The sequence below is a fragment of the Pseudomonas sp. RG1 genome, assembly GCF_025910115.1.
Classification (GTDB): Bacteria; Pseudomonadota; Gammaproteobacteria; order Pseudomonadales; family Pseudomonadaceae; genus Aquipseudomonas; species Aquipseudomonas atacamensis.
The window spans coordinates 112,454-227,796 of sequence record NZ_JAPCIK010000001.1 but is presented as its reverse complement, the minus strand read 5'-3'; the positions used below and the strand labels follow the sequence as shown (position 1 = coordinate 227,796).

Genomic DNA, 115,343 nt, shown 5'->3' with positions numbered 1-115,343 from the left:
GGCGACCGACCGTTTTACCTTGGCCAGTTTCCGCATCGGTTCGATCGCCGTGTTCAGTGCGCTGCTGGTCTGGATCGCCTCGTACAACCGTGACTACCTGATGCCTGCCGGACGCTTGCAGCGATTGCTGGGCTGGATCGGCAGCCGCTCCTACGGCATCTACCTGATCCACATCCCCGCCTATCTGCTGCTGCGTGAACTGATCTTTCGCTTGCAGAGCAGCGGTCTGCCGAGCCCGGCCGGACATCCCATCCTTACGGTGCTGATTGCCTTTGGCCTGATCGCGCTGCTCAGCGAATTCAACTATCGCTTGATCGAAATGCCGATGCGCAATCGCGGTGCTGCGCTGGTCAAGCGCCTCGGCACCTCCCGAACTGCAGTTACCTCACCCGGAGCCACCTCATGCTGAGCTTTTTGAAGAAACTCTCGGCGACAACGCCTGCGCAAACTTCGGCAGAACCGGTCGCTGCGGTTGCCTATAAAGTCGATCCGTACATGCTCGGCCTTTACGATGCGAAGCTCAGCGGCTGGTTCAACCAGGAGACTCACGAGCTGTACACGGGCTTCGCTGTGAGCGCCGACGACACGTTGCTTGATGTCGGTTGCGGTGATGGCGGCAACGTGCACTTCTGCGCTATGCGTGGGGCGAAGATCATTCTTGCCGATATCGATGCAGCCAAGGTCGAAGCCACCCGCCAGCGTCTGAGCGACACGCCGGCCCGGGACATCGAATGCCACGTTACCGACTGCAACCCGCTACCGATTGCCGAGGCAACGGCAACGCGTGTGGTCTGCACTGAAGTTATCGAACACGTTGACGATCCCGCGCAGTTTCTTGCCGAGCTGGTGCGTGTCGGTAAACCGGGCGCGTTGTATCTGCTGAGCGTGCCGCATCCCAGCTCCGAGGACCTGCAAAAGGACATCGCCGCGCCGGAGTATTTCCAGAAACCCAACCACATACGCATCATCAGCGAAGACCAGTTCAAGGCCATGGTCAGCGAGGCCGGGCTGGAAATCATCAGCCACAGCCAATATGGCTTCTACTGGTCGATGTGGATGATGTTGTTCTGGGAGGCCAAGGTCGAGTTCAGCAATCCCGATCACCCGATGCTCGAGCACTGGGCCAACACGTGGCAAGCGGTGCTGGATTCCCCGCGCGGTGCACAGATCAAGCAGGCGCTGGATGCGGTGGTGGCCAAGAGTCAGGTGATTATCGCGCGCAAACCCTGATCGTCTGCGCAGGGTTTTGTGTAACCTTGCAGCCCTGTGGCTTCAGGGATTTTCAAGGTATGCGGTTTATTGCGGGTCTGATCCTTAGCGTCTTGCTGGCAGGTTGCGAGCAACACGCCGCACCGGCCCTCGACCAGCAGCTCTACGTCTGGCAACGCCAATGGACACCTGCGCATGAGCCGGCATTGCGCGACAGTCGCCATGATTTCTCCACCCTGCGCGTGCTGGCGTTGCAGGCCTTTCCCGGCGAGCGGTGGAGCAGGGCGCGGGTTGATCCGGCGTTGTTGAAAGCTGATGGTCGCGCTCTGATCGCAGTGATTCGCCTCGATGGCCAGTTGCAGTCGCTGGACCAGCAGCAGGTCACCGAGCAGATTCTGCAGGTCATTGCCGATTGGCAAGCGCAAGGCCTCACGCTGAACGGTATCGAAATCGACCACGATGCCGGCAATGCACGGCTGCCCGTGTACGCTGAATTCCTCAAACACTTGCGTGCGGTCTTGCCGCCATCGTTGCCTTTGAGCATCACCGCGCTACCGGCGTGGCTCGATAGCGCGCAGTTGCCGGCGCTGTTGCGAAGCGTCGACAGCAGCGTGTTGCAAGTCCACGCCGTGAGCGATCCGCGACTGGGTCTGTTCGATCCCGAGCAGGCGTTGAAATGGGCCAAGGCCTGGGCACGTATCAGCGACAAACCGTTCTATCTGGCGCTGCCGGCCTACGGCGTTGCGCTGTTGAGCGATGACGGTGGCGCGCCGGTAGTGGAAAGCGAAGTGCAACTGGAGCGCGGCGGGCAGCGCCGGGAGTTGCTCGCCGATCCGCAGCAACTCAGCCAATTGGCCAAGACTTTGCGCGAGGATCCGCCTGAGCATCTGACCGGTTTGATCTGGTTTCGCCTGCCGCTGGCCAACGATCGTCGCGCCTGGAGCCTGGCTACTTTACGCGCGGTGGCTCGCGGAGATGTGCTGAACAGTCAGTTGCGCCTGTCATTCAAAGAGCAGGGCGGTTTGTATGACATCCACCTCGATAACCGCGGCAATCTCGACAGCCCGTGGCCCGCGCAAATCACCCTAAAGGCGCGGGATTGTGCAGGCGCCGATGCGCTCACCGGTTACTCGTTGCAACAAAGTGCCAATCTGCTTACCTTCACCCGCCTGCGTGACGGCCGCTTGCCGGCGGGCGGACAGCGCGCTGTCGGTTGGGCGCGTTGTGCACATATTGATCAAGGAGGTTCGCATGTTGACCCGTAACTGGCCCCGCCATCTGCTTTGCCTGAGCCTCAGCCTGCCGCTGGGTTCGGCGCTGGCCTGCGGCCCGGACTTCCCGATGCGCCTGCTCGACAACCGCGCGCAGACCCTCGCCGATCTGCCCGAAGGCAGTTTCAGCTTCGAAGTCAGTCGCCTCGGTAAAACCATTGCCGGGCTGAAAAATGTCACAGCGGCGACCCACAACCCCAACGATTATGCCGAAGACAACGCGTCAGAACTGGCGCGCGAACAGGCTGAGCAGGTGGGCCTGAGCGTCGAGCAATACGCTGTGGTCAAGCGCCTTCGCGGGCTCAGCGATGCACGTCAGGCCGAGGAACAGGGCGCCAGTCTGCCGGTGGAAATCCGCTTGTACGTCGCCGGCGCGGTGGCCTTTGCCACCGGCGACCATCAATCGGCCACGGAGTATTTCAACAAGGTGCTGGCGCTGCCGGCGGACCAGCGTCCTTTGCGCAGCACGTGGGCGGCGTATTCCCTCGGGCGCATCGCCTTCGCCATGAGCAACGAGGCGCACGATCGCATCGAAGCGCTGGAAGAAGCGCGCGATGCCTTCCGGCAGGCCCGGCAACTGAGCATCGACGGCTTCAGCGATCCGTTGGAACTGGGCGTTGCCAGCCTCGGTGAAGAGGCGCGGGCGTTGCGCAGCGCGGGCGACTGGAGCGGCGCCATCGAACTGTACGAAGCACAGAACCTGCACGGTTCGGCCGTCGGCTACACCTCGCTCAAGCAACTGATGAACGAACTGGCCGAGTTGCCGGAATCTCAGTTGGCCAAACTGCTGCAGCAGCCAGCAGTGCAGCAACTGGTCACGGCATCGCTGGTCAGCCGTCAGGGCTGGTCTTTCGGTGAGCAGCCGGCGAATGAAAAGAAACTCGTCACACTCCTGCAAAACAGCACCCGTGGCAGCCTCGACAATGCCGATCGACTGGCGGCGATGAGTTATCAACAGGGCGACTACGCGTCTGCCAAGGCCTTTCTGGTAAACGCCGAGGACGGCGGACTGGCCTGGTGGCTGCGGGCAAAACTGGCAGTGCGTGACGGCGACACGACTGCCGCTGCCGCCGCCTACGCCAAAGCCGCCCAGGCCTTTCCACAGAATGAAGACTGGGGCTATCGCCGCACGCCGGACTGGGCGTTTGAAACGGTGCAGCCAAAATGCCGGGTCGACGGCGAAAGCGCGATCCTGGCGCTGCAACGCGGCGAATACCTGCAAGCGTTCGTGCAGCTGTATCGCAGCAACAGCCTTTACTGGTTCGATGCCGCCACCGTTGCCGAGCGGGTGCTGACGGTCGATGAGCTCAAGCGGTACGTCGATGAGAACGTGCCGGCGCCGCCGCCATTGACGCAGCAGGAGCGCGATAACTATGTGCCGCTGTCGGTGGCCGCCAATCTGCGCAATCTGCTCGGTCGGCGCTTGCTGCGAGAAGGGCGATACGAGGAGGCGGTCGGTTATTTCGCCAGTGACGATCTGCAGCACAAGGCCCGGCTCTATGGCGAGCAACGGCTCAAGGCCGAGTCGGCGTGGTGGCCGAGCAAACGCGCCAGTGCGTTGTACAACGCCGCGTGGACAGCCCGGGAGTGGGGCATGGACATCCTCGGTTATGAGATGGCCCCTGATTACGCCACCTTCGGTGGCAATTACACGCTGGAGAGCACTAAGCTGGATGTCGGCCCGCTGATTTCCACGGCGGAAGTGCAGCGCCAGCAGGCCAGCGCCGCGCAACCGGATCTGCGTTATCACTATCGTTTTGTCGCCACGGCACTGGCCAGTCGCGCCGCCGATAACCTGCCGCACACCAGTCAGGCGTTTGCTGCGGTGTTGTGCAATGCCGCCGGCTGGAACAGCAGCCTTGAGGACCAGAGCGCGCTGTATCAGCGCTACGTCAAGGAAGGCCCTTATGTGCCGTGGGCGCAAGACTTCGGCAATCAATGCCCGTATCCGGACTTCGAAAATGCCGACAAGCGCTACGTCACCCAGGTGACCGACGCCGTGCGTGAAACACTGCGGCCGTACAAGTGGCCGGTGCAGATCGGCGCGGTGCTGCTTGTCGCTGTTGCTGCGTTAATGCTGATTACCCGTCGTCAGCGCAAGGTGCGCAAAGGCTAGGCCTGTTGAATAAAGCCCAGGCGTACGGCGAAGCCAATCAACAGGCTGCCGAACAGCCATTGCTGAATGCGCTGGGCGGTCGGACTGTGTTGCAGCCAACGGCCCAGGGCCGCGCCGGTCATGGCGACAACACTGTCGAACAGCAGGCCGACGCTGACCAGCACCAGGCCGAGCACGGCGAACTGCGTCAGCACCGGCACGCCGTCGCTGACGATAAACTGTGGCAACAGCACTGAGCAGAACAGCAGCGCCTTGGGATTAAGTAGGTTGGTCAGCAAACCGCGACGGATCGCACCGCGCCACTGGCCGTGGGCAGGTACCTGCTCTTGGGCTTGCAGGCTCGGTACCAGCGAGCTGCGCAAACACTGGATGCCGATCCACAGCAGATAGGCCGCGCCGGCGATGCGCACCACGTCAAACGTCCACGGCGCCGTTTTGAACAGCGCCGCCAGCCCCAATGCCGCCAGTGCCACGTGGCAGGCGCGGGCGATGGCCAAACCCAACGCCGTGGCCAGCGCCGCAGCTCGACCGTGCCGCGCACCGGTTTGCAACAGCAGGATCATGTCCGGTCCCGGCAGTAGCAGAACCACAGCCAGCGTCAAAATAAACAGCCACAGACTTGCCACATCACACCCCTTTTCGATGTCGATTTGCTCGCGCCAGTCTAGAGCGAGAGGGCAGGGCAGGTGCTTGCGTAGTCGGCTTCAATTGTTCGCAGCTTTGGCATAACCTGCTGGTTTTCAACCGTCAGACTATCGGGATCTGCCAAAGATGAAACTCGACGCCTATGACCGCAAGATTCTCGCCGCGCTGCAACGCAACGGGCGCTTGAGCAATGTCGAGCTCGCAGAAGAAATCGGCCTGTCGGCTTCGCCGTGTCTGCGCCGGGTGCGCATGCTGGAAGAGGCGGGGGTGATTCGAGGCTACCAGGCCAATCTGGATCGCGATGAGGTCGGGCTGGGGCTGACGGTGTTTGTCGGGGTCAAGGTCGAGCGGCACAACGAAGAACGCGCCGAGGCTTTTTATGCCGCTGTTACTGCGCTGCCTGAGGTGGTCTCAGCGTTTCTGGTGTCCGGCGAATCGGACTTTTTGTTGCAGGTAGTGGTGCCTGACTTGCGCGCTTATGACCGCTTTGTCAGCGGCCATCTGCTCAAGCTTCCGGGTGTGAGCGATATTCGCAGCAACTTTGCCATTCACACAGTGAAAGCGCCGGGCGCGTTGCCGTTAGGCCATCTGCCGCTGTAGACCGGGTGGCGCCATTCGCGAGCAGGCTCGCTCCCACATGGGGAACGCATTCCAAAGTGGGAGCGAGCCTGCTCGCGAAGACGGCGGCAAAGTTTGGAACCTACATCTGCGTCGCCATCCCCTCGACATTCATCGCTGCCTGACGCAACGCTTCCGAACGCGTCGGGTGCGGATGGCAGGTAAGGGCAATGTCCTCGGCCGAGGCGCTGAACTCCATCGCCACACAGAATTCGCCGATCATCTCGCTCACGCTCGGCCCGACCAGATGCACGCCAAGCACTTCGTCCGTGCGCTCGTCGGCGAGGACTTTGGCAAAGCCTTCTGTTTCGTGATTGATCTTCGCCCGGCTGTTGGCGGTGAAAGGAAACTTGCCGACCTTGTAGGCACGGCCCTCGGCCTTTAGCTGTTCTTCGGTCTGGCCGACGCTGGCCAGCTCCGGTTGGGTGTAGATGACGTTGGGGATCAGCGCGTAATTGACCTCGCCAGCCTTGCCGTGGATCTGCTCGACGCAGGCCATGGCTTCGTCTTCAGCCTTGTGCGCGAGCATCGGGCCGGACGTGACGTCGCCGATCACCCAGACCCCGGCGGCTTCGGTGCGATGTTGCTTGTTGGCGAGCATGCCGCGTTTGTCGGTACTCAGGCCGACGTTCTCCAGCCCCAAGCCCTGGGTGTATGGCCGGCGCCCGATGGCCACCAGCACATAATCGGCTTCGATCAGTTCAGCCGTGCCGCCAGCGGCAGGCTCGACACTCAGCTGCACGCCTGTGGCGGAGCTGGTGGCACTGGTGACCTTCGAGCTCAGTTTGAAGGCAATGCCTTGTTTGCTCAGCGCGCGCTGCAAGGTCTTGCCGGCCTCGCCATCGACGCCGGGGCAGATGCGATCAAGGTATTCGACCACGGTGACCTGCGCGCCGAGTCGGCGCCATACCGAACCCAGCTCCAGGCCGATCACCCCGGCACCAATCACTACCAGATGTTTGGGTACTTCACTCAATGACAGCGCGCCGGTGGAATCGAGGATGCGCTGGTTGTCGATCTCTACGCCGGGCAGGGGAGTGGGCTCGGAACCGGTGGCGATGATTATGTCCTTGGCGCTGAGCTCGCTCTTGTTGCCTTGAGCGTCGGTCACCGTCACTTTGCCCGGGCCGTCGATATGGCCCCAACCCTTGATCCAGTCGACTTCGTTCTTGCGAAACAGAAACTCGATGCCCTTGGTCAGGCCGGCGACGCTTTCGTCCTTCTGCTTCATCATCTGCGCAAGGTTCAGCTTCGGTTCGACCTCGATGCCGAGATTGGCGAACTCCGTGCCCACCGCAGCGGCGTACAGCTCCGACGCGTGCAGCAAGGCTTTGGACGGCATGCAGCCGACATTCAGGCAGGTGCCGCCGAGGGTTGCACGTCCTTCGACGCAAGCGGCCTTGAGCCCAAGCTGACCGGCGCGGATCGCTGCGTTATAACCGCCGGGGCCACCGCCCAGAATTACCACGTCATAGTTGCTCATGCGCTTGCTCCAGATTGCTCGAAGGGGATAGCCAAGATTAGTCGCGATAAAAATTATGTGCGTAATATGAGCTGCGCCGAACATTTCGGTCAAGGCTTCAGGCAAGCGACAGCTGCGGCATCTTTGAATAAGCACAATTGTGTACGAATATTTCACAGTTTGCGTTATATCGTAACGCTATGAACGCAGAGACTACATTTTCGGGGTGTTATGCAAGTCGATCTTGAGTTGGACGCCACGCCAGTCAACGGATTGCCGCGCTTTCAGCAAGCAGCTGCGCAGTCACGCGAATTACGTCGGCTGGCTTATGGACTTGGCGCATTGGTCGGTTTGGGCTGGGTGCTGGCGTTTTTCGTCGGCCTGTTTGCGCCGCAGTCCCTGTGGTTGCCGTTGTTGGTCAATCAGAGCGCGGCGTTGCTGGTGCTGGTCGCCGGTCTGCAATCGGCGTGGTGGGTGACGCACTGGCGCGCGCGGGTGATGCATCCGCCAGCTTCGCAACCGACCGTTGTGGAGGAGGGCGCTGCAGCCGAGGGCTGGTACGAAAGGCTGCTGGAGCGATTGAGTCAGCAGGGCCGCCATCTGCTTGGACAAATCGGTGCGCCGACGTTGTGGCTCGGCGGCTGGGCGTTGCTGGTTCTGCTTGGTATTGAGCAGGTGTGGAATCTCACGTTGCCTGCGGCGGCCTTGGGGCTGTCGGCGAGCATCGGTGGGGCATTGGCGTTGTTGCTGGCGTTTGCCCTGCTGGTGCTGGAGCGGCATCTGACGCAGGAACCGCCGGCGCAATGGCCGGAAGCGGCTGCGCTGGCGCAACTGACCCGGGTGGTGATCATCACCCTGTTGATCGGTGCGCTGTGTCTGTTGTTTGCCAGCGAAAGCGCAGTCTGGCCGGTACGCGTGGCGGTGCTCAGCGCAGTCCTGCCAATGTTGGTTGCCGTCGAACTGCTGTTGCGCGCGTTACTGTCTGTCTTCAGCCCGCGGCGTGAACAACTGGAACCGACCCTGCTGGCGCGCAGTTTTATCGCCGATATGCTGCGTTGGCCGCCGCAGCCGTGGCTGGCGTTGCAGCATGAAATGCACAATCGGTTCGGCATCGATCTGCGGCAGATCTGGGCCTTCAGTTACATGCGTCGGGCCTTGTTGCCGGTATTGGCGGTGGTCGCCCTGAGCGGTTGGCTGCTGAGCGGCGTACATGAAATTCCCCTGCAAGGTCGCGGCATCTACGAGCGCTTCGGTAAACCGGTACAGGTTTTCGGCCCGGGTTTGCATGCCGGTTTGCCCTGGCCATTGGGGCGTGTGATCTCCGTTGAAAACGGTGTGGTCCATGAACTGGCAACCAGTGTTGGCGACAAGCCAATCGCCGTGCAGTCCGATTCCGCTGAAGGCCCGGCGCCGCTGACCGCCAACCGTTTGTGGGACGCCAGCCACGTCAACGACAAATCCCAGGTCATCGCCAGCAGCCGCGGCGCGCAACAGGGCCTGCAAATCGTCAACATGGACGTGCGCTTCGTTTATCGCATCGGTTTGAACGACGAGGCGGCACTCGCCGCGACTTATAACAGCGCCGATGTACCGACACTGATTCGCAGCACCGCCAGCCGCATCCTGGTTCACGATTTTGCCTCGCGCACCCTCGACGGTCTGCTCGGCGACGACAGGGCTGGACTGGCTGGGGAAATCGGTCGCGCAGTGCAAAGCGATCTGAACAGATTGAACAGTGGCGTGGAGATCCTTTCCACAGTCGTCGAAGCGATTCATCCACCGGCCGGCGCGGCGAATGCCTACCACAGTGTGCAAGCGGCGCAGATCGGCGCGCAGGCGTTGATCGCTCGCGAACGCGGGGCGGCTGCGCAGGCCACTAACGAGGCGCAGTTGCAGGCGAGTACGGCGCGGGATAAGGCAACGGCAAACGCGCGGGAGATCAACGCCGTTGCGCAAACAGCAGACCTGAAATTCAGCGCCGAACAGAAAGCCTTCGCCAGTGCTGGCCAGGCCTTCGTGCTGGAGCAATATCTCAGCCAGCTCAGTCAGGGCTTGAGTAAAGCCAGGTTGCTGATACTCGATCATCGACTTGGCGGGAGCGCAAATGCGCCAACCATCGATCTGCGTACTTTCACACTGCCGACTGATCCGTCGCCCGCCCGTACCACCGCTCAACCAGGAGCCACCCATTGAGCCAGTCGCCTGTTCATGACGTTCACGACCACAGCGGCCACGACCACGGCCACGGCCACGGCCACGGCCACGGCGGGCATCACCATCATCATGGACATCACCACCATCACGGCGAGGTGCCAGAAGTCGGACCATTTCCTTGGCGGCGTATGGGCTGGGCTGCGTTGCTGGTGGCGTTTGCCATTGCCGCCGCAAGTCTGGTGCAAGTGCGCTCCGGTGAAGCCACGGTCATCACCCGTTTCGGTAATCCTTCGCGGGTATTGCTTGATCCCGGTTTGAGCTGGCGCTGGCCGGCACCGTTCGAAGCGGCGATCCCGGTGGACTTGCGTCTACGTACCACCTCAAGTGGTTTGCAGGACGTCGGCACCAAGGACGGTTTGCGCATCATCGTTCAGGCCTACGTGGCGTGGCAGGTGCAGGGTGATCCTGAACACGTGCAGCGTTTCATGCGTGCCGTGCAGAATCAGCCGGACGAAGCGGCGCGGCAGATTCGAACCTTTGTCGGCTCAGCGCTGGAGACCACGGCCAGCAGTTTCGATCTGGCGAATCTGGTCAACACTGATGCCAAACAAGTGCGCATCGGCGATTTTGAAACGCAGTTGCGTCAGCAGATCGATCAACAGTTGCTTGCTACATATGGCGTGCGCGTTGTGCAGGTGGGTATCGAGCGTTTGACTTTGCCATCGGTCACGCTCAGCGCCACGGTCGACCGCATGCGTGCCGAGCGTGAAACCATTGCTACGGAACGTACAGCGATCGGCAAACGCGAAGCGGCGCAAATTCGCTCCGCCGCCGAGCGCGATGCGCGGATCGTCCAGGCCGATGCGACGGTGAAAGCCGCCGATATCGAAGCGCAATCCCGGGTCGAGGCTGCGCAGATTTATGGGCGCGCTTACGCCAGTTCGCCGCAGCTTTACAACTTGCTGCGCTCCCTCGATACCCTCGGCACCATCGTCACGCCGGACACCAAATTGATTCTGCGCACCGATGCCGCACCTTTCCGCATATTGGTCGACGGCCCACCGACGCTCGACAACAAAGCTGGATCGCAGCCATGAGCGAAGAAGTTCCACGTGGAACACATGCGTTGAACAGTCCGTGGATTCAGGCCGGTCGTCTGACCTTCATCGCCCTGTATGCGATCACTGTTTTGGCCGCACTGGCATGGGTGTTCTCGAATGTCCGGCAGATTGATCCGCAAAACCGCGCCGTGGTGCTGCACTTCGGCGCGCTGGATCGCGTTCAGAATGCCGGGCTGTTATGGGCGTGGCCGCAACCCTTTGAACAGGTGGTTCTGTTGCCGGCGGCGGATCGGATGATCGAGCGCCGAGTGGAAAATCTGTTGCGCAGTGACGAGGCGTTGACGGCTGACCGGGTGGCGTCCTTCGCCACGCCATTGAGTGATGCACTCGCCGGGTCTGGTTATTTATTGACCGGCGATGCCGGCGTAGTGCAACTGGACGTGCGAGTGTTTTACCAAGTCTCCGATCCCTATACGTTCGTGTTGCAGGGCGAACATGTGCTGCCAGCACTCGATCGGCTGGTGACGCGCAGCGCCGTGGCCCTGACCGCCGCGCGAGATCTCGACACCATTCTGGTCGCTCGCCCGGAACTGATCGGCGCCGACAATCAGGCGGCCGAGCGTCGTGAGCGATTGCGCGGTGATCTGGTGCAAGGCATCAACGCGCGACTCGCTGAACTGAAGGCGAGCGGCCAGGGTATTGGCATTGAGGTGTCGCGGGTGGATGTGCAATCAAGTCTGCCGGAGCCAGCGGTCAGTGCCTTCAATGCGGTTCTGACGGCCAGTCAGCAGGCTGACAAAGCAGTGGCTAACGCGCGCACCGATGCCGAGAAACTTGCCCAGTCCGCCAACGAACAGGCAGACCGCACGCTGCAGGTAGCTCACGCGCAGGCGGGCGAGCGTCTTGCCAAAGCCTCGACCGATACCGCAACCGTCTCGAGTCTGGCCACGTCTACCGACCCGCAAATGCTCCTGCGTCTGTATCGCGAACGCCTGCCGAAAATTCTCGGTCAGGCCGGGTCGGTCACCACCGTCAACCCGAAAGACGATTCCCGATTGATCATTCAAGGAGCCAGTCAATGACGGCGACCACCGCTGCTCCGAGTCTGTTGTCCTCGGCCGAACAACGTCGCGCCGCGCGTCAGTTGACCCTGGCGATGCTTGCGCTCGGATTGCTGGGTCTGGGGTTGCTCTGGCGCTGGATGCTCCCGGAGCAAACCGGTGTCAGCCAGTTGCTGCTCGGTTTCGCCTCGTTGCTGGTAGCGGTTCCGGTGATGCGTTCGGCGTGGTACAGCCTGCGTTACCCGAGCCTGCACGGCATCACCGATCAGTTGATCGCGCTGGCCATGCTCGGTGCCTGGGCGACCGGTGATCTGCTCACTGCGGCGTTGTTGCCGATCATCATGATCTTCGGCCATGTGCTTGAGGAGCGCAGCGTGATCGGCTCCCAGGAAGCGATCAATGCGCTTGGCCAGTTGACCCGCAGCCATGCGCGCAAGCTGCAAGCAGATGGTTCGATCATTGAAGTGGACAACGGCACGCTCAGCGCTGGCGATGTTGTCGAGGTGCGGGCCGGTGATCGGGTGCCGGCGGACGGTCGGGTCTTATCGGGGCAGGCGAGCCTTGATACCGCGTCGATTACCGGTGAGTCGGTGCCGATGGAGGCGGGGATGGGGATGCTGGTGTTCGGCGGCGCGATCAACCTCGATGGATTGCTGCGCGTCGAAGTCACTCGCACCGGCGACGAATCCACTTTGGGCAAAGTCATCGCCCTGATGCAAAACGCCGAGCGCTCGAAACCGCCGATCACGCGATTGCTCGAACGCTATGCCGGCAGCTACATGGTGCTGGTCTTGTTGCTGGCGGCGGTGACCTGGTTCGTCACCCATGATGCACAGGCGATGCTCGCGGTGTTGGTGGCGGCGTGTCCGTGTGCGTTGGTGCTGTCGGCGCCGGCCACGGCGATTGCCGGTGTCGCCGTCGCCGCGCGTCACGGGATTCTGATTCGCAGCTCGGCGTTCCTCGAAGAACTCGCCGATCTGACCTCGCTGGTGGTCGACAAGACCGGCACGCTGACTTACGGCACCTTGCGTTTGCAGTCGATCGACAGCCTGAATGCGGACACCGCCGAAGTGCAGACACTGGCCGCCAGTCTCGGCGCGGCGAGCAGTCATCCGGTGAGCCGGGCACTCGCTGGGCTGGTTGATCAGGAAGCGTATTGGCCTCTGACCAACATCCATGAGCGCCAAGGCTTGGGCGTAGTGGCGACGACAGAGAAGGGCGAAGCTGCGCTCGGTCGTCCAGAGTTGTTCGCGCAACAGGGCATCACAACGACCCTCGTTCCTGACCACGATGGCCCGATTGCCGGCCTGGCTTTGAACGGTGAATTCCTCGCCTGGCTTTTGCTCGCCGACAGCATCAAACCGGAAGCGCGCTTTGCCTTGAACGAATTGCGTGGACTGGGGCTGGGACGCCAACTCCTGTTGACCGGTGATCGTCAGAGTGTTGCCCTAACCCTGGCGCAGGAAGTCGGGCTGAGCGAAGTGCAGGCGCAAGCGCTCCCGGAGGACAAACTCAATCGCGTGCTCAAGGAAATCGACCACGGCTTTCGTCCGATGGTGGTGGGCGATGGCATCAACGATTCACTCGCGCTCAAAGCCGGCGTGGTCGGCGTGGCGATGGGCGCTGGCGGGGCCGACATTGCCTTGGCGTCGGCGGACATCGTGTTGATCGGCAGCGACTTGCGTCGCCTCGGTACTTGCGTGCGCTTGAGTCGTCAGTGCCGGCGTACTTTGCAGGTCAACGTGATTATCGGCCTCGGCTGGACGCTGGCCATCGTAGTCTTCGCGGCGTTCGGCTGGCTTGGTGCCGCCGGGGCGATGATCGCGGCGCTGCTGCATAACCTGAGCACCCTGTTGGTGTTGGGCAACGCCGGACGTTTGCTGCGCTTTCAGGAGCCATTGCTCAGGCTTGACGCTCAGGCTAAATGAAAGAAAATTCATCGAACCGCCGAGTGCGCAGGCAGTCATCTATCGTAAGGCGCGTCGTCTGTGGCGTTCAGCCGATGTGCCGATCACGATAGACAAGGCCGATCGAATCGATAGCCTGCTATTTTTCCAGGTTGGTCTACCCTCAGATCAGACGTCTGAAACAAGGGGGGATTTTCCATGCTCGCGCAACTTCCACCGGCCTTACAGAATCTGCAGTTACCGCTTCGCCTGCGACTCTGGGACGGCCACGAGTTCAATCTGGGCCCGACGCCCAGCGTAACCATCGTCGTCAAGGACCCGCAGATGGTTACTCAATTCACCCACCCAAGCCTGGATGCGCTGGGTGCGGCGTTCGTCGAAGGCAAGCTGGAACTGGAGGGCTCGATCAGCGAGGTCATTCGGGTTTGTGACGAGTTGAGCAATGCGCTGCTCGACGAAGACGAAGGCAGTCAGCCGGTGCGTGCGCATCACGACAAGGACACTGACGCCAAGGCCATTTCCTACCACTACGACCTGTCGAATGCGTTCTACCAGCTCTGGCTGGACAGCGACATGGCGTATTCCTGTGCCTATTTCGAAACCGGTAGCGAAACCCTCGAACAGGCGCAGCAAGCCAAATTCCGCCATCTGTGCCGCAAGCTGCGCTTGCAGCCGGGCGAGTATTTGCTGGATGTCGGCTGCGGTTGGGGCGGTCTGGCGCGGTATGCGGCGCGAGAGTTCGGCGTAAAGGTGTTCGGTATTACTTTGAGCAAGGAGCAGTTGGCGCTGGCGCAGGAGCGGGTCAAGGCCGAGGGGCTGGAAGATCAGGTCGAACTGCAATTGCTCGACTACCGCGATCTGCCGCAGGACGGCCGCTTCGACAAGGTTGTCAGCGTCGGCATGTTCGAACACGTTGGTCATGCCAATCTCGCCGAGTATTGCGCAACGCTGTTTGGCGCGGTGAAGGAGGGCGGCCTGGTGATGAACCACGGCATCACCGCCAAACACACCGATGGCCGGCCGGTTGGACGCGGCGCTGGCGACTTTATCGAAAAATACGTGTTCCCCAACGGCGAGCTGCCGCATCTGGCGATGATCTCAGCCGAGATCAGTGAAGCCGGGTTGGAAATCGTCGATGTCGAAAGCTTGCGCCTGCACTACGCGCGCACGCTCGATCACTGGAGTGAGCGACTGGAGGATAACCTCGAAGCTGCGGCGAAACTGGTGCCTGAGCAAGCACTGCGTATCTGGCGTCTGTATCTGGCCGGTTGCGCGTACGCCTTTGCCCGGGGCTGGATCAATCTGCATCAGATCCTCGCCGTGAAGGCGCATCCGGATGGCAGCCACGAATTGCCCTGGACCCGCGACGACATCTACCACCCCTGAAACGGGGCGCTCAGAGTATCGGCGAAATCAGCCGGGCGATCCGCATGCCGACCTGTTGCAGGCGGTGGATCTCCCGGCTTTCTTCTTTGGCCACTTCATCGGCCTGGGCGAAATCGTCATTGAGCATGTGTTCCACGGCGGCGGCGAACTCGCTGTCGACGGTCAGCAACATCACTTCGAAATTCAGGCGGAACGAGCGATTATCCAGGTTGGCGCTGCCGATGGCGCTGATCTCGCTGTCGATCAACACCACTTTCTGGTGCAGAAAACCCGGTCGATAGCGGAACACCCGCACGCCGGCACGCACCGCCTCGAAGGCATACAGGCTGGAGGCGGCATAGACGATGCGATGATCAGGCCGCGACGGCAACAGCAGGCGCACATCAACACCGCGCAACACTGCCAGCCTTAGCGCGGCAAATACGGCTTCGTCCGGGACGAAGTAAGGGCTGGTAATCCAGACCCGTTGTGTTGCTGCGTGAATGGCTTCGACGAAAAACAGCGAGCAGGTTTCGTAGGCATCCGCCGGGCCGCTGGCGAGCAATTGGCAAAGCACGCCGTCCTCCGGATACGCATCCGGAAGGATCAACGGCGGCAGAGTACGAGCAGCCCAGAACCAATCTTCGGCGAACGATTCCTGCATGCAGGCCACCACCGGCCCGCGGACTTTGACGTGGGTGTCACGCCACGGCGCCAATGGTGGCTTCTCACCCATGTATTCATCGCCGACGTTATGCCCGCCGACAAAGCCGACTACGCCATCAACCACAACGATTTTGCGGTGGTTGCGGAAGTTGACCTGAAAGCGGTTGAGCCAGCCGCTGCGCGTGGCAAAGGCTTTGACCTCGACGCCGGCATCACGCAGCGCCTGCACGTAATGATGGGGCAGGGCATGGCTGCCGATGCGGTCGTAGAGCAAATGAATCGACACGCCTTCGGCGGCTTTCTGCAAAAGCAGATCACGCAAGCGCTGGCCGAGCCGATCGTCGTGAATGATGAAGAACTGGATCAGCACGGCTTCCTTCGCTTGTGCGATCGCCTGGAAAATCGCATCGAAGGTCGCGGTGCCGTTCACCAGCAGTTGCACCTCGTTGTTCGCCAGGCACGGCATGCGCCCCAGTTTCGGCATTGCGCGCAGTGAGGCGTAGGCACTCGACGCGCGGGCGGCCAAGGCTTCTTCCACCCACGGGCGCCAGTTCAATTCGGAAATGGCCAGGCGCATCTGCTCGTTGGCCTGGCGCCGCGCCTTGATGTAGCCATCGAAGGTGCTGCGACCAAATACCAGATATGGAATAAGCGTGAGGTAGGGAATGAAGATCAGCGACAATGCCCAGGCGATCGAGCCTTGCGCAGTGCGCACGGTGAGCACCGCATGGATCGCAGCGATCGAACCGAGTGTGTGCAACAGGGCGACCAGGTAACCGAAAATGTGCGGTCCGAAAAAATCCATGGGGCAGCCTTGCTCCGCGAGATGCAATGCTTAACAGACCATGTTCTGCGGCGAATGTCTCTATTTAATCGGTGCATGAACCGACGCAACCGGCCGGCGTCTAACGGCCACAACTGATCAGGAGTTTCTCGATGAACGTTCGTCTGCTGGGTTTGGCGCTGGGCCTGGGTTTGGCATTGCCGGTGGTTGCGCAGGCGCAAATGCTGCAGCCGGGGTTGTGGGAAATGTCTTCGAGCAATCTGAAGGTCGATGATCAGGCCATGGATGTGCAATCGATCCTTGGCCAGATTCAAGGCCAGATCACCCCGCAGCAGCGCGCGGCGCTGGAGAAGAACGGCATCAACATCGGCGGCAAAGGCATCCGCGCTTGCCTGACGCCGCAGCAGGTGGCGACCAACGACATCCCGTTGGCCGATCCGCAATCGGGCTGCAAGCAACAGATCACCGAGCGCACCGGCAACCAGTGGAAATTCCGCTTCAGCTGCCCGAAAGCCCAAGGCACCGGCGTCGCGACATTCCTCAGTGACCGCGAATTCACCACCGTTGCCAATGGCACCTTCAATGCCATCGGTATCAACCAGAAGGGTAGTCTGGAAACCCGTGCCGTGTGGCTGGGTCAGGATTGCGGCACGGTAAAACCCCGCGCTTGAACCCTCTGCGACGCCCACAGTTGGAAGCCATTCCAACTGTGGGAGCGAGCCTGCTCGCGAATAGATCGGAAGTGCACCTCAAGTCATGGCTGACTCAACGCCTTGTACAGCGTATTGAGGTTGTATTCGAACAGCCCGGTAAAGGTGCTCGCCGGCCCGGTGGAAGCCAGTGCATCCGAGTACAGCGTGCCACCGATGTGTGCGCCGCTTTCATCCGCGATCTGCTTGAGCAGGCGCGCGTCCTTGATGTTTTCCATGAACACCGCCTTGACCTTGGCCTGGCGAATCTGCGTGATCAGCGCAGCGACTTCGGCGGCGGAGGGTTCGCGTTCGGTGGATAAACCCTGTGGCGCGATAAAGTCGATGCCATAGGCCTGACCCAGATAGCCAAAGGCATCGTGGCTGGTGACGATCTTGCGATTACCCGGCGGCAGCGCGCCGAGTTTGTTTTTGGCTTCGGCGAGCAGGGCATAGATCTGCTTGAGGTAGGTCTGGCTGTTGCGCTCGTAGTCAGCCTTGTTGGCCGGGTCGGCGGCGATCAGCGCCTTGGTGATGTTGGCGACGTACAACTCAGCGTTCGCCAGATTGTGCCAGGCGTGTGGATCCGGAACGGTTTCGCCATCTTCATCGAGCGAACGTGGAATCACCCCGCGACTGGCACTGATCACCGTTGCCTTGCTGTCGGTGCTGGTCACCAGGCGATCCAGCCAAGGTTCGAAACCGAGGCCGTTCTTGATGATCACTTTGGCTTTGAGCAACGCCTTGGCATCGTCCGGTGTCGGCTCGTAGGTGTGCGCATCGGCGTCCGCGCCGACCATGTTGGTGATCTCAACGTGCTCGCCGCCGACCTGATGAACCATGTCGGCAAGGATGCTGAAGCTGGTGACCACCGGCAGTTTTTCGGCGGCTGACAAGGACATCGACAACATCAGGCTGAACAGCACGAGTAGAGCGCGCATCGGGAAACACCTCATTGGGATGTGAGCAAAGGCGGGCGGCGCAGCAAACCGTGAACCGGTCCGAACACCACCGACAGCAGATAGCCGACCCCCGCGACCAGCACGATGGCCGGGCCGCTGGGCAGCGAGTAGTAGAACGACAGCAGCAAGCCGAGCCACACAGATACGCAGCCCATGACCGCGGCGACGGCAATCAGTAGCGGTAGGCGGCGACTCCAGAATCTCGACGCGGCAGCCGGAAGCATCATCAGCCCGACTACCATCAGTGCGCCGATGGCCTGAAAGCCGATCACCAGATTCAGCACGACCAGAGTCAGGAACACGCCATGAGCCAGCGGCCCGAGACGACTGACCGTGCGCAAGAACAATGGGTCCAGTGTGTCCAGCAGCAGAGGTTTGTAGATCGCCGCCATCGCCATGAGGCTGACCGCCGAGACCCACAGCATGCCGGTCAGCGTCGGCCCGTCTACGGCCAACGCTGAGCCGAACAGCAAGTGCAGAAGGTCGAGGCGCTTGCCGGCGATGCCAAGGATCAAAACGCCGCTGGCCAGTGAGATCGGATAGATCGCGGCGAGGCTGGCATCTTCTCGCAACCCCGTTCGCCGGGTGATCCAGGCCGCGAGTCCGGCCATGCTCAGCCCGGCTCCCAAGCCACCGAGGGTGAGTGCGGGAAGACTCAAACCGGCAAACCAGAATCCCAGCGCTGCACCAGGGAGAATGCCGTGGGCGACGGCGTCACCGATCAAACTCATACGCCTGAGTATCAGAAAAACACCCAAGGGCGCCGTGCTGCATGCCAGCACCAGGCCGCCGAGCAAGGCGCGGCGCATGAACACGAATTCGCTGAACGGCTGCCAGAAATGGCTGACGGTGGCGAGCATCAGGCGACCTGCATGTGCGGTGTTGGCTGGATCAGTTCTCGGCTGGTTCCGTACACGCAGTGGCCGTTTTTGATCAGCAGGGTATGCGGAATGTGTTGGCGGACAGCCGCCAGGTCATGGCAGACCACAAGCAGTGTCCGGCCTTCGGCGTGCCAGTGGTGAATGTGCTGCCAGAGCAATTGCTGGCCGAGTTCGTCGAGTGCGGCGTGCGGTTCGTCCAGCAACAGCACCGGGGCGTCAGCAAGGCTCAGTCGCGCGAGCAGGGCACGTTGTAGCTCACCGCCGGACAGGGCCATCAACGGGCGCTGTTCGAGTCCACTCAAATGCCAGTCTTCCAATGCGTTTTTCAGTCGCTGCGTGCGCAGCTGTGTCGAGAGCCGACGGCCCCAGAAACCTGCGGCGATGAGCTCTTCGAGGCTGATTGGAAACTGCCGATCCAAATGTTGCTGTTGCGGCAGAAAGGAAATGCCGCTTTGGCGTGGAACAGCCATTTCCACCTTGCCGGCCAAGGGCTTCTGCAAACCGGCGATGACTTTCAGCAGACTGCTTTTGCCGCAGCCGTTGGCGCCGATGATTGCGGTCAGGCTGGCGCTTTCGAACTCAAGACTCAAAGGCGTCGTCAGCGGTTGGCCGGGTGCGCCCCATACCAAGGATTGGCAGCGGATCATTTTTGCTCCCGTCGCCAGCTGCTTTCGGCGACGGCGTCATGGGCATGCAGGCTTTCGGCGTGGATCACGCGGATGTGGAATTGGTTGATGCCGGGCGTGCGCTGCAGTGCCAGATTGAGGCGGCGCGCGGCGTCTTCGCAGAACATCAGGTTTTGCCCATTGGCGAGTGCGAAGGCTTGCTCGTCAGGGCGCTTTACTGCGGTCTGCACGGCGGTGCCGAGGGCTGCTTCAGCGTCATCGATGATCGCGGTCAGCGGTAGCTCGTCGATGAAATTGTCGAGTTGCAGGTGCAGTTGCGCATAGCTGCGCTGGCTGTGCGGTGTCGCTACGATCCCTTTAGTTGAGCCAAGCCATGCCAAAACATCGGCATGTTGCAGAGCCTTGTTGGCGAAATCGTCGACGAATTGCTGCTGGATCAATTGTCTTGCCAAGGCTGCGGAGCATGGGCACGTCGAGGAATAGGGCAGTTCAATTTTTAGTTCCACGTGGAACATTTGCTGTTTCAGGCTCGCTGAAATGGACGCCGGATAGGATTTCCAGCCGGCCAAGGGGCTGACCAACGCGGGTCGTTTCAGCAACAATTCGGTGTGAATATTCAGATACGCGCAGGCGGATAGACCTTGATGGCTTGTCAGAAAACACTTGAGTACCTGATGCAGCAAAGCGGGAGAAAGGCTTCGCTGTTCGAGGGTTTCGAGTGCCAGATACAAGCGCGACATGTGAATACCACGCGCTTCACCATCATCGAGACTCACGCCAGCGTCGACTCTGGCGCTGAGGCATTGGCCTTCAAGCACAACGGGTAGAGCAATCCCACGCATGCCTACCCAGTCGAGGGGCAGTGCCAAGCGTGCAGATTGGGCGGCGATATCCGGGAGAGTAAGAGCATTCATGGTTGAGACCGTCGTATTGATCTCTATTTACGTTACATTATAACAATCCATTCAGCGATGCTTTTTTCATGAAAAGGATTTCACTAGCAGCCCGTCATCCGGCTGCAAGTGAACCTTGCGCTGCTCCCTCCCGAGCTGGAGAAGCGGTTGATGGTTGTCCAGCCGACACGGCGGGTATAGCCAACCCAAGCCTCGCCATCGGAGGCAATACCGGTAAAAAAGGTTAATTGGCCGAAGCGGCTGTTGGTCTGCGCCCAATAGCGATGGCCGTCCTTCTCGAATCCGCGCAGGTAAAGCGTGGTGCCTACCGTATTGACGCTATAGGCATTGCCGTCGACGTCTACACACGCCAGCAGATTAGCGCTGCGTGTGCAGTGCGCCGGCCCCGGCATGTGCGCCTGTGCTTGGCTGGCCAGCGACATGGCAAAGCTCAAAAGCAGGCATTTCAACCCCTGGTTCATTGCGAGTTTCCACGATCGGTGGTGCAGCAACTTGCGAAATCTCCTCTGCCGGACTGGCAAAATGAAGTTGTTATACTATAACATAAATCGCACCCAGCCTGAGCTGCCGATCACAATCGTATGCCTTCTTTGACCCGGTTAAATGAAGCGCAACACGCCAAGCGCACCTCAAAGCGCAAATCGGCTGCCATTTATGAGGATTATCCAATGTCAGCCAAATTGCCCGTCACCGTACTTTCAGGATTTCTCGGTGCCGGAAAAAGTACACTTTTGAATTACGTACTACGTAACCGAGACGGCTTGCGCGTTGCGGTGATCGTCAACGATATGAGCGAGATCAACATCGATGGCAGTGAAGTCCAGCGCGATGTCAGCCTGAACCGTGCGGAAGAAAAGCTCATTGAGATGAGCAACGGCTGCATTTGCTGTACGTTACGCGAAGACCTGCTTGAAGAAGTCAGCAAACTCGCCCGCGAGGATCGTTTTGATTACCTGCTGATCGAATCCACCGGCATTTCCGAACCGCTTCCGGTCGCTGAAACCTTCACCTTCCGCGATGATCAGGGGCAAAGCCTCGCCGACATTGCTCGCCTCGATACCATGGTCACCGTGGTCGACGGTGTGAATTTCCTGCTCGATTACCAGGCGGCCGAAAGCCTCGCCTCTCGCGGCGAGATTCTCGGTGAAGAAGACGAGCGCTCCATCACCGATCTGTTGATCGAGCAGATCGAGTTCGCCGACGTCCTGCTGATCAGCAAAATCGACCTGATCAGCCAGCACGAGCGTGAAGAACTCACCGCCATCCTCAAGCGCCTCAATGCCCAGGCTGAAATCATTCCAATGGTGATGGGCGAAATCCCCCTGGAGAAAATCCTCAACACCGGTCGTTTCGATTTCGATCAGGCCGCACAAGCGCCCGGATGGCTACAGGAATTGCGCGGTGAGCACGTCCCGGAGACACAGGAATACGGCATCGCCTCGACGGCCTACCGCGCGCGCCGGCCATTTCACCCGCAACGTTTCTTCAGCTTCATTGATCGGCCTTGGCTGAACGGCAAGCTGCTGCGCTCCAAAGGCTTCTTCTGGCTCGCCAGCAAACCCACCGATGCCGGTAGCTGGTCCCAGGCCGGTGGCTTGATGCGGCATGGATTCGCCGGTCGCTGGTGGCGTTTCGTGCCAAAGAATCAATGGCCCGAAGATCAGGAAAGCGCCCAGGCGATCATGGGAAACTGGATTCCAAGCGTAGGAGATTGCCGCCAGGAGCTGGTTTTCATCGGTCAGAACATAGATTTCCTACAGCTCTCCGCCGAACTCGATGCCTGTCTGCTGACCGACGAAGAAATGGCCATGGGTGTAGAAGGCTGGCGTTCGCTGCCTGATCCATTCGGCCCTTGGCACGAAGAGGCCGCCTGATGCTCGCACTCCAAGATCAGTCGCTTCTTACCCGTCAGCAGCACCAGGGTGTGACACCGCAAACGTTGACGCGAATCCTGGAAGACCAGACCAATCTCGCCGTCTGGCAGCGCCAGCTACCCGTGCACATTGCCGATTTTGCGCAATTGGTGCTGTCACTCAACGAGCCCTTGGCCGAGTCGCTGTGTCTGGAATTGCCCGACGAAGATGCCGAACCGGATCTCGCCGGTCTGGCTGCAGGGCTGCGTGATCTGCAAGGTTTCGAAGGTTTCGTGAGCGATCTTAAATGGCTGATCAGTGCCTTCGCCTGCCTGCTCGGTGCGCGGCGTATCGGCGTGCGTTTGCGTGTGCTGGACAAGGCCATGTGTCCGCGTTTCCACGTCGATCACGTGCCGGTGCGCTTGATCACTACTTACGCTGGCATCGGCAGCCAATGGCTTGAGGAGGGCGCGATGGATCGCCTGCAACTTGGCCAGGCCGATGCCGAACCGCAAGGTGCAGCGTCGATTCGCCAGCTCAACAGCGGCGACGTCGCGTTGCTCAAAGGCGAAAAATGGCACGGCAATGAAGGCTTCGGCCTGATCCATCGTTCGCCGCAACCGGCGCCCGGTGAGCGCCGTCTGCTGCTGACCCTCGACTGGCTCGGCTGAAATTCAGGGCTTGCGCCAGGCGCCCTGGCTCTGGCCTTCGCAATACGGCTTGAGATACGCAGCGTCAGTGGCCACGCCGTAATAGTGGATATCCTGGCGATAGGGCATATTGGCGACTTGCGCGTTGCTGCACACGCCGAAAGCGCCGCTGGGGCACTGGTCGACGTATTGCACCTCGACCTTCTGCCCGGCCAGCGTCGGTTGGCAGAAGCCGTCATTGAACAATTTCTGCGGAATCGTCCGGTTCTGCTGACAGACTTTGACGTCGAGCCGTTCGCCCTGTGTGTGCACCACGCAGGCCTGAGCCCACGCTTCACTCGACAGCAGCGCCAACAGCAACGACCATCCCGACCAGCGCATCTTCGATCTCCTCAATAACTGTCCCGCAGAAAGTACCCGCCATGTTGCAGAACATTCCGACCCACGTCATCGCCGGCCCGTTGGGCGCCGGCAAGACCAGCCTGATTCGCCAGTTGCTGGCGCAACGGCCTGCGGACGAACGCTGGGCGGTGCTGATCAACGAGTTCGGCCAGATCGGTCTGGATGCTGCATTGCTGACGAATGACGCCGATGGTATCGCACTGGGTGAGGTGGCCGGGGGCTGCCTGTGTTGCGTCAATGGCGCGCCATTTCAGATCGGCCTCGGCCGCCTGCTGCGCAAGGCCAGACCGGATCGACTGTTTATCGAGCCATCCGGGCTGGGCCATCCGGCGCAGTTGCTCAAGCAATTGAACGAGGCGCCGTGGCTGGGCGTGCTGGCGGTTCAGCCCTGTGTGCTGGTTCTGGACGCTCAGGCACTGCACGCGGGTAGAACCCTGCCGGACGCTCAGCAGCAAGCGTTGGCCAGCGCGGGTTTGCTGTTGTTGAACAAGGCCGAAGATCTCGATGAAGCGGTTCGAGAGAAAATCGCCAGCCAGTTGCCGCCCGTCAGGCTGATCTGGACGCAGCAAGCGCAACTGCCTCTGAGCGAGCTGCCGGGGCTGGCAGTAAAAGCGAACGAAGGCGCAGGGCATCTGCCGCTGCCCACTGGATTGGCACAGCTGCCAGCGGTCTGGAGTGATCCGGCCGAACCGATTTGCCTGAGTCAGGCGCAGGAGGGTGGATGGAGCATCGGTTGGCGCTGGCATCCGCGGGAGGTATTTGATCAAGCACGCATCGCCGATTGGCTGAGCGCGCTCGACTGGAAGCGGGCGAAACTGGTTATCCACAGCACCGATGGCTGGGTTTCGGGCAATGCGCTGGAGCATGCCGAGCTGAGTTGGCAAGCCAGCGAATGGCGAAAAGACTCAAGAATCGAGCTGATCTTCGCTGAACCGCAGAACATCGAACAGCTGCAAGCCGGTTTGGCTGAATGCCGGATTCAGTGAGTCAGCTCAAGGCTTCCACTTGGTATGTTCCTGGCGCCACTGGCTCAGCTCGATGACTTCCGCCCGAGGCTTGTGGACTTCGACCACCGGCGGCGTATCGTCGAACGGCGCCGGGTAGGGTGCCAGTTCAATCTGCGCACTGTGCGCGCCGAACTGGGTGACGGTGCCGTTGTGGCGGCTTTCGCCGGTCACGGTGAACTCGAAGTTATAGACCCGCGCCAGTCGCCGGCGACCGTTGGCATCCCTGATCAGACCGATTTTTTTCAGCGCGACGTTACCGTCCAGCAGTTCAACGCCAACATTGGTGCAATGCTGCTTGACCCGCTCCAGCGCGCGCTCGCGCAAGCCGTGGTTGTGCCATAGCCAGGCACCAGCGGCGGCGAACAGCATCAGCACGAAGATGTTTTCCAGGGTCAGCATCGACATCGAACTCCAAATGATGGCGTCAGCTTAACTGTCTCGCCGGTCTGTCGTACAGGCTGTGTTTCGTCGCATACTGCGCGGCTTGAATTTCAATCGTTTTACGGAATGACCCGAATGAAACGTACGCCTCATCTGCTCGCCATCCAGTCCCACGTGGTGTTTGGCCACGCCGGCAACAGCGCTGCGGTTTTTCCGATGCAGCGCGTCGGGGTCAATGTCTGGCCGCTCAACACCGTGCAGTTCTCCAACCACACCCAGTATGGGCAGTGGGCCGGTGAAGTGCTGGCGCCGCAGCAGATTCCCGAGCTGATCGAAGGCATCGCCGCAATTGGCGAGCTGGGCAACTGCGACGCGGTGCTCTCCGGCTACCTCGGCAGCGCCGCGCAGGGACGGGCGATTCTCAGCGGTGTGGCGCGGATCAAAGCGGTCAATCCGAAGATGCTGTACCTGTGTGATCCGGTCATGGGTCATCCGGAAAAGGGTTGCAGCGTGCCCACCGAGGTCAGCGATTTCCTCCTCGATGAAGCTGCGGCCGTGGCGGACATCATGTGCCCGAACCAATTGGAGCTGGACAGTTTTTCCGGGCGCAAGCCGCAGTCGTTGTTCGATTGCCTGGCGATGGCACGAGCACTGCTGGCGCGCGGGCCGAAAGCGGTACTGGTCAAGCATCTGGACTATCCGGGCAAACCGGCGGATGGCTTCGAAATGCTGTTGGTGACCGCCGAGGGCAGCTGGCATCTGCGCCGTCCGTTGCTTGCGTTTCCACGTCAGCCAGTGGGCGTCGGCGATCTGACCTCTGGTCTGCTCCTGGCGCGGGTGTTGCTGGGCGACAGCCTGCTGGCAGCGTTCGAATTCACCGCAGCGGCAGTGCATGAGGTGTTGCTGGAAACCCAGGCGTGCGCCAGTTACGAGCTGCAACTGGTGCGGGCGCAGGATCGGATTGCGCATCCGCGGGTGAAGTTCGAGGCTACAGCGATCAGTCTGTAAGACCGCGTTGCCCCCATTCGCGAGCAAGCTCGCTCCCACATTTGGTTTGTGTACGCCACAGAGCCAGTGTGGGAGCGAGCTTGCTCGCGAAAGCGTTGTTCAGAGCGCTAAAAATCTCAGGCGTCGCCCTTGATCTCCTGATAACGCTTCTCCAGTTCCTGACGAATCTGTCGGCGCTGCTGCGCCTGCATGAAGCGGCGTTTGTCTTCGCTGTTCTGCGGTTGCAACGGCGGCACGGCGGCCGGTTTGCGCTGATCATCCACCGCGACCATGGTGAAGAAGCAGCTGTTGGTGTGGCGCACCGAGCGTTCGCGGATATTTTCGGTGACCACTTTGATGCCAACTTCCATCGACGTGTTGCCGGTGTAGTTGACCGAGGCGAGGAACGTCACCAGTTCGCCGACATGAATCGGCTCGCGGAAAATCACCTGATCCACCGACAGGGTCACCACGTAGCGCCCGGCATAACGGCTGGCGCAGGCGTAGGCCACTTCGTCGAGGTATTTGAGCAGGGTGCCGCCGTGGACATTGCCAGAGAAATTGGCCATGTCGGGGGTCATCAGTACCGTCATCGACAGCTGGGCGTTTCCGGGTTCCATAACGTTCTCACGGATCAAGGCTGATTGCAGGAAGCGCCTCTGCGGGCACCTGGTGGCTTTTCAAAAAGCACCGTTATCGGGACGCCGCGCGGCGGGCCGCCGTCACGCCGGTAGCGATCTGTTTCCATATATTGCACCGGCTTCCAGAGCGAAGTCGCGGTGTTAACCTGCAAAAGCCCTGCCCAAGGGCAATTCCTACATTAAAAGCGGATTTTTACCCTGCTCGCGCAGAACGTCTGACGTCTGTCCGCGCGCCTCGTCATCAAGGAGCCCACGCCATGCATGCCATCAGTTTCATTCAGGATCTGGCAGTGATCATGCTGGTCGCGGGCGTGGTAACCGTGCTGTTTCATCGTTTCAAGCAACCGGTGGTGCTCGGCTACATCGTCGCCGGCTTCATCATCGGCCCGCATACGCCGCCGTTCGGCCTGATTCACGACGAAGAAACCATCAAGACCCTGGCCGAACTCGGGGTGATCTTCCTGATGTTCTGCCTTGGTCTGGAGTTCAGCCTGCGCAAGTTGTTCAAGGTTGGGGCAACGGCGTTCATTGCCGCGTTTCTCGAAATCATCCTGATGATCTGGATCGGCTACGAAATCGGCCGCTGGTTCGACTGGAACACCATGGATTCGTTGTTCCTCGGCGCGATTCTGGCGATCTCCTCCACCACCATCATCGTCAAAGCGCTGAATGACCTGAAGATGAAGAACGAGCGCTTTGCGCAGTTGATCTTCGGTGTGCTGATTGTCGAGGACATCCTTGGCATCGGCATCATTGCGCTGCTGTCGAGTATCGCCGTCAGCGGCACGGTGAGCTCGGGCGAAGTCTTCTCCACGGTCGGCAAGCTGTCGCTGTTCATGATCGTCGCGCTGGTCATCGGCATTCTGTTGGTACCGCGTCTGCTGGCTTATGTGGCGAAATTCGAAAGCAACGAGATGCTGCTGATCACCGTACTCGGCCTGTGTTTCGGCTTCTGCCTGCTGGTGGTCAAGCTTGAATACAGCATGGTGCTCGGCGCTTTCCTGATCGGCGCGATCATGGCCGAGTCGCGGCAATTGCTGAAAATCGAACGGCTGGTCGAGCCGGTTCGCGATCTGTTCAGCGCAATCTTTTTCGTCGCCATCGGGCTGATGCTCGATCCGCTGATTCTCATCGAATACGCCTGGCCGATTGCGGTGATCACCGTCGCCGTAGTGCTCGGGAAGATGCTGTCCTGCGGCCTCGGTGCGTTTATCGCCGGCAATGACGGACGGACCTCGCTGCGAGTCGGCATGGGTCTGTCACAGATTGGCGAATTTTCCTTCATCATCGCCGCGCTGGGCATGACCTTGCAGGTCACCAGCAACTTCCTCTATCCGGTCGCTGTGGCCGTGTCGGTGATCACCACGCTGCTGACGCCGTATCTGATCCGTGCGGCGGACCCGCTGTCGATCAAGCTCTCGGCCGCTGTGCCCAAGCGGCTCGGGCGGGTGCTCGGCATGTATGGCGAATGGTTGCGCAGTATTCAACCGCAGGGCGAGGGTGCGCTGCTGGCGTCGATGATCCGGCGGATCCTGTTGCAGGTCGGGGTCAATCTGGCGCTGGTGATTGCGATCTTCTTTGCCGGCGCATACTTCGCCGAGCGCATGTCGTTGTGGCTGCAGGACTGGATTAGCGATCCGAGCTGGCAGAAGGCTCTCATTTGGGGCGGTGCGTTGCTGGTCTCGCTACCGTTCCTGATTGCCGCTTACCGCAAGCTCAAGGCGCTGTCGATGCTGCTGGCGGAAATGGGCGTCAAGCCGGAGATGGCCGGGCGTCACACGCAGCGAGTGCGCCGGGTGATCGCCGAAGTGATCCCGATTCTCTCGCTGCTGGTGATTTTCCTGCTGTTGGCAGCCTTGTCGGCCAGTATCCTGCCGACCAACAAGCTGCTGGTGCTGATCGCCGTCGTCGCGGCCGCCGTAGCGGCGCTGCTCTGGCGCTGGTTCATCCGCGTGCATACGCGCATGCAGGTGGCCTTGCTGGAAACCCTCGACAACCACAAGGAGTCGTCGGGGCATTGACCTGCCGGGGCGTGTGGCGGATCAGCTTTCCAGCCAGACGTCCCGCGCCCAGTGCCACACCGATTCCCATGATTCTTCGGTGATCAGCTCTTCTTCGCCGGACCACAGCACCACGGTGCCGTCTTCTTCAACGCAGTAGTAGTCGTCGCCGTCCTGGCAGATCGGGATCAGGTCGCGCGGCACGCCGGCGTCCCAGGCATTGGCGGCAACGTCCGGCAGATAGGTGTGCGATTGCGGGTCGGTGACGGTCACCGGCTCGAGGCTGCCATAGACCACGTCGCTGACGGTCAGCAAAAACTCTTTAAAGACGAACGGAATGTTGATGAAGAGTTCTTCTTCGATCTCCACCAATTGGTCTTCGTCTGGCAATTCCAATGGAACCGGCACGGGTTCGTTGGCTTCGCGCAGTTGTTCGATGATTTCTTCCACGTCCGGGATCCTCTTGCTTGAATGGCGCGGTTTATATGGGCCGGTTTATACAGTAGCTCGCCATAGATGCAACCGTGAAATGAAAAACCCCGGCCGAGGCCGGGGTTCTGTTACCGCAAGTGAAGCGCAGCAGGGATCAGCCGTTCTGGCGGATACCGGCGACCAGCCAAGGCTGGTTGTCGCCCTGCGGACGTTCCATGTTCCAGCTTTCGCTGAACACTTCGCCCTGGTCGAAACGCGAGGTTTTCGACACGCCGGTGAAGGTCAGGGTGGCGATGGTCTTGTCGGCACGATCGTCGACGCCGTCCAGCTGCACCTGCAGGTTGTCGATGTAGGTCGACTGGAAGCCGTCGCCCAGATCCGCACGCTCACGCTTGAGGAACTCAAGCATTTGCGGGGTCACGAACTCGGCGATCTTGTCCATTTCGTTGGCGTCCCAGTGCTGCTGCAGCGACTGGAAGTGGCTGCGCGCAGCTTCAAGGAAGCGCTCTTCGTTGAACCAGGCCGGTGCGTTGATCACTGGACGGGCGGCAGCCGGAGCAGCCGAACCACCGAAGATCGAACCCATGGCGGCAGGCTTCTGCTCGAACACTTCACGCTGCATCGGCGCGCCGGCCGGAGCGAATTGCTCCTGCTGCTTGCGACGACGGGCGGCGATGAAGCGGAAGATCACGAACGCGATCAGGGCCATGATCAGGATGTCGAAGATCTGCATGCCCTGGAAGCCGTCGCCCATGAACATCGACGCGAGCAGGCCACCGGCGGCGATGCCCGCCAGCGGGCCGAGCCAGCGCGACGCACCGCCGGCCTTGGCTGCGGCGCCAGCAGCACCGGCAGCGCCAGCGGTCGCTGCTGCGCCGCCCACGCCTGGAGAAGAAGGAGCCATCTGGCTGGTCTGGTGCGTCGGCGCAGCGCCGGCGCTTTTGCCACCACCAAAGCGCTTGGCGTTGGCGTCGAGGCTCATCGTCAGGCCGATGCACAACGCCATGGCGATGCTAAGAAAACGTTTCATAAAGGGTATTCCCGTTTTGTGGAGACACGCGCGCCATGTTGCACAGCTGAAGTGTTACTGGCTAGCGAGAGAGTGTTTCGGGCTTTTGCCTGACAGGTTGCGTTCAGCTTGGCGAGGCAATCAGCCGATGTACTTTTGTCTGTAGGAAAAGGCGATAGGTTCAGAGGGATTGATGCACTTGCGCCGCATAACCTGTGGGAGCGAGCAGGCTCGCTCCCACATGGCTTCAGTGCCGGTGGTTAGATCGCTTCCAGCTTGGCATAGCCGAGCATCAGCCACTTGCTGCCTTCGCTGAAGTTCACCTGCACCCGGGCCTGGGCGCCGGAACCTTCGAAGTTGAGGATCACCCCTTCGCCGAAGATCGAGTGACGTACGGCCTGACCGAGCACAAAACCGGTTTCCGGAATCTCGCTGCCGCTGAACAGGCTGCTGCCGCTCATCGACTGGTTGCCGCCAAACGGTCGGCTGACGCTATTGGACAGGCGCACTTCCTGGATCAGGCCTTTGGGCACTTCGCGGACGAAACGCGAGACCTTGTTATAGGTTTCGCTGCCGTACAGGCGCCGGGTTTCCGCGTAGGTCATGACCAGATTCTGCATCGCCCGGGTGATACCGACGTAAGCCAGACGCCGTTCCTCTTCAAGACGCCCCGGTTCCTCCAGGCTCATCTTGTGTGGGAACAGGCCTTCTTCCATGCCCACCAGGAACACGTAAGGGAATTCCAGGCCTTTGGCGCTGTGCAGGGTCATCAGCTGAACGCTGTCTTCGTGCTCGTCGGCCTGAGTGTCGCCGGCCTCCAGCGAAGCGTGGCCGAGGAACGCCGCCAGTGGCGTCAGTTCTTCGTCTTCTTCGGTGTTCTCGAAGTTGCGTGCGGCGCTGACCAGTTCCTCAAGGTTTTCCACCCGGGCCTGGCCTTTTTCGCCTTTTTCCGCTTCGTGATAAGCGATGAGGCCGGACTGCTCGATGACGGTTTGCGTCATCAGGTGCAGCGGCATCTCGGCGCACTTTTCAGCGAGGTTCTCGATCAGTTCGATGAACGCACCGAGCGCACTCGCGGCGCGACCGGTCAGACCTTTGTTGGCCACCAGTAGGCGCATCGCTTCCCACATCGACACATCGCTGTGCCGCGCATGCTCGCGGATCGCTTCGACGGTTTTCTCGCCGATGCCCCGCGCCGGCACGTTGATCACCCGCTCCAACGCCGCGTCGTTGCCGCGACCCTCAAGCAAACGCAGGTAGGCCATGGCGTTCTTGATTTCCGCGCGTTCGAAGAAGCGCTGACCGCCATAGATGCGGTACGGGATGCGCTCGCGCAGCAGGGCTTCTTCAAGCACCCGCGACTGGGCGTTGGAGCGGTACAGAATGGCGATATCGCTACGGGCCAGACCGGTTTTCAGCGCGCTTTCGATGGTTTCTACCACGTAGCGCGCTTCGTCATGCTCGTTGAACGCGGCGTACAGATTGATCGCTTCGCCGTCGCCACCGTCGGTCCACAGCTCTTTACCGAGACGCCCGGTGTTGTTGGCGATCAGCGCGTTGGCGGCTTTGAGGATGCCGGCGGTGGAGCGGTAATTCTGTTCCAGACGAATCGTCTCGGAGTCCGGGAAGTCGGAAGAGTACTGATGGATGTTCTCGATCTTCGCCCCGCGCCAGCCGTAAATCGATTGGTCGTCGTCGCCGACCACCATCAGGCTGTCGCCGCCCTTGCCGAGCAGGCGCAACCAGGCGTACTGCACGGCGTTGGTGTCCTGGAACTCGTCGACCAGAATATGCCGGAAGCGCTTTTGGTAGTGCGCCAGCAGGCCCGGGTGATCGCGCCACAGATCGAGCGCGCGCAGCAGCAGTTCGGAGAAATCGATCACGCCAGCCCGCAGGCACGCCGACTCGTAGGCTTCGTAGATGCCGCGCATGGTGGCCAGGAACAGGTCGCCGCTGGCCTGAATGTGTTGCGGCCGTAGACCTTCGTCTTTCTGGCCGTTGATGAACCACTGCGCCTGACGCGCCGGCCAGCGTTGCTCGTCCAGACCGAGCTCGCGGATCACCCGCTTGACCAGCCGTTGCTGGTCATCGCTGTCGAGAATCTGGAAGGTCTGGCTCAGGCCCGCTTCCTGCCAGTGCGCCCGCAGCAAGCGGTGCGCGAGGCCGTGGAAGGTGCCGACCCACATGCCGGCCGGGTTGATGCCCAGCAACTGCTCGATGCGATGGCGCATCTCGGCAGCGGCCTTGTTGGTGAAGGTCACCGACAGGATGGAGTGAGGCGAGGCGTTTTCGACCTGGATCAACCAGGCGATACGGTGCACCAGCACTCGGGTTTTACCGGAACCGGCGCCGGCCAGGACCAACTGACGGCCAACGGGGGCTGCTACGGCCTGGCGTTGGGCATCGTTGAGGGAGTTCAGCAGAAGGGAGAGATCATCGCGCATCGGGGCATTCTAGGGTGCGCCGCAGGCCCGGGCAAACCGTGCGTTGCATTAGCCGATGAAAGTGCTGCCGATGACGACCGGTCGGTCACTGGCTGCAGGCTTCGGCCCGTCTCGCCTGAGGGGTTGCAGCGGTGCGCAAGCGGCGGAAAATTTCCCTGCAATTGTGATCCGCAGCAGTTTGGCATCGGGATCGGCTTGTGTATGCTCCGTGCACGTTTCGGGCGCACGCCCTCCTATAAGAACAAGAACGTTGCCCATGATCCTCAGCGCCGAACTGTCGGGGCCCTCCGTGGACCCCCGGGTGATCCGCAAGCACTATGCCGTCGAAATGGCGGTGGAGCGCACGCGTCTGCTGTATCAGGGCTCGTTGTTACCCACGCTGTTCATGTTGATCAATGGTCTGGTCTGCGCCGCTTTGCTCTGGAGCCCGCAGCGCTACTTCGTGGTCAGCGTCTGGCTGGTGTGGCTGCTGTCGCTGGTCGCGCTGCGGGTGATTCAGGTAGCCGCATTCGATTCGGCGATTCCTGATCGTCAGGCCCAGCCGATCTGGTTCCGCATGTTCCTGCTCGGTTCGACCATGACCGGCCTGACGCTGGCCGGAGCCGGCATCGCTCTGGTACCCGCTGACAACTTCATGCAGCAAGCCTGGGTGTTCGGCCTGATCGGCGCGGCAACGCTGTCCGCCAGTGTCGCCTACGCGGTGAGCCTGCCGGCGTTCCTCTCGTTTACCTTGCCGTGCCTGCTGCCAGCGATCGGCTATCTGTTCTGGGGCGGCGACGATCAGGCCCGGGGCTGGGGCTGGCTGGGTCTGATCCTGCTCGGTTCGTTGAGCGTGGTGGCGTGGCAGGTCAATCGGCTGATCGACCGTGGATTGCTTCGGCGTTTCCAGAATCAGCACCTGATCGAGCATTTGCAGCAAGCGCAGACGCGCAGCGAACAACTCAATCAGGAGCTGGGCAAAGAGATCGAACAGCGCCGCTGTGCCGAGGCGCAGTTGCGTGAAGCGCAGATAGATCTCGAAGATCGCGTGGCCCAGCGCAGCCGCGAACTGGATGCCGCCAATCAGGCCCTGAGCAAAAGCGAAGCGCGCCTGGCGCTGGCGCTCAAGGCCAGTGAGCTCGGATTGTGGGACTGGAACCTGCAGACCGACGAGGTCCATCACACACAGATTCAGGAACTGTTCGGCCTCGCCCCGGAATACGTCACCGCGCTGCTGCGCGACCTCAAGCCACGACTGCATCCTGAAGATGTGCCGTCACTCAAGTTCGCCCTGGTCGAGCATTTGAAGGGGCGCACCGAGGATTATCAGGTCGAATATCGCCTGCGCCATGGCGACGGCCATTGGGTGTGGATCGAGGACCGTGGCCGCGCCGTAGAGCGCAGCGCCAACGGCCGGGTGATCCGTATGGTCGGCACCCGTCGCGATATCAGCGCCAGCAAAAGCCTCGAAGAGCAGCAACGGCTGGCGGCCACGGTGTTCGAAGCGGCCAGCGAAGGCATCGTGATTCTTGACCCGGAATACGCGCTGATCGCGATCAACCAGGCTTTCAGCCGGGTTACCGGTTACGAGATAGACGACATGCTCGGGCGCAACGTCGTCGAGTTGCCGTGCAGCCGCGATGCCCGTCGTCACTACGTGGCGATCCGTCATGCGCTGGAGCAGTACGGCAGTTGGCAGGGCGAACTCGTGGAAACCCGCAAGAACGGCGAGCTGTATCCGCAGTGGCTGCAACTCAATGCCGTGCGTGATAGCCGTGGCAATGTCAGCCACATCGTCGGCTTCTTCGCCGATCTCTCGGCGCGGCGGGCCTCGGAAGAACGCCTGCGCTATCTGACCCATTACGACGAGCTCACCGGCCTGGCCAACCGTTCACTGTTCCGCGAACGCCTGCACGAAGCCCATCAGCGGGTGCGCCAGGGCGGGCGCCGCAGTCTGGCGTTGCTGCACATCAATCTCGATCGTTTCAAATTGCTCAATGACAGCCTCGGCCATGAAGTCGCCGATCAGCTCCTGCAGAAGATGGCCCGGCGGCTGGTCAATGCCTTGCCGGAAGCCGACACCATTGCGCGCCTGTCCGGTGACGAATTTGCCGTGCTGTTCGATGCCTACGGCAATCTGTCGAGCCTCGCACGGGTCGCGACGCGGTTGTCGGCCAAGCTGCGTTTGCCGCTGAGCGTTGACGGGCATGAACTGGTGGTCAGCGCTTCGATGGGCATCAGCCTGTTGCCGGACAACGCGCGTGAGATCTCGGCGCTGGTCAGCCAGTCGAACATGGCCATGCAGCATGCCAAACATCTGGGCGGCAACAATTTCCAGTTCTTCACCGACAGTCTGCAAGCCAGCACACTCGAGCGTTTGCAGCTGGAAAACCACCTGCGCAGAGCTATTGAAGAACAGCAACTGACGGTGTTCTACCAACCGAAACTGTGCCTGCAAACCGGCCGCATGAATGCCGCTGAAGCGCTGGTGCGCTGGGATCATCCGAGCATGGGCCAAGTGCCGCCGGCGGACTTCATTGGCCTGGCCGAAGAGACCGGTCTGATCGGGCCGATCGGCGAATTCGTTTTGCGTCAGGCGTGCTGGCAAGCGTGCGAATGGCAGCGCCAGGGCCTGGCGCCGATCCGCGTGTCGGTGAACCTGTCGGTGCATCAGTTGCGTCAGGGCAAACTGGTCAGTCTGGTCCGGCAGGTGCTGGAAGAAACCGGGCTGGCGCCGCACTGCCTCGAGCTGGAGCTGACCGAAAGTCATTTGCTCGACAGCGTCGAACACATCATTGCGACGTTCCAGCAACTGCGCGATCTGGGAGTGAAACTGGCGATCGATGATTTCGGTACCGGGTATTCGTCGTTGAGTTACCTCAAGCGCATTCCGGTGGATTACGTGAAGATCGATCAGGCGTTCATTCGCGGCCTGAGCGAGGGCAGTGCGGACGCAGCGATCACTCGCGCGATCATCGCCATGGCCCACGGACTGGCCCTGAAAGTCGTGGCCGAGGGCGTCGAGCGTGAGGATCAGCTGGCATTTCTGCGCGCCGAACACTGCGACGAGGTGCAGGGTTATCTGATCAGCCGGCCGGTAGACGCTGCTTGTCTGGCCGGGCTTTTGCGTGATCAGAAAAACCCGCAGTAAGGGCTACATGCTCCTCAGCGTGCCTGATGCCGGGACATTGAGTTACGCATTGAGCAGGCAAAATGCCCATTCATGTAGTATAACTACAAGCTTGCTACATCCTTGCCCACAAGAAGAGTCCAGCCCCTTGAATCTGCTGCAACACATCGCCCAGTCACGTCACCTGTTACGCAAGTCGGAGCTCAAGGTCGCCGACCACGTGCTGCTTGACCCTGCGGCAGTGATGCACAGTTCCATGGCCGACCTGGCTCACAGTGTCGGCATCAGCGAGCCGACCATCGTGCGTTTCTGCCGCGCGATCGGTTGTTCCGGCTTTCAGGATCTCAAACTGAAACTGGCGCAAAGCCTGGCCGCCGGCGCCAGCTTCGGCCAGTTCGCGATCCACGAAGACGACTCCGTCGCCGACTACAGCCTGAAGATTTTTGACACCACGCTGCACACCTTGATGGAAGTGCGCGAGAAGCTCGATCCGGTGGAGCTGCAGCGCGCGGTGACGCTGATGTCCCAGGCGCAGCGTGTCGAGTTCTACGGCTTCGGTGCTTCCGGTGCGGTGGCCGCGGATGCACAGCACAAGTTCTTCCGTTTGCTGCTGACCGCGGCGGCGTATTCCGATCCGCATATGCAGGCGATGTCGGCTGTGACGCTGAAGCCTACCGATGTGGCGATCTGTATTTCCCAGTCGGGGCGCTCCAAGGATTTGCTGATCACCGCTAACCTCGTTCGCGAAAGCGGGGCGTCGTTGATCACCCTGTGCCCGAGCCAGACGCCGTTGGCCGAACTGTCGACCGTCAATCTGGCGATCGATGTGCACGAAGACACCGAGATCTATACGCCGCTGACCTCGCGAATCGCCCACCTGGTGGTGATCGACGTGCTGGCGATGGGCGTAGCCATGGCGCGCGGGCCGAGCCTGGTCAATCACCTCAAGAGCGTGAAGCGCAGTCTGCGCAGTTTGCGTTTGTCTCCAAAAGCCGTGAAAGCGCTGGATGACTGAGCAAGGTCGTTCCGACCCTGTTCGCGAGCAGGCTCGCTCCCACAGGGGACCTCCTGAGAACACAAACTCTGGGTCATAACGGGATCAAATGTGGGAGCGAGCCTGCTCGCGAAAGCGTCTTCAACAACAGCATATCCCTGCGCACATTTCATCACATTGTCATCCCCGCGCAGCCAAATCGTCATCCCCCACGCCTATCGTGAAACTCCCGTACTCGCCCTGGGAGACTCGAAATGGCTCAGCCCTACGAAGAACGCAACAGCGCCGCGAAAACCCGTCGTCAGCAGGAAGATCAGCGCCGCATGGAATTCCGCCGCGCAATCGAAGATCGCTTCGAACTTCGCCAGCTTCAGGCTGAGATCGGCGATTTTCCCGAGATCACGCACTGGCAGGCGACGCCCGCAGCTTCCCGTCGAAACGCTCAACCAACGCAATAATCTGCGCCCGCTCGCTGCGGATAAACGCCAGGAAGGCGTGCGCCACCGGTGACAGCCGCTTGGCTTTGGCCTGCACCAGACACCAGCTGCGCAGCAGCGGCAACTCCTCGACCGGCAGCTCGACCAGGCCGCCGGTCGCCAGCTCCAGGTTCAGGGCGTGGCGCGTCAACAGCGCCAGGCCCAGACCCGCCACCACGCATTCGCGCTGGGCTTCGGCGGACGCTACTTCCTGGGTCTGGGTGAAATGCACGCGCTTTTCCTTGAAATATTCTTCGCAGGCCAGACGCGTGCCCGAGCCCGGCTCGCGGATCAGCAGCGTATACGGCTCCAGATCCTGCAAGCGCAGCGGGCCCATGTGCGCCAGCGGGTGATCCGGGCGCGCCACGGCGACAATCGGATTGTTGAGAAACGGCAGAAATTCCAGGCCCATGTCCTGCGGCACCATCGACATGATCACCAGATCATCGCGGTTGTCCGAGAGGCGGCGGATGACCTGGCCACGGTTGACCACAGTCAGCTGCAAATTGACTTCCGGATGCTGGCGCTTGAACGCAGCAAACAAATGCGGCACGAAATATTTCGCGCTCGATTCCACTGCCAGTTTCAGCTGACCCTGCAGCGAACCCTGCATGTCCGACAGTTGCATATCGAGGTTTTCCAGCCGCCCGAAAATGTCGCGACTGGCACGTTGGAGCGCTTCCGCCGCCTCGGTCATGTAGAGTTTTTTGCCGACATAGTCGAACAGCGGCTGACCGATCAGCTCTTCAAGCTGACGAATCTGTAGGCTCACCGCCGGCTGTGTGAGGGACATTTCCTCGGCGGCGCGGCTGTAGGAGCGTAAATCACACACCTCATTGAAGATCTGCAACTGACGCAATGTCATACGCATCAATGACTTACGCATTTTATTCAGGCTCTCACGGCACACGGATGTTCAGACTATAAGTGTTTACTTATGCCTGACCCAATTTTTATTCATTTTTGTTAATCCCTCAGCAGCGCTAGTGTGGACCTGCGACTGAATTGAAACATTTGGTCACGCGTCGACCTGGCTCCAGCAGGTCGTGGTGCCACCGGCTCAAGGGAATTTCCAAGTGATAAAAAAGATCCTGATCGCCAACCGTGGTGAGATTGCCGTACGCATCGTACGAGCCTGCGCCGAAATGGGCATTCGCTCGGTTGCGATTTTCTCCGATGCCGATCGCCATGCCTTGCATGTAAAGCGTGCGGACGAGGCCCACAGCGTCGGTGCCGAGCCACTGGCCGGTTACCTGAACCCGCGCAAGCTGGTGAACCTCGCCGTGGAAACCGGCTGCGATGCGCTGCACCCCGGCTACGGTTTCCTGTCGGAAAACGCCGAGCTGGCGGAAATCTGCGCTGAGCGCGGCATCAAATTCATCGGCCCGTCGGCGGAAGTCATCCGGCGCATGGGCGACAAGACCGAAGCGCGGCGCAGCATGATCAAGGCCGGCGTACCGGTGACGCCCGGCACCGAGGGCAACGTCTCCGGCATCGAAGAAGCCTTGGTTGAGGGCGACCGCATCGGTTACCCGGTAATGCTCAAGGCCACCTCCGGTGGTGGCGGTCGCGGTATCCGTCGCTGCAACAGCCGCGAAGAACTCGAACAGAACTTCCCCCGGGTCATCTCCGAAGCCACCAAGGCGTTCGGTTCGGCGGAAGTGTTCCTGGAAAAATGCATCGTCAATCCCAAGCACATCGAAGCGCAGATCCTTGGCGACAGCTTCGGCAACGTCGTGCATCTGTTCGAGCGTGACTGCTCGATCCAGCGCCGCAACCAGAAGCTGATCGAGATCGCGCCGAGTCCGCAACTGACCCCGGAACAGCGCGCCTACATCGGCGACCTGTCGGTCCGTGCGGCCAAGGCTGTGGGCTACGAGAACGCCGGCACCGTGGAGTTCCTGCTCGCCGAGGGCGAGGTGTACTTCATGGAAATGAACACGCGGGTGCAGGTGGAACACACCATCACCGAAGAAATCACCGGCATCGACATCGTCCGCGAACAGATTCGCATCGCTTCCGGCCTGCCACTGTCGGTAAAGCAGGAAGACATCCAGCACCGTGGCTTTGCGTTGCAGTTCCGTATCAACGCTGAAGACCCGAAGAACAACTTCCTTCCAAGCTTCGGCAAGATCACCCGTTACTACGCCCCCGGCGGCCCGGGCGTGCGCACCGACACGGCGATTTACACCGGTTATACCATTCCACCGTTCTACGACTCGATGTGCCTGAAACTGGTGGTTTGGGCACTGACCTGGGAAGAGGCGATGGACCGTGGCTTGCGTGCCCTTGATGACATGCGTCTGCAGGGCGTGAAGACCACCGCCGCCTACTACCAGGAAATCCTGCGCAACCCGGAGTTCCGTAGCGGCCAGTTCAACACCAGCTTCGTTGAAAGCCACCCGGAACTGACCAACTACTCGATCAAGCGCAAACCCGAAGAGCTGGCCCTGGCCATCGCCGCCGCCATCGCCGCCCACGCAGGCCTATGAATGAAGCAGCTGCGAGCTTTCAGCTGCAAGCGGCAAGTAAAAGCAGATTGGCTTTTTCTTGCAGCTCGTAGCTTGAAGCTTGCCGCTATGAGGAGATACCAATGACTAAGAAGATCTTCGTTACCGACACCATCCTGCGCGACGCTCACCAATCGCTGCTCGCCACCCGCATGCGCACCGAAGACATGCTGCCGATCTGCGACAAGCTCGACAAGGTCGGCTACTGGTCGCTGGAATGCTGGGGCGGCGCGACGTTCGACGCCTGTGTGCGCTTTCTCAAGGAAGACCCGTGGGAGCGCCTGCGCCAACTGCGTGCGGCGTTGCCCAACACCCGTCTGCAAATGCTCCTGCGCGGGCAGAATCTGCTCGGCTATCGCCATTACAGCGACGACGTGGTCAAAGCTTTCGTCGCCAAAGCAGCGGTGAACGGCATCGACGTGTTCCGCATTTTCGATGCGATGAACGATGTGCGTAACCTGCGCGTGGCCATCGAAGCGGTGAAGGCTGCCGGCAAACACGCACAGGGCACCATCGCCTATACCACCAGTCCGGTGCACACCATCGATGCTTTCGTCACCCAAGCCAAGCAAATGGAGTCCATGGGTTGCGACTCGGTGGCGATCAAGGACATGGCCGGTCTGCTGACTCCATACGCCACCGGTGAACTGGTGCGCGCGTTGAAAGCCGAGCAGTCGCTGCCGGTGTTCATCCACTCCCACGACACCGCCGGCCTGGCCGCCATGTGCCAGCTCAAGGCGATCGAAAACGGTGCCGACCACATCGACACCGCGATCTCCAGCTTCGCCTCGGGCACCAGCCACCCGGGCACCGAATCAATGGTCGCCGCGCTCAAAGGCACCGAGTACGACACCGGCCTGAATCTGGAGCTGCTCCAGGAAATCGGCCTGTACTTCTATGCCGTGCGCAAGAAGTACCACCAGTTCGAAAGCGAATTCACCGCCGTCGACACCCGTGTGCAGGTCAACCAGGTGCCGGGCGGGATGATCTCCAACCTCGCCAACCAGTTGAAAGAGCAGGGCGCTCTGAACCGCATGGGCGAAGTGCTCGCAGAAATCCCGCGCGTGCGTGAAGACCTTGGCTTCCCGCCGCTGGTGACCCCAACCTCGCAAATTGTCGGCACCCAGGCGTTTTTCAACGTGCTGGCCGGCGAGCGCTACAAGACCATCACCAACGAAGTGAAGCTGTATCTGCAGGGCGGCTACGGCAAGGCGCCGGGGGTGGTCAATGAAAAATTGCGCCGTCAGGCGATCGGCAGCGAAGACGTCATCGACGTGCGCCCGGCCGATCTGCTCAAGCCGGAAATGACCAAGTTGCGTGCCGATATCGGCGCACTGGCCAAGTCCGAAGAAGACGTACTGACCTTCGCCATGTTCCCGGACATCGGCCGCAAGTTCCTCGAGGAGCGTGCCGCCGGCACCCTCACGCCGGAAGTGCTGTTGCCAATCCCGGAAGCGGGCGCCGTTGCTTCGGCGGGCGGCGAAGGCGTGCCGACCGAGTTCGTCATCGACGTCCACGGCGAAACCTATCGCGTCGATATCACCGGTGTCGGCGTCAAGGCTGAAGGCAAGCGCCACTTCTATCTGTCCATCGACGGCATGCCGGAAGAAGTGGTGTTCGAGCCGCTCAACGAATTCGTTGGCGGCGGCAGCAGCAAACGCAAACAGGCCTCGGCACCAGGCCATGTCAGCACCACCATGCCGGGCAACATCGTCGATGTGCTGGTCAAGGAGGGCGACACCGTCAAGGCTGGCCAGGCGGTACTGATCACCGAAGCGATGAAGATGGAAACCGAAGTCCAGGCCGCCATTGCCGGCAAGGTCACCGCGATTCATGTGGCCAAGGGCGACCGGGTCAACCCGGGCGAAATCCTCATCGAGATCGAAGGCTGAGATAACAGTCGCGATCCAACGCTTTAAACCTCGGGGGAGCATGTGCTCCCCTTTTTTTTGCCTGTGATTTTCGACCTTGTCAGGTCATTGCCAAGGATCACATGTGGGAGCGAGCCTGCTCGCGAATGCGCCAGGTCAGCCAATAGCATCTTTGTATGATCCAGCGCTTTCGCGAGCAGGCTCGCTCCCACAGCAGGCGTGCTTGATCCATCAGAACGCCATGCGCCATTGACCCGCCACGCCATACGATCGGCTGTCATTACCCAGCTCACCCGTTAAGCCCACGCCCAGTGTGTGCGCCGCCGAAAGACCAAGGTCGAGGCCCGCATCCACCGCGAGGCTGTTCCGATCCAGTGCCGCCCCGGTCACTTCAAAGCGCTTGCCGCCCTTGCGCAGTTGCTGGCCGGTGTCGCTGTCGACCTCGCCGAAGGTATGTTTCCAGCCTGCGCTCAAGCGCGGGGTCAAATGCATGCCGTTATCCAGCGTATTGATCTGCGCAAGCCGCAGGCCAAAGGTGCTGCTGAAGTTGTCGCGAGTCTGACCGAAGACTTTCAGCGCCGCGTCGCCGCCCTTTTCGTTGTAGCTGTCGCGCTGATAACGCTGATAGCCGAGGCTGGCGTAGGGCTCGAGGGTGACGCTATCCCGGCCCAGATTGAACCCGACTTCGGCGAATGCCTGTTGAGTATGGGCGTCGTAGTTGCCCTTGAGACGATCGCTGAAACCCTTGAACGCGACCCGCCGTGTGCTGCTGCCGTCATGGCTGGCGTAGGTCGCACCGAGGCGCAGTGACAGCGGGCCATCCTGACGCATGGCGTAGGCGCCGAGGTGCCAGCTGTCGAGATCGCCGTCGTACTGGCGGGCATCGAATTTCGTCTGCGATTTGCCGCCAATCAGGCCGACATGCCAGTGCTCGTCGAGTCGCCAGTCAGCGCCCACGACCAGCCCTTGCGTGGCATGTTGGAGGATACCGTCAGCGTCGCGATCAACCTTGCCGCCGAGGCCCAACGCCTGAATCCACACCCGCCCGGAGTCTTCGCTGCCTGCGGCCTGACGCGGTGAACTGCGCGAGCCGTAGGTCGAGGCGGAATGATTGTCCAGCTGCCGCATCGCCGAAAGCATGCTCGCACTGACCGGCGTGATACTGCTCAGCGTGGCTTTGGCGAGGTTGGCATTGCTGCCTGCGGCAAGTTGATCGAGGGCGATGGGCGCGGTGGTTTTATCGCTGGTCAGCAGTGCGGCGACGGCCCTGTTGGTGCCGATATCGAAAGCTTGAGTGGAAGCCCCTCGATTATCCAAGCTCTGCGCAATCGAACGAGCACTGCGTGTTCGGGCCAGTTGTTCGAACCCTACATCGTTGCGCACGTAGTGCAGGTTCACCGCGTTTGGCTCATAGGAGAGCGTTGGTGTCATGTAGGCCAGATTGGTGGTGACCTCACCGAACTCGCCATCAATGACGTTTGCAGACAACAGCCGATACTCATTGGTACGAGCGTAGTCGCCCGGTACGCCATAAATCTCGACACGCGCACCTCCCAGGCTCGCGGTGCCCTGAACATGCACGGGATCTGAGCCGCGGTCGGCAGATACGGCGTAAGAAAACACAGCGTCCTCATGGAGCGTCAGATTGCCTTTGATATTGGGAGAGCCGTGTTGCTGGCTGGCAAGCAGGGTTCCTGCGACATATAGCCCCGTCACGTGTCCATAACCGCCAAAAACCGCTCCCGGGTCGACATCGACACCATTGATCGATGCGTAGTTGAGCAGCACGGCGTCGGCTTTGACGTCAGCATCACCCTCGAAAGCGTGACGCAGGGTCCACTGTCCACGTGCGATACGCATGGCTGAGAAATTGCGCGTCTCACCGATCTCGCCGCCTTCTACGGCATTGAACAGCAACCCGTTCGCACCTTTGCCACCGTCCAGGCGACCGTCCCAACGGGCGCCCTTATTGATCACCAGCAAGTCATCTCCATCGCCCAGTTGCAGGGATACGCCGCCGATATTCTCGAGCGGGCTCGAGACAAAAGAGCGCTGCGTCGTGATCGCCAACATGTCGCGTTCAAACGGGTCGACAAGATCGAATTCCTCATCGCCGGTTTCCACCACTACGAACTCTGGAAACTCCAGCCTTTCATAAAAGGCCGGACTGAAATCCTCGATCGCAACCGTCGCGCGTACGGCATCGACCGAAGGCGCGTCAGAGGCCTGAGTGGGCGACGGAGAAGTGTGCTCCAGCGGGCCGATGAATTCCTTGATCGCAAACAAGTCATCAGGATCCACTTTCGGTGTGGGTGTTTTCTTCTTTCGAGGCTTGGCGGTTTTGTCTTCGCTGATCTGCGCAGAAACCTGGACGTCGGGCAGCTGTTCGATGGACGCCTCGGCAGATCCGATCGTCAGCGCGATCGCCAAAGCGAGGTGATGGGGACGGTATTTGTGTAGGGCAGGCATCGAGTTCAACCTCCTTGTATGAAAGGCTCAACTCTATTGCTGCGTTGCAAAAAACGATGTCGGTCGGTTCCTGATGCTGTGCAGGCGACGTCGGATCGTTCTGTCGAAAATCCTCGCGGGATTTCGCAAACAAGGCTTTTGCGCGGTGGCGGCGGTTCGTTTTCCTACAGCCTATATGGGTCACAGCGACATACGTCGGGGGTCCATCTGCATTGTTTTGCGTCGATTGAAGCCCCAGCGGCTCCCGTCTGCATTTTGTTGCAGTTTAATTACCAAAACTGTCATCACGCTGCATTAAATTGCGCCTTTCACAAAACGAATCTGCCGCGTCATGAGTAAACTCAAATCTGCACGGGGCCTTACTGTCCTTGATCGCATGGCGCTTATCGACAGCATCAAGGAATCACTGGCCGAAGGCACTCTGGAAATCGGTGACGCCGTGCGCCGTTTACGGGTCGAAGTCACCGGTCTGCATCAGTCCCAGTTCGCGAAGATGTGCAAGATTTCAGTGCGCACGCTGGTGCATATCGAACATGGCGAAGGCAATCAGACCCTGAAGTCCCTTAACGCGGTGTTCCGCCCATTCGGCATGAAAATGGGCGTTGTGCGAATACGCCGGGACAACGCTTGATACCTTCGCGGCTGTTCAGCCACGCCGCACATACGCCTTGCCGTAATGCCGCTCCATCCGTGCCTGAATCAGCTCCAGCCCGATCGACATCAGCCAGTAGATGATCGCCGCCGTGGTGAGCATTTCGATGTAGCGATAGCTTGAGCGCCCGTAGGACTGGGCGAGGAACATCACTTCCCAGACACCCATCACCGAGATCAGCGACGAGTCCTTGAGCATCGAGATGAACTGGTTGGTGGTCGGCGGAATGATTGTGCGCATGGCCTGGGGCAGGGTGATGCGCCAGAAGATCACGCTTTCGCGCAGGCCAAGCGCCAGGGATGCTTCGCGTTGGCCGTGATCGACGCCGAGGATGCCGGCGCGGAAGATTTCGCTCAGGTAGGCGCCGTAATTCAGCGACAGGGCAATGATGCCGGCGACGATGGCGCCGGGGACGATGCCCAGTTGCGGCAAGCCGAGGTAGATCAGCAGGATCTGGATCAGCAGTGGCGTGCCGCGAAAGAACGAGGTGTAGAAACTGGCGATGCCAAATGCGACGGCGCTGTTCGACAGGCGCGCCAGCGCGGTGATGAAACCGAGCAGCGACGAGGCGATGATCGAGCATGCGCAGAGAAACAGCGTCAGCGCTGCGCCTTGCAGGAAGCCGTTCGGCGCCAGCTTCAGGCCAACGAGGTTGGGCAGCTTGTCGAGGATGATCGCGAACTTCAGGTCGAAGCTGAGGAAGAATCCGGCAAACAGGCAGAACAGCGCCGCCCACGTCAGGTACAGGCGCGTTCGGAAACCAAAGAGCTTTTGCAGGCGTGTTTCAGCCACCGGTTGCGGTGGCTGGGGCGGGGTCGGAAAGGAAGTCATTGGCTGATATCGGCGCCGATCCATTTCTGCGACAGCTTGCTCAGGGTGCCGTCCTGTTTCAGTTGTGCGAACACCTCGCGCACCTTGGCGTCCCACTGCGGGTCACCCTTTTCGATGGCTACCGAGTTGGGTTCCGAGTAGAGCGGTTCGCCGGCCAGTTTGAAGCGCTGGTCCTGGTTCAGGCGCGGCTGTGCGGTGACCAGATTGGTGAGGATCGCATCCAGGCGCACGCCGGCGCCCAGGCCCAGATCCTGGAAGGCGACGTTGTCGGTGTCGTACGGAGCGATCTGCACATCCTCGAACGGATACTGCAACTGCGTATCCTCGGCGCCTTCGATGACCAGGTTCTTGTTCAGATAACTTTCGTAGCTGGAGGCGCTGGTCAGGCCGACCTTTTTGCCGCTCAGGTCCTTGGCGCTGTGGATGCGATCGTCCTTGGCGTTGACCACGATCACCGCTGGCGAGGCGTAGTACTCGACCGGGAAGTCGAACACCTCGGCGCGGGCCTTGCTCGGGGTCATCGAGCAGATGCAGATGTCGTAGCGCCCGCTCCAGCGGCCGGCGGCGATCACGTCCCAGGACGGCGTTTCCAGACGCAGTTTGACGCCAAGCTTGTCCGCCACCGCTTTGGCAACGTCGACATCGAAACCGTCGAGTTGATTCTGCTCATTGAGAAACGAGAAGGGCGGATAGCTTTCCATGAGCACGCCGACCAGCTCTTTTTTCTGTTCGACGCGGTCCAGCGTCGCGCCGCCGAAGGCTTGGGTGGAGGCCAGAATGGTCAGGCCCAGGGCCAATAGCGGTTGGAGTTTCACAGTCGCTTCCTGTTGAAAAAAGAGGTTGTTATTAACTGAGTGGTGCGTATTAAATAGTTATAAGAACGACTCTGATAGTGAGTTATTTTCATAAGCATATGAGTGAAAAGCATATGGGCGCAGCGAACAGGGTCATTCTCGATGGCGGCATGGGCCGCGAGTTGCAACGCGCCGGAGCGCCATTTCGCCAGCCCGAGTGGTCGGCACTGGCGCTGAGTGAAGCGCCGCAGGCGGTCGAAGCGGTGCATGCCGCGTACATCAACAGCGGCGCCGACGTGATCACCAGCAACAGTTACGCGGTGGTGCCGTTTCACATTGGCGAGGCGCGCTTTGCGGCTGAGGGCCAGGCGCTCGCGGCACTGGCGGGGGAGTTGGCGCGGCGGGCGGTGCAGGCATCCGGCAAGCCAGTGCGTGTTGCCGGGTCGTTGCCGCCGCTGTTTGGTTCGTATCGTCCAGATCTGTTCGAAGCGGATCGCGTGACCGAGCTGCTGACGCCGCTGGTCAATGGGCTGGCCCCGCATGTTGATCTGTGGCTGGCGGAAACCCAGAGTTCGATTATCGAGGCGCGGGCCATTCACGCCGGGTTGCCGAAGGACGGCAAACCGTTCTGGCTGTCGTTCACCCTCAAGGATGAAGACACCGATGAAGTGCCGCGCCTGCGCTCCGGTGAGCCGGTAGCCGAAGCGGCTGCGGTGGCGGCTGAACTCGGCGTCGAAACCCTGCTGTTCAATTGCAGTCAGCCTGAAGTGATTGGCGCGGCCATCGACGCGGCGCGCGCAACCTTTGAGCGTCTCGGCGTCACGATCAATATCGGCGCGTATGCCAACGCGTTTCCTCCGCAACCGAAAGAAGCCACGGCCAACGACGGGCTCGACCCGTTGCGCGATGATCTCGATCCGCCGGGGTATCTGCACTGGGCGCTGGATTGGCAACAGCGCGGCGCCAGTCATCTGGGTGGCTGCTGCGGGATCGGCCCGGAGCACATTGCGGTGCTGGCGCAAGAACTGCGTCGTTAAGAAAAAACCCGCCAATTGTGGGAGCGAGCCTGCTCGCGAAAGCGGTCAGTCAGTCAATATTTCAGTGACTGACACAGCGCCTTCGCGAGCAGGCTCGCTCCCACAGGGGCTTTGTGACGATCAGCTACGGCACTCGGCCAAGCCTTTCACCTGGCCACCAGGCGTCTGGTTTTCATTGCTCAGCCAGCGCTCGAACCCGGCACCAATCGCTGGCCATTCCCCATCCAGAATCGAATACCACGCGGTGTCGCGGTTCTGCCCCTTGACCACCATGTGCTGGCGAAACACCCCTTCGAAACTGAAGCCCAGACGCTCCGCCGCGTATTTGGAGCGGGCGTTGCCGTTGTTGCACTTCCATTCCAGGCGCCGGTAACCCAACTCGAACGAATACTTGGCCAGCAGGTACACCGCCTCGGTGCTTTTCGGCGAGCGTTGCATTGACGCACCGAAAGTGACGTGGCCGATTTCGATGCGGCCCTGCGCCGGGACGATCGACATCAGGCTGAGGATGCCTTGCACCTGACCAGTCGCGCGGTCGATGACGCTGAAGAAATACGGGTCGCTGTTGGCCGCATGATTGTTCAGCCAGTCGTTGAACGCGCTGCGCTCGCGAAACGGACCGTAAGGCAAGTAATCCCAGAGCTTCGGATCGGCACCGGGCCCTTCGAGGGCGGCGTACAGTTGCTCGGCATGCCGCGCCGGGTCGAGTTTTTCCAGACGAATGAAACGGCCCTCGAGCAGGGTGGCGGAGGGGGCGGGGACGCCTTTCCAGTCAGCGAGTGAAGCGGTCATGTGCGCGTCTCCTTACAGTGCCTTGCGAAATTGGATGAAGCCCGGGCGTTCAGCGATGCGCTCGTAGAGCTGGATCGCGGTGGCGTTGGTTTCATGGGTCAGCCAGTGGACTTTGCAGCAACCATCTGCCTTGGCGGTAGCGTAGACATGCTCGATCAACAGCCGACCGACACCGGTGCCACGGGCTTCCGGCACCACCAGCAGATCCTGCAGATAGCAGGAGTTTTCGATGCTCCAGTTCGAGCGATGATAGATGTAATGCACCATGCCCAACGCTTTGCCTTCAGCCCAGGCGAGGGCGGCGTGGGTCGGTTCATTCGGGTCGAGAAAGCGCTGCCAGGTGCTTTGGGTGACGGGGCCCGGCAGTTCGGTGTTGTAGAAGCGCAGGTACGCCTGCCACAGCGGCAGCCAAGCGGCGTGGTCATTGGCGCTGACCGGGCGAATGTCGATCTGGGTCATGGGTAGATCCTTAGCGCATCAGGCTGGCAAGGGTTTGGTCGTTGGCGTCGGGGCTGGCGGCGAGGCCTTCGCGCACCCCGGCGATATCTTCGGCGCTACGGTTCTGGCTGAGCTTGCGTTTGCCTTCGAGGCGGTCGATGGGAATGGCAAAACCGACGATGGCTTTGAGCATGGTGTCGATGTAATCGGCTGGCGCATCGTCCACCGACCACGGCTGGGCACGGCCTGCCTCGTGACGGTCGGTCAGGGTGCTGACAATGTCGAGCAGGCGCCCGCCATCGCTGAAGGTCTCGGCCTGACCGTAGGCGTGCACGGCGATGTAGTTCCAGGTCGGCACGACCTTGCCGTGCTCGGCCTTGCTCGGATAGAAGCCGGGGCTTACGTAGGCGTCTGGTCCGGCGAAGATCAGCATCGCCTCGGCGCCGTCACGCAGGTCTTTCCACTGCGGATTGGCCTTGGCCAGATGGCCGTAGAGCGTGCCGTATTCGCCCTGTTCGCGATGCAACAGCACCGGCACGTGGCTGGCTTGCAGGCCGCTTTCGCCGTGGCTGACCAGAATGGCCAGGCGCGTGGCGAGGATCAGTTCGTGCAGTTGGGACAAGTTTTCGATGGCAAAGGAGCGTGGCGTGTACATGGACAGATTTTCCTTGGCGAATGCCTACATCCTAGGCAGGCTATTGGTCCGTTGTAAGAGCCATTGCTGAACCATTTCATAGGTCCATTCGCCATGCCTGATCTGCCAACCTTGTCGATGCCTTTCAATCCGGCCGGAATCGAGCTTGATCGCCGTCAGGGCCTGAGCCGCCAGCTCTATCAGGCTCTGCGCCTGAGGGTGCTGGATGGACGTCTGGCCAGTGGCACGCGATTGCCGGCCAGCCGAGACCTGGCCTCGGCGCTGGGCATTTCCCGCAACAGCGTGGTGCGCGCCTACGATCAGTTGTATGCCGAGGGCTTTATCGAAGGGCGCGTTGGCGACGGTACTTACGTGGCGCAATTGGCTCAGGCATCCACGCCTGAAAAAAAACTATCCACAAATTCATCCACAGGCTTGTCAACAGCCTTACCCACAGCCTTATCCACAAATTGGCTGGATTTACCTGTGAATCCATCCAGCAAAGTTATCCACAGCGACGGATTTTCCCGCATTGAAAAGCATCATTTGCCACGACCACCGAGCGGTCCGCCGCGTGCTTTTCGGGTGGGTGTGCCGGCGTTCGATCTGTTTCCGTTCGAGGTCTGGGCCAAGCTGAATGCGGCTTTCTGGCGCAAACCGGATCTGCAGCAGCTGTGTTACGGCGACCCGGCCGGTGACGCGCGGCTGCGCGGCATGATTGCTGCGTATTTGCGCAGCTCGCGCGGTATGCAGTGCACGGCTGAGCAAATTGTGATCACCAGTGGCGCGCAGCAGGGCATCAGCCTTTGTGCACAGCTGCTGGTCGAGCCTGGGGACGGCGTGGCGATCGAGAATCCGGGCTACCGCGCCGCCGGACATGCCTTCGCTGTAGCGGGGGCGCAATTGCATGGGGTGGCGGTGGACAGCGACGGCATCGATTGTAGCGCCATGGCTCAGCTCAGCGATTGTCGGGTGGCTTACGTGACGCCGTCTCATCAGTACCCGACCGGTGTGGTGATGAGCCTGGCCCGGCGTCTGGAGCTGCTCGCCTGGGCCGAGCGTGTCGGCGGCTGGATCGTCGAGGATGATTACGACGGCGAGTACCGCTACACCGGCGCACCGCTGGCGCCGTTAGCGGCACTTGACCGTCAGGGGCGTGTGCTCTACGTCGGGACGTTTGGCAAAGTCGCTTTTCCGGCGTTACGCCTGGGTTATCTGGTGCTGCCGCCCGCGCTGGTCGAGGCGTTCGCGCAACGCCGCGCCGTCGATGTGCGGCACTCGGAGGTCAGCACGCAAGCGGTGATGGCCGAATTCATGGCCGCCGGGCATTTCCAGCGGCATATCCGCCGCATGCGCCGGGCTGCGCTGAGCCGACGCAACTGCCTGCTCGAAGGCTGGCCGACGGTCGCCGGCGTCGGTCAACTGCCCGCCGTGCCGGCCGGGCTGCACTTGACCGTCGCCGTGGACAGCATCGAGCGCGAGCAGCAATTGATCGCTCAGGCCGCTGAGGTCGATGTAGAAATCAACGGCCTGAGCAGCTACTGGCTCCCCGATTCGACTACGCCCATGGATAAGCGCGCCGGCCTGGTGCTGGGTTTCGCTGCTGTACCAGAGCCAGCAATCAAAGCGGCGCTGTCGCGTCTGCGGCAGGCTTGGCGAGATTGAAGAACAGCGTTTCGGCGCTGCGACTGGAAATTTCGCTGCGATGGATTTCAATCAGTCTCTGATTATCCACATCGGTTATTTCAGAGGTGCCTCCGAGGCGGTGCTGGGCAACTGTCTTCATGTGTCCACGCAAAAATGCGCCATCGGGCGCGTCGGCGCTGCTGTAATGGAAATGCGCATAGCAGAGGACCTTGTCGGTATGCGCATCACGAATCTGATACTCGTCGAGGAAGTCATTCTTATGGCGCCTCAGGCGCCGTCGGGTCAGGGTTTTCGAAATGTTCACTTCGCCCTTGTCCTTGAGCCACTCGACCCCGGCGGCTGTTGGTAGTTGTTGCTTGACCAGACGGATTCGCGTGCTGGTGCCCTTTTCCTCCAGCGTCGTAGCCGCAGCATCGAGCTTGTGGTTGAGCGTTTCGGACGGTTCATGCAGAGCAGCGGTGAGGTTACTCGCCGTCAACGCTTCATCGATGGCGGCACCGGCCTTGCGCAACAGGGCGGCGTGATTGTGGTATTCCTCTTCGACTTCCACCGGAATGCGCGAGCCGCGTTTGAGGCGCGCCTCGATGCGCCGATGGAACGCCGCCAGCCCGTCGATCAAGGCCTGCCCTGCGCTGATGCTGTTGTTGAGGTTGGGCCGGGCTTTTGGCGACGGTGCCGGCCGTGCATTCTGTTCGACCCAGATACCTGGCGACTCCTCCTTGAATGTCGCGATGACTCTCGTCAGTGCTGTACTGACCTCGACCAGATCGGTGTCTTTGCCGTCGAGGCTTTTTTTCCGTTCGCCGACCAGGATGCCCTTGTTGCGCGTCTTGATGATCTGCCGATTCGAAGATGACGGGGAAGGTCTCGACGGACCGGCTTGCGGCACGAGTAAATGCCGGTAGCGCAACAGATCGGCGAGTCGATTGTCGGCGCTTTCCTTGAATGCGGCCACGCGCGCCTGCAACTGCTTGAGTCGCTCCGTGTGTATGTGTTCGGAATATTCACTCGCCAGGTCATCGAAACGCTTGTCCACGGAAGCAAACTGTTCGCTCACCTGGCTCAGGGCGTCGATGCGGATGCGCAGATCGCTGAGGCTTTCATCGGCGCTCAGGTCCCGTGAACTCTGAACGTTCAGCGCAGCATCTTCGAACAGACCGGCCAGCGCTTGTTGTGCCTCGACATGAGCGGTGGAATCGCCGGGCTTGATGCAGGTGTACTGGCCGAGACTGATCTGCAAAGTCTTCAGATCATCCAGCGGGTAGGGCGCAAGGCTGATGTTGTATTTCTGCTTTACATCAAAGCCATCCGGTCCCAGCCTGGTGAGCTCCTTCATGCAAGCTTCAGCCGACTCCATTTTCTCGATAATGGTTTGAGTGACATCGTTCAACTGTTCGAACGCAGAGGTGGCTGCCTGCGATTCGCTGCGCAGTTCGTCGTCGAGTATCGCCTGCACCGCCAGTACCCGCTGCTGGTAATCCGAAGCGTTATTACTCAGCCACTCCTGTCCCAGAAACAACTGCATGTCCAACCGCTCCGGCATTACCGTGCGGTAGTTGGGAATCGACTGCTTGCAGTTGAGTTTCTTGATCAGCTTAATGTTTGCGGCATATTCGTTGTGCTGTGAATCGAGCGTGGCAAGGTACTGCGCAAGCGCTTGCTCGCGTGCCTGCGCAGGGGCATCGTGCAGGCTGTTGCGGTCTGCATCGAGACGGCTCCCTTTGCTCTCCATCGTCAAATCGAACGCAGTAATCTGCTCGGCCAATACGGCCACCTCCTTGGTTCTTATGCCTTGCGCGGCTTGGCGACCTTCTTCCAATCCGCCGCCGCGCAGACGCAAGCGCAGATCGATTACCCACTGGCCGTTGGCGGTATAGGCCAGCCTGGGTCCGGCAGGTCGGGTGGGCTGACGCGTATCGACGATGTGCACATCGCCATGCGCGTTGCGCGCGACTTCGAACCAGCGTTCACCGACGCGGGCGTACCATTTGTCTGCGTGGGCGTAGAGGCCTCGCTGCGCACCCTCTCTGGTGGCAGCGCCAAGCCCTTTGGGCTTGGCGAGCTTGAACGTATCCAGCAGCTTGGCGAGGGCCAACGGGGATCGTTTCAGCGCCGTGATGCTGTCGATCGATGTGCCATGGGCTTCGGTCAATTGCGGGCCGGTGATGTCCGGCTGGCGCAGCGCTTTGACGATTCTGGCGGCAGGTTTGCTCGTTGCTGTGTCCTCTTCGAGCGTTGTGGCCACGGGCGTCGATGGCGCATCACCCATTGCCGCACGATGGGCGAGCACCATGCCCAGCGCCAGGAGGATATCGGCGATGGCCGTCCAGGCGACTTTCGCCGATTGCTCGTTGGCGCCGTCGGTGATTTCCTGCAGATCATCCATGATCTGCCAGATCCACGCCGCTGTACCTACGCTGCGGCCCAGAAACGGCAGTGCGGCATTGAGCATCACCCAGCCACCCTGTTTCAGCGAGGCCCAGCGTGCTTCTGCATCAGAGACCGATTGCCGGTCGGCTTGGGTGACAAGCGCCTTGACGTTGCGTTCGTGCAGGGTGGCGAGGACATCGCTGGCGATCACCTGAGTGCCCAGCGCGACCGCGCCTGACATGTCCAGTGCTGTGGTCGGGTTGATCATCAGTTGCGGGATCGTCCACACCGAGGGCAGCCTGGCGGTGAAGACGAACTGGCTGTAATTGAAGCGCACATCGTCCGGCAACCAGGCCAGTACCGAATCGCGCAGATGTCGCGAATGCTGGATCGCAAAGAGCAGATTGGCAAATCCCGGATATTGCAGCAGAGCCTTGTCGAACAACGGTCGATACAGCACGCACGGCCCTTTGTCGGCATCGCGCGGGCCTATGACATACATGTTGTCGACAGTGTCTGCGGTGGAGCGGCTGCGATGAGCGACGAAGGCCAAAGGGCGAATGACGATTTCCTCGCCATCGACGTAGCGTTCTGCGTCAGTCGTGGCCAATGCGGCAACCACGTATCGATAACCCGATTCGTCAATGCCGGCTCTGCCCTGGATCTTGTGCTGCAACGCCAGCAATGGCAGCTCGACGCGTAGCTGACTGGTATAGAGCCTTTCCAACCGTGACGCTTGCACTGAGTCGTCTATCAGTACGGCCTTGAGATGCGCCGGGTAGGTCTTGCCGATGTCGACCGTGCTGACCAGCTTCTCCAGAAAAGTCGCGCTCATCCACTCGGGTACCGGGCTGCCATCCTTGTACCGCACAGTCTTGTTGCCCAAGGGCAGGCCTGCGAGGTTTTGCAGGGCCAGCTCGGTCAGCGTCCATGTCTGAGTCTGAGTATTTCCCGGCAACACAAAGGTGCCCCAGACTACGAGGCTGGTGATGGTGATTTCGATGTTGTCGATGTTCACGTCTTGGGCGTCGGGCTGCTCCTTGAGAATCTGTTTGATCAGCGCTGCACGAGTGAACGCCTGCAAGCTGGTGATTTCGCTCTGAAAGGATTTTCCGTTGTTCTCGTGCTGTAGCGTCGTCAGGTCCAGCAGGTGCCGGCTGTAGCGCGTCTGATCCATGGGCAGGGCGTCGTTCAGCCAGTCCGGAAGCATCGGCTGCAAACGTTCGAAGTGCGCTTCAAGGCGCGGTGTCGGTTGTGCCGGTTTGCCGGCCGTGCCGGTATGCGGATAGACGCGTTTACCAGGGGAGTCCTGAAAAAAACTGATTTTGCCCAAGGCATCCGCTTCCAGAAAAATCAGGGTGCAGGCCTGCTGGTCGAAGAAATTGCCCTGGGGTTCGACCAGCCGCCACTTGAGATCTTCGCCCGAGGCGTTTGCGCCATATATCCGCAGCAGAGCCTCGCCGAGTTCCTCCAGTGAATCGAAACGCTGAAAGCCCTGAGTAATCGCGTGGGTGAGAATCAACGTACGGTCTGCGATGCTGCCGACCAACACTGCGGCGTCGAGCAGGGTCAAGTGGCTTTGCGTGTCGGCGTTCCCCCGATCGAGATCAATCAGATATGCCTTTGCCGAGTACGGGGCGGGGGCCAGGCGTTGTTGCGGGTCGGGCTGTTTGAAAATCGCCTGGGCCATGGCGATTTCATCGGCATCCCAGCCGACGCTGGCATCGACGTTCCACAGGTTGCGCAGTGCCTCGGACAATTGCTGCCAGCGCGGTTGCCCGGGATAGGTGAACTCGTCCCAGTAGTCGACGTGCTGTTCCTTGTAGGCGATGAACAGCAGCGGTGCCAGTTCGTTGAGCAACAGGCCGATCGCATCGATCTTCACCGGCAGATGCGCAGGGGCTGGCACGCCGGGTTGCAGGGTCAGGTAATGCTCACCATCGAGGTACGTCACCGTGGTACCGGACAGGCCGAGCCGCACCAGCGCGTTGGTCAGCGATCCAGCCTGATACCCGTCGGGTACTACTCGACCCTCCACAATGGCCCAGGTGGGTTGCACGACCATCGCCAGACGCGGGTCTATGTCGAGATTCGGATACAACGTCTTGAGGGCTTCGCGCAGCGTTTTTGATGCGACTTCTTGCAGCGAGGGGCCGGTAACCAGCTGAGTCACGATATCGACGGCACTGGCTTTGGGAATGGCGGTCATGTTGGTTTCCTGCTCTGTCGGGACGCCGCGAGGGCGGCGGAGCAGGGCAAGTTAAAAGGCGCGACAGCGACCCGTGCGGTAGATAAAGCTGCCAGGCAAAAAAAGACCCGCCTCGGCGGGTCTTCGGCAAACGAGCCGGTTTCAGGTCCCGGACTTGATTTTCGTCCAGGCCCGCGTGCGTGCGCGTTCGGCATCCCGAGGCAGCGGCTGCAAGGTGTAGAGCGTGCTCATTGCCGCATCGGTCGGGTACAGGTTCGGGTTGTTGCGAATGGCTGGATCGACCAGGCCGGTGGCGTCCTTGTTTGGGTTTGGATAACCGACAAAGTCGCTGACCGGAGCAATCACCGCAGGTTGCAGCAGATAGTTGATGAAGGTGTAGGCGTCTTCGGTGTTCTTCGCGCCCTTGGGAATCGCGAGCATGTCGAACCAGATCGGCGCGCCTTCTTTGGGCAAGCGCATATCGACCACCACGCCGTTTTTCGCTTCCTTGGCGCGGTTGGCCGCTTGCGAGAAGCTGCCGGAATAACCGACGGCCACGCAGATGTCGCCGTTGGCAATGTCAGCCATGTACTTGGAGGAATGGAAGTACGTCACGTAAGGGCGGATCTTCATCAGCAGCGCTTCGGCCTTGGCGTAATCCGCTGGCTTCTTGCTGTTGGGGTCGAGACCGAGGTGTTGCAGAGCCAGCGGCAGAATTTCCGACGGCGAGTCGAGCAGGGCGACGCCGCACTGCTTGAGCTTGCTGATGTTCTCTTCGTTGAAGATCAGGTCCCAACTGTCCACGGGCGCGTTGTCGCCCAGTGCTGCCTTGATCCTGGCCGGGTTGAAACCAATGAGGATGGTGCCGTACATGTACGGCACGGCAAATTTGTTTCCCGGGTCGTTGGCCTCGATCAGCTTCATCAGTTTCGGATCAAGGTGATTCCAGTTCGGCAGTTTGCTGCGATCCAGCGGCTGGAACACCCCGGCCTCGATCTGCTTGGCGAGGAACACGTTGGACGGCACCACCACGTCATAGCCGGAGTTGCCGGTGAGCAGCTTGGCTTCGAGTGCTTCGTTGGTGTCGAAGATGTCGTAGATCAGTTTGGTCTGGCTGTTCTGTGCCTTGAAGTCGTCCAGCGCCTTGGGCGTGATGTAGTCGAACCAGTTGTAGACGCGCAGCGTGCGTTCTTCGGCGTGGGCGCCAGCGCTCAGCAGGGCTGCGCACAGCGCCGAGGCGATCAGTCGCTTTTTCATTGTTCAAAACCTTCCAGCACGTTCACTGCGTTGATGCCGATTTCTTCTACCGCGTAGCCACCTTCCATGACGAACAGGGTCGGCTTGCCGAGGGCGGCGATGCGCTTGCCCATAGCCAGATAATCCGGGCTGTCGAGTTTGAACTGCGAGATCGGGTCGTCCTTGAACGTGTCGACGCCGAGGGAGACGACGATGATGTCCGCGCCATAGCGATCGATCTCGTCGCAGGCCTGATCCAGCGCCGCGCTCCAGACATCCCAGCCGGAACCGGCCGGCAGCGGATAGTTGAAATTGAAGCCTTCACCGGCACCTTCGCCGCGCTCGTCGTCGTAGCCGAGGAAGAACGGAAACTCCGCTTCCGGGTGGCCGTGGATCGAAGTGAACAGGACATCGCTGCGTTCGTAGAAAATCGACTGAGTGCCGTTGCCATGGTGGTAATCGACGTCAAGAATCGCGACTTTCTTGTGGCCCTGATCGAGAAAGGCCTGAGCGGCGATGGCGGCGTTGTTGAGGTAGCAATAACCGCCCATCAAGTCGCTGGCGGCGTGATGTCCCGGCGGACGGCACAGGGCGAAGGCCGCGCGTGCGCCACCCTGGATTTCAGCCTGCGCGGAAAGCGCCACTTGCGCTGCGCTGTAGGCCGCTTGCCAGGTGCCGGCGGTAATCGGCGCGCCGCCATCGAAGCTGTAATAACCCAGCTGGCCATGCAGGCTGGTCGGTTTGATCGCACGCAGCGTGCGCGCCGGCCAGGTGTAGGGCAGCAAGTCGCCGTCAGTGTTGAACTCGGTCCAGCGTTGCCATGCACCTTTGAAAAATTCCAGATAGTCACGGCTGTGAATGCGCGCGATCGGCTCCAGGCCGAAATCCTTCGGCGCTTCGACCGCCCCGAGGTTTTGCTTGTGCACGCGTTGCAGCACATGGTCGGCACGCGACGGCATCTCGAAGCACGGCTTGAGCTGGCCATCGATGAGTTCGCAGCGGCCATGGTGCAAGTGGTGATCGTCTGAGTAGATCGTCAGCATTTGTTGTTCTCCGCAAGGCTGGTTCGGTGGCCTTCAGTGTTGCGGCGCAAGTTGAATCGGAGAACGTCGGGAGCGGCCAAAAGGGGATCGATATGGCCAAAACCTCTGACCGCAATTCGCCCCTTGTGCATGCAGGCTCATGCCTGGAGCACACATCAATGCGGTCGGAACTGACTCGGCGCCACGCCGCTCCAGCGCACAAACGCATGGCGAAAACTCGCTGTCTCGCTGAAGCCCAGCGTCTCGGCGATCCGATAGATCGGCAGCTGATCCTCACACAACATCTGCTTGGCCCGTTCGAAGCGCAGTTCATCGAGCAGTTCCTGATAGCTGCTGCCCATGTCTTTCAAATGCCGACGCAGGGTGCGCGGTGAGCACTTCATCTGCTGTGCCAGACCTTCCAGTCCCGGCGCGGCATTCAATTGTGCGCTGAGCAACTGCCGAATCCGCCCCAGCCAGGCCTGGCGTCCGGTGAATTCCAGATTCTGTTTGCGGCAGCGCTCTGCCATGGCCTGATGGGTGATCGCGTCGGCCAGCGGCAGCGGTTGATCGAGCCAATGGCGGTCGAAGGCGAAGGCGTTGTCCTTGGCCGAAAAGTGCAGCGGCGAGTCGAAGGGTTCGGCGTAGCTGGCGCGATAGTCCGGCGCTGCATGTTCAAAGCGCGTGGCGCTTAGCGGCAGCGGATGGCCGAGCAAGTCGTCGCAGATGACTTTCAGTGACACCAGACAGAATTCGGCGTTGAACACCGCCATCGCCGGGCTTTCACGGTAATCAGCAGCGACGAACCAGACCTGCTCGCCATCGTCTTCCAGGCTCAGTTCAAACAACGTGCCCAACAGCGCCGGATAACGGATCGCCAGCCGCAAAGCGTCACCGAAGGTGGCACAGGTCAGCAGGGCGTAACCGAGCATGCCGTAACAGGACACGTGCATGCGCCGGCCCAATTCGAGACCGATGTCACGCTTGAGCGCAACCGCGTTGGTGCAGACCTGCATCTCTTGATGGGTGGTGATGCGCGTATCGGCACGCTGCAGATCGGCCGCCACGATGCCGCTGCCAGCCAGCAGCGCCTCACTCGACAGGCCTTCGGCCTTGAACGTGTTGAGGATCAGCGAGACCGCGTTGAGGGTGGTGAGGTGGGAGTGGAGCATGGGATCTTCCAGCCTGGAGGTGGCTGGGACGCAGCAATTTATATGCCGTACAAAAATCCCTGGTGGGAGCGAGCCTGCTCGCGAAAGCGGTGTGTCAGGCACACGAATGCCAAATGTGTCATGGCTTTCGCGAGCAGGCTCGCTCCCACAGGGGGACTTGCGTTGTGACAGATCAGCTCAGTTCGCCGCAGAGATCCAGTTCGATCAATCGTCGCACTTCCGCCGTTTCCAGCCCGGCCCCCAGCAAGCCATGCAACTTGCCGAACGCCGCCTCGCGCGTCATGCCGCCACCGGACAACACGCCGACCCCACGCAAGCGGCTGCCGGCCTCGTAGATATCCAGCTCGACCCCACCTTCATGGCATTGCGTCACTGCAACCACCACCACGCCGTTATCCCGTGCGCGGCCAAGGCTGGCGAGGAACTCAGGGTTATCGCTCGGACCGGTCCCACTGCCGTAGCATTCCAGCACCAGACCTTGAATGCCGCTGTCGAGCAGGCCGTCGAGGACTTCGGCACTGATCCCGGGAAACAGCGGCAACACCGCCACTTTTGCCAGTTGCTTCGGCTGGTTGTAGTTCAGCGCGACTGGAATCGACGGCGCTTTCACACCACCGCCCTGACGCTCCAGGCGTTTGAACGGATGGCGGCCGAAGCTGCGCACTTTCGCGCAGCGGGTCGGCGCCAGCAGTTCGCCGTGGAAGTACAAATGCACGCCCGGCGCCAGGCCCTGGCCGAGGGCGACCAGCGCGCCGCCGAGGTTTTCCCAGGCATCGCTGTCAGTCACACCCGCCGGCAGCATCGAGCCGGTGAAACACACGCGGGCATGCAGGCCGAGCAACTGAAAACTCATGGCCGCCGCGCTGTACGCCAGCGTGTCGGTGCCGTGCAGGATCAGCACGCTGTCGCAGCCTTGCACGTCCACGGCATCGACCACCGCTTCGCGCAGTTGCTGCCAGTAGGCCGGGGTCATGTTGGCGCTGTCGATCAGCGGTGACATTTCCCGAAACTGCCACTGCGGCACTACCAGCTCAGGCTGGCTGTGCAGATAGTCGCGCATCCGCGCTTCGAAACCGGACGCCGGGGCCAGCCCGTTGGCGCTGGCCTGCATGCCGATGGTGCCACCGGTGTAGAGCACCATGACGTGTTGAGCGGCGGGATAGGTCGACGAGCTCATAGGATTCTCCGAAACGATGAGGGCCTTGCAGGAGCGAGCAGGCTCGCTCCTGCAGGTTATTGCATCACAATAACTGACGGGCGCAGGGGATGCGCCCGTCATTCACCTGTCAGCGTTGCGCTGCAGGTACGCCTTGCGGCGCAGTTTCAGTCTGGCCCGCCGCTGCTGGCGGGTTCACCGGCCAGGCGTTGCGATCCAGATCCAGGTCGGCGAATTTGCTCGAGTCGAACACTGGCTGTTTGACGCCGGCGCGACGCTGCTCATCGTAGTCGCGCATCACCCGCAGGCCGACCTTGAACAGCATGGCCAGGGCCACCAGGTTGACGAAGGCCAGACAGGTCATGGTGATGTCGGCGAAGGCGAACACTGTCGTCAGGTCCTGCATCGAACCCCACACCACCAGCGCCAGCACCAGGCCGCGGAACAGCATCAGCAGGGCGCGGTTGCGGCTGAGGAACTGCAAGCTGTTCTCGCCCAGGTAGTAGTTGTAGAGGATGCAGGTGAAGACGAACAGCGACAGCGCGACGCTGACGAACATGCGACCCCAGTCACCAACCACGGCAGCCAGCGAGTTCTGGGTCAGGACGATGCCGTCACCTTCGAAGCCCGGGGTGTAGAAGCCCGACAGCAGGATCAGCAGCGCGGTGCAGGTGCAGATCACGAAGGTGTCGAGGAACACGCTGAAAGCCTGGACCACGCCCTGCGCGCCCGGGTGCTTGACGGCGGCCACAGCGGCGACGTTCGGCGCACTGCCCAGGCCCGCTTCGTTGGCGAACACGCCACGCTTCACGCCCATGACAATGGCGCTGCCGAGCAGACCGGCAAAGGCCGGGTCGAGGCCGAAGGCGCTCTTGAAGATGGTTTCCAGCATGGCCGGTACGTGTTCGATCTGGGTGCCGATCACGTACAGGGTCACGCCGATGTAGGCCAGGGTCTTGATCGGTACCAGCAGGTCGGAGACCGAAGCGATGCGCTTGATTCCGCCGATAAAGGTGATGGCCAGCAGCACCGCGAGGACGATACCGGTGTGTTGTGGATTGAAGTCAAAGGCGTTCTGCAGCGAGTGGGTCACGGTGTAGGACTGCAGGCCGATGAAGGCGAAGCCGTAGGTGACCAGCAGCAGAACGGAGAAGACTATCGCCATGCCCTTGAGCTTGAGCCCGTGCTGGATGTAATACGCCGGGCCACCACGGTACAGGCCGTCGCCATCGGCGCGCTTGTAGACCTGGGCCAGGGTGCACTCGAAGAAGCTGCTGGACATACCGACCAGTGCGGTCACCCACATCCAGAACACCGCACCCGGACCACCGAGGGTCACGGCGATGCCGACACCGGCAATGTTGCCTGCACCGACGCGGCCGGCGAGGCTGAGCATCAAGGCCTGGAACGAGCTGAGTTGCCCGGCGCTGCCTTTGAGGCTGTCGCGGAACACCGCGAACATGTGGAAGAAGTGACGCAGTTGAACGAAACGCGAGCGAATCGTGAAGTAGCTACCGAGCCCGACAATGAGCACGATCAGTACTTTCCCTGAGAGGAAGTCGTTGATGACTTCGAGCATGGATTTATCCTCGCTGTTTTTTGTGGGTGCAAATGCTGGAGCGGAGAAACATCGTGTTACACCGGCATGCACGCGGCACGACGGGTGAGGCGAAGGTTTCGTCCCGGATCCATATCGCGGGTTTTGTTATTAGTTCGGGTTTCGCATGGGTTATGGCCTCGTTACCGACGACCGCTCACGCGAAGAGGGGCGGCACTATACCGATCAGTGGCGCGCCCGTCTGCACGGTAGTGGTGCAAGCGACGAAACGAAGCTTTGAAACACTTGGCGTTTGTGGCGAGGGGATTTATCCCCGTTCGGCTGCGAAGCAGTCGTAAACCATTGCGCGCGGTGTTTCTGGTACATCCTTATTGTTGGTATCGGGGCCGCTTCGCAGCCCAACGGGGATAAATCCCCTCGCCACAAAGGCTCACCTGCATATTGTTCAGTCCCCCTACGTTCGGGTCTCAGGATAAACAGTTAAAAAAAAGGGCTCGGGGACAAAATCCCCAAGCCCTCAAAAGGTGAGAGGTGTCTAGTCCCTCGACCTGGTGAGCGGTGCTACAAGTTCGCGTCGGCTCAGGCTTTGAGCGGAACCAGACGCGGGGCAATCATGTTTTCCGGGCGCAGGATGTCGGCGAGCATGGCTTCGTCGAGCAGACCTTCTTCGCGCACCAGTTCCAGCACGCCGCGGCCGCTTTCAAGGGCGATACGGGCGATGCGGGTGGCGTTTTTGTAGCCGATGTACGGGTTCAGTGCGGTGACCAGACCGATCGAATGCTCGACCAGTTCGCGGCAGCGCGCTTCGTTGGCGGTGATGCCGACGATGCAGTGCTCGCGCAGCATGTCCATGGCGCGTTGCAGCAGGCGGATCGAATCGAGGATCTTGAAAGCGATCAGCGGCTCCATCACGTTCAGTTGCAGCTGGCCGCCTTCGGCTGCCATGGTCAGCGCCAAGTCGTTACCGATGACCTGGAACGCGACCTGGTTCACGGCTTCCGGGATCACCGGGTTGACCTTGCCGGGCATGATCGAGCTGCCTGGCTGACGCGCCGGCAGGTTGATTTCATTGATGCCGGTGCGTGGGCCGCTGGATAGCAGGCGCAGGTCGTTGCAGATCTTCGACAGCTTGACCGCGGTGCGTTTGAGCATGCCGGAGAACAGCACGAAGGCGCCCATGTCGGAGGTCGCTTCGATCAGGTCGGCGGCCGGTACCAGCGGTTGCCCGCTGATCAAAGCCAGACGTTGAACAGCCAGTGCCTGATAACGCGGGTCGGCGTTGATGCCGGTGCCGATCGCGGTGCCGCCGAGGTTGACTTCGGTCAGCAGTTCCGGGGCCAGCGTCTTCAGACGCGCGAGGTCTTCGCCCATGGTGGTGGCGAACGCGCGGAATTCCTGGCCGAGGGTCATCGGCACGGCGTCTTGCAGCTGGGTACGGCCCATTTTCAAGACGTGGTCGAACTCTTTGCCCTTGGCCGCGAACGCCTGAATCAGGCTGTCGAGGCTGGCCAGCAGCGCGTCGTGACCCAGCAGCAGACCCAGACGGATCGCCGTCGGGTAGGCGTCGTTGGTCGACTGCGCCATGTTCACGTCGTCGTTCGGGTGCAGGTACTGGTATTCGCCTTTCTCGTGGCCCATCGCTTCCAGAGCAATGTTGGCGATCACTTCGTTGGCGTTCATGTTGGTAGAGGTGCCGGCGCCACCTTGAATCATGTCGACCACGAACTCTTCGTGGTAATCGCCGCGGATCAATCGCGCACAGGCTTCGCTGATGGCAGCGTGCTTGGCTTCGCTCAGGTGACCCAGCTCGCGGTTGGCGTCAGCGGCGGCCTGTTTGACCATCGCCAGGCCCACAACCAGTTTCGGGTAATGCGAAATCGGAACGCCCGAGAGGCGGAAGTTGTTCACCGCTCGCAGGGTCTGGATGCCGTAGTACGCATGGGCCGGTACTTCGAGGGCGCCAAGCAGGTCGGTTTCTGTGCGGAAAGATGCAGCGGAGGACATGATAGAAATCATCTCGATAAGGACCCGGTCTGTGCCGGAACGCTGCGAATGCTAGGCTTGTGGGGATTTTTGGGCCAATGCTGTTCAGCACTGCCCTATGCACATTCGGCATAATGCCCATGTGACGCCGCCTGTGCGGCAGACGTGTGACCTGTTTTGGTGCGTGTCCGGGAGGACGTGATGAATCTGGAAAGCAAATGGCTCGAGGACTTCAGTGCCCTGGCCGCCACCCGCAGTTTCTCGCAGGCGGCCGAACGGCGCTTCGTGACCCAGCCGGCGTTCAGTCGGCGGATCCGCAGCCTCGAAGCCGCGCTGGGGCTGACCCTGGTCAATCGCTCGCGCACGCCGGTCGAACTGACGGCGGCGGGGCAGTTGTTTCTGGTGACCGCGCGCACCGTGGTCGAACAGCTCGGCGAAGTGCTGCGCCATCTGCATCATCTGGAAGGCGGGCAGGGCGAGGTGATGCAGGTGGCGGCGGCGCACTCGCTGGCGCTGGGCTTTTTCCCGCGCTGGATCGCCCAGTTGCGCAACGAAGGGCTGAACATCGCCACGCGGCTGGTGGCGACCAACGTTGGCGACGCCGTGCACGCTTTGCGTGAAGGTGGCTGCGATCTGATGCTGGCGTTCTACGACCCGGATTCGGCGATGCAGATGGACCCGGAAATCTTCCCGTCGCTGCATTTGGGCCAGACCGAGATGCTGCCGGTGTGCGCGGCAGATCTGGATGGCAAACCGCTGTTCGATCTGGAAGGCGAGGCGAGCGTGCCGTTGCTGGCGTACAGCGCCGGGGCGTTTCTCGGCCGATCGGTGAACGGCTTGCTGCGCCAGCGCCAGTTGCGCTTCACCACGATCTACGAAACCGCAATGGCCGACAGCCTGAAAAGCATGGCCCTGGAAGGACTCGGCATCGCCTGGGTGCCGCAATTGAGTGTGCGCGCCGAACTGGCTCGCGGTGAACTGGTGGTGTGCGGCGGCCCGCAGTGGCATGTGCCGCTGGAGATCCGCCTGTACCGCTGCGCCCTGGTGCGCAAGGCCAACGTGCGGTTGCTGTGGCGCAAGCTTGAAGGCGGCGCCGCACAAAGCGCTTGAAGCTGATGAAGATCGAATGTGGGAGCGAGCCTGCTCGCGAATGCGCAGTGTCAGGCCCTGAGGTATCGTCTGACACAACGCTTTCGCGAGCAGGCTCGCTCCCACAGGGGGATTTTTGCGCTGTTCTTTCGCTGACCTCAAGGTCAATAAAACCGGGCGTTTCGCTCATTTGACAGATGGTCGTTTCAGGGGCTGTTTATTGCTTTCTTTGCGGTATACTGCGCGGCCTTCGGCCGGCACGTCCGGCCATTTTTCGTACAATCAAGCCACGCAACCTGCGTGGCTTGTTGTTTTATGACGCGCCTGCGGGCGCTCCAGAGAGAAGAGGCGCGACGATGAGTGCACTGGTTGGCGTGATCATGGGCTCCAAGTCCGATTGGTCCACCCTTAGCCACACCGCCGATATGCTGGAAAAGCTCGGCATCCCGTACGAGGTCAAGGTGGTTTCCGCCCACCGCACCCCGGATCTGCTGTTCCAGTACGCCGAAGAGGCTGAAAGCCGCGGCATCGAGGTGATCATCGCCGGTGCCGGTGGCGCCGCCCACCTGCCAGGCATGTGTGCGGCCAAGACCCACCTGCCGGTGCTGGGCGTGCCGGTGCAGTCGGCCATGCTCTCGGGCGTCGATTCGCTGCTGTCGATCGTGCAGATGCCGGCGGGCATTCCGGTCGCCACCCTGGCCATCGGCAAGGCCGGCGCAATCAACGCCGCCCTGCTCTCGGCGAGCATCCTCGGCGCCAAGCACCCGCAATTTCATGCGGTACTGAAAACCTTCCGTGCCGAGCAGACAGACAGCGTCCTGGACAATCCAGACCCACGTATTGCCTGAGGTTGTTGAGATGAAGATCGGTGTAATCGGTGGCGGCCAGTTGGGTCGCATGTTGGCTCTGGCGGGCACTCCGCTGGGGATGAACTTCGCTTTTCTCGACCCTGCGCCGGACGCTTGCGCCGCTGCGTTGGGCGAACACCTGCGGGCCGATTACGGCGATCAGGATCATCTGCGCCAACTGGCCGATGAAGTCGATCTGGTGACCTTTGAATTCGAAAGCGTCCCGGCTGAAACCGTGGCGTTTCTTTCGCAATTCGTGCCGGTCTACCCGAGCGCCGAAGCCCTGCGCATCGCCCGTGATCGCTGGTTTGAAAAGAGCATGTTCAAGGACCTCGGCATTCCGACCCCGGCCTTCGCCGACATCCAGTCGCAAGCCGACCTGGACGCCGCCGTCGCTTCCATCGGTCTGCCGGCCGTGCTGAAAACCCGCACCTTGGGTTATGACGGCAAGGGCCAGAAAGTCCTGCGCAAGCCGGAAGATGTTGCCGGTACGTTCGCCGAACTGGGCAGCGTTGCCTGCCTGCTGGAAGGCTTCGTGCCATTCACCGGCGAAGTGTCGCTGATCGCCGTGCGTGCCCGCGATGGTGAAACGAAGTTCTATCCACTGGTGCACAACACCCACGACAGCGGCATCCTCAAGCTGTCGGTGGCCAGCACCGATCACCCGTTGCAGGCGCTGGCCGAAGATTATTCCAGCCGTGTGCTCAAGCACCTCGACTACGTCGGCGTGATGGCTTTCGAGTTCTTCGAAGTCGACGGTGGCCTGAAAGCCAACGAAATCGCCCCGCGCGTGCACAACTCCGGGCACTGGACCACCGAAGGTGCCGAGTGCAGCCAGTTCGAAAACCACCTGCGCGCCGTGGCTGGCCTGCCGCTGGGTTCGACCGCCAAGGTCGGCGAGAGCGCGATGCTCAACTTCATCGGCGTAGTGCCGCCGGTGGAAAAAGTCATCGCCATCGAAGACTGCCATCTGCATCACTACGGCAAAGCTTTCAAGGCCGGACGCAAGGTCGGCCATGCCAACCTGCGCTGCGCCGACATGGCCACGCTGCAGGCGCAGATCATCAAGGTCCAAGCGCTGATCGCCGAGTAAACCAGTTTCATGTGGCAGCGGCGGAACCATTCAGGGGCCGCCGTTCTCTCATGGCAGGATGCGAAACACTGGCTAGTCTTTCGCATATCTTCCAAATCAGAGGGAAATGCCATGGGAATTATCGGAACCATCTTTATCGGCTTGATCGTCGGCCTGCTGGCTCGGTTCCTGAAACCGGGCGATGACAGCATGGGCTGGATCATGACCATCCTGCTCGGTATCGGCGGTTCGCTGGCAGCCACCTACGGCGGCCAGGCTCTGGGCATCTATCAGGCGGGCGAGGGCGCGGGTTTCCTCGGCGCACTGGTCGGCGCTGTCGTGTTGCTGGTGATCTACGGTCTGATCAAAAAGAACTGATCGAAAGCGACAAAGCCCTCTCGGCCCGCGCGGCCGGGAGGGCTAGAATGCGCGGCGACTCACCGTCCATTCCTCTGCCTGCCGAGCACCTTCATGCGCCGTCTTCTGTTGACTCTCCTCTTGCTGGGCAGCTATCTCGCCCACGCCGGCGAACTGCCGGAAACCGACTGGCTGGAACTGATGCCCAAGTCGGATCAAAAGGCCCTCGAGGCTATGCCGGAAATCGACCACAACTCCCCCGAAGCCACCGGCACTTTCACCGAGAAGGGTGGGATGAAGCAGGCCAAAGGTCTGCCAGCGGTGATGTATTCGACGAAAACCGTGGCGTCGATGAACGACAAGCACATCCGCATCGGTGGTTACCCGGTGCCGCTGGAATCCGACGCCAAGGGCCGCAGCACGTTGTTCTTCCTCGTGCCGTATCCGGGCGCCTGCATCCATGTTCCGCCACCGCCGCCCAATCAATTGGTGCTGGTGCGATATCCGAAGGGTTTGAAGCTGGACGATATCTACACACCGCTGTGGGTGACCGGCACGCTGAAAATCGAGAAGGTCAGCAATGACCTCGCTGATGCGGCGTATGCGCTGGAGGCGGAGAAGGTGCGGGTGGTGCAGGAGGCTGATCTCTAAAGCGCGCCGCACATAAATTTGGGAGCGAGCCTTTGTGGTGAGGGGATTTATCTGTAGTGAAGGGATTTATCTGTGGCGAGGGGATTTATCCCCGCTGGACTGCGCAGCAGGCCCCAGCTTTTGATTTAAAAAAAGCGGGGGCCGCTGCGCGACCCAGCGGGGATAAATCCCCTCGCCACATTCCTAGAGCGGCGTAGCAGCTACGCTGACACCCATCGTATGGCTCGCCCCCGGCGCCAGGGTCACCAGATCATCCATCACATTCGCCGTTTCGATGCACAGCATGCGCTGCCAGCCATCGTTGTCCATGTCCGGCAGGGCGGCGGCGCGGTCGATCCATGGGTTCCAGATCACCGCAGTGCGCGAGCCGGTAGAGGTCAGCACGATGCGTCGTTCCCAGGTCGGATCAACGATGCTCAATTGCGGCGGAACGTCGAGGTAGATGCGGTCGGTCTCGCCGGCGAAATGCAGATCGCCGCTCTGGCTGGCCGTGTTCCAGTCATCCAGGGTCTCGATGTAATTCAGCCCGGCCACGCCGTCGACATGCACATTACGCACGTCACTCACGGCGAAATAGGTGTGCAGCGCCTGACTCAGCGTGACGGTGTCAGTACCACGGTTATGACTGGTCAGGCTGTAATGCAGTTGATCCGCCAGATGCAGGGTCAGGGTCAGATCGACCTCGTGGGGCCAGCCCGGCAGGCCACCTTCCGGGTAGGGCAGCTTGAATTCGACCTTGATGCCGTCAGCCTCTGACTCGATGTTGCCCAATTCCCAGTCCATCGCCCGCACCAGGCCGTGCGCGGGGGCCGGCTGCTCGCCGGTGTACATGGCCTGCACGCTGCTCGGGTTGCGTTCGAATTTGCCGAACCACGGCCAGCACACCGGCACGCCGGCGCGGATGCTCTTGCCGGTCTTGAACTCGGCCTTGTCGTTGAGCCAGATGATCGGCGGCTGGCCGTCGATCTGATAACTGAGGATGTGCGCGCCTTGCTGGGCCACCAGCACTTCGGCCTTGCCGTGGCGGATGCGCCAGCAGTTCAGTTCATCCTGTTTCACGGCTTCAACGTTGGGCGTGTTCATGGGCAACTCTCGATCAGACACTGGGGACGACTATCGACCGCAAAACGGCCGCGAGGTTTAACGCGCGCGTGGCGGCACCGAACGGGTGCGACCGCTGCCGTCGATGGCGACGAAGACGAAAACCGCTTCGGTGACCTTGCGCCATTCGCTGGAGAGTGGGTCATCGCTCCACACTTCGACCATCATCTGGATCGAGCTGCGGCCGATTTCCAGGGTCTGGGTATAAAAGGACAACTGCGCGCCGACGGCGACCGGGACGAGAAACGCCATGCGGTCGATGGCGACAGTGGCAACGCGGCCACCGGCCACCCGGCTGGCCATGGCAGTGCCGGCCAGATCCATCTGCGCGACCAGCCAGCCGCCGAAAATATCGCCAAAGCCGTTGGTTTCGCGGGGAAGTGCGGTGATTTGCAGGGCCAGGTCGCCCTGTGGGATCGGATCTTCTTGTTCGAGCTCTATCATGCCGAGGGGCCTCTGACCCGTGACTCTTCGTGGGTATTGCGGGTGGTAGCCGTCTTCAAGAAAAACGATTCAACACCGAACACACTGCGTTCGTCACGTTTTCCATCAGGCGCCTAAAGGGAAACTCTGCGAAAAAGGCTAAATCCCGAGCAAAGGACGGGCCAACAACGTTTTCGCACAGCAACCTCTTACAAATCCTGCGCAGGTGGCGAGTATATCGGTCGATAGACCCCGCGACGACCACCCGGTTCTGATTTCGACCGTCAATTACGCGCCTCTATGTGCTTTTTCGAACAATTTGCTATGGTGCCGAACCTGTCCGAGCCACCGCCAGCGTTGTTGTGGCGACAGATTCGACTATAAGAGAAGCCCTTGCCATGACCACAGCGCCTTCGAGCCTCGCGCAGCCCGAGCAACCCGCACGACCGTTGACCCGCAATGACTACAAGACTCTGTCGCTGTCCGCCCTCGGCGGGGCGCTGGAGTTCTACGATTTCATCATCTTCGTTTTCTTCGCCACCGTCGTCGGCAAGCTGTTCTTCCCGGCCGACATGCCCGAGTGGCTGCGCTTGATGCAGACCTTCGGCATCTTTGCTGCCGGCTATCTGGCGCGCCCTTTGGGCGGCATCGTCATGGCGCACTTCGGTGATCTGCTGGGGCGCAAGAAGATGTTCACCCTGAGCATTTTCATGATGGCCGTGCCGACCCTGATCATGGGCCTGCTGCCGACCTACGCGCAGATCGGCATCTGGGCGCCGATCCTGTTGCTGCTGATGCGGGTGATCCAGGGTGCGGCGATTGGCGGTGAGGTGCCGGGGGCGTGGGTCTTCGTTTCCGAACACGTACCGCAAAAGCACATCGGTTATGCCTGCGGCACGCTCACCAGCGGCCTGACTGCCGGGATCCTCCTCGGCTCGCTGGTCGCCACGGCAATCAACAGCATTTATACCCCAGCCGAAGTGTCGGATTACGCCTGGCGGATCCCGTTCCTGCTCGGCGGCGTGTTCGGCCTGTTCTCTGTGTACCTGCGCCGCTGGCTGCACGAAACTCCGGTGTTCGCCGAACTGCAATTGCGCAAGGCACTGGCCGAAGAAGTGCCGTTGCGCGCGGTGCTGCGTGATCATCGCGGCGCCATCGCCATTTCGATGCTGCTGACCTGGCTGCTCTCGGCTGGCGTCGTCGTGGTGATTCTGATGACCCCGACCGTGCTGCAAACGGTCTACCACTTCTCGCCGACCACGGCGCTGCAAGCCAACAGCCTGGCCATCGTGTTCCTCAGCCTCGGCTGCATTGGCGCCGGCGCGCTGGCCGATCGCTTCGGCGCCGGTCGCGTCTTCGTCTTTGGCTGCCTCGGTCTGCTGATCAGCTCCTGGACCTTCTACCACAGCCTCGCCGACCACCCGGACTGGCTGTTCCCGCTGTACGCATTGACCGGTTTGCTGGTCGGTACCATCGGCGCGGTGCCGTACGTGATGGTCAAAGCGTTCCCGCCGGTGGTTCGCTTCAGTGGCTTGTCGTTCTCGTACAACGTCGCGTACGCGATCTTCGGTGGCTTGACGCCAATGGTGGTCAGTCTGCTGCTGAAAGAAAGCGCTATGGGCCCTGCCTACTATGTTGCGGTGCTGTGCGGGATGGGGATTCTGGTCGGGGCGTGGCTGTGGAAGAAGGGGCGCTAAAGCCCAGGATCTACTCCACCAATACCGGCCACTTCGCGAGCAGGCTCGCTCCCACAGTTGGAATGCATTTCAGTTGTGGGAGCGAGCCTGCTCGCGAATGGGGACGCCACAAATCATCCAGCAAAACCCGATGCTGGCCTTTCATCCAATTGTCATATTTCAGCCATAGAGTGTTCACATGGCCTGCTGATACTTGGCCCCGACTTAACACACCCTATCTGCTAGGAGTAAGGCATGAAACTGAAGCGTTTGATGGCGGCAATGACTTTTGTCGCTGCTGGCGTTGCGAATGCCAACGCGTTCGCCGCTGTTGACCCTGCTATCCCGAGCTACACCAAGACCACTGGTGTGTCGGGCAACCTGTCCAGCGTCGGTTCCGATACCCTGGCCAACCTCATGACCCTGTGGGCTGAGAACTACAAAAAAGAATACCCGAACGTCAACATCCAGATTCAGGCTGCCGGTTCTTCCACCGCGCCACCTGCACTCACCGAAGGCACCGCCAACCTGGGCCCGATGAGCCGCAAGATGAAAGACAACGAGCTGCAGGCTTTCGAACAGAAGTACGGCTACAAGCCGACGGCAATCCCGGTTGCCGTGGATGCCCTGGCGGTGTTCGTGCACAAGGACAACCCGATCAAGCACCTGACCATGGCTCAAGTCGATGCGATCTTCTCCTCGACGCGCCTGTGCGGTGCCAAAGCTGACGTCAAGACCTGGGGCGACCTGGGCGTAACCGGTGACCTGGCCAACAAGCCGGTCCAGCTGTTCGGCCGTAACTCGGTGTCCGGCACCTACGGCTACTTCAAGGAAGAAGCCCTGTGCAAAGGCGACTACAAGCCTAACGTCAACGAACAACCAGGTTCGGCGTCGGTGGTGCAGTCGATCAGCAGCTCGCTTAACGGCGTCGGCTACTCGGGCATCGGCTACAAGACCGCCAGCGTGAAAACCGTCGCTCTGGCCAAGAAAGAAGGCGGCGAGTTCATCGAAGACACCGAAGAAAACGCCCTGAACGGCAAGTATCCGCTGTCGCGCTTCCTCTACGTTTACGTCAACAAAGCCCCGAACAAGCCTCTGGCCCCGCTGGAAGCCGAGTTCGTGAAGCTGGTGCTGTCGAAACAGGGCCAGGAAGTGGTAGTGAAAGACGGCTACATCCCGCTGCCAGCCAAGGTTGCTGCCAAGGCACTGGCTGACCTCGGTCTGCAAGAAGGCGGCGCGGTCGCCAAGAAGTAACACCCTGAGGCCGGCCTGAAGCCGGACTCCTGTGGGAGCGAGCCTGCTCGCGAAGGGGTGGTCACATGCAGCATCGATGTGACTGACCCGACGCCTTGGCGAGCAGAAGCGCTCCTGCAACCACCAAATTCTCGACTCCGCTGCCGGACTTCCGGCTGGCGGATTTGCTGCGTCACTGCACTGTCATCTTTCTGTCATACAGGATCGCTAGGGTGTGCGCATGAATGATCTGGCCAATTCCCCAATGACTACGTCTTCCCCTCCCAAGCGCATTGATTTCAATACGCCTGAGCTGCAACGCAAGCGCCGCATCCGCGCGCTCAAGGATCGCTTCACCCGTTGGTACGTCCTCGTTGGCGGCCTGGCGGTGCTCGCGGCCATCACCCTGATCTTCTTCTTCCTCGCTTACGTTGTAGCGCCGTTGTTTCAAGGTGCCGACCTGACCGCGAAAGACTCGATCACCCCGGCCTGGATGCAGGACGCCGGCAAGCCGCTGATGATCTCGCTCGAAGAGCAGAATCAGGTAGCCATGCGTGTGTCCGACAAGGGCCAGGCGCTGTTCTTCGATCTCGACAGTGGCGCTGAATTGAGGCGTGTCGATCTGCCGCTGCCTGCGGGCGCCACCGTGACATCTATCGGCGAAGACCAGCCGGGTCATCCGCTGGTGGCCGTGGGGCTGTCCAACGGTCAGGCGCTGGTGTTCCGTCATACCTATAAAGTCAGCTACCCCGATGGCAAGAAAACCATCAGCCCGGCCATCGAATATCCCTATGGCGAGGCACCGATCGCGCTGAACGAAAGCGGTGGTGCGCTGGAGCACGTCAGCCTCAACGCCACCGACTCGACGCTGATGCTGGTCGGCTCCACCGGCTCGCAACTCAATGTGCTGTCGCTGACCAGCGAAGAAAACATGATGACCGGCGAAGTCACCAACGAGCAGACGCGTATCGATCTGCCGCAGATGACCGAGCCGGTGAAAAACATCTTCGTCGACCCGCGCCAGCAGTGGCTGTACGTGGTCAACGGTCGTGCCCAGGCCGACGTGTTCAGCTTGCGCGACAAGAGCCTCAACGGGCGCTACAAACTGCTGGAAAACGCTGACGCCCAAGTCACCGCCACCGCGCAGCTGGTCGGCGGTATCTCACTGATCGTCGGCGATTCCAAGGGCGGTCTGGCCCAGTGGTTCATGGCTCGCGATACCGATGGCGAGCAGCGTCTGAAGCAGATCCGCACCTTCCAGATGGGCACCACGCCGATCGTTGAAATCGCTGCCGAAGAGCGCCGCAAAGGCTTCCTCGCCCTTGATGCCAGCGGCAAGCTCGGCGTGTTCCACAGCACTGCACACCGCACGTTGCTGGTTGATCAGGTGGTTGAAGGCCAGGGCCTGTTTGGTCTGTCGCCGCGCGCCAACCGAGTGATCGTCGAAGCCGGCGGCAAGCTGCAGCCGTTGCTGCTCGACAATCCGCACCCGGAAGTATCGTGGAGCGCGCTGTGGAGCAAGGTCTGGTACGAGAACTACGACGAGCCTAAGTACGTCTGGCAATCGACCGCCGCCAACACCGATTTCGAACCGAAACTGAGCCTCTCGCCGCTGACCTTCGGCACCCTGAAAGCCGCGTTCTACGCCATGCTGCTGGCCGCGCCACTGGCCGTCGCTGCGGCGATCTACACCGCGTACTTCATGGCCCCGGGCATGCGCCGCAAGGTCAAACCGGTGATCGAACTGATGGAAGCGATGCCGACGGTGATCCTCGGTTTCTTCGCCGGCCTGTTCCTCGCGCCGTACGTAGAAGGCCATCTGCCGGGCATCTTCAGCCTGCTGATGTTGCTGCCGATCGGCATTCTGGTCGCCGGTTTCACCTTCACCCGCCTGCCCGAATCGATCCGCCTGAAAGTCCCGGACGGTTGGGAAAGTGCGCTGCTGATTCCGGTGATCCTGTTTGTGGGCTGGCTGTCGCTGTACATGAGTCCGTTCATGGAGAACTGGTTCTTCGGTGGCGACATGCGCATGTGGATCTCCCACGACCTGGGCATCACCTACGACCAGCGCAACGCTCTGGTGGTCGGTCTGGCCATGGGGTTCGCGGTGATCCCGAACATCTACTCGATCGCCGAAGACGCCGTGTTCAGCGTGCCGCGCGGCCTGACCCTGGGTTCGCTGGCCCTTGGTGCGACGCCGTGGCAGACCATGACCCGCGTGGTGATCCTGACCGCCAGCCCGGGCATCTTTTCGGCGCTGATGATCGGCATGGGCCGTGCGGTCGGCGAAACCATGATCGTGCTGATGGCCACCGGCAACACCCCGGTGATGGAGATGAACCTGTTCGAAGGCCTGCGCACCCTGGCCGCCAACGTCGCGGTGGAAATGCCCGAGTCGGAGGTCGGTGGCAGCCACTACCGCGTGCTGTTCCTCTCGGCGCTGGTGCTGCTGTTGTTCACCTTCGTCATGAACACCCTGGCAGAACTGATTCGTCAGCGTCTGCGCAAGAAATACTCGTCGCTTTAAGCAAAGGTAGAAGTCTGTGAAACAGAACTCCCTGAAAGGATGGTTCAAGAGCGGCGCCCCGGGCGTCTGGATCAGCGGTGGCGCGGTGTCCATCGCGGTCATCATGACCATTGGCCTGTTGGCGGTGATTGCCGTGCGCGGTCTCGGTCACTTCTGGCCGGCGGACCTGATCCACGCCCATTACGACGTACCGGGCCAGGCCAATCACCTGGTGATCGGCGAAGTGGTGCAGAAAGAAGAAGTGCCGCGCGCACGTCTGAAGAGCGCCGGTCTGCCGGTGCCGGACGAAGGTCCGGAATTCATGACCCGCGAGCTGATCAAGGTCGGCAACCGTGACCTGAACGGCAATGACTTCACGTGGATCGTCGGCGAGTGGCTGACCAAGCAGACCACACCTCCAGAATTGATGGCGATCGAGCGTCGCGAGTGGGGCAACTTCTACGGCTATCTGGTCAACGTCAAACAGGATGGCAAGGTCATCGCCGAGGGCGAGGCCGCATGGCCTGAGCTGCAAGCGCGCATCGATCGGGTGAACGATCTCGCGGCTCAACTGAAGACGCTGGAAAAAACCGACATCGGCGCAATCAACGCCGGTCTTGAACGCATCCGACTGCATGGGCGCAAGCTCGAGCTGGAAGGCAAACTCGACGCCACCGCACAAGCAGACATGGAGTCCGAGCGCGCCGAGCTGGACGCGCGCTACAAAGACATCGAAGCACGTCTGTCTGATTTGCATGCACAGTTCAACCGCGACGCCTTGACCGCCCGTGACGCCAACGGCAAGGAAATCGAAATCGGTCTGGGCAAAGTCGTGCATGCCTACCAGCCAAACGGCATGAGCACCTTGACCAAGGTTGGTTTCTACTTCAGCAAGATCTGGGAATTCCTCTCCGACGACCCGCGTGAAGCGAACACCGAAGGCGGGATCTTCCCGGCGATTTTCGGCACCGTGATGATGACCCTGATCATGGCGATGATCGTGACCCCGTTCGGCGTGCTGGCTGCGGTGTACCTGCGCGAATACGCCAAGCAGAACACCCTGACTCGCGTTATTCGCATCGCGGTGAACAACCTCGCCGGCGTACCGGCGATCGTCTACGGCGTGTTCGGTCTGGGCTTCTTCGTCTACGTGCTGGGTGGCTCGGTCGACCGCTTGTTCTTCCCTGAAGCTCTGCCGGCGCCGACGTTCGGTACGCCGGGCCTGCTCTGGGCTTCGCTGACCCTCGCGCTGCTGGCCGTGCCGGTGGTGATCGTGGCGACCGAAGAAGGTCTGGCGCGGATTCCCCGCACTGTGCGTGAAGGTTCGTTGGCTCTCGGCGCGACCAAAGCGGAGACGCTGTGGAAAATCGTTATCCCGATGGCCAGCCCGGCCATGATGACCGGGATGATCCTCGCCGTGGCCCGTGCCGCGGGTGAAGTGGCGCCGCTGATGCTGGTGGGTGTGGTGAAACTGGCGCCGTCGCTGCCGGTGGACGGCAACTACCCGTACCTGCACCTGGACCAGAAGATCATGCACCTGGGCTTCCACATTTATGACGTCGGCTTCCAGAGCCCCAACGTCGAAGCAGCCCGCCCGCTGGTGTACGCCACCGCGCTGCTGCTGGTGCTGGTGATCGCGACGCTGAACCTGTCGGCGGTGTATATCCGCAACCACCTGCGCGAAAAATACAAAGCACTGGATAGCTAAAGCCATTAGCCACAAGCGGCAAGCTACAAGCCGCTTTTGCTCAAACTTGCAGCTTGCAGCCAGAAGCTTGCAGCTACGAACGGAGTGAGACCCATGCAGCACGAAACACACAGCCACGGCATCAACATGTCTGCCCTGGGCCGCGACAAGCAGAGCCTGGACCTGGCGCAGGAAACCGTTGCCATCGAAGTACCGGGCCTGAGCCTGTACTACGGCGAGAAACAGGCACTGTTCGACGTCAGCATGAACATCCCGAAACAGCGCGTAACCGCGTTCATCGGCCCGTCCGGCTGCGGTAAGTCGACGCTGCTGCGTACCTTCAACCGGATGAACGATCTGGTCGACGGCTGCCGTGTCGAGGGCGCGATCAACCTGTACGGCAACAACATCTATCGCAAGGGCGAAGACGTGGCCGAACTGCGTCGTCGCGTCGGCATGGTGTTCCAGAAGCCCAACCCGTTTCCGAAGACCATCTACGAGAACGTCGTCTACGGTCTGCGCATCCAGGGCATCAACAAGAAGCGCATCCTCGACGAAGCCGTTGAGTGGGCGTTGAAAGGCGCGGCATTGTGGGACGAGGTCAAAGACCGTCTGCACGACTCGGCCCTCGGCCTGTCCGGTGGTCAGCAACAGCGTCTGGTGATCGCGCGCACCATCGCGGTTGAGCCGGAAGTGCTGCTGCTCGACGAACCGTGCTCGGCTCTCGACCCGATCTCGACACTGAAAGTCGAAGAGCTGATCTACGAGCTGAAGTCCAAGTTCACCATCGTCATCGTTACCCACAACATGCAACAGGCGGCACGGGTGTCCGACTACACCGCGTTCATGTACATGGGCAAACTGGTGGAATTCGGCGACACCGATACCCTGTTCACCAATCCGGCGAAGAAGCAGACCGAAGACTACATCACCGGTCGCTATGGCTAACCGTGCAGCTGCAAGCCGCAAGCTTCAAGCGGCAAGTAAGAGCGGTTCGAGTACGACACAAATCAGCTTGCGGCTTGTAGCTTGCAGCTCATGGCTTTTGCGGAGCAAATCATGATTTCGAAGGAAGGTTTAACCCATCACATTTCCGCGCAGTTCAACGCCGAACTGGAAGAAGTGCGCAGCCACCTCCTTGCCATGGGCGGGCTGGTCGAGAAGCAGGTCAACGACGCGGTCACTGCGCTGATCGAGGCCGACTCCGGCCTGGCTCAGCAGGTCCGTGAGATCGATGACCAGATCAACCAGATGGAACGCAACATCGACGAAGAATGTCTGCGCATTCTCGCCCGTCGTCAGCCGGCAGCCTCCGACCTGCGTTTGATCATCAGCATTTCCAAGTCGGTGATCGACCTTGAGCGTATCGGCGACGAAGCCACCAAGATCGCCCGCCGCGCCATCCAGTTGTGCGAAGAAGGTGAAGCGCCGCGCGGTTACGTCGAGGTTCGTCACATTGGCGACCAGGTGCGCAACATGGTTCGTGATGCGCTGGACGCCTTCGCCCGTTTTGACGCCGATCTGGCCTTGTCGGTGGCGCAGTACGACAAGATCATCGACCGCGAATACAAAACCGCTTTGCGTGAGCTGGCCACCTACATGATGGAAGACCCGCGCTCTATCTCGCGGGTGCTGAGCATCATCTGGGTCCTGCGTTCGCTGGAGCGCATCGGCGATCATGCGCGCAACATCTCCGAACTGGTGATCTACCTGGTGCGCGGCACCGACGTGCGCCACATGGGCCTCAAGCGCATGAAAGAAGAAGTTGAAGGCACAAGCGCTGAAACCGCTAATGTTCCGGGCGAAGCTGACGATAAGTAAGATTGCCTGAGAAAAGCGCCCGGCCCTCTGGCCGGGCGTTTTTGTTTCTGCTTTTCGGAGGCAGATACGGATCGGAAAGCGCATTAAAAAGCAGCACCCGCGAACGAAAAGTCCCGGCGTGACTGAAGAGTTTTGGCAATGTGCCATCAGCCAGCGTTATGCTTGCCGGGATTTTAATAGGGGTGTTGGATGAGCAAGATCAGTGTGTTGGTCGTGGACGATGCTTCGTTCATTCGTGACCTGGTGAAAAAGTGCCTGCGTAATTACTTCCCGGGGATCCGCACCGAGGACGCCATCAACGGCAAAAAGGCCCAGGCCATGCTGGCCAAAGAGGCTTTCGACCTGGTGCTGTGCGACTGGGAAATGCCGGAAATGTCCGGCCTCGAACTGCTGACCTGGTGCCGCGAGCAGGACAACCTCAAGACCATGCCGTTTGTCATGGTCACCAGCCGTGGCGACAAGGAAAACGTCGTGCAGGCGATTCAGGCCGGCGTTTCCGGCTACGTCAGCAAGCCGTTCACCAACGAGCAGCTGCTGACCAAGGTCAAGCAGGCACTGAACAAGGTCGGCAAGCTCGACACCTTGATGAACAGCGCGCCGACCAAGATGAATTCGGCATTCGGCAACGATTCCCTGAGCGCACTGACCGGCGGCAAGCCTGCCGTGGTCGGCGGCGCTGCGGCCAGGCCTGCCGCTGCTGCACCCGCTCCAGCCGCTGCACCGTCGCGCGGCTTGCTCAACAGCCCGCCAGTTCAGGCGCCCGGTGCATCCAAGGCGCCGGTGGGCGGTCGTGGTCAGGGCCAGTTGCGCCTGCCGAGCGGTACTCAGCAATGCGTGATCAAGGCCTTGAGCATCAAGGAAGCCCTGCTGGTAGTGAAGCGCACCGAAACCCTGCCGCAGATCCTCGACAGCGCTGTGCTCGATCTGGAGCAGGGTGACAACGCCGAGATCGCGCGGCTCAACGGTTATCTGCACGCCATCGTCGCCCACGAGCAAAAAGCTGACAGCGACTGGCTGCAACTGACCTTCCGCTTCGTCGACCAGGATGCGCAGAAGCTCGACTACATCTCGCGCCTGATCGCCCGCGGCACGGCGCAGAAGCACTTCGTACCCGGCGCGTAAGCTTCGTCGCCCGATAGGCCGCCTTCGCGAGCAGGCTCGCTCCCACAGAGATCACACCGAACCTGTGGAAGCGAGCTTGCTCGCGAAGGGGCCATCAAAAGCACCACCCATCTCCCGCGCTGGCCATTTTGAAACATCTGTCGACTAGCCTGGTCTGTCTCAGCTGCTAGGCTGATTCCCAGGCCTTCCTTCGACAGACTTTTGCCCATGCTCGCGCGCCTGCTGTTTTTCTGCGGTCTCTGCCTGGCCTCCCAGCTGGCGATGGCCATGACCATCTACAAATCCACCGACGCCAACGGCGTGGTCTCGTACAGCGACCGCCCGAGCAAAGGCGCGAAAGTGTTCGTGTTTCAGGACCGCATGGTCGAGCGCCTCGACCGCCAGGTGTACCTGGACATCAAGAAGCAGAAGGGCGTCGACGTGGTGTTTGCGCGCAACGATCTGTACGCGCCGGTTGAGGTTGCCCTGGCCTTCATCGGCACGAGCAATGTGCGTGGCGCGCCGTCGCGAGCGATCCGTCGTGTGCTGCCACCGCGCAGCAACACGCGGCTGGCGCTGCTGACGGCGATCAGTCGTGACCAGCCGCTGGTGTATTCGCCGCAGTTCCAGTATTCACTGGGCGACCCCGCAGGCACCGCACAGAGCTATCGCTATCCGCTGCCCTGGCGTGGCGGGCCGTTTCGCCTGAGCCAGGGCGCCAACGGCCAGTACAGCCACTACGGGCCGAAAAACCGCTACGCCATGGACATCGCCATGCCGGTGGGCACGCCGATCATCGCCGCGCGAGCGGGAGTGGTAGTCAAGACCGAGAACTCCCAGAGCGGGCGCGGCACCGATGCCTCCGGCAATTTCGTGCGGGTGCTGCACGACGACGGCACCATGGGCGTATACCTGCATCTGAAACAGGGTTCGGTGAGCGTGCGCGAAGGCCAGCGGGTCAAGGTCGCCAGCCCGCTGGCGCTGTCGGGCAACACCGGCAACAGCAGCGGCCCGCACCTGCACTTCGTGGTGCAGCGCAATACCGGCGAAGGGCTGGTGTCGATTCCCTATCAGTTCAACCAGCCGCTGGGGGCGTTGCCCAACTTTGCGCTGGGCAAGCAGTAGGCGCGATAGGGTGTTGAGGGTTTTTGTGGCGAGGGGATTTATCCCCGTTGGGCCGCGAAGCGGCCCCAAATATTGCAACTCTGTACTAACTGACTGCATTCAATGGTTTTGGGACGGCTGCGCCGTCCAACGGGGATAAATCCCCGCGCCACAAGAGCCCCCCAAACTCCCATCAATCGAGCATCAACACCTTGGCCAAAACAATCTTCGGCCCTTTCATCTTCTTGATGATGATCCGCAGGCCTTCGACTTCCAGCACTTCTTCCTCTTCCGGCACCCGTTTCAGGGTTTCGTAAACCAGCCCGGCAAGGGTTTCCGCTTCGATGTGATCGAGATCGATGCCGAGCAGGCGCTCGACCTTGAACAACGGCGTATCGCCACGCACCAGCAACTTGCCCGGCTGATAGGCGAGGATGCCGCGCTCTGCCTTGCGGTGTTCGTCCTGGATATCGCCGACCAGCACTTCCAGCACGTCTTCCATGGTCAGGTAGCCGATGATGTTGCCGTCAGCCTCCTCGACCACGGCGAAGTGCGAGCCACCCTTGCGGAACTGCTCCAGCAGCTGCGACAGCGGCATGTGCCGCGATACGCGCTCCAGCGGGCGGGTCAGCTCGGCCAGGTTGAACGACTCGGGAATGTGGTCCAGCGCCGCCAGTTCCAGCAGCAGATCCTTGATGTGCAGCAGGCCGACGAACTCCTGGCGCTCGCTGTCGTACACCGGATAACGGCTGAACTTGTGGCGACGGAACATCGCCAGGATTTCCTTCAGCGGCGCGTTGAATTCCAGGGTGATCAGGTCTTCGCGGGAGTTGGCCCAGTCCACCACTTCCAGCTCGCCCATTTCCACTGCCGAGGCCAATACGCGCATGCCCTGATCGCTGGGATCCTGGCCACGGCTGGAGTGCAGAATCAATTTCAGTTCTTCGCGGCTGTAATGGTGTTCATGGTGCGGGCCGGGTTCACCTTGCCCGGCGATACGCAGAATCGCGTTGGCGCTGGCGTTGAGCAGGTAGATCGCCGGGTACATCGCCCAGTAGAACAGGTACAGCGGCACCGCCGTCCACAGCGACAACAGCTCGGGTTTGCGGATCGCCCACGACTTGGGCGCCAGCTCGCCGACCACGATGTGCAGGTACGAAATGATGAAGAACGCGGTGAAGAACGACACGCCTTTGATGATCTCGGGCGAGTCGACGCCGACTGCGCTCAGCAGCGGCTCGAGAATATGCGCGAACGCCGGCTCACCGACCCAGCCCAGACCGAGGGAGGCGAGGGTGATGCCGAGCTGGCACGCCGACAGGTAGGCATCGAGCTGACTGTGCACGGTGCGCAGGATGTGCCCGCGCCAGCCGTGTTGTTCAGCGATAGCCTCGACCCGGGTCGAGCGCAATTTGACCATGGCGAATTCCGCTGCAACGAAAAAGCCGTTGAGCAAAACCAGGATCAGAGCAAAAAGAATCATGCCGAAGTCGGCAAAAATGGTAGCGAGGGACAAGCCAGGGGAAGGGTCCATGATGGAGTTTTGCGGGTTCCGTGTGATTCGAAAGTAGGGAGAAACAGCGCCTGAAAAGCAGGCACAAGTCAGCCAATGTAGCGGCTGACCGTGCGATTGCCTAGTGGCGTGTGCCGGGCGGCATCACTCGGTGGCGCTGATCGCCCGTGCGCTGGCCACCTGGGCCGGGGCGAAATGGCAGGTGAACGTGCTGCCGTGGCCGGGCACGCTGCTGATCTCCATGCGCGCGCGGTGGCGCAGCAGCACGTGCTTGACGATGGCCAGGCCGAGGCCGGTGCCGCCAGTGTTGGAGTTACGGCTGGAGTCGACGCGGTAGAAACGTTCAGTCAGGCGCGGCAAGTGTTTGCTGTCGATGCCGATGCCGGAATCCTGCACGCTCAGGTGCGCGCCCTGATCGTCGCCCCACCAGCGAATGCGGATGTTGCCCTCGGCCGGGGTGTACTTGACCGCGTTGAACACCAGATTGGAAAACGCACTGCGCAGCTCGGCCTCGCTGCCCTTGAGCAGCACTCCGGCATTGGCCTCGAGGCTGATGCGCTGGTTCTTCGCCCCGGACAACTGCTGCGCATCGCTGGTGATCGATTGCAGCAGTGTGTCGATCTGTACTGGCTGGTTGTCCGACGGATAGTCGGTGGCTTCCAGCTTGGCCAGCAGCAACAGGTCGTTGAGCAGTGTCTGCATGCGCCCGCCCTGTTGCTGCATCTGCTGCAGGGCACGGCTCCAGCGCGGGTTCACTTCCTCGACATTGTCCAGCAGGGTTTCCAGATAGCCGCAGATCACCGTCAGCGGTGTACGCAGTTCGTGGGAGACGTTGGCGATGAAATCCTTGCGCATCTGTTCCAGCTGATGAATGCGCGTCACGTCGCGGACCAGCATCAGGTGTTCATTGTTGCCGTAGCGGGTCAGGTACAGCTGAATGCGCACGCGATCATTGGTCGGCGAAGGGATTTCCAATGGCTCGGCGAAGCTGTCCTGCTCGAAGTATTCCTTGAAGCGCGGATGGCGCACCAGGTTGGTCACCGGTTGGCCGCTGTCCTGCGGAGTCTTCAGGCCGAGCAGGGTTTCGGCGGCGCGGTTCCACCATTCGAGGTTGCCGTCGCTGTCGAGCATGATGACCGCGTCTTTCAGCGCGGCGGTGGACTCCTGCACCCGGTCGATCACCGCTTGCAGACGTCCGCGCACCCGTTGGTCGCGGCGTTGCAGGTGATAGATGCTGTCGAACACCTCGCCCCACAGACCATAGCCATCGGGCGGTGCTTCGTCGGGTTGATGCTGGCGCAGCCATTCGTGCAGACGCAGCAATTGCTTGAGCGTCCAGGCCAGATAAAGTCCCAGACCCGCCGCGAGGCTCCAGCCGTAATAGCCGGTGATCAGGCCGATCACCAGGCAGGCGGTGACCAGCAACAGCATGTGGCGAATCAGGGTGCCATGCCAGTTTTGATTCACAGAGGCGTCCTTAGCCGCAGCTTCAAGTTTCAAGCTACAAGCTGCAAGTCAGAGCGGCTCGCTGTTTCTTGCCGCTTGTAGCTGAAAGCTTGCAGCTGCTTTCATGCTTTTGTGGAGAACCGGTAGCCGGTGCCGCGCACGGTTTGTACCAGATTTTCGTAAGCGTCGCCGAGGGCCTTGCGCAGGCGCCGGATGTGCACGTCGACGGTGCGCTCTTCGACATACACGTTGCCGCCCCAGACCTGATCGAGCAACTGGCCACGGGTGTACGCGCGTTCCTGATGGGTCATGAAGAATTGCAGCAGGCGGTATTCGGTCGGGCCCATCTCGGCGGGTTTGCCGTCGATGGTCACGCGGTGGCTGATCGGGTCGAGCAGCAGGCCGCCGACTTCGATCGGCGCTTCGCCATCGGTCGGTCCGGCGCGGCGCAGTACAGCCTTGAGGCGGGCGACCAGTTCACGCGGCGAAAACGGTTTGGTGATGTAGTCGTCGGCGCCGACTTCCAGGCCCTGGATCTTGTTGTCCTCTTCGCCCTTGGCAGTGAGCATGATGATCGGGATGTCCCCGGTCAGCTCGTCACGCTTGAGGCGCCGGGCCAGTTCGATGCCTGAGGTGCCGGGCAGCATCCAGTCGAGCAGGATCAGGTCCGGTTTGCGGTCGACGATGATGGCATGCGCCTGCTGCGAGTTCTCTGCCTCGAGGCAGTCATAGCCGGCCATTTCCAACGCCACGGCGATCATTTCGCGAATGGGCGCTTCGTCGTCGACGATCAGAATGCTCCTGCCAACCATGCCTTAATCCTCTTGTCATTTAACTGTCTTGCGCCGCATTAGATAACGGAATTATTGCAGTCGTGTGACAGTATTTCAGGCCGGCAACATTTGCACCCATCCTCGACTAAGCTCTAAGTCCGAATCCTGACAACCACAAAAGAAGGTTTCCATGACTCAGATGACTGCTTCGTTCAAAGCCCTGCTGCTGGCCGCCGCCCTGACATTGCCGGGGCTGGCCATGGCGGCCGATCCGGCGATGGAAAAGGACGGCATGTACACCGACCACAAGGGCATGACCCTGTACACCTTTGCCAAGGATTCCGCTGGCAAGTCCGCGTGCAATGACAAGTGCGCGGCAAACTGGCCGCCGCTAATGGCGACAGCGAATGACAAGTCGATGGGGGACTGGACTGTAATCACTCGTGATGATGGCAGCAAGCAATGGGCCTACCAAGGCATGCCGCTGTACACCTTTGTGATGGACAAAAAGGCCGGCGACATGACCGGCGACGGCAAAATGGACGGCGCATGGAAAGTCGCCAAGGCCAAATAACCGAGACGCACAAAACTGTGGGAGCGAGCCTGCTCGCGAAAAGCGGTGTGTCAGTTATCGCAGAGGTGACGGACATGACGCCTTCGCGAGCAGGCTCGCTCCCACAGGTGTCATGCATCAGCGCAGTGCGTAATCCAGCACGATCCCGACAAAGATCGCCAAGCCTGCCCAGTGGTTATGCAAGAACGCCTGGAAGCAGCGCATGCGGTCTTTGCTGCGCGTGTACCAGAACTCCCACGCATAACACCCGGCAGCCACCAGCAAACCGAGGTGGAACCAGATCCCCAGCTCGAACTTCGACCCGGCCAGGATCAGACAGCCCAATGACAGCGCCTGCAAGCTGAGGATGATCACCCGATCCGCCTCGCCAAACAGGATCGCCGTGGATTTCACGCCGATCTTCAGGTCGTCATCGCGATCGGTCATTGCGTAATAAGTGTCATAACCCACCGTCCACAGCAGATTGGCGATCCACAGCAACCACGCCGCTGCTGGCAACTCGCCGGTCTCAGCGGTAAAGGCCATTGGCATTCCCCAGGAAAACGCCGCCCCCAGCACCACTTGCGGGTAGTAGGTGTAGCGCTTCATGAACGGATACGTGAATGCCAGAGCCAGACCGCCCAGCGACAGCCAGATCGTCGGCGCATTGGTGCACAGCACCAGCAGAAAGCTGATGCCCATCAGCACGGCAAAGAACACCAGCGCTTCCTTCGAGCTGATCCGGCCAGCGGCGAGCGGCCGTTGCGCGGTGCGTTTGACGTGGCCGTCGACCTTGCGGTCGGCCCAGTCGTTGATCACGCAGCCGCCGGCACGGGTCAGCACCACGCCGAGGACGAAGATGACGATGTTGGCCAGCGACGGCGAACCCTTGCCGGCAATCCACAACGCCCACAGCGTCGGCCACAGCAGCAGGTAAATGCCGATCGGCTTGTCCATGCGCGTCAACTGAACGAAATCCCAGGCGCGCGGGTTCAGACGGTTGAGGGACTTGAGCAGGCTCTGATACATCAGCAATTCTCCGGATGGGCGCGGGCGGCGTCCCACAGGCTCGGCAGGAAGATTTCCGCGACCAGCACGCTCAGCGCACCACGGTCGAAACGCGAACGCCGGCCCCACAGCTCAGGGGCTTGCACCGCTGGCGGCAACCATTGTTCAGGGTAGTGGCAGACTTCAATCGCGCGGCGCTGAAATGCCCGATCGCAAAACAGCAATTCGCCCAGCGAGCGGCTGCCCAGTTCATCCATGTGCAAACCATCGCCTTGCAGAGCCGCCCGCGAGGCGACGCTGCGGGCAAACACCCAGGCTTCGCCATGACCACGCAAATACACCTCACGCACCCAGCCTTCGCTGCCCTCGGCCAGATCCAGCGCCGCGCATTCATCAGCGCGCAGGGTGTCCCAGCCTTCGAACAACGGCGACACGCTGAAGCCATCCTCGGACAAACGGGTCAAACGGCGGGTCAGCGAACCTTCGTCGAACAACCAGTCTAGGGTCAACGGATCGGGGCGGGGCGTCAGGCGGTCTTGGGTCAGCCAGAGCGGGGCGGGGCAGGCATTTGAATGTTGCACAATGAGTCATTATTGGCCGCAAATGAGGCGGCGAGCTTACCATGGCGGGCGACAGGATTGAGCGGCGCCGGCCGCCGTTGCGCCGAACAGGCTTGCATCTGCGCGGCACCCTCAGTACAAAACGCCCTGAGCCGGATGGCAACGCAGCACCCATCGACCGTCCGCGCCGGCACTAGGCCTGAACCCTGAGGAAGTACCTGAATGAAGAAGTGGCAATGTATCGTCTGTGGCCTGATCTATAACGAAGCCGATGGTTGGCCGGATGACGGCATCGCGGCGGGCACCCGCTGGGAAGACGTACCGGCAGACTGGCTGTGCCCCGACTGCGGCGTCGGCAAAATGGACTTCGAAATGATTGAAATCAACTAAGCAAATCAGAGGAGTAAGGCATGAGCGCACCAGTCGTCATCATCGGCACCGGGCTTGCGGGCTATAACCTGGCCCGCGAGTTTCGCAAGCTCGACAGCGAAACTCCGCTGCTGTTGATTACCGCCGATGACGGCCGCTCTTACTCCAAGCCGATGCTCTCCACCGGTTTCGGCAAGAACAAGGACGCCGACGGCCTGAGCATGGCCGAACCCGGCGCCATGGCCGAGCAGTTGAAAGCCGAGGTGCGCACCCACACGCGCATCAGCGGTATCGACGCCGGCCACAAACGCTTGTGGATCGGTGAAGAAGCCGTGCCCTATCGCGACCTGATTCTGGCCTGGGGCGCGGAAACCGTGCGCGTGCCGATCGAAGGCGACGGCGCGGAACTGGTGTTCCCGATCAACGATCTCGAAGACTACGCGCGCTTCCGTGCCGCAGCGGCGGGCAAGCGTCGGGTGTTGTTGCTCGGCGCCGGGTTGATCGGCTGTGAGTTTGCCAATGACCTGATCCTCGGCGGCTACGAAGTGCAACTGGTCGCGCCGTGCGAACAGGTCATGCCGATGCTCTTGCATCCCGCCGCTGCAGCGGCCGTGCAGGCCGGGCTGGAAAGTATCGGGGCGAAGTTTCACCTCGGCCCGGTGCTGACCCGGCTGGAGAAAGTCGCCGATGGCCTCGAAGCGCACCTGTCCGACGGCCAGATCATCCCGTGCGACGTGGTGGTGTCGGCGATCGGCCTGCGCCCGCGCATCGATCTGGCAGCGGCTGCCGGCGTGCAGATCAATCGCGGCGTGATGGTCGATCGTTACCTGAAGACCTCCCACGCCAACATCTACGCCTTGGGCGACTGCGCCGAAGTCGACGGGCTCAATCTGCTCTACGTGATGCCGCTGATGAGTTGTGCACGGGCGCTGGCGCAAACGCTGGCGGGAAACCCGACGGCCGTCAGCTACGGTCCGATGCCGATCACCGTGAAAACCCCGGTGTGCCCGCTGGTGGTTTCGCCGCCGCCACGGGGCAGCGAAGGCATTTGGAGCGTCGAAGGGCAGGGCGCCGACATCAAAGCGCTGTGCCACAGTGCCGACGGTCAGTTGCTCGGTTACGCCCTGACCGGCGGGGCGGTCATGGAAAAACTGGCCCTGAACAAACAGCTGCCGCCGCTGCTGGCGTAAATGCCGGTCGTTCTGTCGCAAACACCGCTCTTTTGCCCCGACAAAGGTCTTGGGGAGACTGGCGCCGCCGTTGGCGGCGTGCCATTCTCACTCCCGTCTGCCGCAGAGTAGAGCCTGCGGCGCCTTGGGCGCTGTTCCAACGAGAACAGCACGGACATAACAACAAAAAACCGTCAAAGGGGCTTCACTAATGCGTAAACCAGAACTCGCCGCTGCAATCGCCGAAAAGGCCGACCTGACCAAAGAACAGGCCAACCGCGTCCTCAATGCCGTCCTCGAAGAAATCACCGGCGCCCTGCACCGCAAGGACAGCGTGACGCTGGTCGGTTTCGGCACCTTCCTGCAGCGCCACCGCGGCGCCCGCACCGGCAAAAACCCGCAGACCGGCGAGCCGGTCAAGATCAAGGCCAGCAACACCGTTGCGTTCAAGCCAGGCAAATCGTTGAAAGACAGCGTCAATCCTTGATGGCGGCGTGCTCCCCTGAATGACGGGGAGAACCGCAAATGAGAAATGGGCACACCGATTGCGGTCGGGTGCCCATTTTTTGTGGCTGTCTGTTGGCTTACTGGCGTCGGAAGCAGGCCTTGCCGTTGCCGAAATCCACGGCCAGGCAGTTTGGCTCGATCGCCAGTTGCAGGTCCTGGAACAGCCCGCCCAGATCGCTGTTGGAGGCAGGCTTGGTTTTGCTTTCCAGCACTACTGTCTGGTTCTCGACTTTCCAGGTGCCTTTGGCAAAGCCATCGGCGCTGCCATACGCCACACCGGCATCAAAGGTGCGGTCCTTTCGCAACAGCAACTCGGCGCCCATTTCCATTGCGCCCGTCAGGTAGTAATGGCCGTCCAATGGTGGGGTTTCCGCTGACGCGTGGGTGATGGGCAGCCACATGAGCGCGGCGAAAAACAGTGGTTTCAGTTCCATGAAGTAAAGCTCCAGACCTGCGTTTCAAGGGGATTTGCTTGGGCTCGGATCTTTAACCAAGCCTGCAGGATATGAATTATGTAAGAAGTATCCCTGAGTTTTGTCAGAGTATTTTCTGGCATGAGGTGAAGGCATTGCCGGGGAAAAATACATCAATAACTATCGAGTTCGCTGTGGAGCGGCGTATATGTTGAACATACAAGTTTCAATTATGTGAAATGCCATCATTTTGCTAGCACTTTTTTCGTTGCTCGTTGTCGTCTGCGAAAGGTTAAAAGATGCCGGTCTTTATTCAGAAGTGTCCTACTTCTATTTTTTTCCGGATTTGTCATGCTGCACGCCGCTCAAGGACATGAGCGTCCGGTAAACTCGCCCGTCTGCAACGGGAGGCTCTGGATCAATGGTTTCGCAGGACCATGGTGAATGCGCTGTATATCAATCGGCCTCAGGGAAACCCCTGCGACATATAGGGCGATCTCCTACAGACCGCAATGAACAGTTCGTCTTGTTGTTTAATCAGATGCTTGCTAGTGGCCATCATAGTGATTACGATGCGCCCACTTGAAAGAGCACATCTCAATTGGATGAGTCGCTGAACTGCTCTTCGATACTGTCCCGCGTTGCTGAAACTCCATTCGCGCGCATGACTGTAATCCTTAATAAAGGCCATGGATGTCCTACTCAAGCAAACTTTCCGCCCATTACCTCGAACTCGCAAAAGTCTCTGTTTCCAAAGAGAATTTCGCGGGCGAAGACGTTCGTTTTTCGAGCGAATTCGAGGCGCTGGAAAGTGAGCTGGCCAAGGCTTCGTCGATGCACGAAAGCGGGCAGATCGACTGGCTGAAAATCCGCGAAAACAGCGAAAATCTGCTGCGTACCCAATCCAAGGATCTGCGTGTCGGCGCCTGGCTGACCTGGTCGCTGTACCAGCGCGAATCCTTCCCCGGGCTGCTCGCCGGCCTCGGTCTGCTGCACCATCTGTCGGAAAACAACTGGGCCGACGTCCACCCGCTCAAACCCCGCACCCGTGCCGCCGCGATCGGCTGGCTGGTGCCGCGTCTCGAGCAGGTCATCACCGAAAACATTGCGATCAAAGAGCAGTTGCCGATGTTCCGGCAGCTATCCGAGCACCTGGCCGGCCTTGAGGCCGCGTGCACTGAGCATCTGGGCGATGACGCGCCGCTGCTGCTGCCGATCTCCCGCCGCCTGAAAACCATGATTCAGCGCGCCGCCGACAACCAGCCGGCACCCGGTGTGGTGGGCGCGGCGGTGGCGCAGGTCAAGCAGGCCGCGACCCAGCTGCTCACCCCCGGCGCGCCGATCGACAACGAGCGGGATGCGCACAAAGCCCTGCGCGCCCAGCAGGAAAGCGCGCGCCCGCTGTGTGCCTGGTGGCTCAAGCAGAAGGCTACCGATCTGCGCGCCCTGCGCCTCAATCGCACGCTGTTGTGGATGACCATCGACGCGGTGCCCGAGCGCAACGCCGAGCAGATCACCGTGCTGCGCGGTCTGCCGCTGGAAAAGCTCAAGCTCTATCAGGACCGTTTCGATCAGGGCAAATACGCCGACCTGCTGGTGGAACTGGAGGCGAGCCTGGCGAAGGCGCCGTTCTGGTTCGATGGCCAGAGGATGGTCTGGGAATGTCTCCAGAACCTCAACGCCGAATTGGCAATGCGCGAAGTGGAAATCCACTTCGCGCTTTTGATTCAGCGCCTGCCGGGCATCATCGAGTTGCGCTTCCATGACGGCGCGCCGTTTGCCGATCCGTCCACTCGGGCGTGGATCGCCGCCAATGTCATGCCGCACCTGCAAAGCGCCAGCGCGCCGCGCAAGGTCGAAAGCGAGAACGTCGAAACCCAGCCGGCGTGGGAAAAAGCCCTCGAGGAAGTCCAGCCGATCCTGCGCAAGGAAGGCTTGAAGCCGGCCGTGCAGATTCTCAAGCAGGGCCTGCAATCGGCCCACGGTGGCCGTGAACGCTTCTTCTGGCAGTTCACCCTCGCGCGGCTGTGTTTCCTGGCCAAGAAATACGAACTGGCCAAGAACCAGCTCGAAACCCTCGATCAGACATTACAGGACTCAGGCCTGCACGCCTGGGAGCCCGATCTTGCATTGCAAGTGCTGCACCTGCTGCACAGTTGCTGCGAGTTGTTGCCGCAGAACCACGCCGTACGTGAAAGCAAGGAAGAGATTTATCGCAGGCTGTGCCACCTCGACCTCGAAGTGGTACTCGAATAGGCCCCAGGGCCACAACCGCAAGGAGAAAAGCCATGGCCAAAGAAGGCTCGGTAGCCCCCAAGGAACGCATCAACGTCACCTTCAAACCCGCCACCGGCGGAGCTCAGGAAGAGATTGAACTGCCGCTGAAGCTGCTGGCAATCGGTGACTACACCCACCGCAAGGACGATCGCAAAATCGAAGATCGCAAGCCGATCAGCATCGACAAGATGACCTTCGACGAAGTGTTGGCCAAGCAAGAGCTGGGTCTGACGCTGAGCGTGCCGAACCGTCTGCAGGAAGATGGCGAGGCTGAAGAGCTGGCCGTGCAATTGCGCGTCAATTCGATGAAGGACTTCAACCCGGCCAGCCTGGTCGAGCAAGTGCCTGAGCTGAAAAAACTGATGGAACTGCGCGATGCGCTGGTGGCCCTCAAAGGCCCGCTGGGTAACGCACCTGCGTTCCGTAAAGCGATCGAAGGCGTGCTCGCCGACGACGAATCCCGCGGTCGCGTACTCGGTGAGCTGGGCCTGAACGCCGCAGCCCCGGACGCCTGAGACTCCAGTAGCCAAGGAAGCCAACACAATGAGCACTAGCGCAGCACAAGAGAAGAGCGCCGCCAGCGGCGAATACAGCATTCTCGACAGCATCATCGCCGAAACCCGTCTGACCCCGGACGACGAAGCCTACGACATCGCCAAGCGTGGCGTGTCGGCGTTCATCGAAGAGCTGCTCAAGCCGCAGAACAACGGTGAGCCGGTCAAGAAAGCCATGGTTGACCGCATGATCGCCGAGATCGATGCCAAGCTCAGCCGTCAGATGGACGAGATCCTGCACCACCCGAGTTTCCAGGCGCTGGAATCGTCGTGGCGTGGTCTGCAGTTGCTGGTCGACCGCACCAACTTCCGCGAAAACATCAAGATCGAAATCCTCAACGTCTCCAAAGAAGACCTGCTGGACGATTTCGAAGATTCGCCGGAAGTCATGCAGTCGGGCCTGTACAAGCACATCTACACCGCTGAATACGGCCAGTTCGGTGGTCAGCCGGTGGGCGCGATCATCGCCAACTACTACATGTCGCCAAGCTCGCCAGACGTCAAGCTGATGCAGTACGTGGCCAGCGTTTCGTGCATGTCCCACGCGCCGTTCATCGCTGCTGCCGGCCCGAAATTCTTCGGCCTGGAAAGCTTCACCGGCCTGCCGGATCTGAAAGATCTGAAAGACCACTTCGAAGGCCCGCAATTCGCCAAATGGCAGAGCTTCCGTACCTCGGAAGACTCGCGCTACGTTGGCCTGACCGTGCCGCGTTTCCTGCTGCGTAACCCGTACGATCCGGAAGAAAACCCGGTCAAGTCGTTCGTGTACAAGGAAACCGTTGCCAACAGCCACGAGCACTACCTGTGGGGCAACACCGCTTACGCGTTCGGCACCAAGCTGACCGACAGCTTCGCCAAATTCCGCTGGTGCCCGAACATCATCGGCCCGCAGAGCGGTGGCGCGGTTGAAGACCTGCCGTTGCACCACTTCGAAAGCATGGGCGAAATCGAAACCAAGATCCCTACTGAAGTTCTGGTTTCCGACCGTCGTGAATACGAACTGGCCGAGGAAGGCTTCATCTCCCTGACCATGCGCAAAGGCTCCGACAACGCGGCGTTCTTCTCCGCAAGCTCGGTGCAGAAGCCGAAGTTCTTCGGCATCAGCGCAGAAGGCAAGGCGGCAGAGCTGAACTACAAGCTCGGCACCCAACTGCCGTACATGATGATCGTCAACCGTCTGGCTCACTACTTGAAAGTGCTGCAGCGCGAGCAACTCGGTTCGTGGAAAGAGCGTACCGACCTCGAGCTGGAACTGAACAAGTGGATCCGTCAGTACGTTGCCGACCAGGAAAACCCGAGCGCCGAAGTCCGTGGCCGTCGTCCGCTGCGTGCTGCGCAAGTGATCGTCAGCGACGTTGAAGGCGAGCCGGGCTGGTATCGCGTGAGCTTGAACGTGCGTCCGCACTTCAAGTACATGGGTGCCGATTTCACCCTGTCGCTGGTTGGCAAGCTGGACAAAGAGTAAGAGCGACTCATGGACGGATACGGCAGCCTGTTCGAACGCCTCAACGGCGACGCACAACTACGCAAGGGCAACAGCCTTGAGGCTTGTGCCATGGCGTCAGTGGCTGCCCATCTGGCCAAAATGCTCAGCACCCGGGCCGGCAGCGTGCAAACGCTGGCCGACTACGGGTTGCCCGATCTCAATGACATGCGCCTGAGCCTGCACGACTCCCTGAGTCAGGCCCGCCTGGCCATCGAAAACTTCATCGAAGCCTACGAGCCGCGCCTGAGCAACGTGCGTGTCATTTCCCTGCCGCGTGACCACGATCAACTTCGCCTGGCCTTCAGTATCGAAGGCCTGCTGGAAGTCGAGGGTTTCAAGCGTCAGGTCAGTTTCTCCGCGCGCCTGGATGGCAGCGGTCAAGTCAAGGTCACCTAAGGAGATCCCCGATGTCTGGCAAACCCGCAGCACGCGTATCCGACCCCACCGCTTGCCCGCTCCCCGGCCACGGCACCAACCCGATCGCCGCCGGTTCCGGCGACGTGTTCTTCGACGGCCTCGCGGCCGCCCGCCAAGGCGATGTCTCGGCGTGTGGTGGTGCGATGGTCGGCGATCTTGCGACAACCGTGTTGATCAACGGCAAACCGGCTGCGACCGTAGGTTCGGTTGGATCTCACGGCAATAAGGTCACGGCCGGATCCGGGACGGTGATTATTGGCAATTCGCATACGCCGGCGCCGTTTGTGCCGCCGGAGCCGGTCATCATTCCTGGAATATTCAATCGTGTCTTTGAATTCAAAACCGCAGATGGAAGAACGGTTGAAAATTTAAACTACATCATGCGCTCTGATAGGGGGATTGAGAAAACAGGCTCAACGTCAACAGGCATGTCAGGTGGTTTTTCAACTGGAAAGACGGCAGAGCCTGTAACTATATATATTTCGGCGGACTAGTAGGTATGGAGACCGTAATCAACATCGATGGTGTCGCTTACACGTTTGTGACTCAGGACGAGGTGACTACACTTAAAGTTCTTACCGAAACAACTGAGAGCAAGGATACAAAGCCTAAGAAAGTTGACCTTCCGTTGGCCTGGATTATTACGCGAAAAAGTGGTGTGCCGCTCTTCGCCTTGAAACCGGGTAAGGATGACTCTCCATTCAAAATTATCACTGCGGAGAAACTATACGCAGAAAAGGGTCAGTGGTTCGAACCGTTGGCCAGATATTATAGAGAGCTTGTCTGGATCAACCCGGAAACAACGCAGGCCGGATCAGAATCGCATGCGGCTTATAAACATGTTACTTGGCAGGAGCTGATCGACTTCGCAATCGTCGACCGGTTTTCATTCACTTTTCACTCTGGAATGCCGGGTGACTGGAAATTCCGTGCCGTGGGCGGTGCTGAGTTCTTGATGGTGTTCATGGAGGATAAACCGTATTGGACTGATGGCATTGGCCAGGTGCCGTTTGCGGTTAACACCTATAGAAAATATCTGCGAGAAACAAAGCAGGTAGAACTCGCAATAAAGCTGGCTGGTGAAACGGGTGTGACCTGGGGCGACGGCAAAGCCTATACCGGAGCAGAGCGAGGACCGAAAGACGTTTACGATAACTTCATCATATTGCGAGGGATATTGTGGGCAAAAGAAAACTGCAAGTTGGTTGTGAAAAAAGACACGGTATACGATAAAGGTATCCCGCACACAATTGAACTTACTGACGCACCTTATGTGCCTGTATCGAATGCGAAGTTAATAAATCCAATTTCGCAAGGCGATATGGATCAGTACGGGGCGTGGAATAAATGAAAGCTCGTCGCTTAGTTGCCTGTATTCCACACCTGATAGTATGTGCCCTGTATATTCCTTTGCATAACTACGGTGTCGACGTATATATCGATATGTATGGCGGGTTGACATCGAGAGGTATCGGCATCGGTATGACGCCGGATCTAATGGTTCAGTATTTTGTGGTGATGAACGCTATAGCGTTTTTTGTCCCCAAGCTGAAATTAAAGGTCCTGTCTGTCTCATTAATGCTGGGACTTATTTTGTACTATTTTTTGCCTCACTACCCCGTCCGTGCGATGGCTTACACCTCGATGGGTGGTGTCCTGACTTTTGCGGCGATATTTGCTGGCCAATTGATTGATCGCGTTTTTTTTTCAAATCGAGAAGTTAAAGCATGACTGTTGGGCGTTATGGCCGACATTGCCCGCTGGGAGTTTCTTACCCGCATGAACTGTTCTGCTGTTTTTTTAAATGAGTTCCACTACCAGGCAGGTACCCCGTGTCCTTTAACCACTACTACCAAAGCGAACTCACCGCACTGCGCCAGCTCGGTCGCCGTTTCGCCGAGCGTAGTCCGGCGCTGGCGCCGTATCTGGGGCAGGCCGGGCGGGATCCGGATGTAGAGCGGTTGCTCGAAGGCTTTGCATTCCTCACCGGGCGCCTGCGCCAGAAGCTCGATGACGAACTGCCGGAGCTCAGCCATTCGCTGATGCAGTTGCTGTGGCCGAACTACATGCGCCCGCTGCCGGCGTTCAGCATTTTGCAGTTTGATCCGCTCAAGCGTTCCGGGCCGGCGCTGCTGGTCGAGCGCGATACGCCGATCGAGAGCAAGCCGATAGAAGACGTGCGCTGCCGTTTCCGCACCTGTTACCCGACCGAAGTCTTGCCGCTGGATCTGGCCGCACTGAATTACTCGGTGAAGGGCGATGGCTCGCTGCTCAGCCTGCGCCTGGAAATGAGCGCTGACGGCCACCTCGGCGAATTGGAGCTGAGCAAGTTGCGCCTGCACTTTGCCGGTGAGCGCTACATCAGCCAGATGCTCTACCTGAGCCTGCTGCGCAACCTCGACGGCATCGAACTGATCCCGCTCGACGGCGCCGGCAAGCCGATTGATGGCGTCAGCGGCAAGCCGATGGCGTTCAAGATTCCCGGTGACCGGGTCAAACCGGTGGGCTTTGCCGAAGAAGAAGCGTTGATCCCGTATCCGCTGAACACCTTCCGTGGCTATCGCTACTTGCAGGAATATTTCGCCTTCCAGGACAAGTTCCTGTTCGTCGACGTCAACGGTCTGGACATTCTCAAGGCGCTGCCGGAAGACACCCTCAAGCAGATGCGCGGCCTCGAATTGCGTTTCGACATCCGCAAGAGCGGCATCATGCGCATGCGCCCGACGCTCGATAACGTGAAGCTGTTCTGCACGCCGATCGTCAATCTGTTCGAGCACGACGCGCTGCCGATCCGTCTCGACGGCAAGCAGGACGAATACCTGCTGCTACCGGCGGAATACGACCTGGAAAACTGCGGTGTGTTCTCGGTGGAAACCGTCACTGGCTGGAAGCCCGGCGGTCTCGGTTATCAGGAGTACGTGCCGTTCGAATCCTTCGAGCACGACCCGAGTTTCGACGTGCCCAACAGCCGTCCGCATTACAGCATTCGCCAGCGTTCGTCCTTGTTGCATGACGGCCTCGACACTTACCTGAGCTTCGGCATCCGCCACACCGAAGCCCACGAAACCCTGTCGATCGAGCTGATGTGCACCAACCAGAACCTGCCGAAAAAGCTCAAGCTCGGCGACATCTGCATGGCCAGCGAGCAGACCCCGGAATTCCTCAGTTTCCGCAACATCACCCCGGCCACTCCGAGTTTCGCGCCGCCGCTGAACCGTGACTTCCTGTGGAAGCTGATCAGCAACATGTCGCTTAACTATCTGTCGCTGGCGGACGTCAATGCGTTGAAGGTGATTCTGGAAACCTACGACCTGCCGCGCTACTACGACCAGCACGCGGAGAAGGTCAGCAAGCGCCTGCTCGGCGGCCTCAAGCACATCAAGCATCATCACGTCGACCGCCTGCATCGCGGCCTGCCGGTGCGCGGTTTGCGCACCGAACTGACCATCGACCCGGAAGGCTATATCGGCGAAGGCGACCTGTTCGTCTTCGCTTCGGTTCTCAACGAGTTTTTCGCGCTTTACGCCAGTCTCAATTCATTCCATGAGCTGCGGGTAAAAAGCACACAGGGAGAGGTGTACCAATGGACACCACGTATGGGCCTGCAGCCCCTGCTTTAAGCGGGCTGACCAAGGTAATACGCGAGTACTCGCTGTTTCAGGCCGTGCTGCTGGTGATCGACCGGCTGCGCGAGGCACACCCGCATCTGAGCGAAGACGATCTGTACGACCAGGTCGAGTTCCAGGCCAACCCGAGCCTGGGCTTTCCGCGCAGCGACGTCGATCGCGTCGAGTTTTTCGAAGAGCACGGCAAGATGCGCGCGCGCATGCGCTTCAACCTGATCGGCCTGGTCGGCTCCGGTTCGCCGCTGCCGGCGTTCTATGGCGAACAGGCCCTGGGCGACAGCGAGGACGGCAACCCGACGCGCAATTTCCTCGACCTGTTCCACCATCGCCTGCAACGACTGATGCTGCCGATCTGGCGCAAGTACCGCTACCGCGCGAGCTTCCAGAGCGGCGCGATCGATCCGTTCTCGGCGCAACTGTTCGCGCTGATCGGCCTGGGCGGCGACGAGATCCGCAAGGCCAAGGAACTCAACTGGAAACGCCTGCTGCCGTACCTCGGTCTGCTCAGCTTGCGGGCGCACTCGGCGGCGCTGATCGAAGCCGTGCTGCGTTACTACTTCAAGCACGAAGACCTGATCATCGAGCAGTGCATCGAGCGCCGCGTGGAAATCCTCGACGAGCAGCGCAATCGTTTGGGCCGCGCCAACAGCGTACTCGGCGAAGACCTGGTGCTGGGCGAGCACGTGCGCGATCGCAGCGGCAAATTCCGCATTCACATCACCGAACTCGACTGGCAGCGATTCCATGAATTCCTGCCGATCGGTTTCGGCTACCAGCCGCTCTGCGCGCTGGTGCGGTTCACCTTGCGTGACCCGCTCGATTACGACATTCGCCTGGTCCTGCGCCAGGAAGAAATCCGCGAACTGCGCATCGGTGAGCAGAACGCCTGTCGCCTCGGTTGGACCAGTTGGCTGGGCCGCGAAAAAGCGGACGGCGTGGTGACCCTGGGCAGCAAAATTCATTAAGGACGTGAGCCATGATCAACGTAGACCTGCAACAACTCATCCAGGCGCTGGACGCCGAAACCCGTCGTGATCTGGAACGTTCGGCCGAGCGTTGCGTCGCCCGTGGCGGCAGCAAGATCCTCGTCGAAGACTTGCTGCTGGGCTTGCTCGAGCGCCCGAACGGCTTGCTGTCGCGCGCGCTGCAAGATGCTGACGTCGACGCCGGTGAACTGACCGCTGCATTGCAGTCGCGGGTGGAGCACAGCGCTTCGCGCAACCCGGTGTTCGCCCCGGAACTGGTGCAATGGCTGCAAGACGCGCTGCTGGTGGCCAACCTCGAGCTGGGCCAGACCCAGGTCGAAGACGCCGCGCTGATCCTGGCGTTGCTGCGCAACCCGATGCGTTATGCCGGCAGCCGCTATCAACCGCTGCTCGCCAAACTGAACATTGATCGCCTGAAGGAATTTGCCCTGTCGCAACAGGAGCAACCGGCGGCCAACGGCAAGCCGGCGGCGCAAGGCGAATCGCTGTTGCAGCGCTTCACCCACAACCTGACCCAACAGGCCCGCGACGGCAAACTCGACCCGGTGCTGTGCCGTGACGGCGCGATCCGGCAGATGGTCGACATCCTCGCCCGTCGTCGCAAGAACAACCCGATCGTCGTCGGTGAGGCCGGTGTCGGTAAGACCGCGATCGTCGAAGGTCTGGCCTCGCGCATCGCTGCCGGTGAAGTGCCGCAGGTACTCAAAGGCGTTGAATTACTCTCGCTGGACATGGGCCTGTTGCAGGCCGGCGCCAGCGTCAAAGGCGAATTCGAGCGTCGTTTGAAAGGCGTGATCGACGAGGTCAAAGCCTCGCCGAAACCGATCATCCTGTTCATCGACGAAGCCCACACGCTGATCGGCGCGGGCGGTAATGCCGGCGGCTCCGATGCGGCCAACCTGCTGAAACCGGCGCTGGCCCGTGGCGAACTGCGCACCATCGCCGCGACCACCTGGGCCGAGTACAAGAAATACTTCGAGAAAGACCCGGCGCTGGCCCGTCGTTTCCAGCCTGTGCAATTGCACGAACCGACTGTCAGCGAAGCGGTGACCATTCTGCGTGGTCTGGCTCAGGTCTACGAGAAGAGCCACGGCATCTATCTGCGCGATGACGCGGTGGTCTCCGCTGCTGAATTGTCCGCGCGTTACCTGGCCGGTCGGCAACTGCCAGACAAAGCCGTCGACGTCCTCGACACCGCGTGCGCCCGCGTGCGCATCAGCCTCGCTGCGGCGCCGGAAAGTCTGGAGCGCCTGCGTGGCGAACTGGCTGAAGGCGGTCGTCAGCGTCAGGCCCTGCGCCGCGATGCCGAGGCCGGTCTGCTGATCGACCACGAAGCGCTGGAAGCACTGGAAGCGCGGCTGGACGAAGCCGAAAGCGAAATGGTTGCGCTCGAGACCCTGTGGACTGAGCAGAAAGAGCTCGCCGAGCGTCTGCTGGAACTGCGTCAGCAACTGGCCAAGGCCCGCGAAGCCGCAGCGGTCGAGCCGACCGTCAGCGTGGAAGAAGACGCCGAAGGCACCGTGATTGAAACCGTGGTCGCCGAAGTCGAAGAAGGCCAGAGCGTCGAAGCGCTGGAAGCCCAGCTGCATGAAACCCACGCCGCGTTGACTGCCGCGCAAGTCAAAGAACGCCTGGTCAGCTTCGAAGTGTGCCCGCGTCTGGTCGCCGAAGTGATCAGCGCCTGGACCGGCGTGCCATTGGCGCAACTGGCCCGCGAGCACAACGCCAAGGTCGCCAGTTTCGCCACCGATTTGCGCACCCGCATCCGTGGCCAGGAACAAGCCGTGCACGCGCTGGATCGTTCGATGCGCGCCACCGCTGCCGGTCTGAACAAGCCTGATGCACCGGTCGGTGTGTTCCTGCTGGTCGGGCCGAGCGGCGTCGGCAAGACCGAAACCGCGCTGGCCCTGGCTGACCTGTTGTACGGCGGCGACCGCTTCATCACCACCATCAACATGTCCGAGTTCCAGGAGAAGCACACCGTCTCGCGTCTGATCGGCGCGCCACCGGGCTACGTCGGTTACGGCGAGGGCGGCATGCTCACCGAAGCGGTACGCCAGAAGCCGTACTCGGTGGTGCTGCTCGATGAAGTCGAGAAGGCCGATCCGGACGTGCTCAACCTGTTCTACCAAATCTTCGACAAAGGCGTGGCCAACGATGGCGAAGGTCGCGAGATCGATTTCCGCAACACGTTGATCCTGATGACCTCCAACCTCGGTAGCGACAAGATCAGCGAACTCTGCGAAGACGGCGCGCGGCCGACCGCTGAAGTGCTCGAAGAAACCATTCGCCCGGTGCTCAGCAAACACTTCAAACCGGCGCTGCTGGCGCGGATGAAAGTGGTGCCGTACTACCCGGTGGGCGGGCCGGTGCTGCGCGAGCTGATCGAAATCAAACTCGGCCGTCTCGGCGAGCGCCTGAACCGTCGTCAGCTGGAGTTCAGCTGGTGCCAGAACCTCGTCGATCACCTGTCCGAGCGTTGCACGCAAAGCGAAAGCGGTGCGCGCCTGATCGATCATCTGCTCGATCAACACGTGCTGCCGTTGGTGGCCGATCGTCTGCTCGATGCGATGGCGACCGGCGAAAGCCTCAAGCGTGTGCATGCCACGCTCGACGGCAACTCCAGCGTGACCTGCGAGTTCGTCTGAGGTGGGCGTGATGTTCACTCAAGTGCCGCAGCCACTGGTCTATGCCGAAGCGTTGCTGGCGCAGTTCGCCAGTCTTTCGCGCGCGGCGGACAGTGCTGCGCTGCTGAGTGAATTCGTCCGTGGCCTGGCCGAACTGAGTGGCTGCGAACTGACGCAGCTGTATCTGCTCGACGCCACCCACACCTGCCTGGGGATGAATGCCGAGTGCCTCGACGGCGCGCTGCAACCGCGTCAGGCGGCGAGCCTGCCGGCGGATTACAACGGTGAACAACTGCTGCAATTCGCCCTGTGCCAGAACCGCGTGGTGTGCCTCGACGACCTGACCGGCAGCCTGCACGAAACCAGTTTTCTGCCAGCGGCGAGCACGCCGTGGCAGTCGCTGTTGTGCGTGCCGCTGGTCAATCAGCACAAGTCGGTTGAGGGCTTGCTGCTGTGTGCCAGTCGTCGTCGCACTGACTTGCAGGGTTTCGCCGACTCCCTTGGCCAGCTCGGCTCGTTCGTGCTCGGCCAACTGCATCTGCTGCAACGCCTGCGTCAGCCAGCCGCCGAATCGGCCACCGCCACTCGCAGCGTGCCGAGCATCAGCGGCTACGGCCTGATCGGTAAAAGCGCGGCGATGCGCCAGACCTACTCGCTGATCAGCAAGATCCTCCACAGCCCGTACACCGTGCTGTTGCGTGGCGAGACCGGCACCGGCAAGGAAGTGGTGGCGCGGGCGATTCACGATTGCGGCCCGCGTCGCTCCCAGGCGTTCATCGTGCAGAACTGCGCGGCGTTCCCGGAAAACCTGCTGGAAAGCGAGCTGTTCGGCTATCGCAAAGGCGCCTTCACTGGTGCCGATCGCGATCGTGCGGGGCTGTTCGACGCGGCCAATGGCGGCACGTTGCTGCTCGATGAAATCGGCGACATGCCGTTGTCGCTGCAAGCGAAGATTCTGCGCGTGTTGCAGGAAGGCGAGATCCGTCCGCTGGGTTCCAACGACACGCACAAAATCGACGTGCGCATCATCGCCGCGACGCACCGTGATCTGGCGGCGCTGGTCAGCGAAGGCAAGTTCCGCGAGGACTTGTACTACCGCCTCGCACAATTCCCGATCGAGCTGCCGGCCCTGCGTCAGCGCGAAGGCGACATCCTCGATCTGGCCCGGCATTTCGCCGAGAAGACCTGCACGTTTTTGCAGCGTGACCCGGTGCGCTGGTCGGATTCGGCGCTGGAGCATCTGTGCGGCTACAACTTCCCCGGCAACGTTCGCGAACTCAAGGCACTGGTCGAGCGCGCGGTGTTGCTCTGCGAGGGCGGCGAGTTGCTCGCCGAGCATTTTTCCCTGCGCCTGGAAGCGATGCCGGAAGACAACAGCGGCCTGAATCTGCGCGAACGCCTGGAGCAGGTCGAGCGCACTTTGCTGCTCGATTGCCTGCGCAAGAACGACGGCAACCAGACCCTCGCGGCCCGCGAACTGGGCCTGCCACGGCGCACGCTGCTGTACCGCCTCGGGCGCCTGAATATCAATTTGGGTGACTTTGATGGTTGAGCTACAGCACTTCTTCGAACCCAACACATACCCTGTGGCGAGGGGATTTATCCCCGTCCGGCTGCGCAGCAGTCGCAGTCCGGTACATACGGTTTCACTGAGAAATCGCGCTGGCAGGTTATGGGGGCGCTGCGCGCCCCAACGGGGACAAGTCCCCTCGCCGCGGGAGGTCGCCGTACCTCCAGGCTATGGCGCAAGGCCTCGATCTAGAGGCTTCGAGCCCACCTCAAAAACTTATTTCAGCGCCGCCCGCAAGGGTCGGCGCTTTGTGCTTTGTCTACACCTGGAGACCCTCTGATGTCTGTTCGTCACTGGCACGCTGTCCTGCTGACCCTCGTCGTTCTATGCGGCCTTGGCGGCTGTAGCGGCAATTACAAATTCAACGACAACGACTATCGCCCGTTGGGTGATCCGCAAGCGGTCAATCGCGGCAAGTGACCGCAAGGAGCATCAAACATGGAATTGGTTTTCGAAATGCTGAACACCAAGCAGTTCGTGCCCACCGAGCTGTGCCAGCGGACCTTCAAGCAGGCCGGCGGCGTGATCGGGCGCGGCGAGGACTGCGACTGGATCATCCCTGACCGCAAGCGGCACCTGTCCAATCATCACGCGATTGTCAGCTACCGCGAGGGCTCGTTCTTCCTTACCGACACCAGCAGCAACGGTGTCCAGGACGGCAGCAGCGGCGCGCGCCTGCACAAGGGCGAGCCGGTGCGCATCGAGCACGGCAGCACCTACATTCTCGGCGACTTCGAGATCCGCGCGCGGCTGGTCCGTGACCCGGCGACCTTCGACGGCGAAGTCGGCCGTCCGCGTGCCGCTGGCAGCATCATTCCGGATGACGCGTTCCTCGACCTCGACCCGCTCAATGCCCTCGAACAGCAAGAGCGCGTCTACTCGGAAATCGACGAACTGCTGTCGCCCACCGCCAAGCCGGAAGACTCCCGTCAACGTGCCGACTACGCGCGCATCGACATGGAAAGCCTGATGGTCCCGGAGCTGATCGCCGCCCCGGTCGAACCTGAGCCGGCGCCTGCGCCGAAAGCCGTCGAGCGTCAGAGCGAAGGTTTCTGGGAGCACTTCGGCGCGGCGCTGGGCGTCGACGTCAAAGGCCTCAGCCACGACGAACGCGAAGCGCTGGCGCTGAACGCTGCGCGCCTGCTGCGCCAGAGCATCGGCGGTTTGCAGCAGAGCCTGCGCACCCGCTCCGAGCTGAAAAACGAACTGCGTCTGGCGCAGACCACCGTGCAGGGCACCAACAAGAACCCGCTGAAATTCGCCGTCGATCCGAGCGAAGCACTGCAGATTCTGTTGCAGCCAAGCAAGCCTGGACACCTGCCGGCCGAGCAGGCGATCTCCCGTGCATTCCGTGATTTGCAGGCGCACCAAGTGGCTTTGCTGACCGCCAGTCGCGCCGCCGTGCGAGGCACGCTGGAGCACTTCTCGCCGGAGCAACTGACCCTGCGTTTCGAGCGCGACAGCAAGCCATTGATTGCAACATCGGGTGGGCGCTGGAGAGCGTTCGGCCGCTATCACCAGGCACTGCGTCAGGACGATGACTGGAGCGAGCGTCTGCTGGCCCGCGACTTTGCCCAGGCCTACGAAGAACAGATCCGCCTGATCTCCACCCTCCACACCGACCACCAAGGATGATGCGCATGTCTCGCCGCTCGACCGCTTTTTTCAAGACGCTGACTGCGCTCACCGTGCTGGTGCTGCTTGCCGGTTGCTCGTCGCTGTCGCCGTACTCGAAAGTGACCAAGATCAATCTGAAACTGACCGGCAGCGATCAGCTCAACCCGGACCTCAACGGGCGGCCGTCGCCGATCGTCGTGCGTCTGTTCGAACTCAAGCACCCGGTGACCTTCGAGAACGCTGATTTCTTCAGCCTCTACGAGCGCGCCAAGGAATCCCTCAACCCGGATCTGGTGGCCAGCGAAGAACTCGAATTGCGCCCGGGCGAAACCGTGGAACTGAAACTCAGCGTGGAGGAGGGCAGCCGTTACGTGGGCATCCTCGCCGCCTATCGCGACCTGCCGGATACCCAGTGGCGGCACACCGTGCAGATCACTCCGCTGGAACTCACCGAGGCTGATCTTACCCTCGATCAGGCCGGTATCCGCAATACCCAACAAGTGCTCGCCAAGGCGGATGACTGATCATGAACACCCATAAAGTCATTTGGCAGGAAGGCATGCTGCTGCGACCGCAGCACTTCCAGCACAACGATCGCTATTACGATCACCAGATGAAAACCCGCACGCAATTGCTCGGTGGCTACACCTGGGGTTTTCTCAATCTGGAGATCGACTTGCAGTTCCTCAACATGGGCAAACTGGTGATCAGTGAAGCCTCGGGGATTCTGCCGGACGGCAGCCTGTTCGAGCTCGGCGGCAACACCGAACCGCTGGCGCTGGACGTGCCGCCGAACACCGGCAACACGCCGATCTATCTGGCGCTGCCGCTGGTCACCGGCAACCACATCGAGGCCCGGCGCCCGGAGCAATCCGACGTGCTTGCGCGCTACACCGCGTATGACGCCGAAGTCGCCGACTCCAACGCCGGCGATGATTCCGCCAGCCAGGTCAGCTGCGGTCGTCCGGACTTCAAACTGTTGCTCGGCGAGCAGCAGAGCGATCAGGCCTACGTGAAGCTGAAAATCTGCGACGTGCTCGACACCACGCCCGACGGCGTCATCAGCCTCGACCCGGATTTCGTCCCGACCTACATTCAGGCCCACGCCTCCAGCTACCTGCTGTCGTGCCTGAAAGAAGTGATCAGCATGCTCAGCCACCGTGGCGACACCATCGCCGAGCGGATTCGCTCCAACGGCAAGGTCGGCGGCGCTGAAGTCGGCGACTTCATGATGCTGCAACTGATCAACCGTACCGAACTGCTGCTGCGCCATTACCTCGGTCTGGAACAAGTGCACCCGGAAGAGTTGTACCGCACGCTGCTGACCATGCTCGGCGATCTGGCGACCTTCTCCGGCGAGAGCAAACGCCCGCGTCTGGACAGCCGCTATTCCCACGCCGATCAGGGCGCAAGCTTCCGCAAACTGATGGAAGCGATCCGTCAGGTGCTGTCGATGGTGCTCGAACAGCACGCCATCGAGTTGATCCTGCAGGCGCGTCAGTACGGCATCATCGTCTCGCCGTTGCACGACCACAAACTGCTCGGCTCGGCCTCGTTCGTGCTGGCAGCCAGTGCCAACTGCGACTCCGAAGAACTGCGTCAGCGTTTGCCGCAGCACCTCAAGGTCGGCCCGGTGGAGCGCATCCGCCAACTGGTCAACCTGCACTTGCCGGGGATCAAGGTCAAACCGTTGCCGGTGGCCCCACGGCAGATCGCGTTCCACTCGAACAAAACCTATTTCATTCTCGAACTCAGTTCCGAAGACCTGGCACAACTCGAACGCTCCGGCGGTTTCGCGTTCCACGTGTCCGGCGAATTCGCCGAGCTTGAACTGAAATTCTGGGCCATCAGGAACTGACCGACATGATCAAGGAAACGGATTACAACCAGGACGACAAAACCGTCCTGCTCGACCGTCAGGGCCACGGACCGGCATCGAGTCCGCTGACCGACTTCGCCGCGCCGCCGCGTTTCGAGCAACTGGAAGAACGCATGATCTACGCCGCGCGCCTGCGTCCGGCGGAGGCGTTCAACATCAGCCTCAACTCGCTGGTCGCGGCCTCGTCCGACCTGCTTTCGGAAGTGGTGCGTCTCAAGCACAGCGAAACCCGTGAAGACCTGTATGCGCTGAATGAGCGGCTGACCGCCGGGCTGAAATTGTTTGAAGTACGCGCCCTGCACAACGGCGCCGAAAGCAGCCAGGTAATGGCCGCGCGTTACGTGCTCTGCACCGTGGTCGACGAAGCCGTCGTGACCACGCCGTGGGGCAACGAAAGCGAGTGGTCGCAGATGAGCCTGTTGAGCAGCTTCCACAACGAAACCTTCGGCGGCGAGAAGTTTTTCCAACTGCTCGATCGGCTGTCGAAAAACCCGGTCAAGCACCTGCCGATGCTCGAACTGATGTACCTGTGCCTGTCCCTCGGTTTCGAGGGCAAGTACCGCGTACAGGCACGCGGCATGCTTGAGCTTGAAGGCATCCGCGACGCCTTGTACCGGCAGATCCGTCAGTTGCGTGGCGACGTGCCGCGCGAGTTGTCGCCGCACTGGGAAGGCCTCAACGACCAGCGCCGCAACCTGGTGCGTATCGTGCCGGCGTGGATGGTGGTGCTCTTTACTCTGGTCTGCCTGGTGGTGATGTATTCGGGCTTCGCCTGGGTCCTGAGCGAACAACGCGACACCGTTCTGCATCCTTATCAGCCGCTTGATCCAGCCGCGGTGCAACCGCAGGCGCAGCCGTAAAACAGGGACGTGTGATGAAAAAGTTTTTCAAGAAAGTCGGCGCCTTCCTGCGCCAGACCTGGGTCTGGACCTTGCTGCTGGTGCTGTTCGTGGCGCTGCTGGTGTGGTTCGTCGGCCCGTTGTTGGCGGTCGATGATTACAAGTTCTGGGAAAGCGCGACCTCGCGCCTGCTGACCATCAGCGTGCTGTTCCTGATCTGGGGCCTGACCATGGTCTTCGTCAGTTGGCGCGCGGGTATCCGCAAGAAAGCCGAGGAAGAAAGCGAGGACGGTCAGGACCGTATCCGCCGCGAAGAGCTGATCGACGAAGAACAGAAAGAGTTGAAGGCGCGTTTCAAAGACGCGCTGAAAACCCTGAAGACCTCGAGCCTGTATCGCGGTCGCAGCGAGCGCTGGCGCAGTGACTTGCCGTGGTACCTGCTGATCGGTCCGCAGGCCTCGGGCAAAACCAGCCTGCTGGACTTTTCCGGTCTGGAATTTCCGATCAACAAGATCGACCGCAAGCTGACCCGCGACACCCTCGGCACCCGTCATTGCGACTGGTATTTCGCCGATCACGGTGTCCTGATCGACACCGCCGGGCGCTACACCACTCAACCGGACGCCGAAGTCGACGGCAACGCCTGGACCACCCTGCTGGAGCTGCTGCGCAAGCGTCGTCGCGGTCGTCCGTTGAACGGCGTGCTGGTGACCATTCCGGTGGAAACCCTCACCGGCGGCAGCGAGCAGGACATCGAGACCCTCGCGCGCCAGGTGCGCAGCCGTCTGCAGGATGTGCATCAGAAACTGCACGTCGACGTGCCGGTGTATCTGGTCCTGAGCAAGGCTGACAAGCTGCTCGGCTTCGATGAATTCTTCGACCAACTGACTCGCGAAGAAAGCGATCAGGTGCTCGGCACCAGTTTCCGCAAGGATCAGGTCGGCACCGACGTCACGGTTCTGCGCAACGAGTTCGAAGAGCTGCTGCGCCGCCTCAACAGCCAAGTGATCATGCGCATGCACTCCGAGCGCGACACTCAGCGCCGTGGCCGCATCCTCGACTTCCCGCATCAGTTGGGGCAGATCGGCGAGCGTCTGTGCCTGTTTGTTGACATGGCGTTCACCGGCAACCGCTATCAGCGTGCCACGCAACTGCGCGGTTTCTACCTGACCAGCGCGCCGCACCTGACCCAGGAAATGGATTCGACCACCGCCGGCATCGGCGCCAGCCTGGGCATGAACGCCGGCGTGCTGCCGACTCTGCGCAGCGGCCGTTCGCGGTTCATTCATCACTTGCTCAGCCAGGTGATTTTCCCCGAGGCCGATCTGGCCGGTCTGGACAAGCGCGAGCGCAGCCGCATTCATTGGGGCCAGCGTGCGCTGTACGTCGGCGCTCTGGCGGCACTGGCACTGTTCGGCATGCTCTGGGCCGGTGGTTTCTCGGCCAACTACGAGCGTCTGGAAAACCTGCGCACGCTGGCGCAGAACTGGACCCAGCAACGCTCGGCCGTAACACCGCGAGATGACGCCATGGGCGTGCTGAAAGTGCTCGACACCAGCTACGCAGCGACTCAGGTGTTCCCGAGCAAGGGCGACGTGTCGTACCACGAGCGTGGCGGGCTGTATCAGGGCGAAGAGATCAACCCGGTGGTGAAAACCGCCTACGAGCGTGAGCTGGAAGCGCAGTTGCTGCCACGGGTCGCAACCATGCTCGAAGGGCAGATCCGCGCCAACATGAAGGACCGCGATCGCCTGCTCAACAGCCTGCGCGCGTACCTGATGCTGAACATGAAGGATCGTCGCGACGCGGCGTGGCTCAAGGACTGGGTCGCCACTGACTGGTCGCAGCGCTACACCGGCAACACCGCGGTGCAGAACGGTCTGAACACGCACCTCGAGCGCTTGCTCAAGCAGCCGTTCATCTACCCGCTGAACGATCAACTGGTGACGCAGGCGCGTCAGGTCCTGCGCAGCGAATCGCTGGCCAACGTGGTTTACCGCATGCTCCGCGAGCAGGCGCGCAACCTGCCGGACTATCGCTTCAGCCAGCACCTCGGCCCGCAAGGCTCGTTGTTCATCGGCACTGAATACGTGATCCCGGGTTTCTACACCCAACAGGGTTATCAGCAATATTTCTCGGTGCAGGGCGCGGCGCTGGTCACCGATATCCTGCGTGACAACTGGGTGCTGGGCGAAGGCGCGGGCATCAGCGACATGGACTTGCGTCGCCTGATGGTCGAGCTTGAGCAGCTGTACTTCCGCGACTACGCCAACTACTGGAGCGAAGCCGTTGGCCAGGTCGCATTGCCACCGATCAGCGACGCCGGCGAAGGCGCCGAGCAACTGGCGGGCCTGACTTCGGCCAACTCGCCGGTCCTCGCATTGCTCACCGAAGTACGTGAAAACACCCGCTTCGAAGCCGCGGCTGATCCGGTCGATGAAGCCGGCGAAGCTGCCGATGCGCTGGCCGGACAGAAAGGCAAACTGGGCAAGGTCGGCAAACTCGCCACCGCTGCCGCCGACAAGGCTTCGGCGCTGAACGTGGCGAAGAACCTGCCGGACACCGCGAAGAAATCCCTGCAACGCCGCTTCGAACCGCTGCATCGTCTGCTCGATGACAACAACGGCCCGGGCGCCGACCTGACGCCAGCGTTCAGCGCGCTCAACGACCTGCAACTGCAACTGGCCGGTCTGGCCCGTTCCAGCACGCCGGAGCAAGCCGCGTTCGAGATGGCCAAGACGCGCATGAGCGGCCAGCGTGATGCGCTGACCAACCTGCGCAATGCCTCCGGTCGTCTGCCACGTCCGCTGAGCGTGTGGTTCAACGTGCTGGCCGAGGACTCGTGGCGCCTGGTGCTCAACGATGCCTATCAATACCTGAACGGCCGTTATCAGAACGAGCTGTACAGCGTGTATGGCAAAACCATCAGCAAGCGCTATCCGTTCAGCGCCAGCAGCACCAGCGACGTGGCGATCAGCGACTTCCGTGAGTTCTTCCGCGCTCAAGGTACCGTCGACCGCTTCTTCGACAGCTACATGCGTCCGTTCGTCAGCGGCGATCCGGGCAACTACCGCATGCGCAGCGTCGACGGCCACAGCCTGCCGGTATCGAAGGTCTACCTCGATCAGATGGCGGCGGCGCAGACCATTCGCCAGAGTTTCTTCTCGATCAACCCGGCCGAGCCGACCGTGCAGTTCAAACTGGAGCCGTACACCCTCGATCCGGCGGTCAGCCGTTCCGAATTCAAGTTCGGCGACAAGACCATGGAATACCGTCACGGCCCGATCCTGCCTATGACCTTCAAGTGGCCGACCGATGCTGAAGACGGTCGCACCAGTCTGGTCATGGACAAGATGGCCGGGCGTCCGATCGGTATCGAGAAGAACTCCGGCCCATGGTCGCTGTTCCGTCTGTTCGACCTGATGCAGACGGAGTACCTGAACGGTCGTGACGTGCTGGTACTGAAAGCCGACGTGGGCGGCCTGCGCGCCAACTACCTGCTCACCAGCCAGCGCACGCCGAACCCGTTCGACATGGGCGTGCTGCGCACCTTCCGTATGCCGGTGCAGCTCTGATGCTGGTGGCCAGTCCCTGGCGCAGCGCGGCGCGTACCGACCCGGGCAAGGTGCGGGCGCGCAACGAAGATGCCTTCCTCGACTCGCCGCAGCAGGGGCTGTGGGTGGTCGCGGACGGCATGGGCGGTCATCAGGGTGGCGACATCGCCAGCCAGTTGATCGTCGCCAGCCTGGCTGAGTTGCCGCAACACGAGGACTTCGACGAACGCCTCAAAGCCATCCGCCAGTGCCTGCACTGGCTGAACCGGCGTTTGGGGCAGGAGTTGACCGTCACTGCCGGACGCCACGACAGCATCATGGGCAGCACCGTCGTCGCGCTGCTGGTGGAAGGCAATCGCGCGGCCTGCATCTGGGCCGGCGACAGCCGTTGCTACATGTGGCGCGGGCAGCGGCTGTATCAACTGTCCAAGGACCATTCGCTGCAACAGCAACTGATCGACGAGCAGCAAATGAGCGTCGAACAGGCGGCAGCGCACCCGGCGGCTCAGGCACTCACCCGAGCCGTCGGCGCCGCCGACACACTGACACTGGATGTGCTTGAACTCGAGATCTATCCGGGCGATGTGTTCTTGCTCTGCAGCGATGGTTTGTATCAGGGCCTGAGCAGCGACGCCCTCGGCAATGCCCTCAGCCTCAGCGCGCCGCACGTGGCGCTGGAACGTTTGTTCGACGGCGCCCTGCGAGGCGCCGCGCGCGACAACCTGACTGCCGTGGTGATCCGCCAATGAGTGAACTCGAATCGCCCATCGATGACTTGCTGATCAGCGAGGAGCAGGCCAGCAACCTGACCTACTTCGCCTTCGCCAAGGGCAACAAGGCCGAACCGTTGCTGGCGCCGACCAAGGCCAGCATCGGTGCGCTGCCGGATGTACTCGCCGGTCGCTACCACCTCGAGCGTCTGCTCGGGGCCGGTGGCATGGGCGCCGTTTACCGGGCGCGGGATCTGCTGCATGAGCAGTTCGGCGATCCCGACCCTTACATTGCGCTGAAACTCCTCAGCGAAGAATTTGCCGAATCGCCGGACGCCAGTGCCTTGCTCTACAGCGAGTTCGCCCTGACCCGACGCCTGCGCCACGACAACGTCGTACGTGCGCACACCTTTGAAGTCGACACCGACTGCCAGCGGGCCTTCATCACCATGGAATACATGCGTGGCCTGACCCTGGACAAATTGCTCTGCGAGCGGCCCCTCGGCCTGCCGTGGCAAGAACTGCGCGACATCGTCCTGCCGCTGCTCGACACGTTGGCCTACGCCCACCGTCGCGGCGTGCTGCACGGTGATCTGAAACCGAGCAACGTCATGCTCAGCGAAGACGGCCTGCGCCTGTTCGACTTCGGTCTGGGGCAGGCAGAGGAGGGCACCTTGCCCGGTCTGCCGCACCTTAGCCGCGAGCGTTTCAACGCCTGGACGCCGGGCTACGCCGCCCCCGAACTGCTTGAGGGTCAACCGTTGTCGGCCAGCGCGGACGTGTACGGCGTGGCCTGCGTGATCTATGAACTGGCGGGCGGCAAACACCCGTTCCGCCGCTTGCCCTCGACCCAGGCCCGCGACGAGCATCTGGAGCGCGAACTGCGCGCCCCAGCGAATCTACCCCAGCACGGCTGGCAAGCGCTGCGAACCGCGCTGAGCTTCAACCCGGCAGAACGCACCATCACTGCCCAACAATTGCGTGACGCCTTGGGCGCCACTTCGTCCTGGCTGCAACGTCTGCGACTTCGGGCGTAACGGATGACATTCGAACAGGGAGCACACGATGTTCAACTCAGCTAACGAAACCCACTTCAGCCTCAAGGTCGAAGACTACGTCGGCGACCTGCAAGTGCTGTCGTTCACCGGCACTGAAGGCATCAGCCAGGCGTATCGCTTCGACCTCGAGCTGGTCAGCGAAAACCCCGATCTGGACCTTGAACAACTGCTGCACAAGCAGGCGTTTCTGGCATTCGATCCACAGGGCTCGGGCATTCACGGGCAGATCTACCGCGTCGCCCAGGGCGATGCCGGCAAGCGCCTGACCCGCTACAAAGTCTCGATCGTGCCGCAACTGCAATACCTGCATCACCGCACCAACCAGCGCATCTACCAGCAGATGTCGGCGCCGAAAATCATCGCGCTGATCCTCGAAGAGCACGGCATCAAGAGCAACGCCTACAGCTTCCAGCTCAGCCAGCCGTGCCCGGATCGCGACTACTGCGTGCAGTACGACGAAACCGACCTGCATTTCGTCCAGCGTCTGTGCGAAGAAGAGGGCATTCACTACCACTTCCAGCACAGCGAAAAGGCCCATCTGCTGGTGTTCGGCGACGACCAGACCGTGTTCCAGAACCTTGGGCAGCCCACCGCTTATGTGCAGGGTAGCGGCATGGTCGCCGACGAGCCGGTGATCAAAGCCTTCAAACTGCGTCTGGAAACCCGCACCACGCGCACCACGCGCCGCGACTACGACTTCGAAAAACCGCGCCTGCGAATGGAAGCCGCGTACAAACCCGACGGCGACAGCACCGAGCCGGATCTCGAAGATTACGACTACCCCGGCCGCTTCATCGACCGCGCACGCGGCAAGTTCCTCAGCCAGCGCGCCCTCGAACGCCACCGCGCCGACTACCGCCAGGCCGAAGGTCGCGGCGACCAGACCAAACTGGTCAGCGGCCACTTCATGGAAATGTCCGACCACCCGCGCAGCGAGTGGAACGACCTATGGCTGCTCACCGAAATCTTCCACGAAGGCAAACAACCGCAAGTCCTCGAAGAAGGCGTGACCAGCGACACCACCGACAACAAGGACGACTTCCACCAAGGCTACCGCAACACCTTCCTCGCCACCCCGTGGGACGTGTTCTACCGCCCGGCCCTCGAACACCCGAAACCACGCGTGCTCGGCAGCCAGACCGCCATGGTCACCGGCCCCAAAGGCGAAGAAATCCACTGCGACCAATACGGCCGCATCAAAGTGCAATTCCACTGGGACCGCGAAGGCCTGGCCGACGACAAAACCAGCTGCTGGCTACGCGTCTCCAGCTCCTGGGCCGGCGACCGCTATGGCGCCATCAGCATCCCGCGCATCGGCATGGAAGTCCTCGTCACCTTCCTCGAAGGCGACCCCGACCAACCACTGGTGACCGGCTGCCTGTACCACAAGGAAAACCCGGTGCCGTACGCACTGCCGGCGAACAAGACGCGCAGCGTGTTCAAAACGCTTAGCTCGCCGGGTGGTGGTGGGTACAACGAACTGCGTATTGAAGACAAGAAAGGTGCAGAGCAGATCTACATTCATGCCCAGCGCGATTGGGATGAAAATGTTGAGCATGACCAGAAGATTCGCGTCGGAAATGAACGTCACGACACGGTGGTTAAGAACAGCTACACAGAACTGAAGGCTGAAGAACACCGCACGACGATTTCCGATCGCAAGGTTGAAGCGAAGCTGGACGATCATTTGACGATTGGGCAGAACCAGCATGTGAAGCTGGGTACGGCGCAGCTGACCAGCGTGGGGAAAGAGATACACCTCAAGGCTGGGGACAAGATTGTTATCGAGGCGGGGACAGAGCTGACCATCTTGGGTGGTGGGAGCTTTATCAAGCTGGATGGCGGTGGGGTGACGGTGGTTGGGCCGGTGATCAAGATCAATGCCGGTGGCTCGGCTGGGTCGGGTACTGGCATCGGGATTAAACCGCCGGTGCTGCCAGGGGCGGCGGATAAGGATAAGGCGGGGAGTTTGATGGATCAGGCGTTGTTGAATGCACCGCCTGAGAAGGTTAAGCCGAAGGCTTTTTTTGTGTTTTCTGAGTGATGAGTGTCGTGATGACAACAAACAGGTACGTAAGGCAGATGAAGTGGTTTTCGATTGTTTTGTTGTGCTGGGGGATGACTTCGGGGGCCTTTGCCTCTTCGTCCAGCACCGCCCAATGCCCAAGCGGCAATTTTGCTGATTTCGTAAAAGTATTTGCATCTGAGCCAGAGACACAGAAAGCGTTTATTGCGTCTCCTCTGAAGCATATTCACGTGATAGCTGATGGGAAAATACCGAAGGTTGTCGAACGGAGCTTGGGCTCGATTTCCGCCGATGAGTTGAAGGTGCTGCTTTCGGAAAATGCTGCCAAATTGGGTCTCACTATTGAGACCAAGGTGCCTGACAGGGTGGTCGTGCGTGATGAGGCGGGCCATTTTTTAAAAATTTTCGTCTTCAAACATGGTGATTGCTGGACTCTGAGTCGAGTGGAGGATTGGGCAATCGATGCGGTCATGGAAGAGATCACTCAGTCTGAGAAACTAACGCCCGGTGAGATGGAACTCAAAAAAGGCGTCATATTTGACAGGCTGGTCAATAAAGCGTCTCCCGAATCAGGAATCTATTTATACGCCGCGGCATTGGATAGCTATTTAGAGGGTGCCCGGAAGGGTTCGGCGCAAGCAGCATTTGCTGCTGCGGGAATCAGCCTTTCTGGGCAGGCGCCACGCTTGGAGAATTCCAGAATCGTGGCGTTATTGATTCAAGCTTCAGAGCAAGTACCGGATGCCGGCTTGACTCTCGCAGATTTTTATTGCGACGAAGGTGAATACGACGAAAGTCACGGTTGTATTAATCCCAGAGAATCAATAGCGACATTGGAGCGTGCCGCCCGCCTAGGTTCGACTAACGCACTGATTCGATTAGGCGAAGTGTACGAAGCGGGAGCCCTCGTAGCGGCTGACTTGCCTCGCGCGATGGCGTGTTACCGAAAGATCCAGAAAACCGATCCTAACACGGCTACCGCGTTGGTTGAGCGCTTGGCAGCCCGAGGCGTCGTCAGCGATAACTCTATTCAATGTTTTGAAGCAGGAAGCTTTTGATGAGCACAGGACTACTTGAGCAAAGGCAGCAATATCGCACTGGTTATGAGTATGGCCCTTTCAAGGGCGAGACTGACCATGATAACAATGGCAAGAAGGAAATTGACTGCTCCGGGCTTCTGTATCGAATGCTTAAGGATGCTGGATATACGATCCCTTACCTCACAACATCAGGGTTAAATACCGACACTACTTATTTTGATGTGATCCCACTCGCGGAAGTACAGCCTGGCGATATTGCGCTGTGGATAAACTTTCATGGGCACACTGGGGTCATCGAAGACATCTCCGGATCGCCTGTTCGAGATCGGGGGAATTTCTTCGGTTCACAGTCTTCAAACGGACCGAAATCTGCCAAATATGGGGCGGGCAGTGGTTACTGGCCAATGCCTGAAAAGTTTTTACGCCCGAGGCCCCAATTCAGAGGCGCACAACCAGCACCCGCACCTAATCCTGCGCCGGCCCCTGCACCGGCAGGCCCAGCTCCGCTGATGAGCTTCCAATATCCATTCCGTAAACCAGATGGCAAGCAGTTCACTGGGGCTGACGAAGTATATAAGGTACTAGAGAGCGAAGTATCTGGTCATTATTTGTTAGGTAGTAACAAATTCTGGCATGGCGGATTACATGTTAGCAATGCAAGCGCTCCCCAATGTGTATTGGATGAACCATTACGGTGTATGGCTGATGGTGAAGTCGTTGCTTATCGCCTGAATAAAGAATATCTAGAATCACCATTTGATGCAGGTGGGAGTTCAAAAAAATTAAAGTATTCGAATTCTTTCTGTCTGGTCCGGCACGAGTATAAGTCTGCACCTAATCCAGAAGAAGGGGCGAATAAGGGGAAGCAAAATAAGCTGACATTCTACAGCCTATATATGCATTTGCTACCGTTTGATCGTTATCCTATACCTCCTGAGGAAGCGCCTAAGCCGAAAGTGAC

Annotated in this window: 99 protein-coding genes (2 of these 99 running past the window's edge); 63 read left to right on the top strand and 36 right to left on the bottom strand. The window is 60.8% G+C overall.

Features of this window, described 5'->3' with window-relative positions:
* The 4 genes in view from OK411_RS01045 to OK411_RS01030 are tightly spaced (at most 59 nt apart) and all read left to right on the top strand, a layout consistent with a single transcriptional unit that may run on beyond the window.
* Nucleotides 1-409, top strand: the end of a protein-coding gene (locus OK411_RS01045) for an acyltransferase family protein (RefSeq protein ID WP_264364293.1). Its footprint begins 746 nt before the window's first position; the window shows 409 of its 1,155 coding nt (coding positions 747-1,155); its start codon lies off the left edge, out of view; it ends in the stop codon at nt 407-409.
* Nucleotides 403-1,230: a class I SAM-dependent methyltransferase gene (locus tag OK411_RS01040; RefSeq protein ID WP_264364292.1), complete on the top strand. Its 828-nt coding sequence runs from the start codon at nt 403-405 to the stop codon at nt 1,228-1,230. The genes OK411_RS01045 and OK411_RS01040 overlap by 7 nt, the downstream gene beginning before the upstream one ends.
* Before the next feature lie 59 nt (nt 1,231-1,289).
* Nucleotides 1,290-2,474, top strand: coding sequence for a DUF3142 domain-containing protein (locus tag OK411_RS01035; RefSeq protein WP_264364291.1), 1,185 nt, complete (start codon nt 1,290-1,292; stop codon nt 2,472-2,474).
* Complete coding sequence (locus OK411_RS01030) at nt 2,461-4,596, top strand: hypothetical protein (protein WP_264364290.1); 2,136 nt, start codon at nt 2,461-2,463, stop codon at nt 4,594-4,596. The genes OK411_RS01035 and OK411_RS01030 overlap by 14 nt, the downstream gene beginning before the upstream one ends.
* Here OK411_RS01030 and OK411_RS01025 read toward each other — a convergent pair.
* Nucleotides 4,593-5,222: a LysE family translocator gene (locus OK411_RS01025; protein ID WP_264364289.1), complete on the bottom strand. Its 630-nt coding sequence runs from the start codon at nt 5,220-5,222 to the stop codon at nt 4,593-4,595. The two genes, OK411_RS01030 and OK411_RS01025, sit on opposite strands and share 4 nt — an antisense overlap.
* Nucleotides 5,223-5,367: 145 nt before the next feature.
* Here OK411_RS01025 and OK411_RS01020 point away from each other — a divergent pair, with 145 nt between their 5' ends.
* Nucleotides 5,368-5,841, top strand: a complete 474-nt coding sequence (locus OK411_RS01020; RefSeq protein ID WP_041476556.1) for an Lrp/AsnC family transcriptional regulator — start codon at nt 5,368-5,370, stop codon at nt 5,839-5,841.
* Nucleotides 5,842-5,941: 100 nt separating this feature from the next.
* On the opposite strand, the gene lpdA is transcribed toward OK411_RS01020, so the two are convergent.
* Complete coding sequence (gene lpdA, locus OK411_RS01015; RefSeq protein WP_264364288.1) at nt 5,942-7,342, bottom strand: dihydrolipoyl dehydrogenase; 1,401 nt, start codon at nt 7,340-7,342, stop codon at nt 5,942-5,944.
* A 210-nt stretch (nt 7,343-7,552) separates the two neighbouring features.
* On the opposite strand from lpdA, the gene hflK (OK411_RS01010) reads away from it, so the two are divergent.
* From hflK (OK411_RS01010) to cfaB, 5 genes are all read left to right on the top strand, one after another.
* Nucleotides 7,553-9,514 carry a protease modulator HflK gene (gene hflK / locus OK411_RS01010; RefSeq protein WP_264364287.1) on the top strand — a complete coding sequence of 654 codons (1,962 nt, stop codon included), beginning with the start codon at nt 7,553-7,555 and terminating at the stop codon, nt 9,512-9,514.
* A complete protein-coding gene (hflC, locus tag OK411_RS01005; RefSeq protein ID WP_264364286.1) occupies nt 9,511-10,572 on the top strand; it encodes a protease modulator HflC in 1,062 nt (353 codons plus the stop codon). Before hflK (OK411_RS01010) ends, hflC begins: the two co-directional genes overlap by 4 nt.
* Nucleotides 10,569-11,618: a protease modulator HflK gene (hflK, locus tag OK411_RS01000; protein WP_264364285.1), complete on the top strand. Its 1,050-nt coding sequence runs from the start codon at nt 10,569-10,571 to the stop codon at nt 11,616-11,618. The genes hflC and hflK (OK411_RS01000) overlap by 4 nt, the downstream gene beginning before the upstream one ends.
* Nucleotides 11,615-13,525, top strand: coding sequence for a heavy metal translocating P-type ATPase (locus OK411_RS00995; protein ID WP_264364284.1), 1,911 nt, complete (start codon nt 11,615-11,617; stop codon nt 13,523-13,525). Before hflK (OK411_RS01000) ends, OK411_RS00995 begins: the two co-directional genes overlap by 4 nt.
* A gap of 177 nt (nt 13,526-13,702) precedes the next feature.
* The gene (gene cfaB, locus OK411_RS00990) at nt 13,703-14,890 is read left to right on the top strand and encodes a C17 cyclopropane fatty acid synthase CfaB (protein WP_122612801.1); all 1,188 of its coding nucleotides are present in this window, start codon (nt 13,703-13,705) and stop codon (nt 14,888-14,890) included.
* Nucleotides 14,891-14,900: 10 nt separating this feature from the next.
* Here the strand turns inward: cfaB and cls are convergent, their stop codons facing one another.
* Complete coding sequence (gene cls / locus OK411_RS00985; RefSeq protein WP_264364283.1) at nt 14,901-16,340, bottom strand: cardiolipin synthase; 1,440 nt, start codon at nt 16,338-16,340, stop codon at nt 14,901-14,903.
* 131 nt (nt 16,341-16,471) lie between these two features.
* Between cls and OK411_RS00980 the strand changes: the two genes are divergently transcribed.
* The gene (locus OK411_RS00980) at nt 16,472-16,990 is read left to right on the top strand and encodes a DUF3617 domain-containing protein (protein WP_016772436.1); all 519 of its coding nucleotides are present in this window, start codon (nt 16,472-16,474) and stop codon (nt 16,988-16,990) included.
* Nucleotides 16,991-17,073: 83 nt separating this feature from the next.
* Here the strand turns inward: OK411_RS00980 and OK411_RS00975 are convergent, their stop codons facing one another.
* The 5 genes from OK411_RS00975 to OK411_RS00955 form a co-directional block, all read right to left on the bottom strand.
* Nucleotides 17,074-17,949, bottom strand: a complete 876-nt coding sequence (locus OK411_RS00975) for a metal ABC transporter substrate-binding protein (RefSeq protein WP_130903159.1) — start codon at nt 17,947-17,949, stop codon at nt 17,074-17,076.
* A gap of 11 nt (nt 17,950-17,960) precedes the next feature.
* Nucleotides 17,961-18,830, bottom strand: a complete 870-nt coding sequence (locus OK411_RS00970) for a metal ABC transporter permease (RefSeq protein ID WP_123441889.1) — start codon at nt 18,828-18,830, stop codon at nt 17,961-17,963.
* Nucleotides 18,830-19,498: a metal ABC transporter ATP-binding protein gene (locus OK411_RS00965; RefSeq protein ID WP_122698756.1), complete on the bottom strand. Its 669-nt coding sequence runs from the start codon at nt 19,496-19,498 to the stop codon at nt 18,830-18,832. The genes OK411_RS00970 and OK411_RS00965 overlap by 1 nt, the downstream gene beginning before the upstream one ends.
* Nucleotides 19,495-20,391, bottom strand: a complete 897-nt coding sequence (folE2, locus tag OK411_RS00960) for a GTP cyclohydrolase FolE2 (RefSeq protein WP_264364282.1) — start codon at nt 20,389-20,391, stop codon at nt 19,495-19,497. Before folE2 ends, OK411_RS00965 begins: the two co-directional genes overlap by 4 nt.
* An 83-nt stretch (nt 20,392-20,474) precedes the next feature.
* Nucleotides 20,475-20,852, bottom strand: a complete 378-nt coding sequence (locus tag OK411_RS00955; RefSeq protein ID WP_024014861.1) for a hypothetical protein — start codon at nt 20,850-20,852, stop codon at nt 20,475-20,477.
* 207 nt (nt 20,853-21,059) lie between these two features.
* On the opposite strand from OK411_RS00955, the gene zigA reads away from it, so the two are divergent.
* Together zigA and OK411_RS00945 are read left to right on the top strand one after the other, a co-directional pair.
* Entirely contained in the window at nt 21,060-22,265 is a 1,206-nt protein-coding gene (gene zigA, locus OK411_RS00950; RefSeq protein WP_264364281.1) for a zinc metallochaperone GTPase ZigA, read from the top strand.
* Nucleotides 22,265-22,915, top strand: a complete 651-nt coding sequence (locus OK411_RS00945) for a DUF1826 domain-containing protein (RefSeq protein ID WP_024014859.1) — start codon at nt 22,265-22,267, stop codon at nt 22,913-22,915. The genes zigA and OK411_RS00945 overlap by 1 nt, the downstream gene beginning before the upstream one ends.
* Nucleotides 22,916-22,918: 3 nt before the next feature.
* On the opposite strand, the gene OK411_RS00940 is transcribed toward OK411_RS00945, so the two are convergent.
* Nucleotides 22,919-23,275, bottom strand: a complete 357-nt coding sequence (locus tag OK411_RS00940) for a hypothetical protein (protein WP_016772443.1) — start codon at nt 23,273-23,275, stop codon at nt 22,919-22,921.
* A gap of 41 nt (nt 23,276-23,316) precedes the next feature.
* Between OK411_RS00940 and OK411_RS00935 the strand changes: the two genes are divergently transcribed.
* Nucleotides 23,317-24,282, top strand: coding sequence for a CobW family GTP-binding protein (locus OK411_RS00935; protein ID WP_264364280.1), 966 nt, complete (start codon nt 23,317-23,319; stop codon nt 24,280-24,282).
* Between the two features lie 6 nt (nt 24,283-24,288).
* On the opposite strand, the gene OK411_RS00930 is transcribed toward OK411_RS00935, so the two are convergent.
* Nucleotides 24,289-24,702, bottom strand: a complete 414-nt coding sequence (locus OK411_RS00930; RefSeq protein ID WP_038861179.1) for a DUF3301 domain-containing protein — start codon at nt 24,700-24,702, stop codon at nt 24,289-24,291.
* Nucleotides 24,703-24,819: 117 nt separating this feature from the next.
* On the opposite strand from OK411_RS00930, the gene pdxY reads away from it, so the two are divergent.
* Nucleotides 24,820-25,692 (top strand): pyridoxal kinase PdxY, encoded by an 873-nt coding sequence (gene pdxY, locus OK411_RS00925; protein ID WP_264364279.1) that lies wholly within the window; start codon nt 24,820-24,822, stop codon nt 25,690-25,692.
* 116 nt (nt 25,693-25,808) lie between these two features.
* On the opposite strand, the gene OK411_RS00920 is transcribed toward pdxY, so the two are convergent.
* A complete protein-coding gene (locus tag OK411_RS00920) occupies nt 25,809-26,291 on the bottom strand; it encodes an acyl-CoA thioesterase (protein WP_016772447.1) in 483 nt (160 codons plus the stop codon).
* 278 nt (nt 26,292-26,569) lie between these two features.
* Between OK411_RS00920 and OK411_RS00915 the strand changes: the two genes are divergently transcribed.
* Nucleotides 26,570-28,333 (top strand): cation:proton antiporter, encoded by a 1,764-nt coding sequence (locus OK411_RS00915; protein WP_110599748.1) that lies wholly within the window; start codon nt 26,570-26,572, stop codon nt 28,331-28,333.
* 21 nt (nt 28,334-28,354) lie between these two features.
* On the opposite strand, the gene OK411_RS00910 is transcribed toward OK411_RS00915, so the two are convergent.
* The 3 genes from OK411_RS00910 to uvrD all read right to left on the bottom strand — a co-directional run bounded on the left by OK411_RS00910 (nt 28,355) and on the right by uvrD (nt 32,197).
* Nucleotides 28,355-28,762, bottom strand: coding sequence for an SMI1/KNR4 family protein (locus OK411_RS00910; protein ID WP_007954245.1), 408 nt, complete (start codon nt 28,760-28,762; stop codon nt 28,355-28,357).
* 136 nt (nt 28,763-28,898) lie between these two features.
* Complete coding sequence (locus OK411_RS00905; RefSeq protein ID WP_016772449.1) at nt 28,899-29,774, bottom strand: Tim44 domain-containing protein; 876 nt, start codon at nt 29,772-29,774, stop codon at nt 28,899-28,901.
* Between the two features lie 239 nt (nt 29,775-30,013).
* Entirely contained in the window at nt 30,014-32,197 is a 2,184-nt protein-coding gene (gene uvrD / locus OK411_RS00900; RefSeq protein ID WP_264364278.1) for a DNA helicase II, read from the bottom strand.
* A 256-nt stretch (nt 32,198-32,453) separates the two neighbouring features.
* On the opposite strand from uvrD, the gene OK411_RS00895 reads away from it, so the two are divergent.
* The 3 genes from OK411_RS00895 (at nt 32,454) to OK411_RS00885 (ending at nt 36,758) form a co-directional block, all read left to right on the top strand.
* Nucleotides 32,454-35,327, top strand: coding sequence for a GGDEF domain-containing phosphodiesterase (locus OK411_RS00895; protein WP_136493217.1), 2,874 nt, complete (start codon nt 32,454-32,456; stop codon nt 35,325-35,327).
* A 127-nt stretch (nt 35,328-35,454) separates the two neighbouring features.
* Nucleotides 35,455-36,321 (top strand): transcriptional regulator HexR, encoded by an 867-nt coding sequence (gene hexR / locus OK411_RS00890; RefSeq protein ID WP_007962240.1) that lies wholly within the window; start codon nt 35,455-35,457, stop codon nt 36,319-36,321.
* A 233-nt stretch (nt 36,322-36,554) separates the two neighbouring features.
* Complete coding sequence (locus tag OK411_RS00885; protein ID WP_081932351.1) at nt 36,555-36,758, top strand: PA3496 family putative envelope integrity protein; 204 nt, start codon at nt 36,555-36,557, stop codon at nt 36,756-36,758.
* Here the strand turns inward: OK411_RS00885 and OK411_RS00880 are convergent.
* Complete coding sequence (locus OK411_RS00880) at nt 36,700-37,662, bottom strand: LysR family transcriptional regulator (protein ID WP_122612790.1); 963 nt, start codon at nt 37,660-37,662, stop codon at nt 36,700-36,702. The two genes, OK411_RS00885 and OK411_RS00880, sit on opposite strands and share 59 nt — an antisense overlap.
* Nucleotides 37,663-37,852: 190 nt before the next feature.
* On the opposite strand from OK411_RS00880, the gene OK411_RS00875 reads away from it, so the two are divergent.
* Both OK411_RS00875 and oadA read left to right on the top strand, forming a co-directional pair.
* Nucleotides 37,853-39,268 carry an acetyl-CoA carboxylase biotin carboxylase subunit gene (locus tag OK411_RS00875; RefSeq protein WP_024014853.1) on the top strand — a complete coding sequence of 472 codons (1,416 nt, stop codon included), beginning with the start codon at nt 37,853-37,855 and terminating at the stop codon, nt 39,266-39,268.
* Between the two features lie 101 nt (nt 39,269-39,369).
* Nucleotides 39,370-41,178 (top strand): sodium-extruding oxaloacetate decarboxylase subunit alpha, encoded by a 1,809-nt coding sequence (oadA, locus tag OK411_RS00870; RefSeq protein WP_122612789.1) that lies wholly within the window; start codon nt 39,370-39,372, stop codon nt 41,176-41,178.
* A 210-nt stretch (nt 41,179-41,388) separates the two neighbouring features.
* Here oadA and OK411_RS00865 read toward each other — a convergent pair whose 3' ends face one another.
* Nucleotides 41,389-43,626: an autotransporter domain-containing protein gene (locus OK411_RS00865; protein WP_264364277.1), complete on the bottom strand. Its 2,238-nt coding sequence runs from the start codon at nt 43,624-43,626 to the stop codon at nt 41,389-41,391.
* A gap of 331 nt (nt 43,627-43,957) precedes the next feature.
* Here OK411_RS00865 and OK411_RS00860 point away from each other — a divergent pair, with 331 nt between their 5' ends.
* The gene (locus OK411_RS00860) at nt 43,958-44,257 is read left to right on the top strand and encodes a helix-turn-helix domain-containing protein (protein WP_123441881.1); all 300 of its coding nucleotides are present in this window, start codon (nt 43,958-43,960) and stop codon (nt 44,255-44,257) included.
* A 15-nt stretch (nt 44,258-44,272) separates the two neighbouring features.
* Here OK411_RS00860 and OK411_RS00855 read toward each other — a convergent pair whose 3' ends face one another.
* Entirely contained in the window at nt 44,273-45,109 is an 837-nt protein-coding gene (locus tag OK411_RS00855; RefSeq protein WP_016772457.1) for an amino acid ABC transporter permease, read from the bottom strand.
* Complete coding sequence (locus OK411_RS00850) at nt 45,106-45,924, bottom strand: ABC transporter substrate-binding protein (protein WP_016772458.1); 819 nt, start codon at nt 45,922-45,924, stop codon at nt 45,106-45,108. Before OK411_RS00850 ends, OK411_RS00855 begins: the two co-directional genes overlap by 4 nt.
* Nucleotides 45,925-46,037: 113 nt before the next feature.
* Between OK411_RS00850 and OK411_RS00845 the strand changes: the two genes are divergently transcribed.
* Nucleotides 46,038-46,940: a homocysteine S-methyltransferase family protein gene (locus tag OK411_RS00845; RefSeq protein ID WP_024014847.1), complete on the top strand. Its 903-nt coding sequence runs from the start codon at nt 46,038-46,040 to the stop codon at nt 46,938-46,940.
* A 120-nt stretch (nt 46,941-47,060) separates the two neighbouring features.
* Here OK411_RS00845 and OK411_RS00840 read toward each other — a convergent pair whose 3' ends face one another.
* Genes OK411_RS00840 through OK411_RS00830 form a run of 3 tightly spaced genes read right to left on the bottom strand, consistent with a single transcriptional unit; the run spans nt 47,061 to nt 48,825 of the window.
* Nucleotides 47,061-47,732: a GNAT family N-acetyltransferase gene (locus OK411_RS00840; RefSeq protein WP_264364276.1), complete on the bottom strand. Its 672-nt coding sequence runs from the start codon at nt 47,730-47,732 to the stop codon at nt 47,061-47,063.
* Between the two features lie 12 nt (nt 47,733-47,744).
* Complete coding sequence (locus tag OK411_RS00835; RefSeq protein WP_264364275.1) at nt 47,745-48,191, bottom strand: GNAT family N-acetyltransferase; 447 nt, start codon at nt 48,189-48,191, stop codon at nt 47,745-47,747.
* A gap of 10 nt (nt 48,192-48,201) precedes the next feature.
* Entirely contained in the window at nt 48,202-48,825 is a 624-nt protein-coding gene (locus OK411_RS00830; RefSeq protein WP_264364274.1) for an FMN-binding negative transcriptional regulator, read from the bottom strand.
* A gap of 93 nt (nt 48,826-48,918) precedes the next feature.
* Between OK411_RS00830 and OK411_RS00825 the strand changes: the two genes are divergently transcribed.
* Complete coding sequence (locus OK411_RS00825; protein WP_264364273.1) at nt 48,919-50,469, top strand: PLP-dependent aminotransferase family protein; 1,551 nt, start codon at nt 48,919-48,921, stop codon at nt 50,467-50,469.
* On the opposite strand, the gene OK411_RS00820 is transcribed toward OK411_RS00825, so the two are convergent.
* The 7 genes from OK411_RS00820 to aspA form a co-directional block, all read right to left on the bottom strand.
* Complete coding sequence (locus OK411_RS00820) at nt 50,426-55,030, bottom strand: dermonecrotic toxin domain-containing protein (RefSeq protein ID WP_264364272.1); 4,605 nt, start codon at nt 55,028-55,030, stop codon at nt 50,426-50,428. The genes OK411_RS00825 and OK411_RS00820 overlap by 44 nt on opposite strands.
* Nucleotides 55,031-55,171: 141 nt before the next feature.
* The gene (locus OK411_RS00815; RefSeq protein ID WP_264364271.1) at nt 55,172-56,266 is read right to left on the bottom strand and encodes a polyamine ABC transporter substrate-binding protein; all 1,095 of its coding nucleotides are present in this window, start codon (nt 56,264-56,266) and stop codon (nt 55,172-55,174) included.
* Nucleotides 56,263-57,288, bottom strand: coding sequence for a histone deacetylase family protein (locus tag OK411_RS00810; RefSeq protein WP_264364270.1), 1,026 nt, complete (start codon nt 57,286-57,288; stop codon nt 56,263-56,265). Before OK411_RS00810 ends, OK411_RS00815 begins: the two co-directional genes overlap by 4 nt.
* A 155-nt stretch (nt 57,289-57,443) precedes the next feature.
* Nucleotides 57,444-58,439 (bottom strand): AraC family transcriptional regulator, encoded by a 996-nt coding sequence (locus tag OK411_RS00805; RefSeq protein WP_217879055.1) that lies wholly within the window; start codon nt 58,437-58,439, stop codon nt 57,444-57,446.
* Nucleotides 58,440-58,611: 172 nt separating this feature from the next.
* Nucleotides 58,612-59,616 (bottom strand): asparaginase, encoded by a 1,005-nt coding sequence (locus OK411_RS00800; protein WP_136493208.1) that lies wholly within the window; start codon nt 59,614-59,616, stop codon nt 58,612-58,614.
* Nucleotides 59,617-59,725: 109 nt separating this feature from the next.
* Nucleotides 59,726-61,174 (bottom strand): alanine/glycine:cation symporter family protein, encoded by a 1,449-nt coding sequence (locus OK411_RS00795; protein ID WP_016772471.1) that lies wholly within the window; start codon nt 61,172-61,174, stop codon nt 59,726-59,728.
* A gap of 558 nt (nt 61,175-61,732) precedes the next feature.
* The gene (aspA, locus tag OK411_RS00790; RefSeq protein WP_016772472.1) at nt 61,733-63,157 is read right to left on the bottom strand and encodes an aspartate ammonia-lyase; all 1,425 of its coding nucleotides are present in this window, start codon (nt 63,155-63,157) and stop codon (nt 61,733-61,735) included.
* A gap of 180 nt (nt 63,158-63,337) precedes the next feature.
* Between aspA and OK411_RS00785 the strand changes: the two genes are divergently transcribed.
* The 5 genes from OK411_RS00785 to OK411_RS00765 all read left to right on the top strand — a co-directional run bounded on the left by OK411_RS00785 (nt 63,338) and on the right by OK411_RS00765 (nt 67,153).
* Complete coding sequence (locus tag OK411_RS00785; protein WP_024014837.1) at nt 63,338-64,246, top strand: LysR substrate-binding domain-containing protein; 909 nt, start codon at nt 63,338-63,340, stop codon at nt 64,244-64,246.
* A 335-nt stretch (nt 64,247-64,581) separates the two neighbouring features.
* Nucleotides 64,582-65,073 carry a 5-(carboxyamino)imidazole ribonucleotide mutase gene (purE, locus tag OK411_RS00780; protein WP_007920220.1) on the top strand — a complete coding sequence of 164 codons (492 nt, stop codon included), beginning with the start codon at nt 64,582-64,584 and terminating at the stop codon, nt 65,071-65,073.
* 10 nt (nt 65,074-65,083) lie between these two features.
* Entirely contained in the window at nt 65,084-66,166 is a 1,083-nt protein-coding gene (locus OK411_RS00775; RefSeq protein ID WP_073470876.1) for a 5-(carboxyamino)imidazole ribonucleotide synthase, read from the top strand.
* Between the two features lie 111 nt (nt 66,167-66,277).
* Entirely contained in the window at nt 66,278-66,523 is a 246-nt protein-coding gene (locus tag OK411_RS00770; protein ID WP_016772475.1) for a GlsB/YeaQ/YmgE family stress response membrane protein, read from the top strand.
* A gap of 93 nt (nt 66,524-66,616) precedes the next feature.
* Nucleotides 66,617-67,153 (top strand): DUF3299 domain-containing protein, encoded by a 537-nt coding sequence (locus OK411_RS00765; protein WP_016772476.1) that lies wholly within the window; start codon nt 66,617-66,619, stop codon nt 67,151-67,153.
* Between the two features lie 183 nt (nt 67,154-67,336).
* Here the strand turns inward: OK411_RS00765 and OK411_RS00760 are convergent, their stop codons facing one another.
* Together OK411_RS00760 and OK411_RS00755 are read right to left on the bottom strand one after the other, a co-directional pair.
* Nucleotides 67,337-68,236 (bottom strand): D-hexose-6-phosphate mutarotase, encoded by a 900-nt coding sequence (locus tag OK411_RS00760; RefSeq protein WP_264364269.1) that lies wholly within the window; start codon nt 68,234-68,236, stop codon nt 67,337-67,339.
* Between the two features lie 57 nt (nt 68,237-68,293).
* On the bottom strand, nt 68,294-68,698 hold the full coding sequence (locus OK411_RS00755; protein WP_003229628.1) for an acyl-CoA thioesterase: 405 nt from the start codon (nt 68,696-68,698) through the stop codon (nt 68,294-68,296).
* Nucleotides 68,699-69,075: 377 nt separating this feature from the next.
* On the opposite strand from OK411_RS00755, the gene OK411_RS00750 reads away from it, so the two are divergent.
* From OK411_RS00750 to OK411_RS00715, 8 genes are all read left to right on the top strand, one after another.
* On the top strand, nt 69,076-70,374 hold the full coding sequence (locus OK411_RS00750) for an MFS transporter (protein ID WP_016772479.1): 1,299 nt from the start codon (nt 69,076-69,078) through the stop codon (nt 70,372-70,374).
* A gap of 234 nt (nt 70,375-70,608) precedes the next feature.
* Entirely contained in the window at nt 70,609-71,607 is a 999-nt protein-coding gene (locus OK411_RS00745) for a phosphate ABC transporter substrate-binding protein PstS (RefSeq protein ID WP_264364268.1), read from the top strand.
* A 220-nt stretch (nt 71,608-71,827) separates the two neighbouring features.
* Nucleotides 71,828-74,113: an ABC transporter permease subunit gene (locus tag OK411_RS00740; RefSeq protein ID WP_136493204.1), complete on the top strand. Its 2,286-nt coding sequence runs from the start codon at nt 71,828-71,830 to the stop codon at nt 74,111-74,113.
* A 16-nt stretch (nt 74,114-74,129) separates the two neighbouring features.
* Nucleotides 74,130-75,800 carry a phosphate ABC transporter permease PstA gene (gene pstA / locus OK411_RS00735; protein ID WP_016772481.1) on the top strand — a complete coding sequence of 557 codons (1,671 nt, stop codon included), beginning with the start codon at nt 74,130-74,132 and terminating at the stop codon, nt 75,798-75,800.
* A gap of 93 nt (nt 75,801-75,893) precedes the next feature.
* On the top strand, nt 75,894-76,727 hold the full coding sequence (pstB, locus tag OK411_RS00730; protein WP_016772482.1) for a phosphate ABC transporter ATP-binding protein PstB: 834 nt from the start codon (nt 75,894-75,896) through the stop codon (nt 76,725-76,727).
* Nucleotides 76,728-76,838: 111 nt separating this feature from the next.
* On the top strand, nt 76,839-77,600 hold the full coding sequence (gene phoU, locus OK411_RS00725) for a phosphate signaling complex protein PhoU (RefSeq protein WP_016772483.1): 762 nt from the start codon (nt 76,839-76,841) through the stop codon (nt 77,598-77,600).
* A gap of 189 nt (nt 77,601-77,789) precedes the next feature.
* Nucleotides 77,790-78,722 (top strand): response regulator, encoded by a 933-nt coding sequence (locus tag OK411_RS00720; protein WP_041476598.1) that lies wholly within the window; start codon nt 77,790-77,792, stop codon nt 78,720-78,722.
* Nucleotides 78,723-78,929: 207 nt separating this feature from the next.
* On the top strand, nt 78,930-79,826 hold the full coding sequence (locus OK411_RS00715) for a peptidoglycan DD-metalloendopeptidase family protein (RefSeq protein ID WP_130901929.1): 897 nt from the start codon (nt 78,930-78,932) through the stop codon (nt 79,824-79,826).
* A 172-nt stretch (nt 79,827-79,998) separates the two neighbouring features.
* Here the strand turns inward: OK411_RS00715 and OK411_RS00710 are convergent, their stop codons facing one another.
* From OK411_RS00710 to phoB, 3 genes are all read right to left on the bottom strand, one after another.
* A complete protein-coding gene (locus tag OK411_RS00710; protein WP_016772486.1) occupies nt 79,999-81,339 on the bottom strand; it encodes a hemolysin family protein in 1,341 nt (446 codons plus the stop codon).
* Between the two features lie 123 nt (nt 81,340-81,462).
* Entirely contained in the window at nt 81,463-82,749 is a 1,287-nt protein-coding gene (gene phoR, locus OK411_RS00705; protein ID WP_221264854.1) for a phosphate regulon sensor histidine kinase PhoR, read from the bottom strand.
* A gap of 137 nt (nt 82,750-82,886) precedes the next feature.
* A complete protein-coding gene (gene phoB / locus OK411_RS00700; RefSeq protein WP_007896474.1) occupies nt 82,887-83,576 on the bottom strand; it encodes a phosphate regulon transcriptional regulator PhoB in 690 nt (229 codons plus the stop codon).
* A 151-nt stretch (nt 83,577-83,727) separates the two neighbouring features.
* Here phoB and OK411_RS00695 point away from each other — a divergent pair, with 151 nt between their 5' ends.
* Nucleotides 83,728-84,111: a hypothetical protein gene (locus OK411_RS00695; RefSeq protein ID WP_073470882.1), complete on the top strand. Its 384-nt coding sequence runs from the start codon at nt 83,728-83,730 to the stop codon at nt 84,109-84,111.
* 117 nt (nt 84,112-84,228) lie between these two features.
* Here the strand turns inward: OK411_RS00695 and ubiA are convergent, their stop codons facing one another.
* Together ubiA and OK411_RS00685 are read right to left on the bottom strand one after the other, a co-directional pair.
* On the bottom strand, nt 84,229-85,119 hold the full coding sequence (gene ubiA, locus OK411_RS00690) for a 4-hydroxybenzoate octaprenyltransferase (protein WP_041476601.1): 891 nt from the start codon (nt 85,117-85,119) through the stop codon (nt 84,229-84,231).
* Nucleotides 85,119-85,679: a chorismate--pyruvate lyase family protein gene (locus tag OK411_RS00685; protein WP_076564594.1), complete on the bottom strand. Its 561-nt coding sequence runs from the start codon at nt 85,677-85,679 to the stop codon at nt 85,119-85,121. Before OK411_RS00685 ends, ubiA begins: the two co-directional genes overlap by 1 nt.
* 201 nt (nt 85,680-85,880) lie before the next feature.
* Between OK411_RS00685 and OK411_RS00680 the strand changes: the two genes are divergently transcribed.
* From OK411_RS00680 to OK411_RS00670, 3 genes are all read left to right on the top strand, one after another.
* Nucleotides 85,881-86,048 carry a rubredoxin gene (locus OK411_RS00680; protein ID WP_016772491.1) on the top strand — a complete coding sequence of 56 codons (168 nt, stop codon included), beginning with the start codon at nt 85,881-85,883 and terminating at the stop codon, nt 86,046-86,048.
* A gap of 20 nt (nt 86,049-86,068) precedes the next feature.
* Nucleotides 86,069-87,217 (top strand): NAD(P)/FAD-dependent oxidoreductase, encoded by a 1,149-nt coding sequence (locus OK411_RS00675; protein WP_217879048.1) that lies wholly within the window; start codon nt 86,069-86,071, stop codon nt 87,215-87,217.
* Between the two features lie 190 nt (nt 87,218-87,407).
* The gene (locus OK411_RS00670; protein WP_003213368.1) at nt 87,408-87,683 is read left to right on the top strand and encodes an HU family DNA-binding protein; all 276 of its coding nucleotides are present in this window, start codon (nt 87,408-87,410) and stop codon (nt 87,681-87,683) included.
* A gap of 97 nt (nt 87,684-87,780) precedes the next feature.
* Here OK411_RS00670 and OK411_RS00665 read toward each other — a convergent pair whose 3' ends face one another.
* Complete coding sequence (locus tag OK411_RS00665; RefSeq protein WP_217879047.1) at nt 87,781-88,137, bottom strand: hypothetical protein; 357 nt, start codon at nt 88,135-88,137, stop codon at nt 87,781-87,783.
* A gap of 672 nt (nt 88,138-88,809) precedes the next feature.
* On the opposite strand from OK411_RS00665, the gene tssA reads away from it, so the two are divergent.
* The 22 genes from tssA to OK411_RS00555 form a co-directional block, all read left to right on the top strand.
* On the top strand, nt 88,810-90,372 hold the full coding sequence (gene tssA, locus OK411_RS00660; RefSeq protein WP_024014827.1) for a type VI secretion system protein TssA: 1,563 nt from the start codon (nt 88,810-88,812) through the stop codon (nt 90,370-90,372).
* A 32-nt stretch (nt 90,373-90,404) separates the two neighbouring features.
* The gene (tssB, locus tag OK411_RS00655) at nt 90,405-90,908 is read left to right on the top strand and encodes a type VI secretion system contractile sheath small subunit (protein WP_016772498.1); all 504 of its coding nucleotides are present in this window, start codon (nt 90,405-90,407) and stop codon (nt 90,906-90,908) included.
* Nucleotides 90,909-90,936: 28 nt separating this feature from the next.
* Nucleotides 90,937-92,412 (top strand): type VI secretion system contractile sheath large subunit, encoded by a 1,476-nt coding sequence (gene tssC / locus OK411_RS00650; RefSeq protein WP_264364267.1) that lies wholly within the window; start codon nt 90,937-90,939, stop codon nt 92,410-92,412.
* A 9-nt stretch (nt 92,413-92,421) separates the two neighbouring features.
* Nucleotides 92,422-92,829, top strand: coding sequence for a type VI secretion system baseplate subunit TssE (gene tssE / locus OK411_RS00645; RefSeq protein ID WP_007920274.1), 408 nt, complete (start codon nt 92,422-92,424; stop codon nt 92,827-92,829).
* A gap of 11 nt (nt 92,830-92,840) precedes the next feature.
* Nucleotides 92,841-93,344 (top strand): PAAR domain-containing protein, encoded by a 504-nt coding sequence (locus OK411_RS00640; RefSeq protein WP_217879046.1) that lies wholly within the window; start codon nt 92,841-92,843, stop codon nt 93,342-93,344.
* Between the two features lie 5 nt (nt 93,345-93,349).
* On the top strand, nt 93,350-94,201 hold the full coding sequence (locus OK411_RS00635; protein WP_264364266.1) for a hypothetical protein: 852 nt from the start codon (nt 93,350-93,352) through the stop codon (nt 94,199-94,201).
* Nucleotides 94,198-94,581, top strand: coding sequence for a hypothetical protein (locus tag OK411_RS00630; protein ID WP_110599800.1), 384 nt, complete (start codon nt 94,198-94,200; stop codon nt 94,579-94,581). The genes OK411_RS00635 and OK411_RS00630 overlap by 4 nt, the downstream gene beginning before the upstream one ends.
* Nucleotides 94,582-94,682: 101 nt before the next feature.
* Nucleotides 94,683-96,470: a type VI secretion system baseplate subunit TssF gene (tssF, locus tag OK411_RS00625; protein ID WP_024014825.1), complete on the top strand. Its 1,788-nt coding sequence runs from the start codon at nt 94,683-94,685 to the stop codon at nt 96,468-96,470.
* Nucleotides 96,434-97,441 carry a type VI secretion system baseplate subunit TssG gene (gene tssG / locus OK411_RS00620; RefSeq protein ID WP_264364265.1) on the top strand — a complete coding sequence of 336 codons (1,008 nt, stop codon included), beginning with the start codon at nt 96,434-96,436 and terminating at the stop codon, nt 97,439-97,441. The genes tssF and tssG overlap by 37 nt, the downstream gene beginning before the upstream one ends.
* An 11-nt stretch (nt 97,442-97,452) precedes the next feature.
* Nucleotides 97,453-100,110, top strand: coding sequence for a type VI secretion system ATPase TssH (tssH, locus tag OK411_RS00615; RefSeq protein WP_024014823.1), 2,658 nt, complete (start codon nt 97,453-97,455; stop codon nt 100,108-100,110).
* A 10-nt stretch (nt 100,111-100,120) separates the two neighbouring features.
* Complete coding sequence (locus OK411_RS00610; protein ID WP_206421366.1) at nt 100,121-101,641, top strand: sigma-54 interaction domain-containing protein; 1,521 nt, start codon at nt 100,121-100,123, stop codon at nt 101,639-101,641.
* A 297-nt stretch (nt 101,642-101,938) separates the two neighbouring features.
* The gene (locus OK411_RS00605; RefSeq protein ID WP_003229566.1) at nt 101,939-102,079 is read left to right on the top strand and encodes a hypothetical protein; all 141 of its coding nucleotides are present in this window, start codon (nt 101,939-101,941) and stop codon (nt 102,077-102,079) included.
* 18 nt (nt 102,080-102,097) lie between these two features.
* Nucleotides 102,098-103,294 (top strand): type VI secretion system-associated FHA domain protein TagH, encoded by a 1,197-nt coding sequence (gene tagH, locus OK411_RS00600; RefSeq protein WP_016772508.1) that lies wholly within the window; start codon nt 102,098-102,100, stop codon nt 103,292-103,294.
* 5 nt (nt 103,295-103,299) lie between these two features.
* Nucleotides 103,300-103,800, top strand: coding sequence for a type VI secretion system lipoprotein TssJ (gene tssJ, locus OK411_RS00595; RefSeq protein ID WP_016772509.1), 501 nt, complete (start codon nt 103,300-103,302; stop codon nt 103,798-103,800).
* A gap of 2 nt (nt 103,801-103,802) precedes the next feature.
* Nucleotides 103,803-105,134, top strand: a complete 1,332-nt coding sequence (gene tssK, locus OK411_RS00590; protein WP_016772510.1) for a type VI secretion system baseplate subunit TssK — start codon at nt 103,803-103,805, stop codon at nt 105,132-105,134.
* Between the two features lie 5 nt (nt 105,135-105,139).
* Nucleotides 105,140-106,015: a type IVB secretion system protein IcmH/DotU gene (gene icmH / locus OK411_RS00585; protein WP_016772511.1), complete on the top strand. Its 876-nt coding sequence runs from the start codon at nt 105,140-105,142 to the stop codon at nt 106,013-106,015.
* A gap of 14 nt (nt 106,016-106,029) precedes the next feature.
* Nucleotides 106,030-109,569 (top strand): type VI secretion system membrane subunit TssM, encoded by a 3,540-nt coding sequence (gene tssM / locus OK411_RS00580; RefSeq protein ID WP_264364264.1) that lies wholly within the window; start codon nt 106,030-106,032, stop codon nt 109,567-109,569.
* Nucleotides 109,569-110,297, top strand: coding sequence for a PP2C family protein-serine/threonine phosphatase (locus tag OK411_RS00575; RefSeq protein ID WP_264364263.1), 729 nt, complete (start codon nt 109,569-109,571; stop codon nt 110,295-110,297). The genes tssM and OK411_RS00575 overlap by 1 nt, the downstream gene beginning before the upstream one ends.
* The gene (locus OK411_RS00570; protein ID WP_264364262.1) at nt 110,294-111,295 is read left to right on the top strand and encodes a serine/threonine-protein kinase; all 1,002 of its coding nucleotides are present in this window, start codon (nt 110,294-110,296) and stop codon (nt 111,293-111,295) included. The genes OK411_RS00575 and OK411_RS00570 overlap by 4 nt, the downstream gene beginning before the upstream one ends.
* Before the next feature lie 28 nt (nt 111,296-111,323).
* On the top strand, nt 111,324-113,360 hold the full coding sequence (locus tag OK411_RS00565; protein WP_264364261.1) for a type VI secretion system tip protein VgrG: 2,037 nt from the start codon (nt 111,324-111,326) through the stop codon (nt 113,358-113,360).
* Between the two features lie 38 nt (nt 113,361-113,398).
* Nucleotides 113,399-114,400, top strand: a complete 1,002-nt coding sequence (locus tag OK411_RS00560; RefSeq protein WP_264364260.1) for a sel1 repeat family protein — start codon at nt 113,399-113,401, stop codon at nt 114,398-114,400.
* Nucleotides 114,400-115,343: the 5' end (the start) of a hypothetical protein gene (locus tag OK411_RS00555; RefSeq protein ID WP_264364259.1), read on the top strand. It continues 2,203 nt past the right edge of the window; only the first 944 of its 3,147 coding nucleotides appear in the window; the start codon lies at nt 114,400-114,402; the stop codon falls past the right edge of the window. The genes OK411_RS00560 and OK411_RS00555 overlap by 1 nt, the downstream gene beginning before the upstream one ends.

Coding starts and splice junctions, on each gene's coding strand:
- OK411_RS00995 (WP_264364284.1), top strand. CDS start 11,615: ATGACGGCGACCACCGCTGCTCCGAGTCTGTTGTCCTCGGCCGAACAA.
- OK411_RS00800 (WP_136493208.1), bottom strand. CDS start 59,616: ATGAGCTCGTCGACCTATCCCGCCGCTCAACACGTCATGGTGCTCTAC.
- tagH (WP_016772508.1), top strand. CDS start 102,098: ATGGAATTGGTTTTCGAAATGCTGAACACCAAGCAGTTCGTGCCCACC.
- OK411_RS00865 (WP_264364277.1), bottom strand. CDS start 43,626: ATGCCTGCCCTACACAAATACCGTCCCCATCACCTCGCTTTGGCGATC.
- hflK (WP_264364287.1), top strand. CDS start 7,553: ATGCAAGTCGATCTTGAGTTGGACGCCACGCCAGTCAACGGATTGCCG.
- OK411_RS00565 (WP_264364261.1), top strand. CDS start 111,324: ATGTTCAACTCAGCTAACGAAACCCACTTCAGCCTCAAGGTCGAAGAC.
- OK411_RS00935 (WP_264364280.1), top strand. CDS start 23,317: ATGTTGCAGAACATTCCGACCCACGTCATCGCCGGCCCGTTGGGCGCC.
- tssE (WP_007920274.1), top strand. CDS start 92,422: ATGGACGGATACGGCAGCCTGTTCGAACGCCTCAACGGCGACGCACAA.
- pdxY (WP_264364279.1), top strand. CDS start 24,820: ATGAAACGTACGCCTCATCTGCTCGCCATCCAGTCCCACGTGGTGTTT.
- phoB (WP_007896474.1), bottom strand. CDS start 83,576: ATGGTTGGCAGGAGCATTCTGATCGTCGACGACGAAGCGCCCATTCGC.
- hflK (WP_264364285.1), top strand. CDS start 10,569: ATGAGCGAAGAAGTTCCACGTGGAACACATGCGTTGAACAGTCCGTGG.
- OK411_RS00710 (WP_016772486.1), bottom strand. CDS start 81,339: ATGGACCCTTCCCCTGGCTTGTCCCTCGCTACCATTTTTGCCGACTTC.
- oadA (WP_122612789.1), top strand. CDS start 39,370: ATGACTAAGAAGATCTTCGTTACCGACACCATCCTGCGCGACGCTCAC.
- cfaB (WP_122612801.1), top strand. CDS start 13,703: ATGCTCGCGCAACTTCCACCGGCCTTACAGAATCTGCAGTTACCGCTT.
- OK411_RS00560 (WP_264364260.1), top strand. CDS start 113,399: ATGAAGTGGTTTTCGATTGTTTTGTTGTGCTGGGGGATGACTTCGGGG.
- OK411_RS00830 (WP_264364274.1), bottom strand. CDS start 48,825: ATGTACACGCCACGCTCCTTTGCCATCGAAAACTTGTCCCAACTGCAC.
- OK411_RS00895 (WP_136493217.1), top strand. CDS start 32,454: ATGATCCTCAGCGCCGAACTGTCGGGGCCCTCCGTGGACCCCCGGGTG.
- pstB (WP_016772482.1), top strand. CDS start 75,894: ATGCAGCACGAAACACACAGCCACGGCATCAACATGTCTGCCCTGGGC.
- tssJ (WP_016772509.1), top strand. CDS start 103,300: ATGTCTCGCCGCTCGACCGCTTTTTTCAAGACGCTGACTGCGCTCACC.
- OK411_RS01020 (WP_041476556.1), top strand. CDS start 5,368: ATGAAACTCGACGCCTATGACCGCAAGATTCTCGCCGCGCTGCAACGC.
- OK411_RS00930 (WP_038861179.1), bottom strand. CDS start 24,702: ATGCTGACCCTGGAAAACATCTTCGTGCTGATGCTGTTCGCCGCCGCT.
- OK411_RS00630 (WP_110599800.1), top strand. CDS start 94,198: ATGAAAGCTCGTCGCTTAGTTGCCTGTATTCCACACCTGATAGTATGT.
- tssC (WP_264364267.1), top strand. CDS start 90,937: ATGAGCACTAGCGCAGCACAAGAGAAGAGCGCCGCCAGCGGCGAATAC.
- OK411_RS00665 (WP_217879047.1), bottom strand. CDS start 88,137: ATGGAACTGAAACCACTGTTTTTCGCCGCGCTCATGTGGCTGCCCATC.
- OK411_RS00750 (WP_016772479.1), top strand. CDS start 69,076: ATGACCACAGCGCCTTCGAGCCTCGCGCAGCCCGAGCAACCCGCACGA.
- OK411_RS00835 (WP_264364275.1), bottom strand. CDS start 48,191: ATGACCCAGATCGACATTCGCCCGGTCAGCGCCAATGACCACGCCGCT.
- OK411_RS00740 (WP_136493204.1), top strand. CDS start 71,828: ATGAATGATCTGGCCAATTCCCCAATGACTACGTCTTCCCCTCCCAAG.
- uvrD (WP_264364278.1), bottom strand. CDS start 32,197: ATGCGCGATGATCTCTCCCTTCTGCTGAACTCCCTCAACGATGCCCAA.
- purE (WP_007920220.1), top strand. CDS start 64,582: ATGAGTGCACTGGTTGGCGTGATCATGGGCTCCAAGTCCGATTGGTCC.
- OK411_RS00610 (WP_206421366.1), top strand. CDS start 100,121: ATGTTCACTCAAGTGCCGCAGCCACTGGTCTATGCCGAAGCGTTGCTG.
- OK411_RS00715 (WP_130901929.1), top strand. CDS start 78,930: ATGCTCGCGCGCCTGCTGTTTTTCTGCGGTCTCTGCCTGGCCTCCCAG.
- OK411_RS00855 (WP_016772457.1), bottom strand. CDS start 45,109: ATGACTTCCTTTCCGACCCCGCCCCAGCCACCGCAACCGGTGGCTGAA.
- zigA (WP_264364281.1), top strand. CDS start 21,060: ATGTCAGCCAAATTGCCCGTCACCGTACTTTCAGGATTTCTCGGTGCC.
- icmH (WP_016772511.1), top strand. CDS start 105,140: ATGATCAAGGAAACGGATTACAACCAGGACGACAAAACCGTCCTGCTC.
- OK411_RS00915 (WP_110599748.1), top strand. CDS start 26,570: ATGCATGCCATCAGTTTCATTCAGGATCTGGCAGTGATCATGCTGGTC.
- folE2 (WP_264364282.1), bottom strand. CDS start 20,391: ATGAATGCTCTTACTCTCCCGGATATCGCCGCCCAATCTGCACGCTTG.
- OK411_RS00805 (WP_217879055.1), bottom strand. CDS start 58,439: ATGCTCCACTCCCACCTCACCACCCTCAACGCGGTCTCGCTGATCCTC.
- OK411_RS00885 (WP_081932351.1), top strand. CDS start 36,555: ATGGCTCAGCCCTACGAAGAACGCAACAGCGCCGCGAAAACCCGTCGT.
- OK411_RS00970 (WP_123441889.1), bottom strand. CDS start 18,830: ATGCTCGCCACCGTCAGCCATTTCTGGCAGCCGTTCAGCGAATTCGTG.
- OK411_RS00955 (WP_024014861.1), bottom strand. CDS start 20,852: ATGAACCAGGGGTTGAAATGCCTGCTTTTGAGCTTTGCCATGTCGCTG.
- OK411_RS00965 (WP_122698756.1), bottom strand. CDS start 19,498: ATGATCCGCTGCCAATCCTTGGTATGGGGCGCACCCGGCCAACCGCTG.
- OK411_RS00980 (WP_016772436.1), top strand. CDS start 16,472: ATGAACGTTCGTCTGCTGGGTTTGGCGCTGGGCCTGGGTTTGGCATTG.
- OK411_RS00755 (WP_003229628.1), bottom strand. CDS start 68,698: ATGATAGAGCTCGAACAAGAAGATCCGATCCCACAGGGCGACCTGGCC.
- OK411_RS00570 (WP_264364262.1), top strand. CDS start 110,294: ATGAGTGAACTCGAATCGCCCATCGATGACTTGCTGATCAGCGAGGAG.
- OK411_RS00840 (WP_264364276.1), bottom strand. CDS start 47,732: ATGACCGCTTCACTCGCTGACTGGAAAGGCGTCCCCGCCCCCTCCGCC.
- OK411_RS00825 (WP_264364273.1), top strand. CDS start 48,919: ATGCCTGATCTGCCAACCTTGTCGATGCCTTTCAATCCGGCCGGAATC.
- OK411_RS00745 (WP_264364268.1), top strand. CDS start 70,609: ATGAAACTGAAGCGTTTGATGGCGGCAATGACTTTTGTCGCTGCTGGC.
- OK411_RS01035 (WP_264364291.1), top strand. CDS start 1,290: ATGCGGTTTATTGCGGGTCTGATCCTTAGCGTCTTGCTGGCAGGTTGC.
- phoU (WP_016772483.1), top strand. CDS start 76,839: ATGATTTCGAAGGAAGGTTTAACCCATCACATTTCCGCGCAGTTCAAC.
- phoR (WP_221264854.1), bottom strand. CDS start 82,749: ATGCTGTTGCTGGTCACCGCCTGCCTGGTGATCGGCCTGATCACCGGC.
- OK411_RS00635 (WP_264364266.1), top strand. CDS start 93,350: ATGGAGACCGTAATCAACATCGATGGTGTCGCTTACACGTTTGTGACT.
- OK411_RS00675 (WP_217879048.1), top strand. CDS start 86,069: ATGAGCGCACCAGTCGTCATCATCGGCACCGGGCTTGCGGGCTATAAC.
- tssM (WP_264364264.1), top strand. CDS start 106,030: ATGAAAAAGTTTTTCAAGAAAGTCGGCGCCTTCCTGCGCCAGACCTGG.
- OK411_RS00880 (WP_122612790.1), bottom strand. CDS start 37,662: ATGCGTAAGTCATTGATGCGTATGACATTGCGTCAGTTGCAGATCTTC.
- ubiA (WP_041476601.1), bottom strand. CDS start 85,119: ATGTATCAGAGCCTGCTCAAGTCCCTCAACCGTCTGAACCCGCGCGCC.
- OK411_RS00775 (WP_073470876.1), top strand. CDS start 65,084: ATGAAGATCGGTGTAATCGGTGGCGGCCAGTTGGGTCGCATGTTGGCT.
- OK411_RS00670 (WP_003213368.1), top strand. CDS start 87,408: ATGCGTAAACCAGAACTCGCCGCTGCAATCGCCGAAAAGGCCGACCTG.
- OK411_RS00785 (WP_024014837.1), top strand. CDS start 63,338: ATGAATCTGGAAAGCAAATGGCTCGAGGACTTCAGTGCCCTGGCCGCC.
- OK411_RS00975 (WP_130903159.1), bottom strand. CDS start 17,949: ATGCGCGCTCTACTCGTGCTGTTCAGCCTGATGTTGTCGATGTCCTTG.
- OK411_RS00720 (WP_041476598.1), top strand. CDS start 77,790: ATGAGCAAGATCAGTGTGTTGGTCGTGGACGATGCTTCGTTCATTCGT.
- OK411_RS00845 (WP_024014847.1), top strand. CDS start 46,038: ATGGGCGCAGCGAACAGGGTCATTCTCGATGGCGGCATGGGCCGCGAG.
- OK411_RS00810 (WP_264364270.1), bottom strand. CDS start 57,288: ATGCTGACGATCTACTCAGACGATCACCACTTGCACCATGGCCGCTGC.
- OK411_RS01040 (WP_264364292.1), top strand. CDS start 403: ATGCTGAGCTTTTTGAAGAAACTCTCGGCGACAACGCCTGCGCAAACT.
- OK411_RS00640 (WP_217879046.1), top strand. CDS start 92,841: ATGTCTGGCAAACCCGCAGCACGCGTATCCGACCCCACCGCTTGCCCG.
- OK411_RS00765 (WP_016772476.1), top strand. CDS start 66,617: ATGCGCCGTCTTCTGTTGACTCTCCTCTTGCTGGGCAGCTATCTCGCC.
- tssH (WP_024014823.1), top strand. CDS start 97,453: ATGATCAACGTAGACCTGCAACAACTCATCCAGGCGCTGGACGCCGAA.
- OK411_RS00905 (WP_016772449.1), bottom strand. CDS start 29,774: ATGAAACGTTTTCTTAGCATCGCCATGGCGTTGTGCATCGGCCTGACG.
- tssA (WP_024014827.1), top strand. CDS start 88,810: ATGTCCTACTCAAGCAAACTTTCCGCCCATTACCTCGAACTCGCAAAA.
- OK411_RS00860 (WP_123441881.1), top strand. CDS start 43,958: ATGAGTAAACTCAAATCTGCACGGGGCCTTACTGTCCTTGATCGCATG.
- lpdA (WP_264364288.1), bottom strand. CDS start 7,342: ATGAGCAACTATGACGTGGTAATTCTGGGCGGTGGCCCCGGCGGTTAT.
- OK411_RS00575 (WP_264364263.1), top strand. CDS start 109,569: ATGCTGGTGGCCAGTCCCTGGCGCAGCGCGGCGCGTACCGACCCGGGC.
- OK411_RS00605 (WP_003229566.1), top strand. CDS start 101,939: ATGTCTGTTCGTCACTGGCACGCTGTCCTGCTGACCCTCGTCGTTCTA.
- aspA (WP_016772472.1), bottom strand. CDS start 63,157: ATGTCCTCCGCTGCATCTTTCCGCACAGAAACCGACCTGCTTGGCGCC.
- OK411_RS00820 (WP_264364272.1), bottom strand. CDS start 55,030: ATGACCGCCATTCCCAAAGCCAGTGCCGTCGATATCGTGACTCAGCTG.
- tssG (WP_264364265.1), top strand. CDS start 96,434: ATGGACACCACGTATGGGCCTGCAGCCCCTGCTTTAAGCGGGCTGACC.
- OK411_RS00760 (WP_264364269.1), bottom strand. CDS start 68,236: ATGAACACGCCCAACGTTGAAGCCGTGAAACAGGATGAACTGAACTGC.
- OK411_RS00945 (WP_024014859.1), top strand. CDS start 22,265: ATGCTCGCACTCCAAGATCAGTCGCTTCTTACCCGTCAGCAGCACCAG.
- OK411_RS00815 (WP_264364271.1), bottom strand. CDS start 56,266: ATGAAAAAGCGACTGATCGCCTCGGCGCTGTGCGCAGCCCTGCTGAGC.
- OK411_RS00680 (WP_016772491.1), top strand. CDS start 85,881: ATGAAGAAGTGGCAATGTATCGTCTGTGGCCTGATCTATAACGAAGCC.
- OK411_RS00770 (WP_016772475.1), top strand. CDS start 66,278: ATGGGAATTATCGGAACCATCTTTATCGGCTTGATCGTCGGCCTGCTG.
- OK411_RS01030 (WP_264364290.1), top strand. CDS start 2,461: ATGTTGACCCGTAACTGGCCCCGCCATCTGCTTTGCCTGAGCCTCAGC.
- OK411_RS00695 (WP_073470882.1), top strand. CDS start 83,728: ATGACTCAGATGACTGCTTCGTTCAAAGCCCTGCTGCTGGCCGCCGCC.
- OK411_RS00940 (WP_016772443.1), bottom strand. CDS start 23,275: ATGCGCTGGTCGGGATGGTCGTTGCTGTTGGCGCTGCTGTCGAGTGAA.
- tssK (WP_016772510.1), top strand. CDS start 103,803: ATGAACACCCATAAAGTCATTTGGCAGGAAGGCATGCTGCTGCGACCG.
- tssB (WP_016772498.1), top strand. CDS start 90,405: ATGGCCAAAGAAGGCTCGGTAGCCCCCAAGGAACGCATCAACGTCACC.
- OK411_RS00920 (WP_016772447.1), bottom strand. CDS start 26,291: ATGGAACCCGGAAACGCCCAGCTGTCGATGACGGTACTGATGACCCCC.
- OK411_RS00795 (WP_016772471.1), bottom strand. CDS start 61,174: ATGCTCGAAGTCATCAACGACTTCCTCTCAGGGAAAGTACTGATCGTG.
- cls (WP_264364283.1), bottom strand. CDS start 16,340: ATGGATTTTTTCGGACCGCACATTTTCGGTTACCTGGTCGCCCTGTTG.